The sequence below is a fragment of the Brevundimonas sp. BR2-1 genome (assembly GCF_037626195.1).
Classification (GTDB): domain Bacteria; phylum Pseudomonadota; class Alphaproteobacteria; order Caulobacterales; family Caulobacteraceae; genus Brevundimonas.
Genome location: NZ_JARKMV010000001.1, coordinates 1 through 111926, shown reverse-complemented (window position 1 = coordinate 111926; position 111926 = coordinate 1). Strand labels below are relative to the sequence as shown.

At 67.9% G+C, this 111926-nt stretch carries 115 protein-coding genes, 2 tRNA genes and 1 pseudogene (1 of these 118 running past the window's edge); 90 read left to right on the top strand and 28 right to left on the bottom strand.

Features of this window, described 5'->3' with window-relative positions; all coding sequences use genetic code 11:
* The 5 genes from BrevBR_RS00590 to prfB all read left to right on the top strand — a co-directional run.
* Positions 1-170 carry the 3' end of a glutathione S-transferase family protein gene (locus tag BrevBR_RS00590; protein WP_339999620.1) on the top strand. 484 nt of this gene lie to the left of the window's left edge, so the window shows 170 of its 654 coding nt (coding positions 485-654); the start codon falls outside the window, past its left edge; the stop codon is at positions 168-170.
* A gap of 47 nt (positions 171-217) precedes the next feature.
* Complete coding sequence (locus BrevBR_RS00585) at positions 218-1165, top strand: DUF5996 family protein (protein WP_339999619.1); 948 nt, start codon at positions 218-220, stop codon at positions 1163-1165.
* Positions 1166-1199: 34 nt separating this feature from the next.
* Entirely contained in the window at positions 1200-1901 is a 702-nt protein-coding gene (locus BrevBR_RS00580) for a hypothetical protein (RefSeq protein WP_339999618.1), read from the top strand.
* A gap of 96 nt (positions 1902-1997) precedes the next feature.
* Complete coding sequence (locus BrevBR_RS00575; RefSeq protein WP_332640697.1) at positions 1998-4388, top strand: penicillin-binding protein 1A; 2391 nt, start codon at positions 1998-2000, stop codon at positions 4386-4388.
* Between the two features lie 117 nt (positions 4389-4505).
* A protein-coding gene (gene prfB, locus BrevBR_RS00570) for a peptide chain release factor 2 (RefSeq protein WP_332640684.1) occupies positions 4506-5628 on the top strand; the annotation gives its coding sequence in 2 pieces (ribosomal slippage) (positions 4506-4574 and positions 4576-5628; 1122 coding nt in all).
* A 173-nt stretch (positions 5629-5801) separates the two neighbouring features.
* Here the strand turns inward: prfB and BrevBR_RS00565 are convergent.
* The 4 genes from BrevBR_RS00565 to tyrS form a co-directional block, all read right to left on the bottom strand.
* Positions 5802-6338 carry a bactofilin family protein gene (locus tag BrevBR_RS00565; RefSeq protein WP_339999617.1) on the bottom strand — a complete coding sequence of 179 codons (537 nt, stop codon included), beginning with the start codon at positions 6336-6338 and terminating at the stop codon, positions 5802-5804.
* On the bottom strand, positions 6328-7473 hold the full coding sequence (locus BrevBR_RS00560) for a peptidoglycan DD-metalloendopeptidase family protein (RefSeq protein WP_339999616.1): 1146 nt from the start codon (positions 7471-7473) through the stop codon (positions 6328-6330). The genes BrevBR_RS00565 and BrevBR_RS00560 overlap by 11 nt, the downstream gene beginning before the upstream one ends.
* A 198-nt stretch (positions 7474-7671) precedes the next feature.
* The gene (locus BrevBR_RS00555; RefSeq protein WP_339999615.1) at positions 7672-8136 is read right to left on the bottom strand and encodes a peroxiredoxin; all 465 of its coding nucleotides are present in this window, start codon (positions 8134-8136) and stop codon (positions 7672-7674) included.
* A gap of 157 nt (positions 8137-8293) precedes the next feature.
* Entirely contained in the window at positions 8294-9553 is a 1260-nt protein-coding gene (tyrS, locus tag BrevBR_RS00550; protein ID WP_339999614.1) for a tyrosine--tRNA ligase, read from the bottom strand.
* Positions 9554-9647: 94 nt separating this feature from the next.
* On the opposite strand from tyrS, the gene BrevBR_RS00545 reads away from it, so the two are divergent.
* Both BrevBR_RS00545 and BrevBR_RS00540 read left to right on the top strand, forming a co-directional pair.
* Positions 9648-10184, top strand: a complete 537-nt coding sequence (locus BrevBR_RS00545; RefSeq protein WP_339999613.1) for a DOMON-like domain-containing protein — start codon at positions 9648-9650, stop codon at positions 10182-10184.
* Positions 10181-11383 carry an exo-beta-N-acetylmuramidase NamZ family protein gene (locus BrevBR_RS00540; protein ID WP_339999612.1) on the top strand — a complete coding sequence of 401 codons (1203 nt, stop codon included), beginning with the start codon at positions 10181-10183 and terminating at the stop codon, positions 11381-11383. Before BrevBR_RS00545 ends, BrevBR_RS00540 begins: the two co-directional genes overlap by 4 nt.
* Here BrevBR_RS00540 and BrevBR_RS00535 read toward each other — a convergent pair.
* On the bottom strand, positions 11380-12654 hold the full coding sequence (locus BrevBR_RS00535; protein ID WP_339999611.1) for an NAD(P)/FAD-dependent oxidoreductase: 1275 nt from the start codon (positions 12652-12654) through the stop codon (positions 11380-11382). The two genes, BrevBR_RS00540 and BrevBR_RS00535, sit on opposite strands and share 4 nt — an antisense overlap.
* A gap of 33 nt (positions 12655-12687) precedes the next feature.
* On the bottom strand, positions 12688-13338 hold the full coding sequence (locus tag BrevBR_RS00530) for an alpha/beta hydrolase (RefSeq protein ID WP_332640692.1): 651 nt from the start codon (positions 13336-13338) through the stop codon (positions 12688-12690).
* A gap of 161 nt (positions 13339-13499) precedes the next feature.
* On the opposite strand from BrevBR_RS00530, the gene BrevBR_RS00525 reads away from it, so the two are divergent.
* From BrevBR_RS00525 to BrevBR_RS00465, 13 genes are read left to right on the top strand one after another with little or no spacing between them, the layout of a single operon-like run.
* Positions 13500-13973, top strand: a complete 474-nt coding sequence (locus BrevBR_RS00525) for an Rrf2 family transcriptional regulator (RefSeq protein WP_332640693.1) — start codon at positions 13500-13502, stop codon at positions 13971-13973.
* A complete protein-coding gene (locus tag BrevBR_RS00520; protein ID WP_339999610.1) occupies positions 13970-15109 on the top strand; it encodes a cysteine desulfurase family protein in 1140 nt (379 codons plus the stop codon). The genes BrevBR_RS00525 and BrevBR_RS00520 overlap by 4 nt, the downstream gene beginning before the upstream one ends.
* Positions 15109-16575: a Fe-S cluster assembly protein SufB gene (gene sufB, locus BrevBR_RS00515; protein WP_339999609.1), complete on the top strand. Its 1467-nt coding sequence runs from the start codon at positions 15109-15111 to the stop codon at positions 16573-16575. Before BrevBR_RS00520 ends, sufB begins: the two co-directional genes overlap by 1 nt.
* Positions 16576-16588: 13 nt before the next feature.
* Positions 16589-17338 (top strand): Fe-S cluster assembly ATPase SufC, encoded by a 750-nt coding sequence (gene sufC / locus BrevBR_RS00510; protein WP_339999608.1) that lies wholly within the window; start codon positions 16589-16591, stop codon positions 17336-17338.
* Entirely contained in the window at positions 17335-18363 is a 1029-nt protein-coding gene (gene sufD, locus BrevBR_RS00505) for a Fe-S cluster assembly protein SufD (protein WP_339999607.1), read from the top strand. The genes sufC and sufD overlap by 4 nt, the downstream gene beginning before the upstream one ends.
* A complete protein-coding gene (locus tag BrevBR_RS00500) occupies positions 18342-19580 on the top strand; it encodes an aminotransferase class V-fold PLP-dependent enzyme (protein ID WP_339999606.1) in 1239 nt (412 codons plus the stop codon). The genes sufD and BrevBR_RS00500 overlap by 22 nt, the downstream gene beginning before the upstream one ends.
* Complete coding sequence (locus BrevBR_RS00495) at positions 19577-19984, top strand: SUF system Fe-S cluster assembly protein (protein ID WP_339999605.1); 408 nt, start codon at positions 19577-19579, stop codon at positions 19982-19984. The genes BrevBR_RS00500 and BrevBR_RS00495 overlap by 4 nt, the downstream gene beginning before the upstream one ends.
* Before the next feature lie 11 nt (positions 19985-19995).
* Positions 19996-20385, top strand: a complete 390-nt coding sequence (locus BrevBR_RS00490) for a HesB/IscA family protein (RefSeq protein WP_332639530.1) — start codon at positions 19996-19998, stop codon at positions 20383-20385.
* Positions 20382-20660 (top strand): hypothetical protein, encoded by a 279-nt coding sequence (locus BrevBR_RS00485; protein WP_332639531.1) that lies wholly within the window; start codon positions 20382-20384, stop codon positions 20658-20660. Before BrevBR_RS00490 ends, BrevBR_RS00485 begins: the two co-directional genes overlap by 4 nt.
* Positions 20657-21646, top strand: a complete 990-nt coding sequence (locus BrevBR_RS00480) for a methionine ABC transporter ATP-binding protein (protein ID WP_332639532.1) — start codon at positions 20657-20659, stop codon at positions 21644-21646. The genes BrevBR_RS00485 and BrevBR_RS00480 overlap by 4 nt, the downstream gene beginning before the upstream one ends.
* On the top strand, positions 21646-22311 hold the full coding sequence (locus tag BrevBR_RS00475; RefSeq protein ID WP_332639533.1) for a methionine ABC transporter permease: 666 nt from the start codon (positions 21646-21648) through the stop codon (positions 22309-22311). Before BrevBR_RS00480 ends, BrevBR_RS00475 begins: the two co-directional genes overlap by 1 nt.
* 23 nt (positions 22312-22334) lie before the next feature.
* Positions 22335-23141 carry a MetQ/NlpA family ABC transporter substrate-binding protein gene (locus BrevBR_RS00470; RefSeq protein ID WP_339999604.1) on the top strand — a complete coding sequence of 269 codons (807 nt, stop codon included), beginning with the start codon at positions 22335-22337 and terminating at the stop codon, positions 23139-23141.
* The gene (locus BrevBR_RS00465) at positions 23141-23509 is read left to right on the top strand and encodes a TfoX/Sxy family protein (protein WP_332639535.1); all 369 of its coding nucleotides are present in this window, start codon (positions 23141-23143) and stop codon (positions 23507-23509) included. The genes BrevBR_RS00470 and BrevBR_RS00465 overlap by 1 nt, the downstream gene beginning before the upstream one ends.
* Here the strand turns inward: BrevBR_RS00465 and BrevBR_RS00460 are convergent.
* The 3 genes from BrevBR_RS00460 to BrevBR_RS00450 all read right to left on the bottom strand — a co-directional run bounded on the left by BrevBR_RS00460 (position 23499) and on the right by BrevBR_RS00450 (position 27088).
* Positions 23499-24287, bottom strand: coding sequence for a lysophospholipid acyltransferase family protein (locus BrevBR_RS00460; protein WP_339999603.1), 789 nt, complete (start codon positions 24285-24287; stop codon positions 23499-23501). The genes BrevBR_RS00465 and BrevBR_RS00460 overlap by 11 nt on opposite strands.
* Before the next feature lie 37 nt (positions 24288-24324).
* Positions 24325-25380, bottom strand: coding sequence for a GGDEF domain-containing protein (locus BrevBR_RS00455; RefSeq protein WP_339999602.1), 1056 nt, complete (start codon positions 25378-25380; stop codon positions 24325-24327).
* Between the two features lie 91 nt (positions 25381-25471).
* Complete coding sequence (locus BrevBR_RS00450; protein WP_339999601.1) at positions 25472-27088, bottom strand: DEAD/DEAH box helicase; 1617 nt, start codon at positions 27086-27088, stop codon at positions 25472-25474.
* Between the two features lie 309 nt (positions 27089-27397).
* Here BrevBR_RS00450 and BrevBR_RS00445 point away from each other — a divergent pair, with 309 nt between their 5' ends.
* On the top strand, positions 27398-27691 hold the full coding sequence (locus BrevBR_RS00445; protein ID WP_332639539.1) for a hypothetical protein: 294 nt from the start codon (positions 27398-27400) through the stop codon (positions 27689-27691).
* A gap of 69 nt (positions 27692-27760) precedes the next feature.
* Here BrevBR_RS00445 and BrevBR_RS00440 read toward each other — a convergent pair whose 3' ends face one another.
* The 3 genes from BrevBR_RS00440 to BrevBR_RS00430 form a co-directional block, all read right to left on the bottom strand.
* Positions 27761-29425, bottom strand: a complete 1665-nt coding sequence (locus BrevBR_RS00440; RefSeq protein ID WP_339999600.1) for a M56 family metallopeptidase — start codon at positions 29423-29425, stop codon at positions 27761-27763.
* On the bottom strand, positions 29422-29796 hold the full coding sequence (locus BrevBR_RS00435; protein ID WP_332639541.1) for a BlaI/MecI/CopY family transcriptional regulator: 375 nt from the start codon (positions 29794-29796) through the stop codon (positions 29422-29424). Before BrevBR_RS00435 ends, BrevBR_RS00440 begins: the two co-directional genes overlap by 4 nt.
* A gap of 158 nt (positions 29797-29954) precedes the next feature.
* Positions 29955-30031, bottom strand: a tRNA-Asp gene (locus tag BrevBR_RS00430).
* 279 nt (positions 30032-30310) lie between these two features.
* Between BrevBR_RS00430 and BrevBR_RS00425 the strand changes: the two genes are divergently transcribed.
* The 16 genes from BrevBR_RS00425 to nuoI are packed head-to-tail and all read left to right on the top strand — an operon-like array spanning position 30311 to position 41585.
* The gene (locus tag BrevBR_RS00425; protein ID WP_332639542.1) at positions 30311-30688 is read left to right on the top strand and encodes an NADH-quinone oxidoreductase subunit A; all 378 of its coding nucleotides are present in this window, start codon (positions 30311-30313) and stop codon (positions 30686-30688) included.
* Positions 30658-31311, top strand: a complete 654-nt coding sequence (locus BrevBR_RS00420; RefSeq protein WP_339999599.1) for a NuoB/complex I 20 kDa subunit family protein — start codon at positions 30658-30660, stop codon at positions 31309-31311. The genes BrevBR_RS00425 and BrevBR_RS00420 overlap by 31 nt, the downstream gene beginning before the upstream one ends.
* A gap of 23 nt (positions 31312-31334) precedes the next feature.
* Complete coding sequence (locus BrevBR_RS00415) at positions 31335-31949, top strand: NADH-quinone oxidoreductase subunit C (protein ID WP_340000747.1); 615 nt, start codon at positions 31335-31337, stop codon at positions 31947-31949.
* A complete protein-coding gene (locus tag BrevBR_RS00410; protein ID WP_339999598.1) occupies positions 31949-33208 on the top strand; it encodes an NADH-quinone oxidoreductase subunit D in 1260 nt (419 codons plus the stop codon). The genes BrevBR_RS00415 and BrevBR_RS00410 overlap by 1 nt, the downstream gene beginning before the upstream one ends.
* Positions 33208-33573: a nuclear transport factor 2 family protein gene (locus tag BrevBR_RS00405; protein ID WP_339999597.1), complete on the top strand. Its 366-nt coding sequence runs from the start codon at positions 33208-33210 to the stop codon at positions 33571-33573. Before BrevBR_RS00410 ends, BrevBR_RS00405 begins: the two co-directional genes overlap by 1 nt.
* On the top strand, positions 33570-33971 hold the full coding sequence (locus BrevBR_RS00400) for a hypothetical protein (protein WP_339999596.1): 402 nt from the start codon (positions 33570-33572) through the stop codon (positions 33969-33971). Before BrevBR_RS00405 ends, BrevBR_RS00400 begins: the two co-directional genes overlap by 4 nt.
* Positions 33968-34156 (top strand): hypothetical protein, encoded by a 189-nt coding sequence (locus BrevBR_RS00395; protein WP_332639547.1) that lies wholly within the window; start codon positions 33968-33970, stop codon positions 34154-34156. Before BrevBR_RS00400 ends, BrevBR_RS00395 begins: the two co-directional genes overlap by 4 nt.
* Complete coding sequence (gene nuoE / locus BrevBR_RS00390) at positions 34156-34818, top strand: NADH-quinone oxidoreductase subunit NuoE (protein ID WP_339999595.1); 663 nt, start codon at positions 34156-34158, stop codon at positions 34816-34818. Before BrevBR_RS00395 ends, nuoE begins: the two co-directional genes overlap by 1 nt.
* Complete coding sequence (locus BrevBR_RS00385; protein WP_339999594.1) at positions 34815-35081, top strand: hypothetical protein; 267 nt, start codon at positions 34815-34817, stop codon at positions 35079-35081. Before nuoE ends, BrevBR_RS00385 begins: the two co-directional genes overlap by 4 nt.
* A gap of 3 nt (positions 35082-35084) precedes the next feature.
* Positions 35085-36398 carry an NADH-quinone oxidoreductase subunit NuoF gene (gene nuoF, locus BrevBR_RS00380; protein ID WP_332639550.1) on the top strand — a complete coding sequence of 438 codons (1314 nt, stop codon included), beginning with the start codon at positions 35085-35087 and terminating at the stop codon, positions 36396-36398.
* A 13-nt stretch (positions 36399-36411) separates the two neighbouring features.
* The gene (locus BrevBR_RS00375; protein WP_332639618.1) at positions 36412-37146 is read left to right on the top strand and encodes a GDSL-type esterase/lipase family protein; all 735 of its coding nucleotides are present in this window, start codon (positions 36412-36414) and stop codon (positions 37144-37146) included.
* Positions 37143-37646, top strand: a complete 504-nt coding sequence (locus tag BrevBR_RS00370; RefSeq protein ID WP_339999593.1) for a hypothetical protein — start codon at positions 37143-37145, stop codon at positions 37644-37646. The genes BrevBR_RS00375 and BrevBR_RS00370 overlap by 4 nt, the downstream gene beginning before the upstream one ends.
* Complete coding sequence (gene nuoG, locus BrevBR_RS00365) at positions 37646-39691, top strand: NADH-quinone oxidoreductase subunit NuoG (RefSeq protein ID WP_339999592.1); 2046 nt, start codon at positions 37646-37648, stop codon at positions 39689-39691. Before BrevBR_RS00370 ends, nuoG begins: the two co-directional genes overlap by 1 nt.
* 3 nt (positions 39692-39694) lie before the next feature.
* Positions 39695-40879 (top strand): NADH-quinone oxidoreductase subunit NuoH, encoded by a 1185-nt coding sequence (gene nuoH, locus BrevBR_RS00360; protein WP_339999591.1) that lies wholly within the window; start codon positions 39695-39697, stop codon positions 40877-40879.
* Positions 40876-41094, top strand: coding sequence for a hypothetical protein (locus tag BrevBR_RS00355; protein WP_332639555.1), 219 nt, complete (start codon positions 40876-40878; stop codon positions 41092-41094). Before nuoH ends, BrevBR_RS00355 begins: the two co-directional genes overlap by 4 nt.
* Complete coding sequence (nuoI, locus tag BrevBR_RS00350) at positions 41094-41585, top strand: NADH-quinone oxidoreductase subunit NuoI (protein WP_055829299.1); 492 nt, start codon at positions 41094-41096, stop codon at positions 41583-41585. Before BrevBR_RS00355 ends, nuoI begins: the two co-directional genes overlap by 1 nt.
* 55 nt (positions 41586-41640) lie before the next feature.
* On the opposite strand, the gene BrevBR_RS00345 is transcribed toward nuoI, so the two are convergent.
* Complete coding sequence (locus tag BrevBR_RS00345) at positions 41641-42456, bottom strand: methyltransferase domain-containing protein (protein ID WP_339999590.1); 816 nt, start codon at positions 42454-42456, stop codon at positions 41641-41643.
* A gap of 236 nt (positions 42457-42692) precedes the next feature.
* Here BrevBR_RS00345 and BrevBR_RS00340 point away from each other — a divergent pair, with 236 nt between their 5' ends.
* The 21 genes from BrevBR_RS00340 to lpxB all read left to right on the top strand — a co-directional run bounded on the left by BrevBR_RS00340 (position 42693) and on the right by lpxB (position 64878).
* On the top strand, positions 42693-43322 hold the full coding sequence (locus BrevBR_RS00340; RefSeq protein ID WP_332639557.1) for an NADH-quinone oxidoreductase subunit J: 630 nt from the start codon (positions 42693-42695) through the stop codon (positions 43320-43322).
* Entirely contained in the window at positions 43322-43630 is a 309-nt protein-coding gene (gene nuoK / locus BrevBR_RS00335) for an NADH-quinone oxidoreductase subunit NuoK (RefSeq protein WP_325740676.1), read from the top strand. Before BrevBR_RS00340 ends, nuoK begins: the two co-directional genes overlap by 1 nt.
* Positions 43631-43632: 2 nt before the next feature.
* Positions 43633-45723, top strand: a complete 2091-nt coding sequence (nuoL, locus tag BrevBR_RS00330; RefSeq protein ID WP_339999589.1) for an NADH-quinone oxidoreductase subunit L — start codon at positions 43633-43635, stop codon at positions 45721-45723.
* Positions 45724-45734: 11 nt separating this feature from the next.
* Positions 45735-47213: an NADH-quinone oxidoreductase subunit M gene (locus BrevBR_RS00325; protein WP_340000746.1), complete on the top strand. Its 1479-nt coding sequence runs from the start codon at positions 45735-45737 to the stop codon at positions 47211-47213.
* 7 nt (positions 47214-47220) lie between these two features.
* Positions 47221-48666, top strand: a complete 1446-nt coding sequence (gene nuoN, locus BrevBR_RS00320; RefSeq protein ID WP_339999588.1) for an NADH-quinone oxidoreductase subunit NuoN — start codon at positions 47221-47223, stop codon at positions 48664-48666.
* A gap of 6 nt (positions 48667-48672) precedes the next feature.
* A complete protein-coding gene (locus BrevBR_RS00315) occupies positions 48673-49422 on the top strand; it encodes a biotin--[acetyl-CoA-carboxylase] ligase (RefSeq protein ID WP_339999587.1) in 750 nt (249 codons plus the stop codon).
* A 151-nt stretch (positions 49423-49573) separates the two neighbouring features.
* Positions 49574-50353 (top strand): type III pantothenate kinase, encoded by a 780-nt coding sequence (locus BrevBR_RS00310; RefSeq protein ID WP_332639561.1) that lies wholly within the window; start codon positions 49574-49576, stop codon positions 50351-50353.
* The gene (locus BrevBR_RS00305; protein WP_339999586.1) at positions 50350-52023 is read left to right on the top strand and encodes a ribonuclease J; all 1674 of its coding nucleotides are present in this window, start codon (positions 50350-50352) and stop codon (positions 52021-52023) included. Before BrevBR_RS00310 ends, BrevBR_RS00305 begins: the two co-directional genes overlap by 4 nt.
* 74 nt (positions 52024-52097) lie before the next feature.
* A complete protein-coding gene (gene pyrH / locus BrevBR_RS00300) occupies positions 52098-52838 on the top strand; it encodes a UMP kinase (protein ID WP_332639563.1) in 741 nt (246 codons plus the stop codon).
* 35 nt (positions 52839-52873) lie between these two features.
* Positions 52874-53431, top strand: coding sequence for a ribosome recycling factor (gene frr, locus BrevBR_RS00295; RefSeq protein ID WP_332639564.1), 558 nt, complete (start codon positions 52874-52876; stop codon positions 53429-53431).
* A 29-nt stretch (positions 53432-53460) separates the two neighbouring features.
* On the top strand, positions 53461-54240 hold the full coding sequence (gene uppS / locus BrevBR_RS00290; RefSeq protein ID WP_332639565.1) for a polyprenyl diphosphate synthase: 780 nt from the start codon (positions 53461-53463) through the stop codon (positions 54238-54240).
* Positions 54240-55055: a phosphatidate cytidylyltransferase gene (locus BrevBR_RS00285; protein WP_332639566.1), complete on the top strand. Its 816-nt coding sequence runs from the start codon at positions 54240-54242 to the stop codon at positions 55053-55055. The genes uppS and BrevBR_RS00285 overlap by 1 nt, the downstream gene beginning before the upstream one ends.
* Positions 55052-56248, top strand: a complete 1197-nt coding sequence (dxr, locus tag BrevBR_RS00280; RefSeq protein WP_332639567.1) for a 1-deoxy-D-xylulose-5-phosphate reductoisomerase — start codon at positions 55052-55054, stop codon at positions 56246-56248. Before BrevBR_RS00285 ends, dxr begins: the two co-directional genes overlap by 4 nt.
* A gap of 23 nt (positions 56249-56271) precedes the next feature.
* On the top strand, positions 56272-57486 hold the full coding sequence (locus tag BrevBR_RS00275) for a M50 family metallopeptidase (protein ID WP_332639568.1): 1215 nt from the start codon (positions 56272-56274) through the stop codon (positions 57484-57486).
* Between the two features lie 32 nt (positions 57487-57518).
* Entirely contained in the window at positions 57519-59954 is a 2436-nt protein-coding gene (gene bamA, locus BrevBR_RS00270) for an outer membrane protein assembly factor BamA (protein WP_332639569.1), read from the top strand.
* A 34-nt stretch (positions 59955-59988) separates the two neighbouring features.
* Positions 59989-60570 (top strand): OmpH family outer membrane protein, encoded by a 582-nt coding sequence (locus tag BrevBR_RS00265; protein ID WP_332639570.1) that lies wholly within the window; start codon positions 59989-59991, stop codon positions 60568-60570.
* Positions 60571-60577: 7 nt separating this feature from the next.
* Entirely contained in the window at positions 60578-61582 is a 1005-nt protein-coding gene (gene lpxD / locus BrevBR_RS00260) for a UDP-3-O-(3-hydroxymyristoyl)glucosamine N-acyltransferase (protein WP_332639571.1), read from the top strand.
* A gap of 26 nt (positions 61583-61608) precedes the next feature.
* Positions 61609-62076 (top strand): 3-hydroxyacyl-ACP dehydratase FabZ, encoded by a 468-nt coding sequence (fabZ, locus tag BrevBR_RS00255; protein ID WP_339999585.1) that lies wholly within the window; start codon positions 61609-61611, stop codon positions 62074-62076.
* Entirely contained in the window at positions 62073-62861 is a 789-nt protein-coding gene (lpxA, locus tag BrevBR_RS00250; protein WP_339999584.1) for an acyl-ACP--UDP-N-acetylglucosamine O-acyltransferase, read from the top strand. Before fabZ ends, lpxA begins: the two co-directional genes overlap by 4 nt.
* Positions 62858-63715 carry a UDP-2,3-diacylglucosamine diphosphatase gene (lpxI, locus tag BrevBR_RS00245; protein WP_339999583.1) on the top strand — a complete coding sequence of 286 codons (858 nt, stop codon included), beginning with the start codon at positions 62858-62860 and terminating at the stop codon, positions 63713-63715. The genes lpxA and lpxI overlap by 4 nt, the downstream gene beginning before the upstream one ends.
* Positions 63712-64878 carry a lipid-A-disaccharide synthase gene (gene lpxB, locus BrevBR_RS00240; protein WP_339999582.1) on the top strand — a complete coding sequence of 389 codons (1167 nt, stop codon included), beginning with the start codon at positions 63712-63714 and terminating at the stop codon, positions 64876-64878. The genes lpxI and lpxB overlap by 4 nt, the downstream gene beginning before the upstream one ends.
* Here the strand turns inward: lpxB and BrevBR_RS00235 are convergent.
* On the bottom strand, positions 64875-65957 hold the full coding sequence (locus tag BrevBR_RS00235; RefSeq protein WP_339999581.1) for a winged helix-turn-helix domain-containing protein: 1083 nt from the start codon (positions 65955-65957) through the stop codon (positions 64875-64877). The two genes, lpxB and BrevBR_RS00235, sit on opposite strands and share 4 nt — an antisense overlap.
* A 247-nt stretch (positions 65958-66204) precedes the next feature.
* Between BrevBR_RS00235 and BrevBR_RS00230 the strand changes: the two genes are divergently transcribed.
* Positions 66205-67713 carry a tryptophan halogenase family protein gene (locus BrevBR_RS00230; protein ID WP_339999580.1) on the top strand — a complete coding sequence of 503 codons (1509 nt, stop codon included), beginning with the start codon at positions 66205-66207 and terminating at the stop codon, positions 67711-67713.
* Between the two features lie 19 nt (positions 67714-67732).
* Here BrevBR_RS00230 and gltA read toward each other — a convergent pair whose 3' ends face one another.
* Both gltA and gltX read right to left on the bottom strand, forming a co-directional pair.
* Complete coding sequence (gene gltA / locus BrevBR_RS00225) at positions 67733-69034, bottom strand: citrate synthase (protein WP_332639578.1); 1302 nt, start codon at positions 69032-69034, stop codon at positions 67733-67735.
* 65 nt (positions 69035-69099) lie between these two features.
* A complete protein-coding gene (gene gltX, locus BrevBR_RS00220) occupies positions 69100-70524 on the bottom strand; it encodes a glutamate--tRNA ligase (protein ID WP_332639579.1) in 1425 nt (474 codons plus the stop codon).
* Here gltX and BrevBR_RS00215 point away from each other — a divergent pair.
* Positions 70523-72664, top strand: coding sequence for a ComEC/Rec2 family competence protein (locus BrevBR_RS00215; protein ID WP_339999579.1), 2142 nt, complete (start codon positions 70523-70525; stop codon positions 72662-72664). The genes gltX and BrevBR_RS00215 overlap by 2 nt on opposite strands.
* A 66-nt stretch (positions 72665-72730) precedes the next feature.
* Here the strand turns inward: BrevBR_RS00215 and lexA are convergent, their stop codons facing one another.
* From lexA to BrevBR_RS00195, 4 genes are all read right to left on the bottom strand, one after another.
* Positions 72731-73423 (bottom strand): transcriptional repressor LexA, encoded by a 693-nt coding sequence (lexA, locus tag BrevBR_RS00210; RefSeq protein ID WP_332639581.1) that lies wholly within the window; start codon positions 73421-73423, stop codon positions 72731-72733.
* A gap of 95 nt (positions 73424-73518) precedes the next feature.
* Entirely contained in the window at positions 73519-74310 is a 792-nt protein-coding gene (gene trpC, locus BrevBR_RS00205; RefSeq protein ID WP_339999578.1) for an indole-3-glycerol phosphate synthase TrpC, read from the bottom strand.
* Entirely contained in the window at positions 74307-75344 is a 1038-nt protein-coding gene (gene trpD / locus BrevBR_RS00200) for an anthranilate phosphoribosyltransferase (protein ID WP_339999577.1), read from the bottom strand. Before trpD ends, trpC begins: the two co-directional genes overlap by 4 nt.
* Positions 75345-75935, bottom strand: coding sequence for an anthranilate synthase component II (locus BrevBR_RS00195; RefSeq protein ID WP_332639584.1), 591 nt, complete (start codon positions 75933-75935; stop codon positions 75345-75347).
* A 106-nt stretch (positions 75936-76041) separates the two neighbouring features.
* Between BrevBR_RS00195 and BrevBR_RS00190 the strand changes: the two genes are divergently transcribed.
* Positions 76042-76224: a peptidoglycan-binding protein gene (locus BrevBR_RS00190; RefSeq protein ID WP_332639585.1), complete on the top strand. Its 183-nt coding sequence runs from the start codon at positions 76042-76044 to the stop codon at positions 76222-76224.
* On the opposite strand, the gene trpE is transcribed toward BrevBR_RS00190, so the two are convergent.
* Both trpE and BrevBR_RS00180 read right to left on the bottom strand, forming a co-directional pair.
* Positions 76221-77735: an anthranilate synthase component I gene (gene trpE / locus BrevBR_RS00185; RefSeq protein WP_339999576.1), complete on the bottom strand. Its 1515-nt coding sequence runs from the start codon at positions 77733-77735 to the stop codon at positions 76221-76223. The genes BrevBR_RS00190 and trpE overlap by 4 nt on opposite strands.
* Positions 77732-79663 (bottom strand): peptidylprolyl isomerase, encoded by a 1932-nt coding sequence (locus BrevBR_RS00180; protein WP_339999575.1) that lies wholly within the window; start codon positions 79661-79663, stop codon positions 77732-77734. The genes trpE and BrevBR_RS00180 overlap by 4 nt, the downstream gene beginning before the upstream one ends.
* A 133-nt stretch (positions 79664-79796) precedes the next feature.
* Here BrevBR_RS00180 and tpiA point away from each other — a divergent pair, with 133 nt between their 5' ends.
* The 3 genes from tpiA to BrevBR_RS00165 all read left to right on the top strand — a co-directional run bounded on the left by tpiA (position 79797) and on the right by BrevBR_RS00165 (position 82845).
* The gene (tpiA, locus tag BrevBR_RS00175) at positions 79797-80546 is read left to right on the top strand and encodes a triose-phosphate isomerase (protein WP_332639588.1); all 750 of its coding nucleotides are present in this window, start codon (positions 79797-79799) and stop codon (positions 80544-80546) included.
* 140 nt (positions 80547-80686) lie between these two features.
* Positions 80687-81103, top strand: coding sequence for a preprotein translocase subunit SecG (gene secG / locus BrevBR_RS00170; protein WP_332639589.1), 417 nt, complete (start codon positions 80687-80689; stop codon positions 81101-81103).
* Between the two features lie 89 nt (positions 81104-81192).
* Entirely contained in the window at positions 81193-82845 is a 1653-nt protein-coding gene (locus tag BrevBR_RS00165; protein WP_332639590.1) for a CTP synthase, read from the top strand.
* 186 nt (positions 82846-83031) lie between these two features.
* Here BrevBR_RS00165 and BrevBR_RS00160 read toward each other — a convergent pair whose 3' ends face one another.
* Positions 83032-83949: a LysR family transcriptional regulator gene (locus BrevBR_RS00160; RefSeq protein ID WP_332639591.1), complete on the bottom strand. Its 918-nt coding sequence runs from the start codon at positions 83947-83949 to the stop codon at positions 83032-83034.
* Between the two features lie 113 nt (positions 83950-84062).
* Here BrevBR_RS00160 and BrevBR_RS00155 point away from each other — a divergent pair, with 113 nt between their 5' ends.
* The 12 genes from BrevBR_RS00155 to BrevBR_RS00100 all read left to right on the top strand — a co-directional run bounded on the left by BrevBR_RS00155 (position 84063) and on the right by BrevBR_RS00100 (position 96994).
* Positions 84063-84248 (top strand): hypothetical protein, encoded by a 186-nt coding sequence (locus BrevBR_RS00155; RefSeq protein WP_332639592.1) that lies wholly within the window; start codon positions 84063-84065, stop codon positions 84246-84248.
* A 15-nt stretch (positions 84249-84263) separates the two neighbouring features.
* Positions 84264-86051: a PHA/PHB synthase family protein gene (locus BrevBR_RS00150; RefSeq protein WP_339999574.1), complete on the top strand. Its 1788-nt coding sequence runs from the start codon at positions 84264-84266 to the stop codon at positions 86049-86051.
* A 98-nt stretch (positions 86052-86149) separates the two neighbouring features.
* Positions 86150-86659: a helix-turn-helix domain-containing protein gene (locus BrevBR_RS00145; protein WP_332639594.1), complete on the top strand. Its 510-nt coding sequence runs from the start codon at positions 86150-86152 to the stop codon at positions 86657-86659.
* Entirely contained in the window at positions 86656-86982 is a 327-nt protein-coding gene (locus BrevBR_RS00140) for a hypothetical protein (RefSeq protein WP_332639595.1), read from the top strand. The genes BrevBR_RS00145 and BrevBR_RS00140 overlap by 4 nt, the downstream gene beginning before the upstream one ends.
* A 7-nt stretch (positions 86983-86989) precedes the next feature.
* Positions 86990-87451 carry a hypothetical protein gene (locus tag BrevBR_RS00135; protein WP_332639596.1) on the top strand — a complete coding sequence of 154 codons (462 nt, stop codon included), beginning with the start codon at positions 86990-86992 and terminating at the stop codon, positions 87449-87451.
* Positions 87448-87759, top strand: a complete 312-nt coding sequence (locus tag BrevBR_RS00130) for a hypothetical protein (RefSeq protein WP_339999573.1) — start codon at positions 87448-87450, stop codon at positions 87757-87759. Before BrevBR_RS00135 ends, BrevBR_RS00130 begins: the two co-directional genes overlap by 4 nt.
* 166 nt (positions 87760-87925) lie before the next feature.
* Complete coding sequence (locus BrevBR_RS00125; RefSeq protein ID WP_332639598.1) at positions 87926-88123, top strand: hypothetical protein; 198 nt, start codon at positions 87926-87928, stop codon at positions 88121-88123.
* A 90-nt stretch (positions 88124-88213) separates the two neighbouring features.
* Entirely contained in the window at positions 88214-89581 is a 1368-nt protein-coding gene (locus BrevBR_RS00120) for a DUF6880 family protein (RefSeq protein WP_339999572.1), read from the top strand.
* Between the two features lie 235 nt (positions 89582-89816).
* Positions 89817-90560, top strand: coding sequence for a response regulator transcription factor (locus tag BrevBR_RS00115; RefSeq protein WP_339999571.1), 744 nt, complete (start codon positions 89817-89819; stop codon positions 90558-90560).
* A gap of 341 nt (positions 90561-90901) precedes the next feature.
* Complete coding sequence (locus tag BrevBR_RS00110) at positions 90902-91696, top strand: AraC family transcriptional regulator (RefSeq protein ID WP_332639601.1); 795 nt, start codon at positions 90902-90904, stop codon at positions 91694-91696.
* A gap of 208 nt (positions 91697-91904) precedes the next feature.
* A complete protein-coding gene (locus BrevBR_RS00105; RefSeq protein WP_339999570.1) occupies positions 91905-94034 on the top strand; it encodes a winged helix-turn-helix domain-containing protein in 2130 nt (709 codons plus the stop codon).
* 116 nt (positions 94035-94150) lie between these two features.
* Complete coding sequence (locus tag BrevBR_RS00100; RefSeq protein WP_339999569.1) at positions 94151-96994, top strand: M16 family metallopeptidase; 2844 nt, start codon at positions 94151-94153, stop codon at positions 96992-96994.
* Between the two features lie 238 nt (positions 96995-97232).
* On the opposite strand, the gene BrevBR_RS00095 is transcribed toward BrevBR_RS00100, so the two are convergent.
* The 4 genes from BrevBR_RS00095 to BrevBR_RS00080 all read right to left on the bottom strand — a co-directional run bounded on the left by BrevBR_RS00095 (position 97233) and on the right by BrevBR_RS00080 (position 99039).
* Positions 97233-97841: a DNA-3-methyladenine glycosylase I gene (locus tag BrevBR_RS00095; RefSeq protein ID WP_339999568.1), complete on the bottom strand. Its 609-nt coding sequence runs from the start codon at positions 97839-97841 to the stop codon at positions 97233-97235.
* A 3-nt stretch (positions 97842-97844) separates the two neighbouring features.
* Positions 97845-98129 carry a YciI family protein gene (locus BrevBR_RS00090; protein WP_339999567.1) on the bottom strand — a complete coding sequence of 95 codons (285 nt, stop codon included), beginning with the start codon at positions 98127-98129 and terminating at the stop codon, positions 97845-97847.
* A gap of 10 nt (positions 98130-98139) precedes the next feature.
* Positions 98140-98739, bottom strand: coding sequence for a TetR/AcrR family transcriptional regulator (locus tag BrevBR_RS00085; protein ID WP_339999566.1), 600 nt, complete (start codon positions 98737-98739; stop codon positions 98140-98142).
* 210 nt (positions 98740-98949) lie between these two features.
* Positions 98950-99039 (bottom strand) — tRNA-Ser (locus tag BrevBR_RS00080).
* Positions 99040-99135: 96 nt separating this feature from the next.
* Here BrevBR_RS00080 and BrevBR_RS00075 point away from each other — a divergent pair.
* Genes BrevBR_RS00075 through BrevBR_RS00050 form a run of 6 tightly spaced genes read left to right on the top strand, consistent with a single transcriptional unit; the run spans position 99136 to position 104250 of the window.
* Positions 99136-99933, top strand: a complete 798-nt coding sequence (locus tag BrevBR_RS00075; protein WP_339999565.1) for a septal ring lytic transglycosylase RlpA family protein — start codon at positions 99136-99138, stop codon at positions 99931-99933.
* Positions 99934-99970: 37 nt separating this feature from the next.
* Positions 99971-100597, top strand: a complete 627-nt coding sequence (tmk, locus tag BrevBR_RS00070; protein ID WP_332639605.1) for a dTMP kinase — start codon at positions 99971-99973, stop codon at positions 100595-100597.
* Entirely contained in the window at positions 100594-101571 is a 978-nt protein-coding gene (locus BrevBR_RS00065) for a DNA polymerase III subunit delta' (RefSeq protein WP_339999564.1), read from the top strand. The genes tmk and BrevBR_RS00065 overlap by 4 nt, the downstream gene beginning before the upstream one ends.
* Positions 101571-102359 (top strand): TatD family hydrolase, encoded by a 789-nt coding sequence (locus tag BrevBR_RS00060; protein WP_339999563.1) that lies wholly within the window; start codon positions 101571-101573, stop codon positions 102357-102359. The genes BrevBR_RS00065 and BrevBR_RS00060 overlap by 1 nt, the downstream gene beginning before the upstream one ends.
* Positions 102356-103177, top strand: a complete 822-nt coding sequence (locus BrevBR_RS00055; RefSeq protein WP_339999562.1) for an MBL fold metallo-hydrolase — start codon at positions 102356-102358, stop codon at positions 103175-103177. Before BrevBR_RS00060 ends, BrevBR_RS00055 begins: the two co-directional genes overlap by 4 nt.
* Positions 103174-104250: an alpha/beta fold hydrolase gene (locus BrevBR_RS00050; RefSeq protein WP_339999561.1), complete on the top strand. Its 1077-nt coding sequence runs from the start codon at positions 103174-103176 to the stop codon at positions 104248-104250. Before BrevBR_RS00055 ends, BrevBR_RS00050 begins: the two co-directional genes overlap by 4 nt.
* Here BrevBR_RS00050 and hemB read toward each other — a convergent pair.
* Positions 104247-105251, bottom strand: coding sequence for a porphobilinogen synthase (hemB, locus tag BrevBR_RS00045; protein ID WP_339999560.1), 1005 nt, complete (start codon positions 105249-105251; stop codon positions 104247-104249). The genes BrevBR_RS00050 and hemB overlap by 4 nt on opposite strands.
* A 384-nt stretch (positions 105252-105635) precedes the next feature.
* Here hemB and BrevBR_RS00040 point away from each other — a divergent pair, with 384 nt between their 5' ends.
* From BrevBR_RS00040 to BrevBR_RS00005, 8 genes and pseudogenes are all read left to right on the top strand, one after another.
* The gene (locus tag BrevBR_RS00040; RefSeq protein ID WP_332639611.1) at positions 105636-106775 is read left to right on the top strand and encodes an isobutyryl-CoA dehydrogenase; all 1140 of its coding nucleotides are present in this window, start codon (positions 105636-105638) and stop codon (positions 106773-106775) included.
* Positions 106772-107086: a DUF6968 family protein gene (locus BrevBR_RS00035; protein ID WP_332639612.1), complete on the top strand. Its 315-nt coding sequence runs from the start codon at positions 106772-106774 to the stop codon at positions 107084-107086. The genes BrevBR_RS00040 and BrevBR_RS00035 overlap by 4 nt, the downstream gene beginning before the upstream one ends.
* A 45-nt stretch (positions 107087-107131) precedes the next feature.
* Positions 107132-107845, top strand: coding sequence for a hypothetical protein (locus tag BrevBR_RS00030; RefSeq protein ID WP_339999559.1), 714 nt, complete (start codon positions 107132-107134; stop codon positions 107843-107845).
* A 38-nt stretch (positions 107846-107883) separates the two neighbouring features.
* On the top strand, positions 107884-108933 hold the full coding sequence (locus BrevBR_RS00025) for an enoyl-CoA hydratase/isomerase family protein (protein WP_339999558.1): 1050 nt from the start codon (positions 107884-107886) through the stop codon (positions 108931-108933).
* Between the two features lie 59 nt (positions 108934-108992).
* Positions 108993-109766 (top strand): class I SAM-dependent methyltransferase, encoded by a 774-nt coding sequence (locus BrevBR_RS00020; protein ID WP_339999557.1) that lies wholly within the window; start codon positions 108993-108995, stop codon positions 109764-109766.
* A gap of 64 nt (positions 109767-109830) precedes the next feature.
* Positions 109831-110592, top strand: coding sequence for a class I SAM-dependent methyltransferase (locus BrevBR_RS00015; protein WP_339999556.1), 762 nt, complete (start codon positions 109831-109833; stop codon positions 110590-110592).
* A complete protein-coding gene (mmsB, locus tag BrevBR_RS00010; RefSeq protein ID WP_340000745.1) occupies positions 110489-111577 on the top strand; it encodes a 3-hydroxyisobutyrate dehydrogenase in 1089 nt (362 codons plus the stop codon). The genes BrevBR_RS00015 and mmsB overlap by 104 nt, the downstream gene beginning before the upstream one ends.
* A gap of 147 nt (positions 111578-111724) precedes the next feature.
* Positions 111725-111926, top strand: a pseudogene (locus BrevBR_RS00005) (5-aminolevulinate synthase); the annotation flags it as partial.

The window sequence follows — 111926 nt, the reverse complement described above, 5'->3', positions numbered from 1 at the left end:
CCGCCGATGTGATGATGGTGACGGTGCTGCGCCGGCTGGAGGGGTCGGGGTTGCTGGAGACATATCCGAACCTGATGGCCTATATCGCGCGCGGCGAGGCGCGGCCGGCGTACCAGCGGGCGTTCGCCGATCAATATGCGGTGTTCGCGGACGCGCAGCCGACCGGCTGACGCAGACCTGATCTATGGTCGGGGCTCCGCGAACAGGGAGACCCGGGATGAAGCCGGACGCGAGCCCCGATATCTGGCCTGACCTGTCGTCCCCGGCGCTGGGGGCGACGGCGGAAACGCTGCAGATCTGGACGCAGATCGTCGGCAAGGTGCGGCTGGCCCGGACGCCGTGGCTCAACCACTCATGGCACACGACGTTTCATGTGTCGGCGCGGGGGCTGGCGACTTCGCTGATCCCGCATGAGGGGGTCGGTTTCGATCTGGAGTTCGACCTCGTCGCCGGTGAACTGGTCATCCGGGTCAGCGACGGCGGTAAGCGCCGGATCCGGCTGGAGCCCGGCAGTCCGGCGGACTTCCATGCCGGGGTGATGGACGCCCTGGCCGATCTGGGCGTCGCGACGGAGATCGTGCCGACGCCCAATGAGATGGCCGAGGCGACGCCGTTTCCGCAGGACAGGCGCCGGCGCGACTATGACGCCGAAGTCGCGCGGGCCTACTGGCGGGCGCTGGTGCAGGTCGACCGGGTGCTGAATCGCTTCCGGTCGCGATTCCTGGGCAAGTCCAGTCCGGTGCATCTGTTCTGGGGCGGGTTCGACATCGCGGTGACGCGGTTCTCCGGCCGCCGGGCGCCGCTGCATCCGGGCGGCATCCCGAATCTGCCCGACGAGGTCACCCGCGAGGCCTATTCGCACGAGGTGTCCAGCGCGGGGTTCTGGCCGGGCGGCCCGGGCGGCCCGTGCTTCTATGCCTATGCGTACCCGACGCCCGACGGGTTCGCCTCCGCGACGGTGTCTCCGTCGCGGGCGCGGTTCGATGCGGAGCTGGGCGAGTTCCTGCTGCCCTATGAAGCGGTGCAGGGCGCTTCCGAGCCGGACCTTGTCCTGTTGTCGTTCCTGCAGAGCACATACGAGGCGGCAGCCGACCTCGCGGGCTGGGACCGCGCGGCGCTGGAGTGCGAGGAAGGCCGGGCGGGGCGTCCGCGACCGGTGGGGTGATGCGTTTCGGCCGGAGACCGCCTATCTCCGGCCCATGCGTCTGAGAGTCGTCGATCTGGAAACCAGCGGGGGAGACCGCGCCGCCGAGATCATCGAGGTCGGGATCGTCGACGTGGTGCGCGACGGGGAGGGCTGGAAGGCCCTGCCGCCGGTGACCCGGCTGTTCCGGCCGCGCGGCGAGATCTCGTTCCACGCCATGGCGGTGCATCATCTGACGCCCGCGCATTTCTGCGACGACGACCCGCACTGCGACGAATACGCGCTGCGCGAGATGTTCGGCGCCGCGCCCGCCGATGTGATGGTGGCGCATGCGGCGCGGTTCGAGCGGGGCTTCATCGCCGACACGGCGCATGGCGGCCTGCCGTGGATCTGCACGGTGCGGTCGGCCAAGGCGGTGTGGCCGCAGGCGCCGGGGCATTCCAACCAGGTGCTGCGCTACTGGCGCGGCCTGGACCTTGATCCGGCGCTGGCCAATCCGGCGCACCGGGCGGGCCCCGACGCCTGGGTGACGGCGCATCTGCTGATCGACCTGCTGAAGGAGGCGACGGTCGAGCAGATGATCGCCTGGACGGCCGAACGCCGGCCCGTGGACCGTATTCCGTTCGGCAAGCATCGCGGCAGGCCGTGGTCCGAACCGCCCGACGACTATCTGCGCTGGATGGCCGGCCAGGGGGACATGGACGCCGATGTCGTGGCCGCCGCGCGACAGGAACTGGAGCGTCGCGCCTCTGAGTGACGGTCGCTATGGCGAACGCGGACGACGCGGGCTAAACCGAATCCCCGGGGCCGCCTTTCGGAGTATCAGGTGAAGATTGCCGAACGCTGGTTCGTGATGGCGGGCGTCGCCCTGCTGGGCGCGATCGCCCTGGCGGGGCTGATCGTCGCCGTCTATGCGGCCTGGCTGTTCCATGACCTGCCGGACGCGTCCGAACTGGCCGACTACCGGCCGGCGACGGCGACGCGGGTCTATGCGGGCGACGGCACCCTGATCGGCGAGTTCTCGGACGAGCGGCGCATCTATGTGCCCTATGAGCAGATCCCGCTGCCGGTGGTGCAGGCCTTCCTGGCGGCCGAGGACCGGAATTTCTTCAACCACGGCGGCATCGACGTGGGCGGCCTGGGCCGGGCCATGTTCAAGAACGTGTTCAACGCGGCCACCGGGCGGCGGCTGGAGGGCGGATCGACCATCACCCAGCAGGTGGCCAAGAACGTCCTGCTGACCAATGAGAGCAGCATCAACCGCAAGGTCAAGGAAGCCATCCTGGCCAACCGGCTGGAAGCGACGCTGACCAAGCAGCAGATCCTCGAACTGTATCTGAACGAGATCTTCCTCGGCTATCGCTCGTATGGCGTGGCGGCGGCGGCCTACAACTATTTCGGCAAGTCGCTGAGCCAGCTGACGCCGGACGAGGCGGCCTTCCTGGCGGCCCTGCCCAAGGGGCCGAACAACTATCATCCGAAGCGCCATCCCGGGGCGGCCAAGGGCCGGCGCGACTGGGTGCTGGGCGAGATGAACCAGAGCGGCTGGATCACCGACGAGCAACTGGTGCAGGCCCGCGCCCGTCCCCTGACGACCCAGGATGCGCCGCGCCGGGCCCAGTACGCCGACGCCGACTTCTTCGTCGAGGAGGCGCGCCGTCAGGCCATCGCCCGCTTCGGCAAGGAAGAGGTGAACCGCGGCGGCTACTATATGCGCACGACGCTGGATCCGGAGCTGCAGTCGGCGGCGCGCGACGCCCTGATGAGGGGACTGGAGAACTATGACCGCCGCCACGGCTGGCGCGGGGCCTGGGGCACGACCGATTTCGGACCGGGCTGGCGCGAGACCGCCGTGCGCGGCCAGCGTCCGCCCGAACGCCGGGCCTGGGAGGCCGCCGCGGTCGAGAACGCCTCGGGCAACAGCGTGCGCATCCGCACCGCCCGCGACGACCGGACCGGCTATCTGAGGACCGAGGACGCGGCCTGGGCCAACGCCAACCGCCCCCTGAAGCGCGGCGATCTGGTGTTCGTGGAGGCGACCGGCGGTCAGTACGCCCTCAAGCAGGTGCCGCGCGTCAACGGGGCGCTGGTGGCGATCGAGCCGCAGTCGGGCCGGGTGCTGGCGATGGTCGGCGGCTATTCCTACGCCCTGTCCAGTTTCAACCGGGCGACACAGGCGAATCGCCAGCCGGGTTCGGCCTTCAAACCGTTCGTTTATGCGACGGCGCTGGAGGGCGACTACACCCCCGCCTCGATCGTGCTGGACGCCCCGATCAGCTTCGCCGGCGGGCCGAACGGCACGCGCTGGAGCCCCGAAAACTACAGCCGCGAATATTACGGGCCGCAGACGCTGCGGCGCGGGCTGGAGCTGTCGCGCAACGTCATGACCGTGCGGCTGGCGCAGGCCATCGGCATGCGCAACGTGGTCGACCTGTCGAAGAAGATGGGGGTGTCGGACAATCTGCAGCCCAATCTGTCGGTGTCGCTGGGCGCCGGCGAGACTACGCCGTACCGGCTGACGGCCGCCTACGCCGCCTTCGTCAACGGTGGGCGGCGGGTCGATCCCTATCTGATCGAAATGGTCCAGGACCGGGACGGCGAGACCATCTTCAGCGCTGATCGGCGCCGCTGCCGCGACTGCGGGCGGCCGTTCACGGGCCAGGAGTCGCCGCGTCTCGAACAGCGGGGGACGCAGGTCATCGATCCGATAACCGCCTATCAGATGAGCTCGATGCTGGAAGGCGTCGTCCGTCGCGGCACCGCCGCCAGCGCCGCCAGCCTGGGGCCTTACGTCGCCGGCAAGACGGGGACGACCAACGAATACCGGTCGGCCTGGTTCGTCGGCTTCTCGTCCGACATCGTCGTGGGCGTATTCATCGGTTTCGACGACAACCGGCCCCTGGGCTCGGGCGAGACGGGGGCGACCGGACCCGTGCCGGTGTTCGCCGACTTCATGCGCGTGGCCCTTCGCGAGCGTCCGGCGCGGCCGTGGGTCAGGCCCCGCAACGCCGTCTACCGCACCGTGAACGGCATCGAGGAAGCCTTCCGCCCCGGCACAGAGCGCCGCCGCGAGGAGGAGCGCCGCGCGCCGGTGGAGCAGATTCCGACGGGTCCGCAGAACTACAATGAGGTCATTCGCCGGGAACTCGAGGGCCCTGACGCGACATCGCCTTCCGCCCCGCCGCCCGTGACGCCGCCGCCGCCTCCGAAGAAGGAAGCGGAGGATCTGACGGGGCTCTACTAGGCGCGGGGGTCCGGGGAGGATGCTCCCGCCTCTCGATCCTCGCCTCTCGTCCCCACTTCCCCTTTGCCCCGGCGCGCTCTATGTCCGCGCCTCACTTTTGTATCGCTGGAGAACGCGATGAGACCGGATGTCGAGGCCATGAAGGCCGACATCGAGCAGAGCATCGCTCTGCTCAGGAGGCGTCTTTGACTGGGATGTCGCACTCAGGAAGCTCGATGAGCTGAACGCGCGGGTCGAGGATCCGACGCTGTGGAACGACCCCGAGGCCGCCCAGGCCGTGTCGCGCGACCGGTCCCGTCTCGAGACCCAGATCAACACCGTCCGCCAGATGGAAACCGGGCTGGAGGAGGGCGTCATGCTCTCCGAAATGGCCGACGAGGAAGGCGACGAGGCGACGCTGGAGGAGGCGCGCGTCCAGCTGAAGGCCATCAAGGACCGCGCCGCGCGGGCCGAGCTGGAGGCCCTGCTGTCCGGGGAGGCCGACGGCAACGACGCCTATCTGGAAGTGAACTCCGGCGCCGGCGGCACCGAGTCCAACGACTGGGCCGGCATGCTGCTGCGCATGTATTCGCGGTGGGCCAAGGCCCATGGCTATGAGGTCGAGATCGAGGCCGAGGAATCGGGCGAACAGGCCGGGATCAAGTCGGCGACCATCCTGATCAGCGGGCCCAACGCCTATGGCTGGCTGAAGTCGGAATCGGGCGTGCACCGGCTGGTGCGCATCAGCCCCTACGATGCAGCTGCGAAGAGGCACACCTCGTTCGCCTCGATCGGCGTCTCGCCGGTGGTGGACGACACCATCGAGATCGACATCAATCCGGCCGATGTGCGCACCGACACCTACCGCGCCTCGGGCTCGGGCGGTCAGCACATCAACAAGACGGATTCGGCGGTGCGTCTGACGCACATCCCGACCAACACCGTGGTGGCGTGTCAGGCCGGCCGGTCGCAGCACCAGAACCGCGAACAGGCGTGGAAGATGCTGCGGGCGCGGTTGTACGAGCTGGAACTGCAGAAGCGCGAGGCGGCGGCGCAGGCTCTGGCCGACGCCAAGACCGACATCGGCTGGGGCCACCAGATCCGGTCCTACGTCCTGCAGCCCTATCAGATGGTCAAGGACCTGCGCACCAACGTCGAGACCTCGGATACGCAGGGGGTTCTGGACGGCGACCTGGACGCCTTCATGGGGGCGGCGCTGGCGGCCCGGGTGGGCGAGACGCGCGGGTCGACGGTGGAGTAGCGGCTGCCCAGTGGCTAGTGGCTAGTGGCTAGTCTGTGAGTGGGCGCGGCGTCGCCGGCGCTCACCTTCGAAAATGACAAAGGCCCCGGATCGACTCCGGGGCCTTTTCTCTCGGTCAGTCCATCTGGCCAACATCCACTAGCCACTAGCCACTAGCCACTAGCCACCGTGCGTTACGCCGATGGCTTCATGTCGATAATCTGCGGCGCGGGTTCCGGCGCGGCCGGGCGCGGCGCGGCGGTCGGGGCCGGAGCCTCGCGGCGGCCCTGCAGGACGCGGCCCTGGAAGTAGGCGCCGATGTCGATCGACATCTGTTCGGCGGTGATGTCGCCGTCGACATAGGCCGTGGCGATCAGCTTGACCTGCTTGCCCGAGATGGCGCCGACGACGCGGCCGCGGATCTCGACATAGTCGCCCGAGACATTGCCTTCGACCGCGCCGGTCTCGCCGACGATCAGGCGGCCGACGCGCACGTCGCCCTTGATGGCGCCGTCGATCTGCAGATCGCCGGAGCCCGAGATGTTGCCGTCGAACTGCAGGTCCGCCGACAGGGTCGACAGGCCGCGCTGGCTGACCGGAGCCGGGGCCGCGGCGCGCGAGGCGGCGGAGGAACCGCCCGGCGCGGGCAGGTCGGGCAGGGGCGGAATGGCCGAGCCGCTGTTGGCGCGGGGCTCGGGCGACGGGACGGGGGATTTGGTTTTATTGAACAAGTTGGTCTCCGGCTCTCATGAAGCGGGCTGGGTTTTGCGGGCGGCCGTTCATCCACACTTCGTAATGCAGGTGAACGCCGGTTGAGCGTCCTGTGGTTCCCATGGCGCCGACGCGCTGACCCAGTGCAATTTTCTGGCCAGCGGCGACCGAGGTGGCGTTCAGGTGGGCGTAGCGCGTCTTGAAACCTCGACCGTGGTCTATCTCGACCGTGTTGCCATAGCCTGAACGTACGCCGACGAAAGACACGATTCCGGGAGCCGGGGCGTAGATCGGGGTGTTCAGCGGCGCGGCGAAATCCTGGCCCTGATGCAGGGCGGGACGACCGTTGAACGGGTCAAAACGAACACCGAATCCCGAAGTGGTACGGGCCTGGGTGGGACGGCGGAAGGGCATGCCCTCGGCCGCATTGGCCAGGCTGCGCATCTCGGACAGGTTGTCGGCGGCGTGACGGATGCGGACGGCGAAGGCCTCGTCGACGTCGAGCACGGCGGCCAGGGCGCGGGGATCGCTGGCCTCGACCAGCGGACCGCCCAGAGCCGCGTCGTGCGGCGAATAGGCGGCGGGGTTCAGGCCGGCGAGGCGGAAGGCGAGACGCAGGCGTTCGGCCCGGGTGTGGGCCTCGCTCTCGGCGCGGGCGATCAGCCGCTCCTGATCCATGCGCACGGCGATCATGCGCTGGACGGGCGAGGATCTGGCGGGATCGAGGGCGATGGCGGGCCGCAGGGCCGTCTGGGCGCCCTCGACGCCGCGGAACATGCCCATGACCTGGGTCAGGGCGGCATGGCGGCGCTCGACCATCTGGGCCATTTCGTCGAGCGAGCCGGTGGTGGCGCTCATGCGGACCACGGCGCTGTCCAGCCGGGCCTGCAGGTCGGCGTTCATCCGCTCGGAGGCGGCGCGGGCGCGGGCGACCGTGCTGTCGGACTGGCTCCGCGCCACCATGTCGAAGATCAGGCTGCCCGAGGCGGCCAGGGTCCAGCCGCCGATCAGGACGGCCGCGACGGCGCCCAGAACCTGTTTCCCGGGCGTCAGGGCCCATGCGCGGACGGCGTCGCCGTCGCGCAGATACAGATATCGGGTCGGAAACCACCTTCCGATCAGAGACCGCCTGACGGTCGGCTCGTGTTCGGTCATCACGCAACGCCCCCACGTACGGCGGGGTTTATGCGCCCAGCTTTGCGGGGACGACAAGTCTCTTCACGCTTTGTTAACCACGATAACGCGGTTTCGCGGGAATGAAGACCGTATTCGGATCCAAAACTCGCTTGTGAGGCGAGCGCGGGAATCTATGTAACCTGTGTTACATCTCTGGTTGCAGAGAACAGTCCGTGGTCAGAGCGATTGGGCGGCGGCCAGGACTTCGGCGGCGTGACCCTTGACCGACACCTTGCGCCAGACCCGGCGGACCACGCCCGCGCCGTCGATCAGGAAGGTGGCGCGTTCGATGCCCATGTACTCGCGGCCGTAGAGTTTCTTCTGCACCCAGACGCCCCAGCGGTCGGTCACATCCTCGGGCTCGTCGGAGGCGAGGACGACCTTCAGATCATATTTGGCCTTGAACCGGTCGAGCTTGCGGACGGGATCGCGAGAGACGCCGATGACCACGGCGCCGGCGGCGGCGAAGTCGTCGGCCAGGGCCGAGAAGGCCTGCGCCTCGTTGGTGCAGGTCGGGGTGTCGGCCTTGGGGTAGAAGAACAGGACGACTTTTTTGCCCTTGAGCCCGGGCAGCGATACGCGGCCGCCGCCGTCCGTGGCCATGTCGAATGCGGGGGCTTTCCGGCCTTCGGTGATGTCCAACTCTGTTCCTCCCGTCATCCTCGGGCTTGACCCGAGGATCAGATGTTGATGCGGGCTGTGCGCCCGGGATGGCCCGCCTTTCGTGGGACGCTGGCCATCGACGGAGCACCGGACCGTCTGGCTCTCGGGTCAAGCCCGAGGGTGACGGCCGGTGGGGTCAGATGGGCCGCACCAGCACGATCTTCTTCTTCCCCGCCGCCAGTTTCAGCACGCCGTCGGGGTTGACGTCGCCGGCTTCGATCAGACGGGCGCCGTCGGCGATGGTTTCGTCGTTCAGACGCAGGCCGCCGCCCTGGGCGAGGCGGCGAGCCTCGCCGTTGGAGGCGGTCAGGCCGGCCCGGGTGGCGACCGCGGCGATCATGGCGCCGACGACATCGGCCGTCGGGAGTTCGACGGTGGGCAGGTCGACCGACAACCGGCCCTGTTCAAAGGCGGCTTCGGCCGCGCCGCGGGCGTGGGATGCGGCGTCGGCGCCGTGGAGCATGGTGGTGGCGGCGTCCGCGAGCGTTTTCTTGGCGTCGTTGATGCCGGCGCCTTCCAGCGCCTCCAGCCGGGCGATCTCGTCCAGCGGCAGGTCAGTGAACAGGCGCAGGAATTTGCCCACGTCGGCGTCGTCAACGTTGCGCCAGAACTGCCAGTAGTCATAGGGCGAAAGCTGTTCGGCGTTCAGCCAGACGGCGCCCTGGGCCGTCTTGCCCATCTTGCCGCCCGAGGCGGTGGTCAGCAGGGGGGTGGTCAGGCCGAAGGCGGCCTTGTGGTCGACGCGGCGCACCAGATCGACGCCCGAGACGATATTGCCCCACTGATCCGAGCCGCCCATCTGCAGGGTGCAGTTCCAGGCCCGGTTCAGCTCCAGGAAGTCCACGGACTGCATCAGCATGTAGTTGAACTCGAGGAAGGTCATCGGCTGTTCGCGTTCCAGCCGCAGCTTGACCGAGTCGAAGGCCAGCATCCGGTTGACGGTGAAATGCGTGCCGTATTCCCGCAGGAACTGGATGTAGCCGTAGCCCGACAGCCACTGGTCGTTGTCGAGCATGACGGCGTCGGTGGGGCCGTCGCCGAAGGTGAGGAATTTCTCGAACACGGTGCGGATCGAGGCGATGTTGGACTGGATGGTCTCGTCGGTCAGCTGGGGCCGCGAGGCGTCCTTGCCGGTCGGGTCGCCGACCTTGGTGGTGCCGCCGCCCATCAGGACGATGGGCTTGCCGCCGGCCTGCTGGAGGCGGCGCAGCATCATGATCTGAATGAGCGAGCCGACGTGCAGCGAGGGGGCGGTGGCGTCGAAGCCGATGTAGCCGGTGACCACGCCGGAGGCGGCCGCGGCGTCGAGCTCGGCCGGGTGGGTGATCTGATGGATGTAGCCGCGCGCCTGAAGGGTTTTCAGGAAGTCGGACTGGAAGGCGGGCTCGGCGGTCATGAGTTGGGGATCAGGCTTGGCTTGGGAGGGAAGGGGCGTGTAGCACGGGCGTATGGAAGCGCGAACCGCCGGAGCGTCCGGACAGCGACGGTCTTTGCTGCGCCACGCGGACTCCGCGGGCGAGGCGGCGTCGCGGGTCGAGGTCACGGCCTGGCGTCCGCAGCACGGGCGGCTGGCCCTGCTGTATGTGATTCACGCGCCGGCGGACGAGCTGAAGCTGCCGCCGATGGCTGAGTCGGCGCGGGTCGATCACCTGTGGCGGCATACCTGTCTGGAAGCCTTCATCCGCACGCCCACGGGCGAGGCCTATTGCGAGATCAACCTGTCACCCTCGACCCGCTGGGCCGCCTACCGGTTCGACGGCTATCGCGAGGGGATGGCGAACCTCGACATGCCGCCGCCCCGGATCGAGAGCCGCTCTTATCCGGAGCGCCACGAACTTGAGGCGCTGATCGACCTGGGCGGGGTTCCTGAGCTGGCCCGGTCCGACTGGCGACTCGGGCTTTCGGCTGTCATCGAGGACGCGGACGGCGGCAAGGCCTGGTGGGCGCTGAACCATCCGGCCGGGCAACCCGACTTTCACCAATCCGACGCCTTCGCCTTCGACCTGCCCGCCGTGGAGCCCGCATGAAATTCGGCATCGACCGCCTGTTGTCCGAGCCCGAGCTGAGAGCCGCGCTGAAAGGGCGGCGCGTCGCCCTGCTGGGGCATCCGGCCTCGGTGACGGCGGACCTGACGCATTCGCTGGACGCCCTGATGGCGTGCGACGACCTGAAGGTCACGGCGGCGTTCGGGCCGCAGCACGGCATGCGGGGCGACCTGCAGGACAATATGATGGAGAGCCCGGATTTCACCGATCCGCGGCACGGAATTCCGGTGTTCAGCCTGTACGGCGAGGTGCGCCGGCCGGGCGGTCAGGCCATGGGAACGTTCGACGTCCTGCTGGTCGACATGCAGGACCTCGGCTGCCGCATCTACACCTTCGTGACGACCCTGCTTTACGTGCTGGAAGAGTCGGCGAAACACGGCAAGGCGGTGTGGGTGCTGGACCGGCCGAACCCGGCGGGACGGCCGGTCGAGGGGACGACCCTGCTGCCGGGCTGGGAGAGTTTCGTCGGGGCCGGGCCGATGCCGATGCGGCACGGCATGACCCTGGGCGAGATGGGCCGCTGGTTCATCGACCACTTCAAGCTGGATGTGGAATACCGCGTCGTCGAGATGCAGGGCTGGGCGCCGGATCAGGGGCCGGGCTTCGGCTGGCCGATCGGGGAGCGCAGCTGGATCAATCCGAGCCCCAATGCGGCCAATCTGTCGATGGCGCGCGCCTATGCCGGGACCGTGATGCTGGAGGGCACGACCCTGTCCGAGGGCCGGGGCACGACGCGGCCGCTGGAGCTGTTCGGGGCGCCGGACATCGACGCCCGGGCGGTGATCGCGGAGATGGAGGCGTTCGCACCGGAATGGCTGGAAGGCTGCCGGCTGCGCGACTGCTGGTTCGAGCCGACCTTCCACAAACATGTGCATCAGCTGTGCAACGGGGTGCAGATCCACGTCGACGACCCAGGCTATGACCATGCCGTCTTCAGGCCGTGGCGGCTGCAGGCGCTGGGGTTCAAGGCGATCCGGCGGCTGTATCCGGACTACGCCCTGTGGCGGGACTTCCCGTACGAATACGTGTTCGACAAGCTGGCCATCGATGTGATCAACGGCGGGCCGGGGCTGCGGGAATGGGTCGACGATCCGGCCTCGACACCGGCGGATCTGGAAGCGCTGGCCGGGCCGGACGAGACGGCGTGGGTGGAGCTTCGGAAGCCGTATCTGCTCTACTAATGCAGCTTCAGCCGCCCCGAGACGCGGCGGTGGAGCAGGCGCGATACAGCCAGAAGCACGGTCCGGCGCACGCCGATGATGGCGCGGTGGTGGTCGAGATGCAGGGCCATATAGGCCCATTTGGCCAGCAGGCCCTCGATCAGGAAGTCGGGCCCGCCCAGGGCGCCCATCAGCGACCCGACGCCGCGGTCGCCGCCCAGCGACACCAGCGAGCCCCGGTCCCGATAGACATAGGGGCCCGGATCACTGTCGGGACGGCCGAGGGCGCGGGCCAGGTACGCGGCCTGCTGGGCCGCGGCCTGGGCCCGGGCGGGAACGGGGCGGCCGTCGGGACCCGGCGCCTCGGCGCAGTCGCCCATGGCGTAGACGCCGGCGGCGGAGGTGCGAAGCCGGTCGTCGACGATGAATTGGTTGAGCCGCCCGATCTGGAGACCATAATCCCGATTGCTTCGCGGCGCCTTCACTCCCGCGGCCCAGACGATCAGATCGGAGGGCACAAAACCCTGGCTGGTCTCGAGGCCGTCGCTGCGGACCCGCTCGACCCGGGCGCTCGTCAGAATGCGGACTCCCTTGGCGCCCAGCGCCCGCGCGGCCTTGTCCGACACCCGTTCGGGAAGTCCGCCGAGGATGCGCGGGGCGGCTTCCACCAGGGTGACCGTCAGGCCGAATTTCTGGCTTTCGGTCAGGCCTGCGGAGAGTTCGTCATGGCCCTCGATCAGCTCGGTGGACAGTTCCACCCCCGTGGCTCCGGCGCCGACGATGGCGATGCTCAGGGCGTGGTGCTCCGACCAGGCGGCGGCGAGGAAGGCGGCGGTCAGGCGGGCGTTGAAGGCCTCGGCGTCGGCGACATTCTCCAGCAGATGGGCGTGTTCGGCCGCGCCCGGCGTATCGAACAGGTTGGAGCCGCTGCCGATGGCCAGCACCAGCGTGCCGAAGGCGACGGTGCGTTCCGGGATCAGCTCGCGGCCGTCCTCGCCGAGGACCGGCGACAGGGACAGGGTCCGGGCCGCGGCGTCGAGGCCGGCCAGTTCGCCGAATGCGAAGCTGAAGTGATTGCGGCGGGCCAGCACCGGATAGGACAGCCCTTCCTGATGTGAATCCAGGGAGCCGGCCGCGACCTCGTGCAGGGTCGGCTTCCACAGATGGAAGATGGAGCGGTCGATCAGCAGCACGCGCCGTCGGCCCTCGACGGGGCCGAACCGGCGGCCGAGGCGGGCGGCCAGTTCGAGGCCCCCGGCGCCGCCGCCGACGATGACGATGTCCTGTTGCATCCGGATCTCCATACGCCGGATCCGGATGTGGGATCAGGCCGGCTTTTCGGCCAGCCGTTTGTCGAGATAGGCGCCGACGCGGCGTTCGACGGCGTCGATATGGTCCTGCCAGAAGTGGGTCGCGCCCTCTTCCAGTTCGTAGTCGATGACGATGCCCTTCTGGGTGCGCAGCTTGTTGACCACGCGCTCGACCTCGACCGGCGGAACGACGGTGTCGGCGGTGCCGTGCAGGAACAGGCCCGAGGCCGGGCAGGGGGCCAGGAAGCTGAAATCGTACATGTTCGAGGGCGGCGAGACCGAGATGAAGCCATCGGTCTCGGGCCGGCGCATCAGCAGCTGCATGCCGATATAGGCGCCGAACTGATAGCCGGCGACCCAGGTCTGGGAGGCGCCGGGGTTGTTGGCCTGCAGCCAGTCCAGGGCGGTGGCCGCGTCGGCCAGTTCGCCGATGCCGCTGTCGAATTCGCCCTGCGACTTGCCCACGCCGCGGCTGTTGTAGCGCAGCGTCGCGAAGCCGCGCTTCTGGAACAGCTGGTACAGGGTCACGGTGACCGGGTTGTTCATATGGCCCGCCGCCTTGGGGTGCGGATGCAGTATCAGGGCGATCGGCGCGTTCGGGCGTTTGCCTGGCGAATAGCGGCCTTCGATACGGCCGGAGGCGCCGGGCAGGATGACTTCAGGCATGGGCTATCGAAAATCCCGTGTTCAACTGACGTTTCGCACCTGCGTAATACTTGACCGCAGCGGTAGGACTTTCTAAGTCCAGCTTGCGCGCCGACGCCTTTGCGAAGGCGCGGGTTCTAGCACAGGACCCTCGAAAAGCGCGCGATTTTTGAAGGTGCTCGATGCGTCTGTCGACCAAGGGACGATACGCCGTGATGGCGATGGCCGATCTGGCCAGGAACGGACAGGCCGACGGCGTGGTCCGGGCCGTGTCGCTGGCTGAGATTGCGACCCGTCAGGAGATTTCGCTCAGCTATCTGGAGCAGCTGTTCGCCCGGTTGCGCAAGAGCGGTCTGGTGCAGAGCGTGCGCGGTCCCGGCGGCGGCTATCGGCTGGCCAAGGGGGCGCAGGAGACGGTGATCGCCGAGATCGTGCTGGCGGTCGACGAGCCTATCCGCGCCACCCGCTGCATCGGCCATTCGTCGCCCAAGGGCTGCATGATGGCGGGCGAACGCTGCATCACCCACAATCTGTGGGAGGACCTTGGCGACGAGATCCACCGCTATCTGGCCGGGGTGTCGCTGGAAGACGTGGTGATGAACCGCACCGGCGCCCGCCGCCGTACGAGTGAAGCCGAGGTTGGAGTAGCCGCGTGAACCCCGTGTACCTTGATTACAACGCCTCGGGCCTGGTGCGGCCCGAGGTGCAGGACGTGATGGCGAAAGCCCTCGCGGACAACGGCAATCCGTCGGCCGTCCACGCGGCCGGACGCCGGGCGCGGGCGCGGATCGAGACGGCGCGAGCGCAGGTGGCCGAACTGGTCGGCGCCGATGCGCAGTCGGTGGTTTTCTCGTCGGGCGGGACCGAGTCCAACGCCCAGGCCATCATCAGCGCCATCGCGGCGGGCTGCGAGCGGCTGATCGTCGGCGCGACCGAGCATCCGTGCGTGGCCGAGGCGGCGACGGCGTCGGGCAAGCCGGTCAAGATGCTGCCCGTCGACTCGCGCGGCGTGGCGGACCTGAACAAGCTGCGGCAACTGCTGGGTCAGCCCGGCAAGGCCGTCGTGGCCATCCATCATGCGAACAACGAGAGCGGCGTCATCCAGCCGATCGCGGAGGCGGCGCGGCTGGTGCGCGCGGCGGGCGGCTGGCTGCACGTCGACGCCATCCAGTCGGCGGGAAAAATTCCGGTCGATATCCGTGAACTCAGGGCCGACAGCCTGACCCTGTCCGCTCACAAGCTGGGCGGCCCACAGGGCGTGGGCGCGCTGGTGCTGGGCGAGGGCCGCGAGGCCGTGCGCATCCTGCACGGGGCGGGACAGGAACGCGGGCTGCGGGCGGGCACGGAGAATGTCCCGGGGATCACCGGCTTCGGCATGAGCGCGGTCTGCGCCGCGCGCGACCTGCCGACGGCGCAGTCGCACGCCACCTGGCGGGACGCGGCCGAGGCCGTGGTGAGGAAGGCCGGCGCGACCATCATCGGCGAGGGCGCCGAGCGACTGCCCAACACCCTGTTCATGGCCGTGTCCGACTGGGAAAGCCCGCAGCAGCTGATCACTCTGGACCTTATGGGACTGATGGTTTCGGCCGGGTCGGCCTGTTCGTCGGGCAAGACCAAGCCCTCGCGGGCAATCCTGGCCACCGGGCTGATCGACAAGGCCACGGGCGGCATCCGCATCTCGGGCGGCTGGGGCACGGTCGAGGACGACTGGAAGCGGTTCGCCGCCGCCTGGGTCGAGGCCTACGCCAAACATCGCCAGCGCGCAGCCGCACGGTCGAAAGAAGACGCCTGATGGCCGCCGTCCAACAGACCATCGACGCGGTCGCGGCCCTCGAGAAATACGAGCACGGCTTCACGTCCGAGATCGATACCGAGTTCGCGCCCAAGGGGCTGAACGCCGACATCGTGCGCTTCATCTCGCAGAAGAAGGGCGAGCCGGAATGGATGCTGGAATGGCGTCTGGCCGCCTATGAGCGCTGGCTGGCGATGGAGGAGCCGATATGGGCGTCGGTGAAATACACGCCGGTCGACTATCAGGACCTGTTCTACTACGCCGCGCCGAAGAAGAAGGAGGGGCCGAAGAGCCTCGACGAAGTCGATCCGGAGCTGCTGGCCGTCTACGCCAAACTGGGCATTCCGCTGAGTGAGCAGGCGGTGCTGGCGGGGGTCGAGGGCGCGCCGAAATACGCCGTGGACGCGGTGTTCGACAGCGTCTCGGTAGTCACCACCTTCAAGGCCGAGCTGGCCAAGGTCGGGGTGATTTTCATGCCGATTTCCGAGGCCTTGCGCGAACATCCTGAGTTGGTTCGCAAATATCTGGGTTCGGTGGTGCCGGTCTCGGACAACTATTTCGCGGCGCTGAACAGCGCGGTCTTTTCGGACGGGTCGTTCGTCTACATCCCGCCGGGCGTGCGCTGCCCGATGGAGCTGTCGACCTATTTCCGCATCAATGCCTCGAACACCGGCCAGTTCGAACGGACCCTGATCATCGCCGACAAGGGCAGCTACTGCTCGTATCTGGAGGGCTGCACGGCCCCGATGCGCGACGAGAACCAGCTGCATGCGGCGGTGGTCGAACTGGTCGCGCTGGACGACGCCGAGATCAAATATTCGACGGTGCAGAACTGGTACCCCGGCGACGCCGAGGGCAAGGGCGGCATCTACAACTTCGTCACCAAGCGCGCCGACTGCCGGGGCGACCGGTCGAAGGTGTCGTGGACCCAGGTCGAGACCGGCTCGGCGGTGACGTGGAAATATCCGTCCTGCATCCTCAAGGGCGAGGAAAGCTCGGGCGAATTCTATTCGATCGCCATCACCAACGGACATCAGCAGGCCGACACCGGCACCAAGATGATCCATCTGGGCAAGAATTCGCGGTCGCGGATCATCGCCAAGGCCGTGTCGGCGGGGAAGTCGGACTCGACCTATCGCGGTCTGGTGTCGGTGCATCCGAAGGCGACCGGGGTGCGCAACTTCACCCAGTGCGACAGCCTGCTGATCGGCAAGGACTGCGGCTCACACACCGTGCCCTATATCGAGGCCCGCAACGGCTCGGCCCAGCTGGAGCACGAGGCGACGACGACGCGCCTGTCGGACGACCAGCTGTTCTACGCCCAGCAGCGCGGCCTGTCGCAGGAGGAGGCGGTGGCCCTGCTGGTCAACGGCTTCGTCCGCGACGTGATGCAGAAGCTGCCGATGGAGTTCGCCGTCGAGGCCCAGAAGCTGGTGGCGATCAGCCTCGAAGGCTCGGTCGGATAATCAAGAAGAAACAATGCTCAGTATTCAAAACCTCCATGTCTCCGTCGGCGACAAGCCGATCCTCAAGGGGCTGACGCTCGACGTTCCGGCGGGCGAGGTGCACGCCATCATGGGGCCGAACGGGGCCGGCAAGTCGACGCTGGGCTACGCCGTGGCCGGGCGGCCCGGCTATGAGGCGACCGAGGGCGGCGTGTCGTGGAAGGGCGAGGACCTGCTGGGTCTGGAGCCGGCCGAGCGGGCGGCCAGGGGCGTCTTCCTGTCGTTCCAGTATCCGATCGAGATCCCGGGCGTCCCGGCCCTGACCTTCGTGCGCACGGCGCTGAACGCCCAGAGGCGGGCGCGCGGCGAGGACGAGGTCTCCGCGCCGAACTTCCTGAAGCTGGTCAAGGCGGCGTCGGCGGCGCTGAAGATGGATTTCGACATGCTGAAGCGGCCGCTCAACGTCGGCTTCTCGGGCGGCGAGAAGAAGCGGATGGAGATCCTGCAGATGGCCCTGCTGGAACCGTCGCTGCTGATCCTCGACGAGACCGATTCGGGCCTCGACATCGACGCCCTGCGCATCGTGGCCGAGGGGGTCAACGCCCTGCGCAGCCCCGAGCGGGCCATGCTGGTGATCACCCACTATCAGCGGCTGCTGGACTACATCAAACCCGACCGGGTGCATGTGCTGGCGGCGGGGCGGATCGTTGACTCGGGCGGGCCCGAGCTGGCGCACGAGCTCGAGGCCGAGGGCTACGACAAATACATGGTGCAGGTCGCGTGAACGCCCGTCCGCGCATCGATCTGAAGGACGCCTCCAGCTTCCCCTCGCGCCGGGTCGAGGCGTGGAAATATTCGGACCTGCGTCGCCATCTGCGCGAGGCGCCCGCGCCCTCGCCCTCGGCGACGGTGCCGCTGGTCGGCGGCGGGCCGTTCGAAGGGCTGGGCGGCGAGGCCATGGTCTTCGTCAACGGCCGGGCCGTGAACGAGACCCAGCTGATGATCTCGGGCGACAGGACCGTGCGGCTGCGCCTGATCTCGCGCGCCGAGGGCACGGGGCACGCCCTGACCGCGCGCATCTCGGTGCGAGCCGGGGCGAGGCTGCTGCTGCTGGAGACCCATGAGGGCGGCGGCTCGGCCTATGTCGCCCACAACCGTCTGGAGCTGGACGTGGCGCGGGGCGCCGAGGTGACCCGGTTGGTTCTGGCCGACGAGCCGGAGGACGCCATCTCGATCACCGAGGCGCAGGTGCGGGTCGAGGCGGGCGGCTTCTATCGCCAGACCATCCTGACGACCGGCGCCAAGCTGCAGCGTCAGGAGACGCAGGTCGTCCATCGCGCGCAGGGCGCCGACGTGCGGCTGGACGGCGTCTATCTGCTGTCGGGCGCACGGCAGGCCGACCTGACCACGGTGGTCGATCATGTGGCCGCCAATGGCGTCACCAGCCAGCTGACCAAGGGCGTGGTGCGCGACACGGCGCGCGGCGTCTTCCAGGGCAAGATCGTGGTCGAGCGCGGGGCCGACGGCACGGATGCGCGCATGGGCCACCACGCCCTGATCCTGGGCGAACGGGCCGAGGTGGACGCCAAGCCCGAGCTGGAAATCTACGCGGACGACGTGCAGTGCGCGCACGGAAACACGGTCGGCAATCTGGACGAGCGCGCGCTGTTCTACATGCAGCAGCGGGGTATTCCGGCCGACGAGGCGCGGGCCCTGCTGACCGAGGCCTTCCTGATCGAGGTGGTCGACCGGATCGAGCATGAGGGCGCGAGAGAGGTGGTGCGGGAATGGCTGACGGCTCGCCTGTGACCTTGTTCGATCCCTACGCGGTTCGCGCACAGTTCCCGATCCTGTCGCGGTCGGTGAACGGCCGCCCGCTGGTCTATCTGGACTCGGCCGCCTCGGCGCAGAAGCCGCGGTCGGTGATCGACGCCATGACGGCGGCCATGGAGGGGTCCTACGCCAACGTCCATCGCGGCCTGCATACGCTGGCGAACGAGACCACCGAGGCCTTCGAGGCGGCGCGCGAGAGCGTGGCGCGGTTCGTCAATGCAGAGGCGGCGTCCAATATCGTCTGGACCAAGGGCGGGACCGAGGCGATCAACCTCGTGGCGGCGGGAATCGGCCAGTCGATCCAGCCGGGAGACGAGATCATCGTCAGCCAGATGGAGCACCACTCCAACATCGTGCCCTGGCATCTGCTGCGCGAGCGGCGCGGGGCGGTGCTGAAGTGGATCCCGGTGCTGGACGACGGCTCGCTGGACATGGCGGCTTACGCCGGGCTGCTGGGGCCGAGGACGAAGGTCGTCGCGGTGACACACATGTCGAACGTGCTGGGCACCATCAATCCGGTGCATGCGATCACGGAGATGGCGCACGCGGTCGGGGCGAAGGTGCTGATCGACGGCTGCCAGGGCGCGGTGCATGCGGCGCCCGACGTGCAGGCGATCGGCTGCGACTTCTACGCCTTCACCGGCCACAAGCTGTTCGGTCCGACGGGCATCGGCTGCCTGTACGGCACGGCCGGGGCGCTCGAGGCCCTGCCGCCGTATCAGGGCGGCGGCGAGATGATCGAGACGGTGACGATGGACCGCGTGACATACGCGAAGCCGCCGCACCGGTTCGAGGCGGGAACGCCGCCGATCCTCGAGGCCATCGGTCTGGGGGCGGCGATCGACTGGCTGTCGCGGTTCGACCATGGCGCGGTCGCGGCGCATGAACGCGCGCTTTACGCCCATGCCCGCAAGCGGCTGGAGGGCGTCAACTGGCTGCGGCTGATCGGCGAGGCGGAGGGGAAGGGGGCCATCCTGACCTTCACCGTCGAGGGCGCCCACGCCCATGACATCGCCCAGGTGATGGACCGGTATGGCGTCGCCGTGCGCGCCGGCCTGCACTGCGCCGAGCCGCTGGCGGAACGTTTCGGCCTGACGTCGAGCGTTCGGGCCAGCTTCGCCCTATATAATACGATCGAGGACGCCGACGCCTTCGCCGACGCCCTGATCAAGGCCCGTGAGTTCTTCGTATGAGCGACCCGACGACCCAAAATGCCGATGTGGCCACCGACAGCGCGGCCTTCGCCGAAGCCTGGGACGCCCCGCAGAAGAGCGCCCTGGCCCAGGCCGAGATCGACCGGATGACGGACGACATCATCGAGGCGCTGAAGTCGGTGTTCGACCCGGAAATTCCGGTCGACATCTATGAGCTGGGCCTGATCTACAAGGTGGACCTGTCCGACGACCGCGACGTCGTGGTCGAGATGACCCTGACCGCCCCGGGCTGTCCCGTGGCCGGCGAAATGCCGATCTGGGTCGAACAGGCCGTCGGCAAGGTCAAGGGCGTGAAGTCGGTGAAGGCCGAGCTGACCTTCGATCCCCCGTGGGATCCTTCCAAGATGAGCGACGAGGCCAAGCTGGCCCTGAACATGTTCTGATGGACCGATCGATGACCGAGCTTCAGACCACGACCCGTCCCCGCCGTCCGCGTCCCGCCGTCGTCACCCTGACCGAGGCGGCGGCCGAACGGGTGCGCGCCCTGACCGAGGCGGGCGGGCACAAGGCGCTGCGCGTCGGGCTGAAGAATGCGGGCTGCGCGGGGCAGGAGTACACCTTCGCCTTCGCCGACGAGATCGGACCGCTGGACGAGGTGGTGACCGACAAGGGCGCGACCGTCGTGGTCGACCCCAAGTCGATCCTGTTCCTGATCGGGTCCGAGATCGATTACGAGACGACGAAACTGGCCTCGAAATTCGTGTTCAGGAATCCGAACCAGACCGACGCCTGCGGCTGCGGCGAGAGCGTCACCATCATTCCGGCCAAGGCGCTGGAAGGGTGAGCCCTGACGACGACCTGAACGGCCTGAGCCGTGAAGCGCTGATCGCTGAAGTGGTCAAGCTGCGCGCGGGCGTGCGGGCGCATCGCGATTCCACGCTGCACGAGCTGTGCTGGCATCATCCGAAGCTGTGGGACCTGCTGCCCGAGAAGACCGACCCAGCCATCGCCGTACCCGAGTGGCCCCAGTTCATGCGCGGCTGCATCCACTATCGCCAGTCGCTGGACGAGCAGCGTCCTGACGCGCCGCGCTCGGACACGGAGTTCAGCGGGCGATGATCCGGCTTGAGGGGGTGACGAAGCGCTTTCGCAGCGCGGCGGGCGAGCGCGTGGCGCTGGATACGGTCGATCTGACGGTCGCGGCGGGTCAGGTATTCGGAGTGGTCGGGCGGTCGGGCGCCGGAAAATCAACATTGATTCGAACCATCAATCTGCTGGAGCGGCCCGACGCGGGGCGGGTGACGGTGGACGGGCGGGATATGACCGCGCTGAACCCCGCCGAGCTCCGGGCGGCGCGGCGGCGGATCGGCATGATCTTCCAGCATTTCAACCTGCTGAACGCGAAGACGATCGCCGAGAACGTGGCGTTTCCGCTGCGACTGGAAGGCCGCCCGGCGGCCGAAGTGGACCGGCGCGTGGCGGATCTGCTGGAACAGCTGGGGCTGTCGGAGCATGCGCGGAAACATCCGGCGCAGCTCTCGGGTGGACAGAAGCAGAGGGTGGGCATCGCCCGGGCCCTGGCGTGCGAGCCGGGCGTGCTGCTGTGCGACGAGGCGACCAGCGCCCTGGATCCCGAGACGACGGACGAAATCCTGACCCTGCTGGACCAGCTGAACCGCGACCTGAAGCTGACCATCGTGCTGATCACCCACCAGATGGAGGTGGTGCGCCGCGTCTGCGACCGGGTGGCCGTGCTGAAGGACGGGCGGGTTGTCGAGGAGGGGGCGACCGCCGACGTCTTCCTGCATCCGAAGCACGCCGCCACCCGCGCCATGCTGGCCGAGGGCGAGGAAGGGTTCGAGGCCGCCGACGCGCCGCCGGGCGGGCGGCTGGCGAAACTGACCTTCCGCGGCGGCTCGACCTATGAGCCGGAGCTGAGCCGCGTCGCGCGGTCGGTGGGGGTGGACTATTCGATCCTGTCGGGACGGATCAGCCGTATTCGCGGCGAGCCCTATGGCCAGCTGGTCGTGGCCTTCACGGGCGGCGACGCCGAGGCGGCCGTTGCGCAACTGACCGCACGCGGCGTCATGGTTGAGGCGGCGTGATGGAGGCCTTCTTCGCCAATATCGACTGGCCCGAGATCGCCCGGGCGACCCGGGACACCCTGCTGATGCTCGGCGGATCGATGGTCCTGACCGTGGCGTTCGGCGTTCCGCTGGGCGTATTGCTGTACCTGTCCGGGAAGGGGCGGCTGGCGGCCAATCCGGTGCTCAACGCGGTGCTGTCGCTGATCGTCAACATCCTGCGGTCTGTGCCCTTCATCATCCTGCTGATCGTCATGCTGCCGGTGACGGTTCTGCTGGTCGGGACCTCGCTGGGCGTGGCCGGGGCCATTCCGCCGCTGGTCGTGGGGGCCGCACCCTTCTATGCGCGCCTTGTCGAGACGGCGCTGCGCGAGGTCGACAAGGGGGTGGTCGAGGCCACCCAGGCCATGGGGGGCTCGACCTGGCAGATCGTCACCCGCGCCCTGCTGCCGGAGGCCATGCCCGGCATCATCGCCGGCGCCACCGTGACCGCCATCGCCCTGGTGTCCTATACCGCCATGGCCGGCGTGGTCGGGGCTGGCGGTCTGGGCGACCTGGCCATCCGCTTCGGCTACCAGCGGTTCCAGACCGATGTCATGGTGGTCACTGTCGTCCTGCTGCTCCTTTTGGTGCAGGCTCTGCAAATGCTCGGCGATCGTCTCGTCGGTTCCGTTTCCCACCGCTGATCGCTCCCCCGAAAGGCCCGTCCATGATCCGCCGCTCGCTCCTGACCCTCGCCGCCGCCTCGCTGGTGCTCGCCGCCTGCGGGCAAGGGGCCGCCAGGAGGGCCGACGACAATGCGCCGCTGATCGTCGGCGCCACGGCGGTGCCGCACGCGGAGATCCTGGAGCACATCAAGCCGTTGCTGGCGGCGGAAGGACTGCAGATCGAGATCAAGGTGTTCAACGACTACGTCCAGCCCAACACCCAGTTGATGGAGCGCCGGCTGGACGTGAACTATTTCCAGACCAAGCCCTATCTGGACGAGTTCAACGCCTCGCGCGGGGCTGACCTGATCACGGTGGCGGGCGTCCACGTCGAGCCGCTGGGCGCCTATTCGCGCCGCTTCCGTTCGCTGGACCAGCTGCCGGACGGAGCGGAAGTCGCGGTGCCGAACGACGCCTCGTCGATCGGGCGCTCGCTGATCCTGCTGCAGAAAGCGGGTCTGGTCCGGCTGAAGGACCCGACCAATCCGCTGCAAACCCTGCGGGACATCGCCGACAATCCGAAGAACCTGCGCTTCCGCGAGCTGGAATCGGCGACCCTGCCGCGGGTGCTGGACCAGGTCGACATGGCGGTGATCAACACCAACTATGCGCTGGACGCCGGGCTGAAGCCGAAGACGGACGCCCTGACGCTGGAAGGCGCCGACAGCCCCTATGTGAACTATCTGGTGGCGCGGCCCGACAACCGGACCGATCCGCGGATCGTGGCACTGGCGGCCATGCTGCGCAGCCAGGCGGTCAAGGACTTCATCGCCGCCAAATACGACGGCGCGGTCATACCGGCCGCCTGATGGCCTACGACCCGGACTTCGGCGAATGGGTGCGCGAGCATTTCGCCGCCCTGGGCCCGATCGAGATCAAGCGGATGTTCGGGGGGGCCGCCGTCTATTCGCATGGCCTGATCTTCGCCCTGCTGGACGACGGCGTCGTGTGGCTGAAGGCGGATGAGATCAATGCGTCGGTGCTGGAGGCTGCGGGCGCCCGGCAGTTCACCTATCCGACGAAAGACGGAAAGCAGATGGCCATGGCCTACTGGTCATTGCCGGAAAGCGCGCTGGACGATGCGGACGAGGCCGTGGACTGGGCACGGCAGTCGATCGACGCGGCGCTGCGCAAGGCGGCGGCGAAGAAGGTGCGGAAGCCGAAACCTAAGCCGTAGCGGCCGCCAGCTTCGCCGCCTTCGCTGCTTCATCAGGGGTAGGAACCAGCACCGCCGGCGTGACGGTCTGGCCCGTGGCTTCAGCGATCAGTTCAGCGGTCCTGCCCTCGACGGCGGCTTCCAGCCGGGCGAGGAACTCGTCCTTGCCGAGGCCGGTGGGGATGGGGTCGAGAAATTCGAGGGTCGCCGTGCCCGGGTTCTTGCGGAACTCCTCCTGCGGCCAGAACAGGCCAAGGTTGGTGGCCAGCGGGACGACGGGCATGTCGAAGTCGCGGTACATGTGCCAGACGCCCGAGCGGTAGCGGAATTTCTCGCCGACCTTCGCCAGATTGCCCTCGGGGTAGATCAGGATCTTGCGGCCCGCGGCGTGGGCGTCTGCGGATCGGTGCTTCAGCGCCTCGCGGGCTTCGCGGCCGCCGCAGTTGTTGACCACTATGGCCCCCAGCTTGCGCAGGACCGTGCCCAGCAGCGGAAATTTCTCCAGATGATCGCCGGTGACGAAGGCCAGGTCGTCGAACTGGTCATAGGTGGCGAAGCCGTCGCCCCAGCTCTGGTGTTTGGAAGCGATGATGAAGGCGCCGGCCGGCAGCCGTTCCTTGCCGCGCACCTGGATGCGGATGCCGGCCAGCAACCGCATGGCCTGGACCATGCGCTTCACATAGCGGCGGATGATCCAGCTGGTCGCGCCGCGTCCCGGGGCAAGCGCCGCGAACGCCGCGGCCGTCGCGTAGACGATCGACAGGAGCCAGTAGGCGAGGTTGAAGGCGAGGCTGCGCATCCGGCGACTATGGCGTGAATCGGCGGGCGGGGAAGGCCTAGGCCGCCTTGGGCAGCCGTTCGGCGCAGGACACGCGATTGCGGCCACCCCGCTTGGACGCATAGAGGGCGGCGTCGGCGCGTTCGAGGAAGGCCGAAGCGCTTTCCCCCCGCCGGCGGACGGCGAAGCCCGCCGACACGGTCACGGCGCCCAGGTCGTCGTCGGTCGAACGGCGGCGAAGCGACCGCGAGGCGATTTCCCTGCGCACGCTCTCCAGAGCCGCCTCTACCATGGCGGCGCTTTCATAGGGGAAGACGATGGCGAACTCCTCGCCGCCGAAGCGGGCGGCGAAGCGCGGATTGGCGGCGGTGCGGCCCAGCACGCTGGCGACATAGCGCAGGACCTGATCGCCGGTCTGGTGGCCCCAGGTGTCGTTGAACCGTTTGAAATGGTCGATGTCGAGCACAGCCAGGGTCAGGGCGCCGCCCTCGGTCTCGGCGTGATCGCAGGCGGCGGCCAGATGTTCGTCGAAGGCCTTGCGATTGGCGAGTTCGGTCAGGGCGTCCGTCATGGCGTCGCGGCGCACCAGTTCCAGATGTTCGCGCAGGCGCACGATTTCCTGGGTCGAGGTTTCCAGCTTTTTCTCGAGTGATTCTGTCTCGTGCTGGGCCTGGCGGGTGGCGGTGGTCAGGTCGGAGACGATGGTCTGCAGACCTTCGCCGTCCTCCGCCGCCCCGATGCTGGTGGCGGCCTGTTCGAGGGTCTGACCGTAGGCGGCCTGTGATTTCTGCGCCTCGGCGATGACGCTGGAGACGCTGGACAGTTCCCGGTCCAGCACCTGGCCGGCGTCGCGAATCTGGTCGGTCAGGCGGCCGCGGGGCAGGTGCTGCGCCGCCAGGGCGTCGGTGACGGCCTCGGTAAAGGGCTCGCCCGCCTCGGTCATGCGCTGGATCTCGCCGGCGAGGGCGCCGTCGGGCTGGCCGAGGGCATAGGTCCAGAGCTCGAAATTCAGCGGCGTCGGCCAGACGCCGGCGGCCTCCATCCGGTCGACGACCTTGCGCGCGAGCCCATAGGCTTGCGGACCTCGCAGGGTGGTTTCAACCTTGACCGTCATTCACACTTCCCCAGGCTCAAGCCGGAGCGGCGATCCTGTTCGGTCAAGCTAGACCGCCGGTTCGTAACGCCGGGTTAAATCGGAACCCCGATCACCCCTTGATCGAAACCGGCCGGCGCAGGAAGGCGGGCACATCGCCCTCGCCGAACGGACGGCCGTTCGAACGTTCCGGCTGGGCGTCGGCGCGATCGCCGCGGCGGTCCGACTGGCGCAGGTGGGTTTCCTGCACGGGACGGTCCGAGTGAGCCTGGGCGGCGGGGGTCGGCGCGGGGGCGGAAGGGGCGGGCTTGCGTTCGGGAGCGGCAGGCCTCGCCTCGACAGCCGGGGTCTCGCCGGTCGCGGCGGGTTTGGCGCTGCGGCGGCTGCGCGAGCGGCGGGCGCTCGGCGCGGCCTGGGCGGCCGATTCGGCGTCAGCCTGGACCGGAGCGGCCGTTTCAACGGGCGCGGCGGGCTCGGCCTGGACGGCCGGTGCGGCGTCCGCCTTCGACTCGCTGCGGGGGCTGCGGCTGCGGCCGCGGGCCGGCTTGTCGGAGGCCCCGCCGTCGCGCGACGGCGGGGCCTTGCCGGGGGCGAAGTCGACGCCGTCCAGCACCAGTTCTTCCGGCGCCATCTTGATCAGCTTCAGGACCTTGTCGAGCGAGCGGTCATCCGCCGGGGTGACGATCATGAAGGTCTGGCCCAGCTTGCCCGCGCGACCCGTGCGGCCGATGCGGTGGACGTAGTCGTCGGCGTGGTGCGAGACGTCGTAGTTGAAGACGTGGCTGACGTCGGGGATGTCGAGACCGCGCGCGGCCACGTCGGAGGCGACCAGCAGCTTCAGCTCGCCCGAGCGGAAGGCGGCCAGGGTCTTCATGCGCAGCGACTGGTCCAGGTCGCCGTGGATCGGCGCGGCGTCGAAACCATGCCGTTTCAGCGACTTGGCAACCACATCGACTTCGGATTTGCGGTTGCAGAAGACGATGCCGTTGCGCACGTCGGCGCGGCCGATCAGGGCGCGCAGGGCGGCCCGCTTGGCCTTGGGATCGCTGGACGGAATGCGGACCAGATACTGGGTGATGGTGTCGGCCGTGGCGGCGGGGCGCGAGGCCTCGAGCCGGGTCGGGTCCTTGAGGAACTGGGTCGTCAGACGGGTGATCTCGGGCGGCATGGTGGCCGAGAAGAACAGGGTCTGGCGGCGCGGCGGCGTCAGTTTGAAGATGCGCTCGATGTCGGGGATGAAACCCATGTCCAGCATGCGGTCGGCTTCATCGATGACGAGGATCTCGACGCCGTTCAGCATGACCTTGCCGCGCTCGAACAGGTCCAGCAGGCGGCCCGGGGTTGCGATCAGGACGTCGACGCCCTTGTTCAGCAGGGTCACCTGGTCGCCCATGGAGACGCCGCCGATCAGCAGGGCCCAGCTCAGTTTGGTGCCCTTGGCGTATTTCTCGAACGAGGAGGCGACCTGGTCGGCCAGTTCGCGGGTCGGGGCCAGGACGAGGGCGCGCGGCATGCGGGCCTTGGCCCGGCCCGAGCTCAGCCGGTCGATCATCGGCAGGGTGAAGGCGGCGGTCTTGCCGGTGCCGGTCTGGGCGATGCCGAGCACGTCACGGCCGGCGAGGGCGACCGGAATGGCGGAGGCCTGGATGGGGGTGGCGGTGGTGTAGCCGGTATCGGCGACCGCCTTGAGGGTCGTGGGCGAAAGGCCCAGCTGGGAGAATTCGGTCATAGGTCCTTGAGACTGGAAGAAGGACGCCCCGCGCATCGGGCCGTCGTGCGATGTCGCGGAACCGCCCTGAATCTCCGGGCGAGCGGGCGGCGCGAATTCGCCAATCCTGTCCCGAACGTGGGCGGGATATAGAAGCCCCCACGCAATAGTCAACTATTCGTGCGCGGCGGGAGCGGGGGTTGGAAATGTCTGAACGTTTGTTAATAGTCCGCGTCGGGAAGGGCTGATTGAGGGATCAGTATGCTGCGTACGCTCGGCGTCGCGACTGTTGCAGTCGCATGTCTGATGGCTGGCTCCGTTCGAGCCGACATGAATTCCGCCTTCGGCAATACGGTGGTCTCGCGCTATCCCGATGGGGGCTGGGTCAAGCACTGGTTCAATCCGGACGGCACCTATTCGGCCCAGTTCTCGGACGGCCGGCGTCTGGCGGCCCGCTGGTCGGTGAACGGCGAGCGCGTCTGCCTGACGAACATGCGGCCCTTTATGCTGGTGCCGCGCTTCTGCACCACCATGGTCGACGCTTCGGTCGGCGAAACCTGGCAGTCGCGCGATCCGATGGGCCGGCGCGTGCAGAACGTGCTGGTGGCGGGCCGGACGCCTTAGGACAAGGGTTCAACGTGTCGCCTCCCCGTCGGCTTCGCCGACAGGGAGGAGACGAGAGCCGTGATCTGATCAGGCCGGGTCGGAGCCTTGTCCGCGCATGCGGGCGGCGCCCTCGATCATGCGGTCCGCGCCCGCTTCCATGCGCGGAATGGCGTCGAGCAGCTCCTGGTCGGTGACCGTCCGGCCGCGTTCGCGGGCGCGGGCGATCTGTTCGGCGCGATAGGCGGGATCGCGCAGCTTGCGGGCTTCCTCGCGCATGGTGCGGGCGCCTTCTTCCATCTCGTCCGCCCCGGCGCGCATCTGGACGCGGGCTTCGGCCATGTGGCGCCGGGCCTGGACCCGGGCCTGTTCGGCATGGGCGCGGGCCTGCTCGGCATGGACCCGGGCCTGGGCCCCGTGCTCAGCCATGGCGCGGGCGTGCACGGCCGTGCGCTCGGCCTGACCGGCCGTCCGGGCGTGGGCCCGCGCCATTGTGCGGGCCTCCGCCGCCTGGGCTCGGGCCTCCCGGGCCATAGCGCGGGCCTGGGCCGCGGATTCCCGCGCGGCGGCCACGGCGGCGCGCTGCTCGTCGGTCAGTTCCTCGTCCGAATAGTAGACCCAGGTTCCCTCACGGCCGGCGGCCTGCGGCGGCTCCGGCGCGGCGGGCGGCTCTGGCGGGGCCGGCGGAGAGGGGATTTGGGGCGCGGCGAGATCCAGCGCCGGGAGCGGCGGGAGCGGGGCCGGCGGGGCGGCGGGAGCCAGCGGGGGCAACGGGGGCAGCGGCGGGAGCGGCGGCGGCGGGGCGATCCGCTCGTCGCGCACGGACAGTTCGACGGCGGCCAGAGGCGTGGCCACGGCCAGAAGGGCGCCGACCGCGACCATCATGGCGAGCGGGCGGGGCGAGGCGGGACGGCGTTGGGTCATGACCTTGGTGATCCTTTTCGCGAGGGAACGGGCCGGTCCGGTCATGCCGGTGGCGGCCACGGGGGTGAAGTCGGAGGCCATGCCCAGCAGGGTTCGGGCATAGGCCTGGGGCTCGACATGGCGCAGGGCCTCGGCGTCGGCGGCCTCCTCGGACAGGCGGCCGAGTTCGGCCTGCAGCAGCCAGACCAGCGGGTTGAACCAGAACAGGGCCGTGGCGACGCGCGACAGGGCCAGGAACAGCCAGTCGCGGCGGCGGATGTGGGCCAGTTCGTGGGCCAGCACGGCCTCGGCGTCGCGCGGCTGGTTCAGCTGGGCGGCGGCGATCAGGACCACGCCGGGCGGAACGCCCCAGCTCAGGGGCGAGGCGACCCGGCCGGTGGCCAGCAGGCGGGGGGCGTGGGCGCCGCCCAGCCGGGCCAGCGGGGCCGTCCATGCGGGATCGGCCACCACCTCGCCCGAGCGGGTCCAGCGCGCCAGCGTCAGCACGCCGAAGCCGAAGCGGGCGAGAAGAACGGCCGCGCCCAGACCCCAGCCGAGGGCGAGCCAGGTCGTCGGGGCGGGCAGGGCGAAGGACGGCGCGGCGCTCGAGGCGGTCCCGCTCACGGGAAGGATGATGGTCTCGACGGGGGCTGACGGGGCCGCAGCCAGCCAGATGGTCAGGTCGGGACCAGCCAGGGCGATCAGGGGCAGGGCGACCAGCAGGACGACGGCGGCGCGCAGCAGGGTTGCGCGCTCGGCGGGCGACCGTCCGCCCAGTAACCAGACCGCCGACAGCGCCAGACCGGCCACGAGGCTGGACTTGACCAGCAGCGACAGGAGGACGGCGATCACGATCCGCGCTCCCGGGCGTTCTCGATGGCGCGCTCGAGGGCGGCCAGTTCGTCGGGTTTCAGCTTCCTGGTCAGGCCCAGAAGCGCGGTGGCGGCGCTGGCGGCCGAGCCGGCGAAGAAGGTGTCGACCAGACGGTTCAGGGCCCCGGCGGCGACGGCCTCGGGATTGGGCACGGGGGCGTAGACGTAGGTCGCGCCTTCATTGTGGTGATCGACCAGGCCCTTGGCCTCCAGACGCGTCAGCAGGGTCCGCACCGCCGAGTCGCTGACCGGGCCGGCCATGGCCTGACGCACCGCGGCCGCCGTGGCCGTTTCCAGCCGGCACAGAATCTCGAACACCTCGCGTTCGCGCCGGGGAAGGGTCTCGATCATGCCGGCGAGTCTCCTGCTACATCTGTAGTGTTACGTTTGTAGCGGAAAAAGGCAAGACTGAGGCGCGGGAATGAAACCGCGGTAAGGTCGCTGCGTGTGCAGGCTTGTGAGGATTTTTGGGGGGCGGGGATCCGCGCCACCTCTCCGTTCAGGAGAAGTGGCGCGAGTGACGGGACTCGAACCCGCGACCTCCGGCGTGACAGGCCGGCACTCTAACCAACTGAGCTACACCCGCGTATCCCGGCCGCGGCGCTGAAAGGTGCGTCGCGGCGAGGGGCGTCGTTTAGGCGGGGGCGGCTCGCACTGTCAAGCGACGAAAGCGGGCTTTTCGAGAGTTTTTCCCCGGCGGCGACGCCGTTCAGGCCGACGCTGGAAGTGTGGAATAATCTGCGAACCGTTCTCAAGAAAAACCTTTCGTCACATGGGTTTGAACGGGGGTTTGAACGGGCGTGGTTCCGGGGCTAGAAAGCGCCGAATCCGCCCCTCCCTTTGAAGGCGGACGAGGTCCCCCCGGATGAATGCATTCCTGCTCCAATACCTGCCGATCGTGATCTTTCTCGGAATCGCGGCGGTTCTCGGCCTCGGCTTCATGCTGGCGGCCTGGGTCCTGGCCCCGAAGAATCCCGACAGCGAGAAGCTGTCGGCCTATGAGTGCGGCTTCAACGCGTTCGACGACGCGCGGATGAAGTTCGACGTCCGGTTCTATCTGGTGTCGATCCTCTTCATCATCTTTGACCTGGAAGTGGCCTTCCTGTTCCCCTGGGCGGTGTCGATGTTCGACCTGTCGCGCGCGGGCATGGTGTTCGCCTTCTGGTCGATGATGGTCTTCCTGGGCGTGCTGACCGTCGGCTTCATCTACGAATGGAAGAAGGGCGCGCTCGAATGGGAGTGACGACCACGAACACCGTCCCGCTGATCGGCGTGGGCAACCAGGGCAGTTCGCCGGTGGCGCCGGGGGCGTCGCCGCTGGCCTTCGGTCAGGGCGGCCGCACGATGGTCGAGGGCTATGACCCGGCCATCCACGACAAATTCTTCGAGGCCGTGAACGCCGAATTGGGCGAGCGCGGCTTCATCACCACCTCGCTGGACGATGTCATCAACTGGGCCCGCACCGGCTCGCTGATGTGGATGACCTTCGGTCTGGCCTGCTGCGCCGTGGAGATGATGCAGGCCTCGATGCCACGCTTCGACATGGAGCGGTTCGGCATGGCCCCGCGCGCCAGCCCGCGCCAGTCCGACCTGATGATCGTGGCCGGCACCCTGACGAACAAGATGGCTCCCGCGCTTCGTAAAGTATACGACCAGATGCCGGATCCACGTTACGTGTTGTCGATGGGTTCGTGCGCCAACGGCGGCGGGTATTATCACTATAGTTACAGTGTTGTTCGCGGTTGCGACCGCGTTGTACCTGTGGACGTCTATGTACCGGGCTGCCCGCCGACGGCGGAGGCGCTGCTGTACGGGCTGCTGCAGCTGCAGAAGAAGATCCGGCGGACGGGGACGATCGACCGATGAACGCGCTCGCCCGTATGGAAGAGATGGAGACCGCCCTGACGCCGCTGGGCGCGGAGATGGTCGGGGCGCTGGGCGTCGAGGCCCAGGTCGCGTTCGGCGAACTGACGCTGATCACGGACCGCGGCGGCATCATCGAGGTGCTGACGGCGCTGAAGGAGCGGTTCGGCTTCCAGCAGCTGCTGGACCTGTGCGGGGTCGACTTCCCGGATCGCGCCGAGCGGTTCGAGGTGGTCTATCACCTGCTGTCGATGACGCGGAACGCGCGGGTGCGGGTCAAGCTGACGACCGACGAGGTCCAGCCCGTGCCCAGCGCCGTGGGCGTCTTCCCCTGCGCCGACTGGTTCGAACGCGAGGCGTTCGACATGTACGGCATCCTGTTCGAGGGCCATCCCGACCTGCGCCGGCTGCTGACCGACTACGGCTTCCAGGGGCATCCGCTGCGCAAGGACTTCCCCATGACCGGCTATGTCGAGGTCCGGTACGACGAGGAGCAGAAACGGGTGGTCTATGAGCCCGTCAAACTGACCCAGGAGTTCCGGCAGTTCGACTTCCTGTCGCCGTGGGAGGGCGCGGAATATCCGCTCGACATCCTGCCGGGCGACGAGAAGGCGCAAGGGTTGGCGGGGAGCAAGGCCTGATGGCTGACGGACACAACACGCCCCTGCCGATCGGCGCCACCGACGTCTTCAACGACGGCCTGACCGACCACGCCCGGGCGCTGGACGACCGCAAATTCACGATCAATTTCGGGCCCCAGCACCCGGCCGCCCACGGCGTGCTGCGTCTGGTGCTGGAACTGGACGGCGAACTGGTGACCCGCGTCGATCCGCACATCGGCCTGCTGCACCGCGGTACCGAGAAGCTGATGGAGGCGCGGACCTATCTGCAGAACGTGCCGTATCTGGACCGCCTCGACTATGTCGCGCCGATGAACCAGGAGCACGCCTTCTGCCTGGCGATCGAGAAGCTGCTGGGCGTCGAGGTGCCTTACCGGGCCCAGCTGATCCGGGTGCTGTATTCGGAAATCGGCCGCATCCTGTCGCACCTGCTGAACGTGACGACCCAGGCCATGGACGTCGGCGCCCTGACGCCGCCGCTGTGGGGCTTCGAGGAACGCGAGAAGCTGATGGTGTTCTACGAGCGCGCCTCGGGCGCCCGTCTGCACGCCAACTATTTCCGGCCCGGCGGCGTCCATCAGGACCTCCCCCCGGCGCTGATCGACGACATCGGCCGCTGGTGCCTGGAGTTCCCGGCGGCGCTGAAGGACATTGAGTCCCTGGTCACCGAGAACCGCATCTTCAAACAGCGCAACGTCGACATCGGCGTTGTGTCGAAACAGCAGGCGCTGGACTGGGGCTTCACCGGCGTGATGCTGCGCGGTTCGGACATTCCGTGGGACCTGCGCAAGTCGCAGCCGTACGAATGCTACGCCGACCTCGAGTTCGACATCGCCGTGGGCAAGAACGGCGACTGCTGGGACCGCTACCTGTGCCGCATCGAGGAGATGAAGCAGTCGGTGCGCATCATGGAGCAGTGCATCCATAAACTGCGCAACTGCCCGGGCGAGCCGGTGATGACCGAGGACAACAAGGTCGTCCCGCCCAAGCGCGGCGAGATGAAGCGCTCGATGGAAGCGCTGATCCACCACTTCAAACTCTACACCGAAGGCTTCCGCACGCCGGAGGGCGAGGTCTACGCCTCGGTCGAGGCGCCCAAGGGCGAGTTCGGCATCTATCTGGTCTCGGACGGCACCAACAAGCCGTACCGGGTCAAGATCTCGGCCCCGGGCTTCCGCTCGCTGCAGGCCATGGACTGGATGAACCGCGGCCACATGCTGGCGGACGTTTCGGCCATCCTGGGCTCGCTGGACATCGTGTTCGGGGAAGTGGACCGGTGATGTTCGACTGCGATCCGGCCATGGTCGTCGACCAGCAGCTCGGCGCATGGCGCGCGCGGGATGCGGAAGCGTTCGCGGTCCACTATGCGGCCGACGCGGTGATGACCGATCATCCGGGCGTGGTGACGGTCAACGGCCGCGAGGCCATTCAGGCGCGCTATGCCGAGGCTTTCGCAGCCGGTCCCGGGGAAGTCGCCATCCAGACCCGGATCGTCTCGGGCGAATATGTCGTCGACGATGAACTGGTTTCGACCCCGCGCGGATCGGCCCAAGGCGTCGTCATCTATCGCGTACAGAACTGCCTGATCACCCGGGCCGACTATCTGCCGTTCACGCGCACGCCGGCGCCGGAGGCCGCCCAGTGAGCGCCTTCGCCGTCGATCCGGTTTTCACCACCACGCAGGCGATCTGGTTCGCCGCGCTGCTGACGTTCGCCGTCGCGGTGCAGGCGGCGTTTTCGCCGAAGCGGCGCGCGATCATGGGCGGGCTGAAATTCGCCCTGGCCAGCGCGGTCGCGGCGGCGCCGGGTCTGGCGGGGATTACGCTTGTGCGCGGGGCGTACCGGCTGGGCTATCTGGAAGAGGGCAGGGGCTTCTGGGAAGCCAATCTGCGCTCGGTGGTGTGGATGAGCGGCGCGATCTTCGCCGGCCAGATGGCCGTGCGGTTCCTGCCGCCGATGGCCTGGCTGTCGCGCGACCTGCGCGACGCGGGACGCGCCGTGTGGAGCGAGCGTCTGGGCCGCTGGATGGGGAGCGCCCGATGAGCGACAAACCGTTGAGCGATCTGGTCCGGCAGGGCTGGACGGTGGTCGGCTACACCGTGACCGACAGCGGCGGGGATGTGTGGAAGCACAACTTCCTGCTCAGCCGCCAGGGCGCGCACAAGGTGCTGACCGTGCGCAAGAAGATGATGGGCGACGGCGTCGTCGCCTCTGAAATGGAAGTCTGATGAGCGTTCGTCGTCTCGCCAAGGAACAGCCCGCCTCGTTCGCCTTCTCGAAGGCGACGAAGGCCAAGGCCGACTGGTGGATCGCCAAATATCCCGAGAACCGCCGTCAGTCGGCGGTGATCCCGATCCTGTGGCTGGTCCAGAAGCAGGAAGGCTGGGTCTCCGAGCCCGCCATCCGCGCCATCGGCCAGCTGCTGGGAATGCCCTTCATCCGGGTGCTGGAGGTGGCGACCTTCTACACGATGTTCATGCTTGAACCGGTCGGTTCGGCCGCCCTGATCCAGGTCTGCGGCACCACGCCCTGCATGCTGCGCGGCGCGGGCGAGCTGATGGACGTCTGCAAGAAGAAGATCGGCCCCAAGGACACGCTGAGCGCCGACGGCCGCTTCACCTGGCAGGAGGTCGAATGCCTTGGCGCCTGCGCCAATGCGCCGATGGCCCAGATCAACGACTACTATTTCGAAGACCTGACCGCCGAGACCATGGCAAAGGTCATCGACGACTTCGCCGCGGGCAAGAAGCCAAAGCCCGGCTCGCGCGTCGGCCGCGCCAGCTCGGAGCCGGAAGGCGGGGCGCTGACCCTGACCGATCCGAAACTGTATGACGGCTCGGCCGCCCAGCCGATCAGCAAGCTCCCCAACAGCGATCCGGTGGTCGCATGACGCGCCCCGATCTGACCGACGACGCCAAGGTGGCCGAATACCGCGCCGAACTGCGCGCGGTCGGCCGCAACCAGCGGCTGGCCGGGTTCGCCCTCGTCATCATCGGCGCCATCGCGGTCTGGGGCTCCGGCGTCGCGGGCGGCGCCGGTCCCGTCCTGCAGTGGATCGGTTACGGCGCCCTGGCCACCGGCTGGGCCCTGATGCTGGGCGCGATCTTCATGCGCACTCGTTATCACCGCCGCCGCATGGCGGAGATGGACTGAATCATGGTCGGAATCCTCGAAGACAAGGATCGCATCTTCACCAACCTGTACGGGCTCCAGGACTGGGGCCTCGAAGGGGCGAGGAAGCGCGGCGCGTGGAACGCGACCAGGGACATGCTCGACCTCGGTCGGGACTGGATCATCACCAACGTCAAGAACTCGGGCCTGCGCGGACGCGGCGGGGCCGGATTCTCGACCGGTCTGAAGTGGTCCTTCATGCCCAAGGAGGTGAAGGACCGGCCGCACTATCTGGTCGTCAACGCCGACGAATCCGAACCCGGGACCGCCAAGGACCGGGAGATCATGCGCCACGATCCGCAGCTGCTGATCGAAGGCTGCCTGATCGCCAGCTTCGCCATGCAGGCCCACGCCTGCTACATCTATCTGCGCGGCGAATATGTGCTGGAACGCGAGCGCATGGAGGCGGCGGTCAGGCAGGCCTATGAGGCGAAGCTGATCGGCAAGAACAACGTTCACGGCTGGGACTTCGACGTCTACATCCACCATGGCGCCGGGGCCTATATCTGCGGCGAAGAGACGGCCCTGCTGGAGAGCCTGGAGGGCAAGAAGGGCCAGCCGCGGCTGAAGCCGCCATTCCCGGCCGGGGCCGGCCTGTACGGCTGCCCGACCACGGTGAACAACGTCGAGTCGATCGCGGTGGTGGGCACCATCCTGCGCCGCGGGGCCGAATGGTTCGCGGGCTTCGGCCGTCCGAACAACACCGGCACCAAGCTGATGACCATCAGCGGCCATGTGAACCGGCCGTGCAATGTCGAGGAGGCGATGTCGATCCCGCTGAAGCAGCTGCTGGAAGAGCACTGCGGCGGCGTGCGCGGCGGCTGGGACAATCTGAAGGCCGTGATCCCCGGCGGCTCGTCCGTGCCGCTGATCACGCGCGAGATGTCCGAGACGGCGCTGATGGATTTCGACAGCCTGCGCGACATGCGCTCGGGCCTCGGCACGGCGGCCGTGATCGTCATGGACCAGTCGACCGATCTGGTCCGCGCCATCGCCCGCATCAGCTATTTCTACAAGCATGAGAGCTGCGGCCAGTGCACGCCCTGCCGCGAGGGCACGGGCTGGATGTGGCGCGTGCTGGAGCGGATGGCCGTCGGCGAGGCCGATCCGTCCGAGATCGACATGCTGCTGGAAGTCTCGACCCAGATCGAGGGCCACACCATCTGCGCGCTCGGCGACGCCGCTGCCTGGCCGGTGCAGGGCCTGATCCGGCATTTCCGTCACGAGATCGAGGAGCGGATCTCGCAGTACCGCAGCCGCCGCGCGAACTTCGCCGGCCACGCGATCGCGGCGGAGTAGGGCCTTGGGTTCGATGCGCGCCATCCTCGCGGGACTGCTGATCGGAGCTGGACTTCTGTCCGGCGCCCCGGCGTCCGCATGGGCAGGCGTCAGGCCGGACACGGTCGTGGTCGGGTCGCGGCAGACGGCCGCCGTCACGCCGCCCGCGGTCTATACGGACCCTTGGCTGATCGGCCACTATCGCGAGCGGACCGCTCTGTTCGCCGGCTATGCGCCGCTGGGCGGGACGGGCGTCGCCTTCGTCGGCGACAGCATCACCGAGGGCGGCGACTGGGCGGCCCTGTTCCCGGGCGTGGCGGTGCGCAACTACGGCATAGGCGGAGACCGTTCCGACGGCGTGCTGGCCCGGGCCGGGCAGGTCACGGCCGCGCGGCCGGCCCGCATCATCCTGATGATCGGCACCAATGATCTGGCCAACGGTTACACGCCCGAGACCATCGCGGCCAACGTCGGCCAGGTGTTGGCCCTGTGGAAGACCGCCCTGCCGCAGACGCAGATCGTGGTCGAGAGCGTCCTGCCGCGCCAGCCCGAGTTCGACGGCCGCATCCGCGACCTGAACGCCCGGCTCGAGCAGGCCGCGCGCGCGAACGGCGCCGGCTGGATCGACATCCACACAGCCTTCCTGTCGGGCGGCGACCGGCTCGACCCGGCGGTGACCCAAGACGATCTTCACCTGACGCCGCCGGGCTATACGCGCTGGAAGACGATCCTCGAAGGCTGCGTGCGCGAGGGAGCGTGCGGCCAATGATGCGCGCCCCGCCGCTCCTGATGGGTTTGACCCTCGCACTGGCCGCCTGCGGCGAGCGCGCCAACGCGCCCGCCCCGACGCCGGCGGAGAAGGTCTCGGCGGTGAACCCGGCGTCGGACGCCGAGGCCAGCGTGCCGGTGGTGCTGACCGCCGCCAATCTGCGCCGGGTCTGCAAGGCCGGTCTGGCCGCCATTCACGGACAGGACCTGTCGGCCATCGAGATCGACGGGCTGGAAGGCCAGGTCGTCAACGCCTCATGGCGCGCGCCGGTCGACGGCGGACGCCGCCGGGCTCAGTGTCGGGTCGAGGACGATCTGATCACCTGGAAGCCGGTCGAGGCGAATAATCCCGAACAGGACCGCTGGATGAACCAGTCCACTGATCCCGTGACCCGCTACATGCTGCATGGCGGCGACAAGATCATGATTAGTACAAAGCTCCCGGATGGGACGACCGCCACGGAAACCTATTCCGTGGCTGCTGAGCAAGAGGCCCGCTGATGCCCGTCGCCAAGGTCAACGGCGTAGAAACCGAGTTCGAGCCCGGCATGACCGTGCTGCAGGTCGCCGAGCGCGCCGGGCACGAGATTCCGCGCTTCTGCTATCACGAGCGGCTGTCGATCGCCGGCAACTGCCGCATGTGCCTCGTCGAGGTGAAGCCCGGACCGCCGAAGCCGCAGGCTTCGTGCGCCCTGCCGGCCGCCGAGGGCCAGGAAATCTTCACCGACACGCCGATGGTCAAGAAGGCGCGCGAAGGGGTGATGGAGTTCCTGCTCATCAACCACCCGCTGGACTGCCCGATCTGCGACCAGGGCGGCGAGTGCGACCTGCAGGACCAGGCCATGGGCTATGGCCGCGACGGCTCGCGCTACGCCGAGAACAAGCGCGCGGTCGAAGAAAAGAACATGGGTCCGACCGTGAAGACGTTCATGACGCGGTGCATCCAGTGCACGCGCTGCGTCCGCTTCATCACCGAGGTGGCCGGCGTGCCGGACATCGGCATGATCTCGCGCGGTGAGGACGCCGAGATCACCACCTATCTCGAGAAGAACATCGACAGCGAACTGTCGGGCAACGTCAACGACCTGTGCCCGGTCGGCGCCCTGACCCACCGGCCGTGGCAGTACCACTACCGCCCGTGGGAGCTGAAGAAGACCGAGACCATCGACGTCATGGACGCCCTGGGTTCGAACATCCGCGCCGATTCCAAGGGCGCCGAGGTGATGCGCATCCTGCCGCGTGTCAACGAGGGCATCAACGAGGAGTGGCTGTCCGACGTCAGCCGCTACGCCGTCGACGGCCTGCAGCGCCAGCGTCTGGATCAGCCTTACGTTCGCGAGAACGGCCGGCTGCGCGCCGCGACCTGGGATGAGGCGCTGAACGCCGTGGCGGAGAAGCTGAAGGCCGCCGCCGCGGACCGGATCGGCGTCATCGCCGGTGACCTGCAGGACGCGGAATCGATGAAGGCGGCGCTGGACCTGTTCCGCGCCCTGGGGTCGGCCAATACCGACTGCCGTCAGGACGGATCGGCGCTGGGATACGGGCCGCGCGAGAGCTGGCTGTTCAACTCGGGTCTGGCCGGGGTCGAGAACGCCGACGCCGTGCTGATCGTCGGCGCCAATCCGCGCACCGAGGCGCCGCTGCTGAACGCCCGCCTGCGCAAGAGCTGGCTGGCCGGCAAGGCCGAGATCGGACTGATCGGCGAGCAGGCCGATCTGACCTATGAATACAGCTACCTCGGCGCGGGTTCGAAGACGCTGTCGAAGCTGCCCAAGGGCGCGATGGACGCCCTGACCCGGGCCGAGCGGCCGGCGATCATCGTCGGCGGCAGCGCGCTGACGGGGGCCAACGGCCCGGCCGTGCTGAACGCCGTGGGCGCGCTGGCGAAGAAGGTCGGCGCGGTTGCTGATGGCTGGAACGGCTTCAACGTGCTGCACACGGCGGCCTCGCGCGTCGCCGGTCTGGACATGGGCTTCGTGCCTGCGGAGGGCGGCAAGACGGCGGGCGAGATGCTCAAGCCGGGCGCGCTGGACGTGCTGTTCCTGCTGGGCGCCGACGAGGTCGATCCGACGGGTTCGGACGCCTTCCGCGTCTATCTGGGCAGCCACGGCGACCGCGGCGCGCATGGCGCGGACGTGATCCTGCCGGGGGCCGCCTATACCGAGAAGTCGGGCCTGTATGTGAACACCGAGGGCCGGGTGCAGCTGGCCGAACGCGTCGTCTTCCCCAAGGGGCAGGCGAAGGAAGACTGGGCCATCCTGCGGGCGCTGTCGGCGCGCGTGGGCCAGACCCTGCCGTACGACACCCTGGACGCCCTGCGCGCGAAGCTGATGGCGGATCATCCGACCTTCGGCCGCATCGACTATCTGCCGGCCGCCGCCTCGTTCGACACGGGCTCGCTGGGCAGGAAGGGCGATATGGGCGACGTCGCCTTCACCTCGTCGGTTCGCGACCCCTATCTGAACAACCCGATCACGCGCGCCAGCGTGACCATGGCCGAGCTGTCCGCCCTGCGGATCGCCCCGGTCGCCATGGCGGCGGAGTAAACGATGACCGACGTCGTACCCCATCGTTCGAACCCGCTGGCCGCGATCTTCCTGACGGTCGTCGGCCTGGCCGTGGCCGTCGGGCTGGCCTTCGCGGCCGTCTGGCTGTGGAGCCTGATCCCGCCGTCGTTCTGGACCAGCCCGGTCGGCTGGCTGCTGATCACCGCAGGCGGCATCCTGCTAGTGACCGTCGGCATCCTGATCTCGCTGGCCTTCCTACTGCTGGCCGACCGGAAGATCTGGGCGGGCGTGCAGATGCGCAAAGGCCCGAACGTCGTGGGCCCCTTCGGCCTGCTGCAGTCGTTCGCCGACTTCTTCAAATTCGTGCTCAAGGAAATCATCGTGCCGGCGGGCGCCGACAAGGTGGTGTTCCTGCTGGCGCCGCTGCTGACCTTCATCCTGGCCTTCATCGCCTGGGCGGCCATTCCGTTCGCGCCGGGCTGGGTGATCTCGGACCTGAACGTCGGCATCCTGTACATCTTCGCCATATCGAGCCTCGGCGTGTACGGCATCATCATGGGCGGCTGGGCTTCGAACTCGAAGTATCCGTTCCTGGGCTCCCTGCGCAGCGCGGCGCAGATGGTGTCGTACGAGGTCTCCATCGGCCTGGTGATCATCAACGTCATCCTGCTGGCCGGCTCGATGAACCTGACCTCGATCGTGACGCAGCAGCAGGGCATGTTCTGGAACTGGTTCGCCTTCGGCGGCGGAGCCGACACCTGGCCGACCATCGTGGTGATGATCCCCATGGCGGTGATCTTCTTCGTCTCGGCCCTGGCCGAGACCAATCGCCCGCCGTTCGACCTGCCCGAGGCGGAGTCGGAACTGGTGGCCGGCTATCAGGTCGAATACTCGTCGACGCCGTACCTGCTGTTCATGATCGGCGAATACGCCAACATCGTCTTCATGTGCGCCATGATCAGCCTGCTGTTCTTCGGCGGCTGGAACCCGGGCGTGCCCCAGGACTGGCTGGACGCCCTGCCGGGCTGGCTGGAGCAGGCGATCTATCTGGTCACCTTCCTGGGCAAGATCGTCGTGGCCTTCTTCATGATCGCGCTGGTGAAGGCCTTCGTGCCCCGTTACCGCTACGACCAGTTGATGCGACTGGGCTGGAAGATCTTCCTGCCGACCTCGCTGGTCTGCGTCGTCGTGGTCGCCGCCTGGCGCGTGTTCGCGGTGGGCGCATGATCCGGATCCTGACCCTCGTGCTGCTGGCCGCGACGGCCGGCGCCTGCACCATCCCGACCTATGAGCCCGACCCCGTGTCGGTCTATCAGTGGGAACGGCGGCAGGAGCAGATCCAGCGCCAGCAGGCCGAACGCGAACGCCTGTGCCGTATCACCAAGGACGACGACCCGCGCAAGGAAGAGCTTTGCCGCGGCGTTTCCGGAGCCAGCCAGTAATGTTGAACCGTCTCGTCCAGGCCGCGAAGGGCGCGCTTCTGATCGACGCCATCGGGGCGATCGGCCTGTCGTTCAAATACATGGCCCGCCCCAAGGCCACGGTGAACTATCCGTTCGAGCGCAACCCGCAGTCGCCGCGGTTCCGGGGCGAGCACGCCCTGCGCCGCTATGCGAACGGCGAGGAACGCTGCATCGCCTGCAAGCTGTGCGAGGCCATCTGCCCCGCCCAGGCCATCACCATCGAGTCCGAGCCGCGCGCCGACGGCAGCCGCCGCACGACCCGCTACGACATCGACATGGTCAAATGCATCTACTGCGGCCTGTGTCAGGAAGCCTGCCCGGTCGACGCCATCGTGGAAGGTCCGAACTCGGAGTTCACGACCGAGACCCGCGAGGAGCTGCTCTATGACAAGGACCGGCTGCTGGCCAACGGCGACCGCTGGGAACGGCTGATCGCGAAGAACCTCGAGCTCGACGCGCCCTACCGGTGACCATCCAGCGCCGTCATCCTCGGGAGGATGACGGGGAGGGGGATCGGGCGACGCCTCACACCTTCTCGGCGATGATCTCCACGACCATCGGCGTGATCATCACCGCGTCGGGATCGGCGTCGGCGGCGTCGAAGGCGGCGATCACGCGGTCGCACCAGGCCCGATCGACCTTGCCGGATTCGAGCAGGAACAGCGGATAGTTGCGGGCCCAGGTGGCCGGCCATTGCCAGACCAGGTCGTTCTTTCGCACGGTCTCGACGATGGGCTGTATCGACCGGATGCGGAAACCCGTGGCGGGCAGCAGGGCGGGCAGGGCGCGACCGATGTCGGGCTCGCCGCCCGAGGCGCGCCAGTCCTCGACGACCAGCTGTTTGAAGTCCTCGACCGCCGGATTGTCGGGCAGGATCGAGAACGTCCCGTAGTCCAGATATTCGTGGATCACAGCGACGCCGCCGGGGCGAAGCGTGGCGCGCAGCTTTTTCAGCACGGCGGCGGGATCGCTGACGAAGGCCAGCACCCAGCGGACCCAGAAGGCGTCGGCGCCGGCGACGGGCAGGGGGTCGGTGACCAGATCCACCGTTTCGGCGGCGATGTTCAGCAGCCCCCGCGCCCCGGCCGCACGGTCCAGCACATCGACGAACCGGGCCGATCGCTCAAGGGCGTGGACGCGGCCCGTGGGGCCGACGATCCCGGCCAGATCCAGACTGGCCCAACCGGGTCCCGCGCCCGCGTCGACAACCGTCGAACCGACGGTGATTCCGGCCCGGCGCCAGGCGTCGAGCACGCGCGGCCGCCAGACGCGGTGCTGCAGGCCGAGGCGTTCGACCTCGGCGTCGTGGGTGCCCAGAAGGTAGTCCTGCTCTTCGCTCATGACGGTCGTCCCGGTTCCCCGCCAAACTGGGCCCGTCGCCCCGCTCCGGCAAGACGGGAACAAGCGGCCGCCGGCCGTCGCATTCGGTCTTTGCAAAGCCCCGCGCGGCGGTTAGAAGTCGCGCGCTTTCCGAGGCTTTCCGGGCGGGATTCGCGCGCCGGGTTTCGGGTTTTTGTCTGAACCATCCGCTGGCCGCCGCCTCGCTCGCCGGCAAAGCGTGAGGAGCCGATCGCGCGATGCTCTTGCAAGGCCTGGCCTTCTATCTTCTGTCGGCTGTGGCCGTGCTGGGCGGCCTGATGGTCGTGACGGCGAAGAACCCCGTGCACAGCGTGCTGTGGCTGATCCTGGCCTTCTTCTCGTCGGCGGGGCTGTTCGTCCTGCTGGGGGCCGAGTTCCTGGCCATGCTGCTGGTCGTCGTCTACGTCGGCGCGGTGGCGGTGCTGTTCCTGTTCGTCGTCATGATGCTGGACGTCGACTTCGTGAAGTTGCGCGAGGGCTATGCCCGCTATCTGCCGCTGGCGATGATCGTGGCGGGCATACTTCTGGCCGAGATGATCATCATCTCCCTGACCGTGGTCAGCGGCGGCGCGGCGGCCGACGCCATCGGGCCCGTCGCGGCGACGGCCGAGATGTCCAACGTCGAGAGCATCGGCCGGGTTCTGTACACGGACTATGTCTACATCTTCCAGGCTGCGGGGATCGTGCTTCTGATCGCCATGATCGGGGCCATCGTCCTGACCCTGCGCCACAAGCCCAACATCAAGCGTCAGAACGTCGCCCGTCAGGTCGGCCGCGACGCGAAGACGGCGATGGAAGTGAAGTCGGTCACTACCGGCGCCGGCGTCACCCCCGAGGATCTGGTCTGATGGTCGTCACCCTGCAGCACTATCTGGCGGTCGCCGCCATCCTGTTCACCATCGGTGTCTTCGGCATCTTCGTGAACCGCAAGAACGTCATCATCATCCTGATGTCGATCGAGCTGATCCTGCTGGCCGTGAACATCAATTTCGTCGCCTTCTCGGCCTACCTCAACGACGTGCAGGGGCAGATCATGGCCATGTTCGTCCTGACCGTCGCGGCCGCCGAGGCCGCCGTGGGTCTGGCCATTCTGGTGACCTTCTTCCGCAACCGCGGCGACATCGCGGTTGACGACGCCAGCGTGATGAAGGGCTGACCGTGAATCTCGAGACCCTCGTCACCCTCGGCGTCTTCGCCCCTCTGCTCGGCGCGGCCATCGTCGGCCTGTCGGGCCGCCGGCTCGGCGACCTGATTTCCAAGTCGGTCACCACGGGCCTGCTGTTCTTCTCGTGCGCGGTCGCCTGGATCGTGTTCAGCCAGTGGACCTGGGGTGGCCTCGAGGCCTTCACGGTCGAGCTGTTCCCGTTCATCAATGTGGGCGACTTCCAGTCGGTCTGGTCGATCCGCGTCGACGCCCTTTCGGCTGTCATGCTGGTGGTGGTGACGACGGTGTCGTCGCTCGTCCACCTCTACAGCTGGGGCTATATGTCGGAGGACCCCGACAAGCCGCGGTTCTTCGCCTATCTGTCGCTGTTCACCTTCGCCATGCTGGCGCTGGTGACCGCCGCCGACTTCATGCAGCTGTTCTTCGGCTGGGAAGGGGTGGGGCTGGCGTCCTATCTGCTGATCGGCTTCTGGTACAAGAAGTCCACGGCCAGCGCCGCCGCCATCAAGGCCTTCGTGGTCAACCGGGTCGGCGACTTCGGCTTCGCCCTGGGCATCTTCACCGTCTTCTGGATGTTCGGCACGATCCAGTTCGCCGAGCTGTTCCCGATGATCGCCTCGAAGGCGGGCACGGGCTGGGAATTCCTCGGCCACACCTGGTCGGCGATCGATCTGGCGGCCTTCCTGCTGTTCGTCGGCGCCATGGGCAAGTCGGCCCAGTTCTTCCTGCACACCTGGCTGCCGGACGCCATGGAAGGCCCGACCCCGGTGTCGGCCCTGATCCACGCGGCGACCATGGTCACCGCCGGCGTCTACATGGTCTGCCTGCTGAGCCCGATCTTCGAATATGCGCCGGTCGCCTCGGCCATCGTGGCCCTGGTCGGCGCGATCACGGCCCTGTTCGCCGCGACCGTCGGTCTGGCCCAGAACGACATCAAGCGGGTCATCGCCTATTCGACCTGTTCGCAGCTGGGCTACATGTTCTTCGCGGCGGGCGTCGGCGCCTACCAGGCCGCCATGTTCCACCTGTTCACCCACGCCTTCTTCAAGGCCCTGCTGTTCCTCGGCGCCGGCTCGGTGATCCACGGGATGCACCACGAGCAGGACATGCGGAAGATGGGCGGGCTGTGGCGCCTTCTGCCAGTGACCTATGCGGTGATGACCATCGGCACCATCGCCATCACCGGCCTGGGCATTCCCGGCGTCGGCGGTTTCGCGGGCTTCTATTCCAAGGACTCGATCATCGAGAGCGCCTTCGCCTCGTTCGCCAACGGCCACAGCGCCATGGGGCTGTTCGCCTTCATGGTCGGCATTCTGGCCGCGGGCCTGACCGCCTACTATTCGTGGCGGCTGGTGTTCATGACCTTCCACAACAAGCCGGTGTGGAAGGACGCGCATCACGACGATCATGCGCACGGCCATGACGATCACGCCTCGCACGCCCAGCTGGAAACCCATTCCGAGCCGATCGCGGACGATGATCATGCGCACGACGACCACGGCCACCACGGTCCGCTGCATCCGCACGAAAGCCCGTGGGTGATGCTGGTCCCGCTGCTGCTGCTGTCCATCGGAGCGGTCGCCGCAGGCTTCGCCTTCGCGCCTTACTTCATCGGCGACCATGAACATGACTTCTGGCGGGGCGCGATCTTCGTCGCCGAAACCAACCACGTTCTGCACGAGAGCCATTCCGTGCCGACCTGGGTGAAGTGGTCGCCGCTGATCCTGACGCTGATCGGCACCTTCACCGCCTTCTGGTTCTATGTCCTGAAGGAAGGCATGGCCCGGCGCATGGCCGAGCGGGGCGGTGTCGTCCACGCCTTCCTCTACAACAAATGGTATTTCGACGAGCTGTATGACGCCGTGTTCGTGAAGGGCGCCAAGGCCGTCGGCGATCTGTTCTGGAAGATCGGCGACGTGAAGATCATCGACGGGCTGGGCCCGAACGGCGCGGCCTGGGCCTCGCTGAAATCCGCGGCCCGACTGGCGAAAATCCAGTCCGGCTATGTCTATCACTATGCGTTCGTGATGCTGCTCGGCGTGGCCGGTTTCCTCGCCTTCGCCATCTATGCGTGGGGAGCCTGATCTTGCCCCAGATCCCCTACATCCTCAGCGTCGTCACCTTCCTGCCGCTGGTCGGCGCGGGACTGATCCTGCTGGCCCGCCTGTTCAACAAGGGCTCGGCCGACGGCGCCGCGCGCTGGATCGCGCTGGCGACCACGGTCGTGACGCTGGCGGTTTCGGCCGTGCTGGTGGCGGGCTTCGATCCGTCGAGCGCCGCCTATCAGTTCACCGAACGCTATGAGTGGTTCGCCGGGGCCCAGTATTTCATGGGCGTGGACGGGATCTCGATCCTGTTCGTCCTGCTGACGGCCTTCCTGATGCCGCTGTGCATCATCGCCAGCTGGAAGACGATCACCGACCGCGTGGTCGACTATATGATCGCCTTCCTGGTGCTGGAGACGCTGGTCATCGGGGTGTTCACCGCGCTGGACCTGTTCCTGTTCTACATCTTCTTCGAAGGCACCCTGGTGCCGATGTTCATCATCATCGGCGTGTGGGGCGGGGCGAACCGGATCTACGCCGCCTACAAATTCTTCCTCTACACCCTGCTGGGCTCGGTTCTGATGCTGCTGGCCATGCTGTGGATGGCCCACGAGGCCGGCACCACCAGCATCCCGGCGCTCAAGGAATACGCCTTCAGTCCGACCGTGCAGCCCTTGCTGTGGCTGGCCTTCTTCGCCTCGTTCGCGGTCAAGATGCCGATGTGGCCGGTCCACACCTGGCTTCCGGACGCCCACGTGCAGGCGCCGACGGCGGGCTCGGTCATCCTGGCCGGCATCCTGCTGAAGCTGGGCGGCTACGGCTTCATCCTGTTCAACCTGCCGATGTTCCCGGACGCGTCGAGGATGTTCGCGCCGCTGGTGTTCGTGCTGTCGGCCGTCGCCATCGTCTACACCTCGCTGGTCGCCTTCCGGCAGACGGACATGAAGAAGCTGATCGCCTATTCGTCGGTGGCGCACATGGGCTTCGTGACCATGGGCATCTTCGCCGGCAACGCCCTGGGCGTGCAGGGGGCGGTGTTCCAGATGCTGAGCCACGGCCTGATCTCGGGCGCGCTCTTCCTCTGCGTCGGCGTGGTCTATGACCGGATGCACACCCGCGAGATCGCCCTGTACGGCGGCCTGACCGCGCGGATGCCGTGGTTCGCGGCCATCTTCCTGCTGTTCACCATGGCCAATGTCGGCCTGCCGGGCACCAGTGGCTTCATCGGCGAGATCCTGACCATGACGGGCGTCTACGGCGTCTCGACCTGGACGGCGCTGTTCGCGGCCTCGGGCGTGATCTTCTCGGCGGTCTACGCCCTGACGCTGTACCGCAACGTCATGTTCGGCGAGATCACCAATCCGGCGATGAAGGCCATCACAGACGTCGACAGGCGCGAGCTGCTGATCTTCGCGCCGCTGATCATCGGCACCCTGTGGCTGGGCGTGCAGCCCGGTCTGGTGCTGGATTACACCGCCGCCTCGGTCGAGGCCCTGACCTCCGCCTATCAACTTGCGATCGGCGGGTGAGACCATGATGCCTGATCTTGATCTAGCGCTTCGCCTTTCCGCCCCCGAGAGCACGCTGGCCGTCGGCGGTCTGGTGCTGCTGATGCTCGGCGCCTTCATGGGCGACAGGAGCGCGAAACTGGTGTCGGCCCTGTCTGTGGCCCTGCTGGTCGCCGCTACCGCGGTGACCGTGACCGGCCCGCTGGGGCAGGCCTTCAACGACGCCTATGTGGCGGACCCGCTGGCCGTCTACGGCAAGGCCGTGATCTTCCTGTCCAGCGCGGTCGCCATCATTCTGGGCGGCGGCTGGATGCATCGGACGAAGATCGCCCGGTTCGAATATCCGATCCTGATCGTACTGGCCTCGGCCGGCATGGGGATGATGGCGTCGTCGGGCGACCTGATCTCGCTCTACATCGGCATCGAGCTGCATTCGCTGGCCCTCTATGTGCTGGCCGCCTTCCATCGCGACGACCTGAAGGCGTCCGAGGCGGGACTGAAGTATTTCGTGCTGGGCGCCCTGTCGTCGGGCCTGCTGCTGTACGGCGCGAGTCTGATCTACGGCTTCGCCGGCTCGATGCGGTTCGACGAGATCGCCGCCTATGCCGCGACCAATCAATCGACGGGCCTGATCTTCGGCCTGGTGTTCCTGATCTGCGGCCTGGCCTTCAAGGTTTCCGCCGCGCCGTTCCACATGTGGACGCCCGACGTCTACGAGGGCGCGCCTACGCCGGTCGTGGCCCTGTTCGCCACGGCGCCCAAGGTCGCGGCGATGGTTCTGATCGCCCGTACGCTGGAAGGCGCCTTTGCCGGGTCGCACGATCAGTGGGCGCAGGTGCTGATCCTGATCTCGCTGATTTCGTTCGCCGTCGGTTCGTTCGGCGGCCTGGCGCAGAAGGACATCCAGAGACTGCTGGCCTATTCGTCGATCGCCAACATCGGCTACGCCCTGCTGGGCATCGCCGCGGGCACGACCCTGGGCATCCAGGCGATGCTGGTGTTCATGACCCTGTATGTGATCGACCAGTTCGGCTTCTTCGCCATCCTGCTGTCGCTGTCGCGCGGCGGGCGCCCGATCCGGAAGATCGCGGACCTCGCCGGTCTGCGGAAAGACAAGCCGGTGACGGCCATTGCGCTTACGGTGCTGTCGCTGTCGGTGCTGGGCATGCCTCCGTTCTCGGGCTTCTGGGGCAAGTTCTACGTGTTCGGCGCGGCCGCCGACGCCGGTTACTGGATGGCGGGCGCCGCCGGTCTGGTGGCCTCGGTCGTGGCGGGCTTCTACTATCTGCGGATCATCAAGCTGATGTGGTTCGACAAGGCGCCGGAGGGCGTGGAGCCGACTGACGCCTCACCGATCGAGGCGAAAGCTATCGCCTGGGCCGCCGCGGCCTTCAGCTTCCCGCTGGTGATCGTCGGTCTGACGTGGATCGAGCCGCTGGCCCGCGCCGCCTCCGCCGGATTCGGAGCCGGATAGGGCGCGATGCCCGCCGCTCCGATCCTGCTGCTGGAAGAGACCGACTCCACCAATGCGGACGCCCGCCGCCGCGCCGAGGCCGGCGAGACGGGCCCGCTGTGGATCGTCGCGCGGCGGCAGACCGCCGGGCGCGGACGGCGCGGGCGCGAGTGGGCCAGCGAGGGCGGCAATCTGTTCGCGACCCTTCTGACCACCACGCGCAAGGCCCCGGCCGAGGCGGCCCAGGTGACCTTCGTCGCGGCCCTGGCTATCGCCGACCTGCTGGACGCCTGGGCGCCGCCGTCGCTGGTGACGATCAAATGGCCCAATGACGTGATGCTGGCGGGCGAGAAGGCCTCGGGCGTGCTGGTCGAGTCGGGGGCGCATGAGACCGGCGGCCTGTGGCTGGCGGTGGGCATCGGGGTCAATCTGGCCCATTCGCCCGAGGGGACCGAGCGGCCGGCGATGGCGCTGGTTCATCATCTGCGTGGCGACGTGCTGGCGCCGCCGACGGTGGAGACCGCGGCTGCGGCCCTGGCTGAAACCTTCGCGGTCTGGATGGATCGCTGGGAGACGCTGGGTTTCCAGCCGGTCCTCGACGCCTGGCAGGCGCGGACGCCGGGGCTGGACGGGCCCGCCGTGGCGCGGCTGGGGCGCGAGACCGTCGAGGGGCGGGCGGAAGGCGTGGCGCCCGACGGGGCGCTGAAACTGAGACTGGCGGACGGTTCGCTGCGGCTGATTTCGGCGGGTGATGTGTTTTTCGGGGAGGCGGCGTGAACCCGATCTCCCCCCCATCCGTCATCCTCGGGCTTGACCCGAGGATCAGAGGCGGCGTCAAGCGCGGTGCGAGCCGGGTCACACCGGGCGGCGGAACGTCTGGCCCTCGGGTCAAGCCCGAGGGTGACGGTTGTGAGAGGGAGGCCGCGTAATGCTTCTGGCGATTGAGCAAGGCAATACGAACACGCTGTTCGCGGTTCATGACGGGAGCGAATGGGTCGCCCAGTGGCGGACGGCGACCCACGCCAACCGGACGGCCGATGAGTATGCGGTCTGGCTGAGCCAGCTGCTGGCCATGCGGGGGCTGACGATCGGCCAGCTGGACGGCTGCATCATCTCCAGCGTCGTGCCGCAGTCGATCTTCAACCTGCGCAACCTGTCGCGCCGCTATCTGTCGGTCGAGCCGCTGGTGATCGGCGAGAACGTCGAACTGGGGATGACGGCGCGGATCACCAAGCCGAGCGAGGCGGGGGCTGATCGGCTGGTCAACGCCATCGGCGCGCACATGGTCTATCCCGGCGATCTGATCATTATCGACAGCGGTACGGCCACGACCTTCGACGTGGTGGCCGCCGACGGGGCCTTCGAAGGGGGGGTGATCGCGCCCGGCATCAACCTGTCGCTGCAGGCCCTGCACGAGGCCGCCGCAATGTTGCCCCGCATCGCCATCCAGAAGCCGGACAAGGTGATCGGCAAGGACACCGTATCCAACATGCAATCGGGCGTCTTCTGGGGCTATGTCGCCCTGATCGAGGGCCTGGTCGCGCGCATCAAGGCGGAGTGGGGCAAGCCCATGACCGTCATCGGCACCGGCGGCGTCGCTTCGCTGTTTGAAGGGGCCACCACATCCATCGACCGGTTCGATCCGGACCTGACTATCCGCGGCCTGCTCGAAATCTGGCGGCGGAATACCCACTCTAAGGACGTATGAAAAAGCAAACCAACGACGAGTTCGTCTTCCTGCCGCTGGGCGGGTCAGGCGAAATCGGTATGAACCTGAATCTGTACGGCTACGGCCCCGAGGCGAACCGCGAGTGGATCGTCGTCGACGTGGGCGTGACCTTCGGCGACCTGTCGACGCCCGGCGTCGACGTGATCGTGCCCGATCCGGCCTTCCTGGAAGGCGAGACGATCCGCGGCATCGTCCTGACCCACGCGCATGAGGACCATATCGGCGCCCTGGGCTGGCTGTGGAGCCGCATGAAGGCGCCGCTGTACGCCACGCCGTTCACCGCCTTCCTGATCCGCGAGAAACTGCGTGAGGCCGGGATTCTGGATCAGGTCCAGCTGATCGAGGTGCCGCTGGGCGGTTCGGTCGATCTGGGCCCGTTCACGGTCGACTTCATCACCATGACCCACTCGATCGCCGAGCCGAACGGGCTGGGCATCAGGACGCCTCTCGGCACGGTGCTGCACACCGGCGATTGGAAGATAGACGACGATCCCATCGTCGGCGGGGTGACCGACTCGGCCGCCATCACCCGCCTCGGCGACGAGGGCGTGCTGGCCATGGTGTGCGATTCCACCAACGTCTTCGTTGAGGGATCGGCGGGGTCGGAAGGCGGAGTGCGCGACGCCCTGACCGAGCTGATCGGCGGATTGAAGGGCCGGATCGCGGTCGGCTGTTTCGCGTCCAATGTGGCGCGGATGGACAGCGTGATCCGCGCGGCGGAAGCGGCGGGTCGCCGGGTGTCGCTCGCGGGGCGGTCGATGCACCGCATCACCTCGGCGGCCAAGCACGTCGGCATGCTGAACGACATCAAGCCGTTCCTGTCGGACGAGGAGGCGCGCGTCTGGCCCGCCGACCAGATCCTGTATCTTTGCACCGGCAGCCAGGGCGAGGCGAGGGCGGCCCTGTCGCGCGTCGCCGAGGGCACCCACCCCTACATCAAGCTGAGCAAGGGCGATCACTGCATCTTCTCGTCGCGGGTCATTCCCGGCAACGAGCTGTCGATCGGCCGGCTGCAGGACAAGCTGACCGACCGCGGCGTGCGCCTGTACACCGAGAAGGATCACCCCGGCATCCACGTCTCCGGCCACCCGTGCCGCGAGGAACTGCGCCAGATGTACCGCTGGGCGCGGCCGAAGATCGCCGTCCCGACCCACGGCATGCGCCGCCATCTGGCCGAGCACGCCAATCTGGCCAGGGACATGGGCGTCCCGGAGACGGTCACCCCGCGCAACGGCGACATGGTGCGTCTGGCCCCCGGGCCCGCAGCCATCATCGACGAGGTCCCGAACGGCCGGCTCTACGTCGACGGCGGCCGTCTGGTCACCGAACAGGGCGAGGCCCTGCACGAGCGGCGTCACGCCTCGACCAACGGGGTGCTGATCGTCAGCTTCGCCATGGACAGGCGCGGCAAGATCGTCAGCGACATCGACGTGCGGGCCATCGGCCTGCCGGGCGACGCGGAATCGCCGCTGGGCGACGCGCTGGATGATCTGGCCGAGCGCGCCGAACAGGCGGTGCTGAAGCTCAAGGGCGCGGCGCTGGAGGACGAGATGGTCATCGAACAGGCCGTGTCCCGCGCGCTGAAGAAGGCCAGCCAGCAGATCTGGGACCGGCGGCCGATCGTCGAGACCATCATCCTGCGCATGTAATCGGGCCAGTCAGGCCTTTGAACCGGCGGGTTCGCTTCCTATAAGGAGCCGAATCCGCCGCCCAGGACTGCCCCATGCCCGACGCCCCCTCCGAGTTCCGTTACAAGCGCGTCCTGCTGAAGGTGTCGGGCGAGGTCCTGATGGGCGATCAGGGCTATGGCATCGATCAAAAGACCGTCGCCGACGTGGCCAGGGCCGTGGCCGACGTGGCGCGCGAGGGCGTCGAGATCTGCCTGGTCATCGGCGGCGGCAACATCTTCCGTGGACTGAGCAAGGCCGCCGGCGACATGGAGCGCGCCACGGCCGACTATATGGGCATGCTGGCGACGGTGATGAACGCCCTGGCCATGCAGGCGGCGCTCGAGAAGATCGGCGTCCAGACCCGGGTGCAGAGCGCCCTGACCATGAACGCCGTGGCCGAGCCCTATGTGCGCCGCCGGGCGCTGCGCCATCTCGAAAAGGGCCGGGTGGTGATCTTCGCCGCCGGCGTGGGCGCGCCCTTCTTCACGACCGACTCGGGCGCCGCGTTGCGGGCCGCCGAGATGGGCTGCGACGCCCTGCTGAAGGGCACCAGCGTGGACGGCGTCTATACCGCCGACCCCAAGAAGGATCCGACGGCGACGCGGTACGAGACCCTGACCTATCACGACGTGCTGGCCAAGGACCTGAAGGTCATGGACGCCTCGGCCATCGCCCTGATGCGTGACTCGGGCATTCCGATCGTGGTCTTCTCGATCCGGGAAGACAATTCGCTGCGTCGGACGTTGACGGGGGAGGGGACCTTCACGGTCATCTCTTCCAAAAAGGCCGCCTGAGCCTTCAAAGCCAAGAAAACACGAGAGAAACGACCATGGCCAAGCCTGACCTGAAAACCTACCGCGAGCGGATGGACAAGTCCGTCGCCGCCCTGAAGGAAGAGTTCAACGGCCTGCGCACAGGCCGGGCCAACGCTGGTCTGCTGGATCCGGTGCGGGTCGAGGCCTATGGCTCGGCGTCGCCGCTGAACTCGGTCGCCGCCATCAGCGTGCCCGAGCCGCGGATGATCTCGGTCAACGTCTGGGACAAGTCGATGGTGGGGCCGGTCGAAAAGGCCATCCGCGCGGCCGGCCTGGGTCTGAACCCGATCGTCGACGGCCAGACCCTGCGAATTCCGGTGCCGCCGCTGACCGAGGAACGCCGCAAGGATCTGGCCAAGCTGGCCGGGAAATACTCCGAACAGCAGAAGATCGCCGTCCGCAACGTGCGCCGCGACGCCAACGAGGACCTGAAGAAGGCCGAGAAGGCGGGCGAGATCAGCCAGGACGAGCAGAAGAAGATGGAGACCGAGGTCCAGAAGGACACGGACGCGGCGATCAAGCGCATCGACGAGGCCTTGAGGGCCAAGGAAGTTGAGATCATGCAGGTTTGACGGCGCGTTTTGCCGTAGGATAAGCGCCGATGTCCGCCAAACCTTCCCATCCCGCCGCGCCCACCGACGGGCCGCGCCCCGGCGGTCCGAAGCACGTCGCCCTGATTATGGATGGCAACGGGCGCTGGGCCGAGGCGCGCGGGCTGCCGCGCACCCTGGGCCACCGCGAGGGCGTGCAGGCGCTGAAGCGGACGGTGCAGGCCGCGCCGGCCCTGGGCATCACCTGCCTGACGGTGTTCGGATTTTCGACCGAGAACTGGAGCCGGCCGGCGGAGGAGGTCTCCGACCTGATGGGGCTGGTGCGCGCCTATGTCGCCAGCGATCTGAAGCGATTGGAACGCGAAGGCGTGAGAGTTCGGATTCTGGGCCGCCGCACGGGCCTGCCCGCCGACATCGCCGCCATCATCGACCGGACCGAAGCCACGACAGCCCACAACGACCGGTTCACCCTGCAGGTGGCCTTCAACTACGGCGGCCGGGCCGACATCGTCGATGCGGCGCAGCGCCATGTGGATCGGGTGCTGGCCGGAGAAGCGACGGGTCCGCTGGACGAGACGACGCTGGGCGCCGGCCTCTCGACCGCCGGGGCTCCACCCGTCGATGTGATCGTGCGCACCTCGGGCGAGCAGCGGTTGTCGAACTTCCTGCTGTGGGAAGCCGCCTACGCCGAACTGGTCTATCAGAACGTGCTCTGGCCCGATTACGGCGCCGAGGCCCTGGCGGACGTGGTCGAGCAATATCGCAACCGCGACCGGCGTTTCGGCGGACGGGCCGCGCCGGGCGCGGCGCCCGCCCTCGCGGCCGGCTGATGGCGGTCAAGGCGGGCGATATTGGCCTGAGAGCCGCTTCGGCCGTCGTGCTGGCGCCCGCCGCCGTTCTGGCCATCTGGGCCGGCGGACTATGGTTCCTTGCGTTGATGCTGGCGGCCTGCGCCCTGCTGGCGGTCGAATGGGCGACGATGAGCGCCTCGAAGGCGTGGCGGGTCATGGCCGGGGCCGTGGCCTTCGGCCTGGTCGCCGGGGTCGTCGCGGCCCATGCCCAACAGCTGTCGCTGGCGCTGGTGATGCTGGTCTTCGGAGCGGTGGCCGCCGGGCTGTTCGCGCGCAACCGGGGACAGGAGGCGCTGGATGCGGCCTATGGGGTGCTCTACCTCGGCTGGCCGGCGGTGCTGCTGATCTGGCTGCGCGACGTCGACAGCCAGTCGGGACTGGCCTGGACTGTGTCGGCCTTCGCCATCGCCTGGGCGTCGGACATCATGGCCTATCTGGTCGGCAGCGTGGCGGGCGGACCCAAGCTTTGGCCCCGCTTCTCGCCCAACAAGACATGGTCTGGCTTCATCGGCGGTCTGGCGGCCGGTACGGGCGCGGGCGCCCTGCTGGCCGCCTTCCTCGACATGGGGATCAATCCGGCGTGGGGCGCCCTTCTGGGCCTCTCGGCGGCCTTGGCCACCATGGCCGGCGATCTGTGGGAGTCGGCGCTCAAACGCCGGTATGGCGTCAAGGATGCGGGCAAGCTGATCCCGGGACACGGCGGCCTGCTGGATCGGGTCGACGGCCTGATGTTCGCCGTGGTGGTGGTGGCCTGCGGCCGCCTGCTGGTCGGCGTGTTCGGAGCCGGATCATGATCCGGCGGCGCGTCACGGTTCTGGGCTCGACCGGTTCGGTCGGGTGTTCGACGCTGGATCTGATGGATCAGATCGAGACCGCTGGAACCGGCGTGTTCGAGGTGGCGGCCCTGACCGGCGGGGCCAATATCGCCCGGCTGGCGGAACAGGCCCGCCGCTGGAAGCCCGCCATTGCGGTGACCGCCGATCCGGCCCGGCTGCAGGAACTTCGCGACGCGCTGGCCGGGACGGGCATCGAGACCGCGGCCGGCGACGAGGCCGTGATCGAGGCGGCGACCCGGCCCGTCGACTGGATCATGGCGGCCATCGTCGGGGCGGCGGGACTGCGCTCGGCCTGGGCGGCGGCCTCGACCGGGGCGACCCTGGCCCTGGCGAACAAGGAAAGCCTGGTCTGCTGCGGGCCGGCGCTGATCCAGCGGGTCGCGCGGTCCGGCGGACGGCTGATCCCTGTGGATTCGGAACATTCCGCCATCCATCAGGTCTTTCCCCACGACGCGCCAGAACGGGTGGCGAAACTGGTGTTGACCGCGTCCGGCGGCCCGTTCCGGACCCTGCCGCGCGAAAGCCTGGGCGCGATCACCCCCGAACAGGCCGTGGCCCATCCCAATTGGAGCATGGGAGCCAAGATTTCGGTCGACAGCGCCACCATGGCCAACAAGGGGCTTGAGGCGATCGAGGCGGCGTATCTGTTCGACATGCCGGCTGACCGGATCGAGGTCGTGGTGCATCCGGAATCGATCATTCACAGCATGGTCGAATACATCGACGGCTCGACCCTGGCCCAGATGGGGCCGCCGGACATGAAGACGCCGATCGCCTACGCCCTCGCCTGGCCCGGCCGCATCGCCTGGAAGGCGCCGCGGCTCGATCTGGCCGCGCTGGGCGGGCTGACCTTCCAGGCGCCCGACGACGAGCGTTTCCCGGCCCTGAAACTGGCCCGGCAGGCGCTGCAGGCGGGGGGCGCGGCGCCGACCGTGTTCAACGCCGCCAACGAGGTTGCCGCGCTGGCCTTCCTTGACCGTCGGCTGGGCTTTCTCAATATTGCCGCAGTCGTCGCCGACACCTTGTCGCGCGTGACGACCCCGGGGATGGTTTCCTGTTCCGACGATGCATGCGACGCGGCCCTTGAGGTCGATGCGCAGGCGAGACGGACGGCGGAATCGATCATCCGGGGCATCGCGGCGGCAGCCTGACGGCAGAGGGGACCCTTATCGGCATGACGGGCTTTTTGGGCCAGGCGCTGCTCTACATCGTGCCCTTCCTTCTGGTGCTGACGTTCATCGTCACCATCCATGAGTTGGGCCATTTTCTCGTCGCCCGCGCCTTCGGCGTGAAAATCGACCGCTTCTCGATCGGTTTCGGCAAGACCATCGTCGCCCGGACCGACAAACACGGGACGGAGTGGCGGCTGGCCTGGCTGCCGCTGGGCGGATACGTGAAATTCTCCGGCGATCTGGATGCGTCCAGCGTGCCCGATCAGGCCGGACTGGCTGAACTGAAGCAGCGGGTCATCGCGGCGAACGGCGCCGGGGCCGAGCGCGACTATTTCCATTTCAAGCCGATCTGGCAGCGGGCGCTGATCGTCGCCGCCGGTCCGGCGGCCAATTTCCTGCTGGCGATGGTGCTGTTCACCGTCCTGTTCAGCGTCGTGGGCGAGCAGATCGTCGCTCCGCGGGTGGCGCGTGTCTCGCCCGGCACGCCGGCCGCCGAAGCGGGCTTCCAGCCACGCGATCTGATCGTCGCCGTGAACGGCCAGCCGGTGCTTGAAGGGGCCGAAGTCACCCGCATCGTCATCATGAGCGCGGGCGACCCCTTGCGCTTCACCGTCGACCGCGGCGGGCGGCAGGTGTTCCTGACGGCGACGCCGGAACGGCGGGTCGAGGAAGACGAATTGGCCGGACGCGTGCGCATCGCCCGGATCGGGCTGGAGATGTCCCCGCTGGCGCAGGACTTCAAATTCCGCCGCCTGAACCCGCTGGAGGCCGCCGCCAAGGGCGCGGACACCATCGGCGACACGGTCGCGACGACCGGCACCTACATCGGCCGCATCTTCACGGGCAAGGAATCGGGCGATCTGCTGAACGGTCCGCTCGGAATCGCCAAGGCGGCGGGCGGGGTCACCCGTCAGGCGGTGGCGGCGAATCCGGACCCCGGCTATATGGCCGCGAACCTGGCCCTGACGTTTCTTCAGTTCGCCGCCATAGTTTCGATCGGAATTGGCATTGTTAATCTGCTGCCGATTCCGGTTCTGGATGGGGGCCACCTGCTGTTCTACGGCTATGAAGCTGTGGCCCGCAGGCCAGTCCCCGCCCGCGTTCAGGAGGTCGGCTATCGCGTCGGCCTTGCTTTGCTGGCGGGATTGATGTTGTTCGCCACCTGGAACGACTTGCAAAAGCTGAGCCTGTTCAAATTCCTCGGCGGGCTCGCATGACGAGCCGACGCCAGCCCCCGATGGTCCCCCGCATGATCCGACAAGACGCGTCCGTCCTTCACTTCGCCCGGCGCCTGAGCCCGAGCCTGTTGGCCCTTGCGGTCGCCGCCGGTCTGGCAGGACCCACGCTGGCCCAGACGGCTCCGCCGGCGCAACCGGCCATCCAGCCCGGCGCGCCCGTTGAAGCCGCTCCGGCCCCCCAGGCCGCACCGGTCCAGTCCGACCGGGTGGTGATCAACCGGATCCTCGTGCGCGGCAACCAACGCATCGACCAGACTACGGTCCTGTCCTATCTGCCGATCCAGCCGGGCGACACGGTCGATCCCGCGGTTCTGGACGTCGCGGTCCGCACCCTGACCCGCACCCAGCTGTTCGCCGACGTCCAGCTGGGCGTGCAGCCCAATGGCGACCTGATCGTCGAGATCGTCGAAAACCCGATCATCAACCAGGTGGTGTTCGAGGGGAACGGCGCGATCAGCGAAGACAAGCTGACCGAGGAAGTCACCCTGAAACCGCGCGGCATCTACACCCGCGCCCGGATTCAGGAAGACGTCGGCAAGATCGTCGAACTGTACCGTCTGTCGGGCCGGATCTCGGCGACCGTCACGCCCAAGATCGTCCAGCTGGAACAGAACCGCGTCGACGTGGTGTTCGAGATCGACGAAGGCCCGGAAACCGGCGTCCGCGCCATCACCTTCCTGGGCAATACGGCGTTCTCGGACAGTGATTTGCGCGGCGTGATGGTGACCCAGGAATCGGCCTGGTACCGGCTGTTCACGACCAACGACAACTACGACCCGAACCGTCTGGACTACGATCGCGAACAGCTGCGGAAATTCTACACCAACCGCGGCTACTACGACTTCCGCGTCCTGTCGGCGATCTCCGAGCTGGCCCCGGACGACGGCTCCTTCGGCATCACCCTGACCATCGACGAGGGCGACAGGTACAATTTCGGCACGGTCGACGTGGTCACCGAGAACGACCGGTTGAACCCCGACTTCCTCAAGTTGCTGCTGCCGATCCAGCCGGGTGATCTGTATGAGAGCGACAAGATCGAGTCGGCGGTCGACGCCCTGACGTTCGCCGCTGGTTCGGCCGGCTACGCCTTCGTCGAGATCGAGCCCAGCTATCGCGCCAATCCCGAGACCGACACCGTCGACGTCACCTTCAACGTCAAGGAAGGCCAGCGCGTCTACGTCGACCGGATCAACATCATCGGCAACACCCGCACGCTGGACAACGTCATCCGCCGCGAGATGATGCTGACCGAGGGCGACGCCTTCAACCGCACCCTCCAGGAACGTTCGCGCAATAACCTGCGGGCCCTGGGCTTCTTCAAGGACGTCACGGTCGAGGAGGCGCGCGGTTCGGCCCCCGATCGCTCGGTGATCAACGTCAACGTCACGGAACAGCCTACCGGCGAGCTTTCGGTCGGCGCGGGCTTCAGCTCGGTCGACTCCTTCGTCGTCAACCTGGGCATCACCGAGCGCAACTTCCGCGGCCGCGGTCAGAACGTCGTGGCCCGCCTGGAATGGGGCTCGCTGCGCCAGCAGGTCGATTTCCGCTTCACCGAGCCCAAATTCCTCGGCCGCGACCTGCGGGCCGGCTTCGACGCCTTCCACTCGCGCTACGACCTCAGCGAATATTCGTCCTACGACTACCGCTCGACCGGCGGCGGCGTGCGCCTGTCGTATCCGTTGAACGGTTATACGCTGCTGAGCACCCGCTACTTCCTCAAGAGCGATGAGATCATCGTGCCGACCGGCTATTGCTCGGCGACCGGTTCGGGCTCGACGGCGCTGTGCGATCAGGTCGGTTCGTTCCTGAACTCCTCGGCCGGCTACACCCTGCTGGTCGACCGGCGCAACGATCCCGTTCGTCCGACGCGCGGCTGGACGGGCTCGTTCCGGCAGGACTTCGCGGGCATCGGCGGCGACGTGAACTACATCAAGACCGAAGCCGACGTGTCGGCCTATTGGGGCATCTCGCCCGAATGGATCGTCACGACGACGGCCTCGACCGGCTACATCTCGGGCTGGGGCGGCGACCCCATCCGCATCAACGACCGCTTCTTCAAGGGCGGCAACAGCTTCCGCGGCTTCGAAACGGCCGGTCTGGGTCCGCGCGACCTGAACACCACCGATGCGCTGGGCGGTAATTTCTACGCCATCGGCACGGTGGAGCTGACCGTGCCGAACTATCTGCCCGAGCAATATGGCATCAGGACCTCCCTGTTCGCCGACGTGGGTACGTTGGGCGTCCTGGATGACAGGTATACGGTGAATTCGCTGGGCAACCCGGACCCCGGCATCGTTGATGAGCTGGAGTTGCGCGCTTCGGCCGGCATCAGCATTCACTGGCGCTCGCCCATGGGCCCGATCCGCTTCGACCTGAGCCAGATCATTGGCAAGGAAGACTACGACAAGACAGAAACGTTCCGCTTCTCGACTTCAACCCAGTTCTAGAAATGCGGGACCGGGTCCCGTTCAAAGGTTCAAGATGAAACTGTTCGCTATCGGCGCTTTCGCGCTCGCTTCGCTGGCCGCCGGTTCGGCCGCCGCCCAGGCCCAGGCTCCCGCCAACCCGGGCCCTGTGATCCCCGGCGTCTGCGTCTTCCACAATGACCGCATGCTGGCCCAGTCCACGGCGGGTCAGTCGGTTCAGACCGGCATGCAACGCCTGATCACCGAGGTCCAGGGCGAACTCCAGCCCTACGCCGCCGCCATCCAGACCGAGGCCCAGCAGCTGCAGCAGGGCGGCGCCGCCGCCGATCCGCAGGGCACGCGCCGCCAGGCGCTGCAGCAGCGCGCCCAGGAGGCCCAGCAGCTGGAGCAGACCCGTCAGCAGGAGCTGCAGTACACCCAGCAGCTGCAGATTCGCGCCATCGCCCAGGCCGCCGACCCGATCCTGGTTGCGGTCTATCAGGAGCGCGGCTGCGGCCTGCTGCTGGACCGTTCGGCCGTCTACATCTCCAACCCGGCGATGGATGTCACCGACGTGGTCATCCAGCGCCTGAACACCGCCCTGCCGTCGCTGAGCTTCAACCGCTCTCCGGTGCCGGTCCAGGCTCCCGCCCAGTAAGGACGCCATGCCCGATCCGCGCTTTTTCGACAGCCTGCCGGCGCTCAGCGTCGCCGAGCTGGCCGGGCGGATCGGGGGCGAAATGCATAAAGGCGGAGACCGTCAGGTCTCCGCCGTCGCGCCCTTGGCTTCGGCGGCGCCGACGGACGTCGCCTTCCTCGGCGACCGAAAATTCCAGTCAGCCCTGACCGAAACCCGCGCCGGCTGCGTCATCGTGCCCGCGAGCGCGGTCGAATTCGCGCCGGAGGGGGCCGCGGTGATCGTTTCCGGCGAAGCCCAGGCCGCCTGGGCCCGGGCCTCGGCGCTCTTTCACCGGGCCGTGCCGCTGGATGTCGCCGCCAACCCGGACGTCGCGGCTGAGGATGGCTCCGTGGTCTTCGAGCCCGGGGTGGTCGTCGGCAAGGGGGCCTGCATCGGGCGCGGCTCGCGCATCGGCGCCAATACCGTCATCGGGCCCGGCGTGCAGATCGGGCGCGACTGCCAGATCGGCTCGAACGTGACCGTCGGCTTCGCCCTGGTCGGAGACCGGGTGAAGATCTATTCGGGCGCCCGCATCGGCGAGCAGGGCTTCGGGGCCGCGGGGTCGAAGTCCGGTCCGGTCGACATTCCCCAGCTGGGCCGGGTGATTCTTCAGGACGGCGTCACCGTGGGCGCCAACTCCTGCATCGACCGCGGCGCCTATGACGACACGGTCATTGGCGAGAACACCAAGATCGATAATCTGGTCATGATCGGCCACAACTGCGTGATCGGCCGTAACTGCCTGATGGCCGCCAACACCGGCATTTCCGGCTCGGTCATCGTCGGCGACAACGTCATTTTCGGCGGCAAGGCGGGGATCGGCGACCATATACGTATCGGCGAAGGGGCCCGCGTGGCGGCCGGCGCCGGGGTGCTGGCCGACATACCCGCGGGTGAAACCTGGTCCGGCTATCCGGCCAAACCCCTGCGTCAGTTCTTGCGTGAAACGATCTGGCTCGCCAAACAGGCGTCCGGAAAGGCGCGTTCCTAGGCGCCGCCCGCGAGGAAGGCCGCAGGATGAGTGACGACGGGAAGATCGACTATGCCGAGGTGATGCGGCGCCTGCCCCACCGCTATCCCTTCCTGCTGATCGACAAGGCCGAGGATTTCGTGCCGAACACCTCGATCACCGGCATCAAGAACGTCACCCACAACGAGCCCTACTTCCCGGGCCATTTCCCGATCGACCCGGTCATGCCCGGCGTCATGATCATCGAGGCCATGGCCCAGACCGGCGCGCTGCTGATGTCCAAATCCATGGACGTCACGGTCGAGGGCAAGGTGATCATGTTCATGTCCATCGACGGCGTGCGCTTCCGCAAGCCGGCGCGTCCGGGCGACCAGCTGCGCATGCAGGTGGTGGTGACGAAGATGCGCGGCGACATCTTCAAATTCCGCGGCGAGACCTTCATCGACGGCAAGCTGGCCTCGGAGGCGGATTTCGCCGCCATGATGGTCACGGTCGACAAGCCGGTGGACGCATGAGCCGGATCCACCCCACGGCCGTCGTCGACGCCGGCGCGCAGGTCGCCGAGGGAGTCGAGATCGGCCCCTGGTGCATCGTCGGCCCGGGCGTCGTGCTGGAGGACGACGTGCGTCTGGTCAGCCATGCCGTGGTCCAGCAGGACACGACGGTGGGCGCCCGCACCGTCATCCACCCCTTCTGCGTCATCGGCGGCGACCCGCAGCACACCGGCTACAAGGGCGAGACGGTGCGGCTGGAGATCGGGACCGACAACAGCATCCGCGAACATTCGACCTTCAACCGCGGCACGCCGCAGGGGGCGGGCGTGACCCGGGTGGGCTCGAACGGCCTGTTCATGACCGGCGCCCACGTCGGCCATGACTGCGTGGTCGGGGACAATGTGGTGATGGCCAACAACGCCACCCTGGGCGGGCACGCCCGCGTCGGATCCAGGGTCTTCCTCGGCGGACTGGCGGCGGTGCACCAGAACGGCAGGGTGGGGCAGGGCGCCATTGTCGGCGGGCTGGCGGCGGTGACGCGCGATGTCATTCCGTACGGCTCGGCCTGGGGCAATCACGCCCGGCTGCACGGGCTGAACCTGATCGGGCTGAAGCGGAAGGGCTACGACAAGACGGCCGTCCGCCGCCTGCTGGCTGCCTACCGCGACCTGTTCGAGGGCGGCGGGACCTTCGCCGAACGGCTGGACGCGGTCGAAGCCGCCTATGCCGACCTGCCTGAGATCATGGAGATCACGGCCTTCATCCGCGAGGACGGCAAACGTCCCCTGTGCCTGCCGGGCGAATGAGCGGGCCGGGGAAACTGGGCCTGATCGCGGGGGGCGGCGCCCTTCCGATATCGGTGGCGGCGCGATGCGAGGCCGAGGGCCGGCCGGTGTTCGTGGTGCGGCTGACCGGGTTCGCCGATCCCCATCTGGCGCGCTATCCGGGCATCGAGGCGGGCATGGCCGAGATCGGCAAGGTCCTTTCGGCGCTGAAAAAAGCCGGCTGCGCAGCGGTGACCTTCGCCGGCACGGTGAATCGGCCCGACTTCAGGAATCTGAAGCCCGACCTCAAGGGCGCGACCCTGCTGCCGGGCATTGTGGCGGCGGCGAGCAAGGGTGACGACGCCCTGCTGCGCAAGATCCTGTCGGTGTTCGAGAACGAGGGTTACGCCATCGAGGGCGCCGACGACATCCTGGGCGGCGAGACCCTGCCGGGCGGGGCGCTGGGGGCGGTGGAACCGTCCGAGGCGCAGCTTTCCGATCTCAGGAAGGCGCTCCATGTCGCGGAAAAGGCGGGGGAACTCGATATCGGTCAGGGCGCGGTCGTTTGCGATGGCCTGGTACTCGCAGTCGAGGCGCAGGAGGGGACGGACGCCATGCTGGCCCGGGTCGCGGCCTTGCCGGCGGACCTGCGCGGTTCGACCGCCGATCGAAAGGGGGCGCTGGGCAAGGCGCCGAAACCGATCCAGGACCTGAGGGTCGACATGCCGGTGATGGGCGCCCGCACAGTCGAGATGGCGGCCGCGGCCGGGCTGGCCGGCGTCGGCGGGGTGGCCGGGAAACTGATCCTGATCGACCAGGCCGCCATCGTCGACGCGGCCGACCGCCTGGGTCTGTTCGTCTGGGGCGACAGGGACGGGGGCGACAGAAGCGAATGAGCCGGCCGCTGAAGATCATGCTGGTGGCGGCCGAGGCGTCGGGCGACGCCTTGGGGGCCGGCCTGGCCGAGGCGCTGAAGGCGAGGCTGGGTCCCGAGGTGGTCTTCGTCGGCGTGGGCGGTCCCCGCATGGCCGAACAGGGCGTGCAGAGCCCGTTCGACATCGCGGAACTGTCGATTCTCGGCTGGCTCGAGGGCCTGAAGGCCTATGGCGTGGTCAAGCGCCGGGTCGCGGAGACCGCCGCCCTGGCCGTCGCCGAAAAGCCGGACGCCGTGGTCCTGATCGACAGTTGGGGTTTCACCATCCGGGTGGCGAAGGCGCTGAGGACAGCGCTGCCGGGCGTGCCCCTGATCAAATACGTCGGGCCCCAGGTCTGGGCCTCGCGCCCGGGCCGGGCGAAGACGCTGGCGGCTTCGGTGGACCACCTGCTGGCCCTCTACGCCTTCGACGCGCCCTGGTTCGAGCGCGAGGGCCTGCCGACCACGGTGGTGGGTTCGCAGGCGCTGCACGTCGATTTCGGCAACGCGGATCCTGTGGCCTTCCGGGCCTCGCGAGGGATAGCTCCCGATGCCAGGCTGCTGCTTGTCCTCCCGGGCAGCCGGCCGTCGGAAATCAGGTTGATGACGCCCGTCTATGAGGCGGCCGTGGTTCGGTTGAAGAAGGCAGACCCGGCGCTGGAGGTAGCGGTCGTGGCCGCGGGGACCGTGGCCGAAGATGTCGCGGGCCGGATCGCCGGCTGGCCGTTCCGGGCCTATCTCGTTCCCGAGAGCGAGAAATATGCGGCCATGCGCGCTGCTACGGTCGCCCTGGCCACCAGCGGCACGGTCTCAACTGAACTGGCCCTGGCGGGCGCGCCGATGGTGATCTCCTACCGGTTCCAGCCGCTCAGCTATGCGATCATGAAGCCGTTCTTCACCGGCAAATACGCGACCCTGTTCAATCACGCCGCTGACGCCGAGATCGCGCGCGAATTGATCCAGAAGGACGCCACGCCCGAGAAGCTGGCGGCAGAGGTCGGCCGGTTGCTGGCGGACCCGGAGGCGCGTCGCACGCAGGCGGACCGGCAGACGGCGGCGCTGGACCTGATGGGCCGGGAAGGGCGCGATCCGTCCGAGATCGCCGCCGATGCGGTGCTGCGGGTCATCGCCGGCAAGGCGGCCTAGACGCCGGGGCTGCGCCTCGCCAGCCGCAGGGCGACGGCTACCCAGGCGGCGAACATGGCGCCTTCCAGACCGGCGGTGATGATCTGGCTGGTCAGGCCGAAACTGCTCTCGCCGAACAGAGCCCCCATACGGTCGACGCCCAGCCGGGAGTTGGGAAAGCCGTCGGCCAGCTGCTGCAGGCTGCCGCCCATCAGCCGGCCTCCCAGCAGGGGGATCAGGGCGCCGGCCGTTCCCCCCGCCAGACCAGCGGCGGCGACGCTGTGCGCCGGAGAGGACGGGCCTCCGATCCGGGGGCCCAGCCAGGCTCCGAACCCGATGGCGCCGCCCAGTACGGCGCCCTCGGCCGCGCCGGTGATCTCGCCGGGGCTCTGGCCGAACAACAGGCTGAAGGCGTCGATGCCGATCAGCTTGACCACCGCGCCGATGATCATGCCCCCGACGGCCCCGCCGACGGTGTTCCAAAGCCATGCCCGGCCCGACGCGAGGCCGGCGGCGGCGATGCCGAAGCCGACACCCGCGCCGCCCAGCACCCCGACGCCGGCCGTGATACAGATCAGGACGAGGATGACCGATACCGCGCCCATGCCGGACTGCTGGGGCTGGGAGGCGGCGATCAGACCGTAGAACAGCCCGCCGAAGACGCCCGCGATCCCCCCGCCGATCATGCCCGCCGCGCCGAGCCGGAAGAACAGCCGGCGGCTGACCGCCGCCGCTGTAGGCGCCTGACCCGCCACCACCGCCGTCGGACCGGTTTCGGAATCCGCGTTCGTCACGGGCGCGATGAAGCGGTAGCCGTGCTTGGGAACAGTATCGATGAACCGCGGCCGGGATGCGTCGTCGCCCAGCTGTCTACGGATCGTGCGGATGCACTGGGTCAGGGCCTCGTCAGTGACGGGCACGCCGCGCCAGACCTCGTCGAGGAAGCGATCCTTGGAAACCAGCTTGCCGTTCTCGCGAACCAACAGGGTCAGGGCGTCGAAATAGCGGGCGTTCAACTCGACCGGCGCATCGTCCCGCGTCAGCAGCCGGTCGCCGGTGTCGAGCTTGAAGCGTTCGAAGCGAAAGCGGCCGTACGCCATGTTTGCAGAAGAACCTCAGGCGTTGCTCATGCCGCAAGCCGGCCGCGCAAGGCAGGGCGGAAGCCTCACCCATGAATGCCGATGAGGCAATGGCGTCCAGCGAAAAGAACCGGCGAAGACGGCTCACATTCCGGATCGGGCCGCTGACGGTTTCCGCCGCGCGACGACCCGGCCGAGGTTGCTCCGGGAAGTCCCGTCGGGAGAGCCCTTCCCTTGAGTTCCGACCATCAGTCGCTACGCTCTGAGGATGACGCAGCAACCGATCCAAACGATCGCTGTCATCGGCGGCGGCACGGCCGGCTGGATGGCCGCCGCAGCTCTCGCCCGCAAATTGGGAAAGACGGTTCGGATCACCCTGGTGGAATCCGACGAGATCAGCACGGTAGGGGTCGGTGAGGCGACGATCCCGCCCATCCTCAACTACAACAAATTCCTCGGCGTCGACGAAAACGACTTTGTTCGCGCGACCCAGGCGACCTTCAAGCTGGGCATCGAATTGCGCGACTGGGGGGCGATCGGGGACGTGTATCATCATCCCTTTGGACGTTTCGGCGTTGATTTCGATGATACGCCGTTCCACCAGCATTGGCTGCGGCAGCGGGAGCTGAGTGATCCGGGCTCGATAGAGCTCTACTCATTGCCCGCCGCCGCGGCGCGCGCCGGAAAATTCTTCCGACCGGTCGAAGATCCGCGCAACATACTGTCGATGCTGGCGTACGCGTTTCACTTCGACGCCTCGCTCTACGCCGGCTTTCTCAGGACCTACGCCGAGGCCCGTGGAGTGGTCCGTCAGGAAGGCCGGGTCGTCGAGGTTCTTCAGCGGCCGCTCGACGGCTTTATACAGGGGGTCCGACTCCAGTCCGGCGACATTGTCGAAGCCGACCTGTTCATCGACTGCTCGGGCTTCCGCGGCCTGCTGATCGAACAGACGCTGGACGCAGGCTTTGATGACTGGTCGCACTGGTTGCCGTGCGACCGCGCCGTGGCGGCGCCAAGCGCGCGATCCACTCCGCCCGAACCCTTCACCCGATCGACCGCCCGCGAGGCCGGGTGGCAATGGCGGATCGGACTGCAGCACCGGGTGGGCAACGGTTACGTCCATTGCAGCCGGTTCATCAGCGAGGACGAGGCGACCGCCGTCCTGCTGGCCAATCTCGACGGAGAACTTCTCGCAGAGCCGCGTACGCTGCGCTTCACTGCCGGTCGTCGTCGCCGTTCCTGGATAAGGAACTGCGTCGCCCTGGGTCTGGCCGGGGGGTTCCTCGAACCTCTGGAATCCACCAGCATTCACATGATCCAGACGGGCGTGATGCGGCTACTGGCGCTTTTCCCGGACCAGTCCTTCGATTCCTGTCAGATCGACGAGTACAACCGTCAGACGGCGACCGAGTACGAACGGGTTCGGGATTTCGTCATCCTGCACTACCACGCGACGACACGCGACGACGCCCCGCTTTGGGACCATGTCCGGACCATGGACATCCCGGAAACCCTGAGCCGAAAACTGGCCCTGTTCCGGAGTCAGGGCCGCTTCTTCCGCGAGGACGAGGAGCTTTTTTCGGAGACCAACTGGGTCGCCGTCATGCTGGGCCAGGGCATTCGGCCTCGCGGCCACGATCCGCTCGCGAACACGCACGACGCCGCCAAGATCCAGACGCGTATGGAGCGGTATCGCGACATGGTCGCCCATGCCGCGTCCGAGATGCCGACGCATCAGGCCTTCATAGACCGTTTCTGCAAGGCGCCGCCGGTTTGACCAAAGCGTCCGGCGTCATTCAGCCGCGCTTGCTGACCGGTACGTAGTCCCGCTCGGTGGGACCTGTGTAGAGCTGGCGCGGGCGACCGATTTTCTGACCGGGGTCGGCCATCATTTCCTGCCACTGGGCGATCCAGCCGACGGTGCGCGCCAGCGAGAACAGCACGGTGAACATCGACGTCGGGAAGCCCATGGCCGACAGGGTGATGCCCGAGTAGAAGTCGACGTTGGGGAACAGTTTGCGCTCGATGAAGTACTCGTCCGACAGGGCGATTCGCTCCAGTTCCTTGGCGACCTGGAACAGCGGGTCGTTCGGGTCGCCGACGGCGGCCAGCACTTCGTCGGCGCTCTCCTTCATCACCCTGGCGCGCGGGTCGTAGTTTTTGTACACGCGATGGCCGAAGCCCATCAGCTTGTATTTCTTGGCCTTCACGCCTTCGATGAACTCCGGGATCCTTTCCGGGGAGCCGATCTCCTTGAGCATGTTCAGCGCCTCTTCATTGGCGCCCCCATGGCTGGGTCCCCACAGGCAGGCGATGCCGGCGGCGATACAGGCGAAGGGGTTGGCGCCCGACGAACCGGCCAGACGGACGGTCGAGGTCGAGGCGTTCTGCTCATGATCGGCGTGCAGGATGAAGATGCGGTCCATGGCCTTGGCCAGCACCGGATTGACCACATAGTCCTCGGCCGGAACGGCGAAGCACATGCGCAGGAAATTCTCGGCGTAGCTCAGATCGTTGCGCGGCGAGATGAAGGGTTGGCCGATGTGGTATTTATAGGCGCGGGCCGCGATCGTCGGCATCTTGGCGATCAGGCGGATGGCCGAGATATTGCGCTGGACCGGATCATGGATGTCCAGGCTGTCGTGATAGAAGGCCGACAGGGCGCCGACGGTGCCGACCATGATCGCCATCGGGTGGGCGTCGCGGCGGAAGCCTTCGAAGAAGCGGTCGAACTGCGCATGCAGCATGGTGTGCATGGTGATGTTGCGCTCGAAGGCTTCATATTCCGAGGCGGTCGGAAGCTCACCGTGCAGCAGCAGGTGGCAGACTTCGATGAAGTTGGACTGCGACGCCAGCTGGTCGATCGGATAGCCGCGGTGGAGCAGGGTGCCGACATCGCCGTCGATGAAGGTCAGAGCGCTTTCGCAGGCGGCGGTCGAGGTGAAGCCGGGATCGTAGGTGAAGGCCTCGGTGGCGCCGTACAGCTTGCGGATGTCGATTACGTCGGGGCCCGTGGAGCCCGACAGGACCGGAAGATCGACGCTTTTGTCGCGGAAGGTGAGGGTCGCCGAGCCGGCGGGTTTGGCTTGTTCAGTCATTGAAGCCCCTGGGGATTTGGCGGAGACCGGCGCGGAGAAGGCGCAATCCACGGTCTGATGAATTCTCAGATAGTCTGTTGCAGCGCATCATCCAAGCGCCCGAGGCTTTCTTCACGCCCCAAAGCGGCCAGAGTTTTCGCGATGTCAGGCGAGACGCCGTCACCCGTCAAGGCGGCGCGCACGGCCGGACCGATCTTGCCGAAGCCGACGGCCTCTTCCTCGGCGAAAGCCTTCAACTCGGCCTCGAGCGCGAAGACGTCCCAGCTCGCGAACAGTTTCAGCCGGTCGCGCAGGCGGGCGATGCGTTCGCCAGATTCGCCGGCCAGCATCGGCAGGCCCTTTTCGTAGATTTTCAGCGGTCGGGGACGCAGGACGAAGGCTGTCTGGTCGGCCAGCTCCAGCACGGTCTTCGCCCGGTCCTTTACGAACGGCATGGCCTTCAGCAGCCGGGCCTCGTCGTCCGGGCCCAGGACGTGGCCGCGGGCCAGATGGACGTCGAGCGTCATCTTGGCCAGCCGGTCGTCGTCGGCCAGCCGGATCCAGTGGGCGTTGACGTGGGCCAGTTTGTCGAAGTCCAGCCGGGCCGGCGCCTTGCCGACGCCGGTCAGGTCAAACCATTCCAGCGCCTGGGCGTCGTTGAACAGTTCATCGTCGCCGTGGGCCCAGCCCAGACGCGCCAGATAGTTGCGCATGGCCTCGGGCAGGTAGCCCATCTCGGCGTATTCGTGCACCGCCTGGGCCCCGTGCCGCTTGGAAAGCTTGGCGCCGTCCGGGCCGTGGATCAGGGGGATGTGGGCGAAGCTCGGACGCGGCCAGTCCAGGGCGTCATAGATCAGGCTCTGGCGGGCGGCGTTGTTCAGGTGATCGTCGCCGCGGATGACGTGGGTCACCCCCATGTCGTGGTCGTCGACCACTACCGCCAGATTATAGGTCGGCGCGCCGTCCGAGCGCAGCAGGACCAGGTCGTCCAGGTCGTCATTGGACCAGCTGACCGCGCCCTGCACCTGATCCTCGACTGTCACCTGGCCGGGCAGGGGGCGGCGGAAGCGCACGACGTGCGGCTGGCTGAGGTCGTCGACCGAGGGCTCGCGGCCGCGCCAGGGCGATTCGAAGGTGCGGCGTTCGGCCTTGGCCTGATCCCGCAGGCGGCCGGTCTCCTCGGCCGAGGTGAAGTCGCGGTAGGCGGCGCCCCGCTCCAGCAGTTCGTTGACGACCTCGCGGTGGCGATCGGCGCGGCTGAACTGGAAGACCGGCTCCTCGTCCGCGAACAGCTCCAGCCAGCTGAGGCCATCGAAAATCGCCTTCACGGCCTCGTCGGTAGAGCGTTCGCGGTCGGTGTCCTCGACGCGGACCAGGAACTTCCCGTTGCGTCCCTTGGCATACAAATAGTTGAAAAGCGCCGTTCGAGCGCCTCCTATGTGGAGGGAACCGGTCGGCGAGGGGGCGAAGCGCGTGACGACGGCTGGCGTGGGGACGGGGGCGGAGGTCATGGCGGGCGTTATAGCGCCGACGCCGGCAAAGCCCAGCCTCGCCGAAAGAGCCGGCGCCTTCCTGCTGGAGCAGGTGGCGGCCCAGACCCTGCGCTGGCGGATGTGGGCGCCGGTCGCGTTCGGCGGCGGTTGCGCCGTCTATTTCGCGCTGAAGACCGAGCCGGCCGCCTGGCCGCTGCTGCTGGGTGCCATGATCGCGGTGGGGCTGTGGCTGTGCGCGCGACGTCTGGCGCTGGGTCGAGTGTGGACCCTGCCGCTGCTTATGCTGGCCTGTTTCGCCCTGGGCGTCGCGGTCGCGAAGCTGCGCACCGACGCCGTCACCGCGCCCATAGCTCCGGCCATGGCCGAGCCGACCGTGGTCGAGGGCTGGGTGATCGATGTCGACAGCCCGGGTTCGGCGGGTCCGCGGGTGGTGATCGCGCCGGTGCGCATCCGGGGCCTGACGCCGGAGCAGACGCCGGTCAGGCTGCGCGCCACGGTCCGGGGCGAGGCCCCGGCGCCGGGCGAGGCGGTGCGATTGTTCGCCATCCTCAATCCCCCGCCGGCCCCGGCCAGCCCGGGCGCCTATGACTTCGGCCGCAACGCCTTCTTCCAGAGCCTGGGCGGCGTGGCCTTCTCGCTGGGCGAGACGCGGGCTGCGTATCTCGCCCCGCCGCCGTGGCGGGTGCGGGCGGCGATGGCGGTAAACGGCATGCGCTTCGATCTGGCCCGGCGGATCGTCGCGCGGCTGGGGGCGCGGACGGGCGGGATCGCCGCGGCCATGACGACCGGACAGGAGGCCTGGCTGGACCCCGAGGACGTCGACGTTATGCGCGATTCCGGACTGGCGCACATCCTGTCGATCTCGGGCCTGCATATGGCGGTGGTCGGCGGTTTCGCCTTCTTCCTGATCCGGCTGCTGGTCGCGGCCTGGCCGTGGCTGGCGCTGCGGGTGTCCGGCAAGAAGGTGGCGGCGGTCGCGGGGCTTCTCGCGGTGGGTACCTATCTGGTCGTGTCGGGCGCCCCGCCGCCGGCCGAGCGGGCGGCGATCACGGCGTCGATCGCCTTTCTCGCCATCCTTCTGGACCGGCAGGCGATCACCATGCACGCCCTCGCGGTCGCGGCCTTCGTGGTCCTGCTGCTGCAGCCCGAGGCCATCGTCACGCCGGGCTTCCAGATGTCGTTCGCGGCCACGGCGGCCCTGGTGGCGCTGGTCGAGGCCTGGCCCCGGCGGCCGAAGGAGATTTCCGCACCGCTGCCCATACTGATCGTCCAGCGGGCTGGAACGTGGCTCGGCGCGGCCATCCTGGCCAGCCTCGTTGCCGGGGCGGCGACCGGGCCGTTCGCCATGCAGCATTTCAACCGCACGGCCATGTACGGGCTGGCCGCCAATCTGGCCTCGGCGCCGGTGTCGGACTTTCTGATCATGCCGATGCTGGCGCTGGGCGCCCTGCTGGAGCCGCTGGGGCTGGGGGCGCCCTTCCTTTGGCTTGCGGGGCAGGGGATCGCCCTGATGCTGGCCATCGGCGAATGGACCGCCGGCCTGCCGGGCGCGGTGCGGACGGTGGCCAGCGCGCCGGACATCGCCCTGCCGATCTCATTCCTGGGCGTGCTGTTCTGCTGCCTGTGGCGGGGGCCTTTACGTTGGCTGGGCCTGCCGTTGGCGGCGGCGGTCATGCTGTGGCCGCGCGCGCCGACGCCGGATGTCTGGATTGGCGACGGCGGGACCAATGCGTCCTGGGTGCAGGCCGGTCAGACGGTGGTGATGCGGGACGAGGTGCGGCAGTTCGCGGTCGATGTCTGGTCCCGGCGGCGCGGCGTAGCGCCGGTCCAGCGTCCGGCGGAGGGCTGGACCTGCACGCGGTTTTCCTGCGCGCCGGAGGCCCCGGCGGCGGGACCGCTGGCGATGTGGTGGGGCCAGAAGCCGCCCACGCCCGAACAGGTCGACGCCCTGTGCCGCGCGGCCCCGGTGGTCAGCGTGCGCGCGGCCCTGACGGCCCTGCCGGCCTCATGCAAGGGGCGGCTGGTGCTGGACGGCGTCGACTATAAGCGCGGCGGGGCGGTCGAGCTGTGGCGTGACGAGCCGGCGTCAGCCAGCCGCTGGCGCGCGGTCTGGTCGGCGGATGTGCGCGGCGACCGGCCGTGGAGCCGTCCCGGATAACGGCTATGGCGTTTCCGGAATGACAAGGCGACGCATTTGTCATCCCGGACCTGATCCGGGACGAGATCAGTGATAGCGGCGGATGAGGCCGACCAGCTTGCCCTGAACCTCGACCTGATCGGGGCCGAAGATGCGGGTCTCGTAGTTGCGGTTGGCGGGCTCCAGCGCGATCGAGCCCCCCTTCTTGCGCAGACGCTTCAGGGTGGCTTCCTCGCCCTCGACCAGGGCCACGACGATGTCGCCCGAGGTGGCGGTGTCGGTCGATTTGATGACCACCAGATCGCCGTTCAGAATGCCGGCCTCGATCATGGAGTCGCCCTCGATCTCGAGCATGTAGTGCTCGCCCGCGCCCAGCATGGCCTCGGGGACGGGGTAGCGGGCGGTTTCGTGCTCTATGGCGGCGATGGGCGTGCCGGCGGCGATCTTGCCCATCAGGGACAGTTCGCGGGTGTCATTGGCCGGATCGGCGGCCATCGGCCGTCCGCCGCCCTGGATGACGTCGGGGCGGAAGGGCTGGCGACCGCGCGGCTGCGAGGTCGTGGCCTGTTCCGGCAATTTGGTGACTTCCAGCGCCCGCGCCCGATGGGCCAGACGGCGGATGAAGCCGCGCTCCTCCAGCGCCGTGATCAGGCGGTGAATGCCCGATTTGGACGCCAGATCCAGCGCCTCCTTCATCTCGTCGAACGAGGGAGAGACGCCCGTTTCCTTGATGCGCTCATGGATGAACATCAGGAGTTCGTGCTGTTTGCGCGTGAGCATGGAGGTCCTCGAGGCGAATCCCGTTGTGAGAAACGTAGCGGAACAAACCGCAAACGTCCATAAGGTGTTCCTGAGGTGTTCCGGTTAAGGTCCGGTTACCGGAGCAACGCCCGGGTGGCCGCCTCGACGTCCGCCTGACGCATCAGGCTTTCGCCGACGAGGATCGCCTGGGCGTGGGCGTGGGAGACGCGCTGCACGTCGTCCGGGGTGAAGATGCCGCTTTCGGCGACCAGCAGGGCGCGGACGGGGCTCAGCATGGCGAGGCGTTCGGTGACCGCCAGATCGACCTCGAACGTCCGCAGGGACCGGTTGTTGATCCCCACCAGATCGCCGCCCAGCTTGCAGGCGCGGGCCATTTCGGCCTCGTCATGAGTCTCGATCAGGGCGTCCATCCCGAAGCGCCCGGCCTCGGCCAGCAGTTCGGCGGCGAGGGCGTCGTCGATCATGGCGAGGATGATCAGGATGCAATCGGCGCCCAGCGCCCGGCTCTCGGCGACCTGCCAGGGATCGACGAGGAAATCCTTGCGCAAACAGGGCAGGGCGGTCGCGTCGCGGGCGGCGGCCAGGAAGGAGTCGTCGCCCTGGAAGCTGGGACCGTCGGTGAGGACGGACAGGCACTGCGCGCCGCCGCGCTCATAGGCGCGGGCGAGGGCCGGCGGGTCGAAATCGGCGCGGATCAGTCCCTTGGACGGGCTGGCCTTCTTGATCTCGGCGATCAGGGCGGGGCGGCCGGTCTCCTCGACATGGCGTTCCAAGGCGGCGCGGAAACCGCGCGGGGTCGAGGCCTGACGCGCCAGCGCCTCGACGGAGTCCTGCGAGGCGGCGGCCCTGCGGGCGGCCACCTCTTCACGCTTGTAGGCGGCGATGCCGGCGAGGACGTCGCTCACGCCGGCTCTTCTTCCGGCTCGGGCGAATTGGTGGCGACGACCAGGTTGGTCAGGGCCTGCGCCGCGCGCCCTTCGTCGATGACGGCGGCGGCGATCGCGGCGCCGTCCTTCAGATCTGCGGCGCGGTCGGCGACGACGAGAGCGGCGGCGGCGTTCAGCAGGACGATGTCCCGGTACGCGCTCTTCTCGCCCGCCAGCAGGTTCTCCAGGGCCAGGGCGTTCTCCTCGGCGTCGCCGCCGCGCAGGGCCGCGATGTCGGCGCGGGGCAGACCGGCGTCCTCAGGCGTGACGGTGAAGCGGCGGACGGTCCCGTCCTTCCACTCCGCCACCTCCGTCTCGCCCGTGGTGGTCAGTTCGTCGAGCCCCTGTCCGTGGACGGTCCAGGCGCGCGTGGCGCCGAGCCGGCCCAACACTTCGGCGAGCGGCTCCAACAGGCGGGGATCATAGACGCCCATGATCTGTCGCTTTGCAGACGCCGGGTTCGAAAGCGGACCCAGAAGATTGAAAACCGTACGGAAACCGATCTCGGCACGCACTGGCCCGACATGGCGCATGGCGCCGTGGTAGGCGGGGGCGAACAGGAAGGCGATGCCGGCGTCGTCCAGCGAGCGGCGCTGCTGGGCCGGACTGGCGGCCAGGTTGACGCCGAGGGCGGCGAGCACGTCGGACGAGCCGGACTTCGAACTCAGCGCCCGGTTGCCGTGCTTGGCGACCTTCAGCCCCGCGCCGGCCAGAACCAGGGCAGCGGCCGTCGAGATGTTGAAGGTGTGCTGGCCGTCGCCGCCCGTGCCGCAGGTGTCGATGACGTCATAGGGATGATCCAGCTTCAGGGCCGCGTCGCGCATGGCGGTCGCGAAGGCGGCGATCTCCTCGACCGTCTCGCCGCGGATGCGCAGGGCGGTGACGGCGGCGGCGACCTGGGCCGGCGTCGGCTCGCCGCGCAGACAGGCCGCGAAGAAGGCGTGCGCCTCGTCGGTCGACAGCACGCGCCCGTCGACCAGTTTGGCCAGCAGGGGTTTGAAACCTTCAGCCATTCAGACCATCGCCCGGCGTCTGACGTTGGCCAGATCGAGGAAGTTGGCCAGCAGGTCATGGCCGTGTTCGGTGGCGATGGATTCCGGGTGGAACTGGACGCCGTGGATCGGCCGCGTGCGGTGCGCCAACCCCATGATCTCGCCGTCGGCGGTCCAGGCGGTGACGTCCAGCACGTCGGGCAGGGTTTCGCGGCGGACCGCGAGGCTGTGATAACGGGTGGCGGTGAAGGGCGAGGGCAGACCCTTGAACACGCTCTGGCCGGCGTGCTCGATGGGCGAGGTCTTGCCGTGCATCAGGGCCTTGGCGCGGATCACCTCGCCGCCGAACGCCTGACCCATGGCCTGATGGCCCAGGCAGACGCCGAAGATCGGCATGTCCAGCGGGGCGCTGTCCAGTATGGACAGGCAGATCCCCGCCTCGTTGGGCGTGCAGGGGCCGGGCGACAGAAGCACCGCCTCGGGTTTCAGGGCCCAGGCCTCGGCCGCAGTCAGGTCGTCGTTGCGCACCACGCGCGTCTCCGCGCCCAACTCCGCCAGGTAGTGGACGAGGTTGTAGGTAAAGCTGTCGTAGTTATCGACGACCAGGATCATGGTCTGGCTTCTAGGGGGTGCGGAGCGACCCGCCAAGCGCATCGGCGCGTAAGTCTTCGTTAACCAAACTGTCCCGAACTGGGCCGGTCCAACGGGGAGCCGGGCCATGACCGACAAGACTATCGCCAGAGCCCGCGTTCTGCTGACGCCCGTCGCCGTCAAGGCCAATCCCTATGCGACCCTCGGCGCGGCCGCTCTCGCGGCGATGGCGGCGGTGTTGATGGCGGGCGTGGTAGTGCTGGGGCCGGGCGTGCGGTTCGACGAGACGATGGTCTCGACCCGGCCCTAGCGGTTGCCGAACGGATAGCGCCAGGCGTCTTCGGCGGCGCGCATCGGCGCCCGGGCCTTGGCCTGGGTCTCGGCGTATTCCGCGGCCGGATCACTGTCGGCGACGACACCTGCGCCGGCCTGGACGTGGATCTTGCCGTCGGCGAACAGGGCGGTGCGCAGGACGATGCAGATATCGGCCTCCCCGCCTGCGGAAATATAGCCGACGCCGCCGCCGTAGCCGACGCCGCGCCTGGTCGTCTCCAGTTCGTCGATGATCTCCATCGCCCGTACCTTGGGCGCGCCGGACAGGGTGCCGGCCGGCAGTGCGGCCAGCAGGGTGTCGACGGCGTCCAGTTTCGGATCGGCGTCGCCCTGTACCTCCGAGACGATGTGCATCACCGAGCTGTAGCGCTCGATGCGGAAGCTCTCGATGACCTCGACGGTGCCCGGCGCGGCGACACGGCCGACGTCATTGCGACCCAGGTCCAGCAGCATCAGATGCTCGGCCCGCTCCTTGGGATCGGCCAGCAGTTCGGCCTCGAGGGCCCGGTCGGCCTCGGGCGTCTCGCCGCGCGGACGGGTGCCGGCCAGCGGGCGGATGGTGACGCGGCCGTCCTTGAGCCGGACGAGGATTTCCGGGCTCGATCCGGCCAGCTGGAAATCGCCGAAGTCGAGGAAGAACAGATAGGGCGACGGGTTCGAGCGACGCAGCGAGCGGTAGAAGGCGAACGGATCGGCGCTCCACGGCGCGGCGAAGCGATGGCTGAGCACGACCTGAAAGATGTCGCCGGCGGCGATGTAGTCCTTGGCCCGCGCGACGAGCTCGCCGAAGCCCGCGCCGTCGACCGGCGAGGCGAAGTCCGCGACGGTGGTCTCGACCGCTGCGGGAATGGCCGGCAGGGGCGTGCGCAGGTCGGTTTCGAATGCGTCCAGTCGTCGAACCGCCGTCGCGAAGGCCGTTTCGGCGTCAGCGCCGCCGTCGGGATAGGCGGCCGAGACCAGCACGATCTCGTGGCGGACGGAATCGAAGATGGCCACCAGGGTGGGGCGGGTCAGGACTGCGTCGGGCAGGTCCAGCGGATCGGGGTTCGGCGGGCCCAGCGGCTCGAGCAGGCGCACCATGTCATAGCCGAAGACCCCGAACAGGCCCGCGGCCATCGGCGGCAGTTCGTCCGGCAGATCGAAGCGTGAGGCGGCCATCAGCGCACGCAGAGAGGCCAGGGCGTCGCCGTCCTCAGGGGTGTACCGGTCCCCGGCGATGGCGTCGCCGCGCGCCAGTTCAGCCCGGCCGTCGCGGCAGCGCCAGACGGCGTCGGGCTCACGGGTGATGATCGAATAGCGGCCGTTGACGGCGCCGCCCTCGACGGACTCCAGCAGGAAGGCGTGGGTCCGGCCATATCCGACCTTCAGGAAGGCCGAGACGGGCGTTTCCAGATCGTCGACCAGCCGGCGGACGACGACACGGGGAAGGCCGGCGGCCCAGCCTCGCTGGAAGTCGGCGAAGTCGGCCGCGTCGGCTCCCGGGCTCATTGACCCTGGGCGGGCGCCGGGGCGCCGGCGGCGGGAGCGGCCGGAGCCTCGGCGGGCAGACCCAGGGCGGTGCGGGCCAGGGCCTCGTCATAACGGGCCCTGGAGCGCTCGGCCGCCGTCTTGAGGGCCAGTTCGCCGACGGCGTTCACATTGTCGCCGGCCATGCGCTGACGGAACTGCTCGGCCATCGGCGCGGCCAGAACGGCCGGGGCGGGCGTGATCCGGTCGGTGCGGCCGATGACGAAGCTGTCGGCGGTGTTCTGCTGCGAGAACGTCTCGCCGCGACGGGTGCTGAACACGCCCTGGACGACGCCCTGGCCGTATTGCTGCACGGACTGGCGGTTCAGGCCCGCGCCGGTCTGGATCGTAGCGCCGGCGGAAGCGGCCACGGCAGCCAGGTCCTCGCCGCCGCGGACGCGGGCGGCCAGTGCGTTTGCGCGGGTGGTCAGCAGACGGACGTTCTCGCGCAGCACCCATTGCTGGGCCAGCGGGGCGCGGATCGACTCCAGCGGCGGCAGGGCGGCGGGCGTGACCTCGTCCACGCGGACGACGAAATACTGGCCCTGGCCCATGTCGATGACTTCGCTCTCACCGCCCTTGCCAAGCGTCCACATGGTCTGGACCAGTTGGGGCGGGAGCGGCGGGTTGATGTCCTGGCCGTTGCGCAGCTTGCCGTCCTGACGGATCGCCGGGACCTGGATGACGCGGGCGCCGATCTCGGCCACGGCGGCGTCCAGCGTCTTGCCGGCCTGACGCGCCTTCTCATAGGCCTCGACGCGGGCGTAGACGGCGGCGCGGGCGTCCTCGGCGCGCAGTTCCTGAATGACCTGCTCGCGCACGTCGGCCAGGGTCGCGGCGCGGCCCGGGGTGATGGCGGTCACCTTGGCGACCACGAAGCCGACGCTGGCCTGGACCGGGGCCGAGACCTCATTGGCGGCGAGGCCGAAGACAGCGGCGGCGATGGCGGGATCGCCCAGGGCGCTGCGCGGCGTGTCGACGTAGTCCGCGGGCTGGATGTTGTTGGCGGCGGCGACGGCGGCCGGGGCCTCGCCGGCGCGCAGGCGGCCGGCGATGCGGTCCGCGGCGGCGCGGTTCGGCGCCGTCAGGGTCACGAAGGTCCGCTTCTCGGGCAGGGACAGGGCGTCGCGGCGGAAGTTGAACCGTTCCTCGATCCGGGCCTCGGTAATGGCGGCGGGCGCGTCGCGATTGTCGAACAGGACCACGGAGGCGGTTCGGGACTCCGGCAGACGCAGCTCGGCGGCGTTCTGGTTCATGAAGGCGGTCAACTGGGCGTCGGTCGGCGCGCCGGCCGTTCCGGCCATGGCCTGGGTCACGGTGAACCAGCGCCCGTCACGGGTTTCCAGCGCCTGACTGGCCAGGATCGCGCCGTAAATCCGCGGCAGGCGCATGCCGCCGCCGAGCGCCGAGCCGTAGTGCTGGGTGATGTACTGGTCGCGCATCTGCGCTTCGAACATCTCTGCCGTGAGATTGTTTTCGGCCAGTTTGGACCGGTACAGGTTCTCGTCGAACTTGCCGGTGACCGAGTCGAAGAAGGCCGGCGCCTGGCGCAGCTGGCGCAGGACCAGCTCCTTGCCCGGGCGAATGCCGGCCTGCCATGCCCAGTTCAGGAAGCCGAGCTGCTGGGACCGCTGCTGAAGGAATTGGGTAAGCCCGCCGTCGCCGATCAATTCCTCGAAGGTCAGGGCGCGTCCGGCCTGCTGCTGGGACTGCTGCAGGATGCGGTCCATCTCGCCGCGGAACTCGGCCTGACCGACGCTGCGGTCCCCGGCGGTGACCACATGTTTCGGCCCGAGATTGCCCAGGACGTCCAGCTGGGTGCCCCCGGTGACGAGCAGCGCAAGCGCCAGAACGACAAGCAGCCCGACGGCCCATTTGGATTTGGCGAAGGTGCGGAACGCGGTGAGCATGGTCGATCCTGGCGGAATAGCGACGAGGGTATCGCTTGGCCTATAGGGCGTGAGCGACCCGCACGGCAAGACGATGGCGCGCAGAGCGCTCCGATGGCTTGGCTTGAGCGGATGCGCCGCATAGAAGGCGGGCATGAAACAATCCGTGAAGCTGGTCGCCGGCAATTGGAAGATGAACGGCCTGGGTGCGAGCCTGGGCGAGGTGGAGGCCCTGCGCGCCGCGCTGGACAAGGAGCCCGCGGGCTGCCGTGTCGCCCTGTGTCCGCCCGCCACCCTGATTGAACGAGTCGCGGCGGCGGCGGTCGGAAGCCCGATCGAGGTCGGCGGGCAGGATTGCCGGGCCGAGACACACGGCGCCTTCACCGGCGACGTCTCGGCGCCGATGTTGAAGGATGCGGGCGCGACCCTGGTGATCCTGGGTCATTCCGAGCGCCGTCAGGGCCATGGTGAAAGCGACCTACTGGTGTCGGCCAAGACCGAGACCGCCCTGGCCGCGGGTCTGGCCCCCATTGTCTGCGTCGGGGAGACCCTGGAGCAGCGCGAGGCCGGACGGGCGGCCGAGGTCGTGCGCGCGCAGATCATGGCCTCCCTGCCGCTGGCGCTGTCGGGCCGTGACTTCGCGGTCGCCTATGAGCCGGTCTGGGCGATCGGGACCGGCCTGACGCCGACGCTGGAGCAGATCGAGGAGGTCCATCGCGCCGCGCGGGCGGCGATGATCGAACGGCTGGGGCTGGGCGTCGCGGCGACGCCGATCCTGTACGGCGGCTCGGTGAAGCCGGACAATGCGGCCGAGATCCTGGCCGTTCCCGAGGTCGGCGGCGCGCTGGTCGGCGGCGCGTCGCTGAAGGCCGCCGATTTCCTGGGCATCATCCGGGGCGCCTGAGCCCCGGCCGTGTCGGGTCGGGAGGTCCCGCAGGGCCGACGACCACGGCTCAAAGGGAAAGCCTGTTTGCTCCTGCCCCGCATCAATGTTAGACGCCGCCGCTTGATCGGCGCGGTGTCGCGCCACACATATCGGCTGCCATGCTCCAGACCATTCTCCTCGTCGCCATGATCCTCATTTCGGTCGCGCTCGCCGGCGTGATCCTGATTCAGCGCTCCGAAGGCGGCGCGCTGGGCATGGGCGGGGGGCCATCGGGCTTCATGACGGCGCGCGGCGCGGGCAATCTGCTGACCGTGACGACCTGGTGGCTGGCCGGCGCCTTCTTCGCCTGCGCCATCGGCCTGACCATCCTGGGCAACGTTGAGCGCGCGAACCGTTCGATCGTGGACGCCGACGCCATCGGCGAGCTGATTGCGCCGACCACGCCGCAGACCGCTCCGGCCGCCGATCCTTCGGCCCCGGCCCAAACCGCCGCGCCCTCGCTGCAGGATCTGGAGTCGAGCCTGTCCGGAACGGCCCCGGCTCCGGCGCCCGCCCAACCCGCACCGGCGCAGTAAGGATGAGCGGGGACCTTATCCCCGCCTTCCGCTCCCGCCCTCAAAGTCTCCGCAAGTCGCCGCTCGAATCAGCGGTAGAGTGATCTCCCATGGCCCGTTACGTGTTCATCACCGGCGGCGTGGTTTCCTCATTGGGAAAAGGCCTCGCATCCGCCGCTCTCGGCGCGCTTCTGCAAGCGCGCGGCTACAAGGTTCGCCTTCGTAAGCTCGACCCCTATCTGAACGTCGATCCGGGCACGATGAGCCCCTATCAGCACGGAGAGGTCTTCGTGACCGACGACGGGGCCGAGACCGATCTCGATCTCGGTCACTACGAGCGCTTCACCGGCGTATCGGCGGCCAAGTCGGATAACATCACCACGGGCCGCATCTATTCGACCATCCTCGAGAAGGAACGGCGCGGCGACTATCTGGGCGCCACTGTGCAGGTGATCCCGCACGTCACCGACCAGATCAAATCCTTCTGCCTGACGCCTGCCCTGACCGACGAGGGTGAGGACGTGGACTTCGTGCTGGTCGAGATCGGCGGCACGGTCGGAGACATCGAGGGCCTGCCGTTCTTCGAGGCCATCCGCCAGCTCGGCCAGGACCTGCCGCGCGGCCAATCGTGCTTCGTGCACCTGACCCTGCTGCCCTATATCAAGACCGCCGGCGAGATGAAGACCAAGCCGACGCAGCATTCGGTCAAGGAACTGCGCTCGATCGGCATCCAGCCCGACATCCTGCTGTGCCGCTGCGAATTCCCGATCCCGCCCGAGGAGAAGCGCAAGATCGGCCTGTTCTGCAACGTGCGCGAAAGCGGCGTCATCCAGGCCATGGATTCAGCCGACATCTACGCCGTGCCGCTGGACTATCATCGCGAGGGGCTGGACGCCGAGGTGCTGGCCCATTTCGGCATGACGGATGCGCCGGCCCCGGACCTGTCGATGTGGGAGGAGATCGCCCGTCGCCGGCTCCATCCCGACGGCGAGGTCACCGTGGCCATCGTCGGCAAATACACGGTCCTCAAGGACGCCTACAAATCCCTGATCGAGGCGCTGCAGCACGGCGGCGTCGCCAACAACGTCAAGGTCAACATCGACTGGGTCGAGGCCGAGACGTTTGAGGGCGATCGCGAGGCCTGCGACGCGCGGCTTCAGTCCGCCCACGCCATCCTGGTGCCGGGCGGCTTCGGCGAGCGCGGCTCGGAAGGGAAGATCGAGGCCGCGCGCTTCGCCCGGGAGCGCAAGATTCCCTATTTCGGCATCTGTTTCGGCATGCAGATGGCGGTCATTGAGGCGGCGCGGAATCTGGCCGGGTATCCGAAGGCCTCATCGACCGAATTCGGCCCCACGACCGAACCGGTCGTCGGGCTGATGACCGAATGGACCCAGGGCAATCAGCGCGTCCTGCGCCAGCAGGGCGGCGATATGGGCGGCACCATGCGGCTGGGCGCCTATGACTCGACGCTGAAGCCCGGCTCGAAGATCGCGCAGATGTACGGCGCGACCACGATCAGCGAGCGGCACCGCCACCGCTATGAGGTCAACATCAACTATCGCGAGGCGATCGAGCAGAAGGGCGGCCTGACCTTTGCGGGCCTGTCGCCGGACGGGGTTCTGCCGGAAACGGTCGAGCGCGAGGACCATCCGTGGTTCATCGGCGTCCAGTATCACCCGGAACTGAAGAGCCGGCCCTTCGCGCCTCATCCGCTGTTCGCCGGCTTTATTGAAGCGGCGGTTGTGCAGAGTCGGTTGGTTTGACCGGAGGCGTAATGCCCTCAAAGAGTCGGCGATGCCGGCAGCGGACGCATACCTCGGTCCCCGGTTGGCTCCTGCTGTCGACGTAAATGTGACCCTTGCGGGCGCATCTCAGTGACTCGAACACAGCCGGTTCCCTCGCCTGCTTCTTAAAGAACAATGTTCTATTTCTTGCTGCGGTGCAAGATTTCAACGACGTGGGAGCTCTGAAGTTCCCTTGAACATGATCCTGTCAGCCTTGACGGCGTCAAGAATCATGGCCGTCACCGCCCTGATGCGAGCGAGCGGCCTCAGATCCGCATGCGTGACCAGCCACAGGCTTCGATCCAGATGGACGGCCTCGGGCAGGACGCGGCGCAGTCCGGACTCTCTCGCCGCGATGAAGTCTGGCAATACGCACAGGCCTGCGCCGGCCAAGGCGGCCTGCAATTGGGCGATCAGGTTTGAGCTTTGCAGGGCGACGTGGATGTCCACGTCGGGCGCCTGCATATAATCCAGCTCCGGCGCATAGAGCAGGTCGCCGATGTAGCCGATGAAGCGATGCCCGGCCATGTCGGCCCGGGTCAGGATCGGCGGGCGGGCGTCCAGATAGGAGGGCGCGGCATAGAGGCTCAGGCCGTAGTCGGTCAGTTTGCGAGACACCAGCCGACCTTCCCGGGGCGCGCTGAGAGTCACCGCGATATCGGCCTCCCGCTTTGACAGGCTGAGCACGCCCGGGATGGCCACCAGCTGGATATCCAGTCCCGGGTGCCGGTCGGCCAGGCGCGCCATCAACGGCGCCAGCACATAGCTGCCGAATCCCTCGGGTGCGCCGATCCGGACCGTTCCGCTCAGCGCCTGATCGGCCTCGCCCAGCTCATCGGCGGCGCGAATGGTCAGGCTCTCGATCTTCTCGGCGGTCGGCATCAGACGTTCGCCATGGGGGGTGAGCGCATAGCCATGCGGGCTGCGATCGAAAAGCTGGGCGCCCAGACCCGTCTCCAGCGCGGCGATGCGCCGGGCCACGGTGGTGTGATCCATGGCCACGCGCGCCGCCGCAGCGGTCAGCCGCCCGGTGCGGGCCACGGCCAGGAAGGCCCGCAGGTCATTCCAATTGAAGTCCGCCATTCGCGCTCTTCTGCAAAAATGCACAACGATTGCTCAAACCTTGGCATCGTCAGGACAGAAAAGCCATGAGATACCGCCGCTATCGGACGTGACCGGTTCAGAGGACTCCCGCCATGGCATTCGACGCCGCCGCCTACGCTCCCCACGCGCTGAAGCCGGTCATGCCGGTTTCGACGCTGATAGAGGCCGCTGACGAGCCATGCCCGATCTGGGCGGCCCAGAACCCGGACCGCGCCCTTGCGTTGCTGTTCGTGGCGCCGCGGGCCTGCGCCGCCGTTGACGTTCTCGTCTCCCTGTAAGCAAGGCATGCATCCATGACCGCCTCGCCGCCGCCCGTTCCGTCCCTGCCTGATCCGACGGTCGTGGCTGAAACCCTTACGACCCTGATGCAGAACGCCGCCGCCGCGGTGCGCACGACCATGGTCCAGGCGGCGACGCCGCAGACCCTGCCTTACGACCCGACGACGCTGGCGAAGGCGATGATCGATTTCAACGCCTCGGTTATGATGCGGCCGGCCACGCTGTTCGAGGCCCAGGCGAAGAACTGGAACGACTGGACCGCCCTGTGGCGGACCATGGGCGAACGGGCGATGGGGCAGGAGACCGCGCCGGTCGCCGCTCCGGCCAGGGGCGACCGCAGGTTCTCGGACCCCGCCTGGAGCGAAGAGCCGGTCTATGACTATCTGAAACAGGCCTATCTGCTGGCCGCCCGCCAGTTGCAGGCGTTCGTGGCGGCCGCGCCGGTCGATGAGGAGACCCGCGCCCAGGTCGACTTCGCCAGCCGCCAGATGATGAACGCCCTGGCCCCGACCAATTTCGCCCAGACCAATCCGCAGGTCGCGCGGCGCATGGTCGAGAGCGGCGGTCTCAGTCTGATGACCGGCGTGTCCAACCTGCTGGAAGACATCGGCAAGGGACAGGGGCTGGTCAGCCGCCGCGCGCCCAATGATTTCGAACTGGGCGTCAACGTCGCCGCGACCCCGGGCGCAGTCGTCTTCAGAAACGATCTTATGGAGCTGATCCAGTACGCACCGGCGACGGACAAGGTCTACCGCCGGCCGCTGTTGTTCGTCCCGCCGCTGGTCAACAAATACTACCTCTTTGATCTGACGCCGAAGGCCAGCTATCTGAAATGGCTGGTCGACCAGGGCCACACCGTCTTTGTCATCTCCTGGGCGAATCCTGACGAGAGCCACGCCGACAACGGACTGGACGCCTATGTGAAGGACGGGGTGATCGCCGCCCTCGACGCCGTCCAGAAGGCGACGGGAGAACCGGATGTCGATCTGGTTTCCTACTGCCTCGGAGGCACGCTGTCGGCGATGACGCTGGCGTATCTCGCGGCGACGGACAGCGCCGACCGGGTCGCTTCGGCGACCCTGATCGCAACCCTGGTCGACTTCGGCGACATGGGCGAATGGTCGGTGTTCACCGGCGAAGCCGACATGAGGGCGTTCGACCGTTATCTGGACGAGCGCGGCTATGTCGAGGCGCACGACCTGACCAGGCTGTTTTCGACGGTGCGGGCCAACGACCTGATCTGGTCGTCGGTGGTGAACCACTATCTGCTGGGCGACGAAGCGCGGGCCTCGGACCTGCTGTGGTGGTTCGACGACGGTTCGCGCATCCCGGCGCGGATGCTCAAGGAGTACGGCGCCCAGGTGCTGCGCGGAAACCGGCTCAGGGAAAAGGGCGGCGTGTCGATCGATGGCGTCCGGCTGGATCTCGGCGCGATCCGGACGCCGGTGATGATCGTGGCCCTGAAGGACGATCACGTCGCGGCCTGGAAGAATACCTATGCGGGCCGCCGTTTCTTCGGAGGACCGACGCGTTTCCTGCTCGGCGGTTCGGGGCACAACGCGGGCATGATCAATCCGCCCGCAGCCAACAAGCACGGCTACTGGGTCAACGACGCCGCGCCGGACGAGGCCGACGCCTGGCTGGCGGACGCAGAGCAGAAGGCGGGGTCGTGGTGGCCGGAATGGCAGGGCTGGCTCGACGCCGCCGCCGCCGATGAAAAGGTCAAGGCGCGCAAGGTCGGCTCGGGCAAGCTGAAGGCCGGAGAAGCCGCTCCGGGATCCTACGTCCGGGTCCGTCACTGAGAACTGATACGCCTCGCGCGTGCAATCCCGTAAATTTGGTTTAACCCTTCTCTTTCGAGTCAGCGGCTTAGGCCCTGACCGTGTGTAGAGGGTGGGGCATGGGCGACCGGCTATCGCGGCGGCAGCTGCAGTGTGTTCGATTGGCGGGGGAGGGGCTCTCCAACAAGGAGATCGCCCGGCGGCTGGGTGCGACCATTTCCCCGAACACCGTCAACAACCACCTTTCGAACGCCTACAAGCGGCTCGGGACGTCCGATCGCTACGAAGCCGTGCGTATTGTCTCCCGGGACTACCCGCTTTCCTCCTCGTTTGTTCCCGACCCTCTTTCCACCAGTCCGCCCCCGGCATTCCCTTCGTCTGCGCCGGAAGAACAGGCCGGCGCCCCAGGCGATCGCCCGGGCCCGTCCAGCTGGTTCCTCCCGCGTCCTGACAGGCGCATCCTGGTCCGGCTTGCTCTGGTCCTCGCGTTCGCAATGGGCGCCGCGATCGTGTCGATCGGAATCGTGTCTGTGATGGCGGCGACTACACGCACCGCCGCCGAACAGGCGCCGCCCGACGCGATCCGGACCTTGTCAGAACAAACGACCAGCGACGGAGCGGGGACGTGAAAAGAGCACAGGTTGGGGTGAGGATCGCCCGACAAATTCATACGACCGAACACGCCGTCGATCGAGCCATGGTGGCGGCGAGCGAGCTGTTGCAGGCGCTGCTCGACGGGCGGCGCGATGCGGCGCTGGGCGCGGATGTCGGCCATGCCGAGATCAGCGACGTGGTCGCCAGTCTGACGCAACTGAACGGGGCGCGAGGTCTGGTCGTCCGCAGTCATGGCGGCCTGGCCGAGGTCGCCGAGGCGCTCGGCATTGCGTGGCGGATGGAGGGCGGCCTGGAAGAGAAACGGCCAACATCTGTCCCGCTCGCCGCGAACGGCTGAGCTAACTGTGGCCGGTTACAGCCTGGCTCAACTCCTGGTGACGTTTGTGAGCTTCCTGACCCTCGGCCTTTTGCTGTGGTTTGGGCGGCTGGCCGAGCGGATCGCGGGAGTTGCGCTTCTCGTCGCCATGGTGGGGACGCCGTTCGTGGACCATCTCCATATCGGCGAGTTTCGCTACGGGGTCGCGATTCTGGCGGTCGGGCTTTTCGCGACGCTGATCGTGCTGGCGTTGCGGACCGATCGCTGGTGGCTGATCGCGGCGACCGGCGTTCAGCTGCTGTCCATCGGCCTCTGGGCGGCGACCCTGCTGGGCGATCTGCAGATCTGGGGCGCGGTTACGGTCCGCATCGTGATCTGGTGGCAACTGATGCTTCTCGCCCTTTTCGGCATTTGGGAGGCCCGCGCGGCCCCCTATGCCCGACCTTCAACATCAGCCGGACCCAAGGTCCGACCAGGAGCAACATCATGAAAGCCAAGCGCGCCTTCGGGCAGGCGATCGCGCTGTGGGAAGCCACGCGCCAGATTGATACCGACGCTGAATTCGTCACGCTGGAAGACGCCGAACGCGTAATCCTCGCCCATACTCCGACATCGCTCGCCGACGCGGCCACCATGCTCGAGGTGGTGATGGAGCAGAGGGGCGACGGCCGTAGCGACGGTCTGGATTTGCGGGCGATCGAGCGTGTGGTCTCATTGCTGCGCAGTGGCGGAGCCGTCAATGTGAGCGCGGCCCAGACCTCCGGTTCGGTCGTCGGCTTTCGCACCAGCCAGGCGTGAAGCGACGCTTCCGTCCGCGTCCGCGCCATAGCCTTCCGTCTCGGCGGAGCGATCGAAAAGGGTGATCGCTCCGGTCGCCATGGCGCCCTTGCATACTCATTTTTCGACCGGGGAACCTGAGCGGTATGAGGTCGTTTTCGCCTTCGGCTTTTGGAGGAGATACGTCATGCCGACCTATGTCTTTCACCTGCATGACGGTCCGTCCGTGCCGCCGCAGGAAGAGTCAGTGGAAGCGACGGACCTTGATCAGGCCCGGGATCTGGCGGAGATGCGGCTGCTGCTGGGCAACCAGTTCACGCACGTCGAAGTGTTCCTGAACGGCGAGGAACAGCTGAGACTGAAACGCGACGGCCGCAGTCGTTGAGGGTGGGACCGGCGCTGGAATCGTCGGCCGAATTCCGGCCCTGCAATGACTCACTTGCAACGGGCGGGCTTAGGGCGTCTTGACCTGGGCATGGCCAAACGCCCCGCCACCGGCAGAAAGACCCTGTCCGAAGCCAATCTGGCCGCGCTCGGCGCGGATCGCCTCGCCGCCTTGCTGATCGAGGTAGCGGACGGGGACCTGAAACGTCGCCTGCGCATGGAACTGGCCGCCGAGGTGGGGGCGCCGGACCTGGCGCTGGAACTGGACAAGCGCCTGAACACGCTCGCCGCCAGTCGGGCCCGGGTGTCATGGCGCAAGCGGCCCGAACTGCTCGCGGACCTTCAGATGCTGCGGCGAATGATCGTGGGGCGGCTCGGTCCCATGGACGGGAAGCTGGCGCTCGATCGTCTGGCGGCCTGGTTCGACCTCTATCCGTCTCTGGCCGCGCGGGTGAAGGATCCCAAGGGCGAGCTCACCCTGGTTTTCGATGCCGCTTCGGCGGACCTGATGTCATTGGCCTCGACGGTCGGCGCCGACGTCGCCGGGCCGCTGCTGACCGACGCCCTCTCCACCCGGCTGTCCGAATGGGCGTCCTGGGTGGGGCGCGGGGCGTCCGCCATGAGTCCGGCGCTGGCGAGACGGCTATTGAGTGATCTGACGACGGCCCGGCCTCGACCGACCGGCCGTCTGGCTCTCGTCGTGCGCAAGTTGGCTGACAGGGCTGGCGACATCGACGCGTGGATTCTGGCCATTCCCGACGACGATCGCCGCAAACCCGAGGTCGCCGCCGAGATCGCCAGACGACTGGCGCAGTGCGGTCGTGCGGCGGAGGCGCGCGGGGCGCTGGAAGCTTCGCGGATCGAACCTCCGCCGGCGAGTCGATGGGGCAGGGGCAAGGTCGCCGAACGTCCGGCGCTTCCGGACAGCTGGCGCGCCGCGGAGATCGCGGTCCTTGAAGCCGAGGGCCGCGCCGATGAGGCGACAGAGGCTCGCTGGAGCCTGTTCGAGCGTACCCTGTCCGAAGACACGCTGAGAACGCTTCTGGCGGGGCTGGCGGACTTCGAGGACGTCATCGCCCTGGACCGGGCATTCGCAATCGCCGCCGCCTTCGTGGATCCCATGAAGGGGCTGGCGTTCCTGATGAACTGGCCCGCACATCGGGAGGCGGCCGGGATGGTGCTGACCCGGCGTGATGAACTCCGGGGATCCGTCGATGACACGCCGTTGTGGGCGGCGAGGCTCGCTGGCCGCTATCCGGATGCGGCTGTCCTGCTTCTCAGAGCGCGAGCCCTGGCCCTGGTCCGGCTTGGCGACGGCATGACGGAGGAGGTCGACGGTCTGGTCGCAGAGGCCGAAGCCCTGGCCGGCGGAGCGGGCTCTGGAACGCTCGAAACTCACGCGGCCTTTGTCGAGGGTCTCAGGGTGCTTGCCGCCCCCCGGCGCCCTGTGTGGCGCTGAAAGGCGTCGCGTCGGCGCCGGCGGTCGTCGTCGCCATCACCATGTCCTCGGCTACCATCGGTAAACCTCGGCAAACATCGTCACCGGTCCGCTTGGCAGGCCGGGTCGTTGCGCGACTGTATGCGCAACAGGCATGCGAGGTTCGACGATGCACAGTTTGGACAGGCGTCCGTCATTCCGCGGCCGGGAACTGCCGACGACCATTCAGGTCGCCCCCCCGGTTCAGAACGAATCCATGGCCCACGCGCGCAAATGCGTGGTCCTGCTGGAGATGGAGGCGGGGGTTCGCCGCGATTTCGCGGTGACTGCGCTCCAGAGCGGCGGCGCGACCGTCATAGCGACCGTCACGGGGCAGCCGCTCGACAATCTGGACGCCGTCTTCGCGAGCAACGCCGTCATTCTGGACGGCTCGGCCTCAAATTACGACAGTCTCGATATCTGCCGGCGACTTGCCGAACTCAAGGGACCGCCCGTCATCCTGATGACCGCGTCGGACAATGAGGCCGAGCGCATAACGGGGCTGGAAAACGGCGCGGACGATTGCGTGCCGTCGTCAGCGAGCGCGCGCGAACTCCTGGCCCGCGTCTTCGCTCTCGTGCGCCGCAGCGGCCTGCGAGCGCCGGTCGAGGCGACGGCAGGCGCCGGTGCGGGCCCTCGCATTTCCTTCGCCGGCTGGTCGTTCTGTCCCACGTCCGGCGAACTGAGGGGACCCACCGGCCGGACGGGGTTCCTGTCGCGAACCGACCATGCGGTTCTTGCGGCCCTTGTCGAGCGTCCCCGTGCGATTCTGTCGTTGGACCAACTGGCTGAACTCATCGACGGGGAACCGTTGACCGAGGTCGCAAAGGTGGACTGGCGCGTGAGGATCTCCCGCCTGCGCCGCAGACTTGATCGCCTGGACAGGGGAGGGGGACTGATCCAGACGGTGCACGGGAAGGGTTACGTCTTCACGGCCGACTGCACGCGCGATCTCGCATAGTCACTCTGCGCAGGCGCCTGGGGCCGGATATCCGAAGCGGCCGGGTCAGAGGCTCCGTCCGGCAGGCCCCATCAGCGCGTCATCGGTTTTTGCTCGGCAATCATCGCCTTGCGCGCCTTGTGGGCGGCGAGGCCCCCCGAGCACGCTGTGGTCCGGGTCGGCGGTCGTTTCGCAGCCGACGATGGATGCGGAAAGTCATTATGGACAACCATGCGCGACAGCGCCTTCCTGAAGCGCGGACGGGCCCGGGCGAGGCGGTCTCTTCCCTTGGGCGGGGTTCGCTCGGCGGCCCGCTGGAGGGTTGGCGCGACACCGGGCGCAGCGGACGGGGCGCCCGGGCCATGACAGTCTCGGGCGTCACCGATCTGGCCGCCGTCCCGGAACACGTCCTGTGCATCCATCTGGGTCGCCCGACGGTGGTGAACTGCCGTCTCGACGATCTGATTCAGAAGGGGCGGCGGCAGGTGAGGGGCGACATGGACATCGTCCCCCAGGGGTCGAGCATTTCCTGGGAGACGCAAGAGGACACATCGCTTCTGCTGCTGCAGGTGAGCCCGCTGGCGCTGGCCAGCGCCGCGGCGCAGCTGGGTCTCGATCCCTGTCACGCCGTTCTGGCCGCGCACCTGCAGGTGCGCGACACGCCGCTTGAACGCATTCTGATGGCGATCGAGTCCACCCTTCTGGCCGGCGGCCCGATCGATCCGCTGTTGTTCGACACCCTGAGCCTGGCCGCGACGGTGCGGTTGCTTCAAAGGTTCGCGGACGCGCCCCCGCCGCGCCCGCTGCAGGCGCTCGCGCCCCGCAAGCTGCGCCGCGTGCTCGAACATATCGAGGCGCATCTGGGCGAGCGGTTGAGCGTCGCCCGCTTGGCCGAGGTCGCCGGGGCCAGCCCGTCCCATTTCGCCGCCCTGTTCCGTCGTTCAACCGGTGAAAGCGTGCATCAGTACGTGCTCGGCCGTCGCGTCGAGCGGGCCAGAACCCTGCTGATGGTCGATGGCGTCAGCATAAGCCAGACCGCCCTGGAAGCCGGCTTCGCGCATCAGAGCCATATGGCCTCGTGCCTGAAGCGGGCCTTTGGCCTGACGCCGAGGGAGCTGGCGAAGCTGGGCGATGACGCGATCAAGGTCAGACCGTGATCACCCGGATTCCAGCGTCAGTCGGAGGCGGGCGCGGCGGCCGGGCCAGACCGGGTCAGGCCCGGCACTTTCGTGCGGATTTCGCGGACGTTGAACACGATCCGACTGCGATCCCGGACGGGGGCTTCAAGCGAGGGCCGGGGGCGGTTCTTTTCCGTTGCCGTAACCGGACGCGCGGGTGTTAATTCAGTACAAGTCGGGCAAATCGATGAGCGTTTCCTACCTCCCCACGGCCGCACCGGTCGACCTGTTCAACGAAGCCGATTTCCGGTTGGGCGCGTTTCACGCGCGGCCGGGCGTCCGGGAAATCCAGCTTGACCTTCACGTCGAGCGGCTGGAGCCGCGGGTATTTCAGGTGCTCATTGTTCTGGCCCGCTCGCGTAACCGCACCATCAGCCGGGATGCGCTGATCGCCCTCTGCTGGGACGGTCGCTTCGTCAGCGACGACGCGCTCAACCGGACGATCGGAAAACTCCGGCAGGTGTTCGCCCGCGACCCTTCGGGGTCCGTGACGATCGAGACCGTGCCGCGGCTGGGCTATCAGTTGCGCGTCCACGAACCCGACGGAGAAACCGGGGCCCTTGCCGCCCCGCGCGTGGCCGGACGAACCATGGCTCCCCCGCTTCGGCATCGTCCCTACTGGGCGATCGGCCTGTTCGGCCTTCTGCTGGCCGCGCTGGTCGGCGGGACGGCGGCCTACCTCCAGGTCGATCCGCGGCCGGCGAATCCGGATACCGGGATTCGGGTCATCACCACGGACATCGGCGTCGAGGCTCATCCCGCCCTGGCCCCCTCGGGCTCCATGATCGTCTACACGGCAGCAGCGAGCGTGCGCGACGCCATGCACCTGTATCTGCGAACCATCGAGGGGCCGGTCGAGCAACTTACATCGGGGGACGCCTCGGATACGGCGCCGACCTGGTCGCCCGACGGACAGCGGATCGCATTTGTTCGCGCCTTGCCCGCGGGAGGCTGTGAGATCATGACCATGGCGCTGCCTCGAGGGGCGGCGCGAACCGTTGCGACGTGCAGCCTGCCCAGGGGCGCATCCCTCGCCTGGCTCGATAACCAGACCCTCCTGCTCTCGGACCGCTCCGGAGCGTCGGGTCCGCTGGCCCTCTTCCGCGTGGATGTGGAGACGGGAGCAAGACGTCAGATCACGAACCCCCCGTCCGGCAATGTCGGAGACCAGATACCCGCAGTCAGCCCCGATGGCCGAAGGGTCGCGTTCCGACGGACATCGATACCGGGCGTTTCAGAGATCTTTGTCGCGAACCTGGAAGGGGGAGAGGCCCGTCAGTTCACTCGTGACCATTCAACGATCCTGGGTGTCGCCTGGGCCGTGGACGGCAGGCATTTGTACATATCGACGACGCGCGGCGGAGACTTCGGTCTGTGGCGGTACGACGCCTCCGGGGCGGGCCATCCAGAACGGATGGTGACAGGGCTCAGGCGAATCGGGCGGCTGTCAGCCGATCGCGAGGGGCGGGTGGCGTTCGAGGCGTTCGACGTCCGTTCGGAGATCGTGCGCGTTACGGGCGACGCCCGGGCGCCGACGACCGCCTCCAGCGGTGAATCGGCCTATCCGCACCTGTCGCCGGATGGAAAATCTCTTCTGTTCTCGTCGGATCGTAGCGGTGAGCCGGCCATTTGGGTCATGGGCGTTGAAGCCGGGTCCTCGCCGCCCAACCGCCTGATCTCGCGCGATTACGACTATGTCGCCTGGCCCCGCTGGTCTCCCTCCGGCAGGCAGATCGCCTTCGTCGCCACCAAAGGGAGCCGGTCGGAGCTCAATGTCGCCGCCGCTGACGGCGGACGAATCCGGACAGCGTTCGAAACGGCGGACACGCTGTGGAGCCCCCAATGGATTTCCGAAGATACGGTGGTCCTGGCGATCAATCGTTCGGGGATCTGGAGGCTCTGGAAAATCCGGGTAACCGACGGTCAGGCGGCCCCGGCGTCTCCGCCGGGGTGGGACTCGGTCCGGGTCGGGTCGGATGGGCAACTGTACGGCACGCGGTTCGCCGCCGACGGCGTCTGGCGCGTGCCTGCCAACGGAGCGGAGGCGCCGACGCTCATCGCGCCGCTGGCCCCGATCGAGTGGCGAAACTGGGAAATCAATGGCGATGAGGTCATCACCGTCCGGCGGAGCGAGACGGGGATCGATCTGGTGGCGACGCCGCTCTCCGGGGGAGCGGCCAGAGTGGTCGGAAAGCCAGCCGGCGTTGCGGGCCTTTCCGGCCTGACCGGCGATGCGGTGCATGGTTTCTATCTGACCCGCGGCGAGACGAACGAGTCGGACATCGTCGTGCTCGACACCGCCCGGCGGCGCAACTGAACACGACGGGCGTGCGCCGGCCGATCTGAGCGACGCTACAGTCACGTTTGACGAAGGCCGCGGGGGGATGCCCTATGCCGCTCCCGTCCTTGGCCTGAATCATTCGAAAGTCGTCCATGCGCGCTCGTCTCGTCTCTCTCGCGGCCCTCCTTGCGGTTGTCGCGCCGTCCATGACCGTCGTCGGTCCCGCCGCCGCCCAGACCGCGGCAGTCGCCGGCGTGAACCAGGCGCCGGACCTTCCCGCCGCGCCGGTCGCCGACCTTGTGTCCCGCGTCAACATTCCATGGTCGCGCTTTGTGCTGGACAACGGCCTGACGGTGATCGTGCACGAGGACCGCAAGGCGCCCGTCGTGGCGGTATCGGTCTGGTACAATGTCGGCTCCAAGGACGAGCCGGCGGGGTCGACCGGCTTCGCCCACCTGTTTGAGCACCTGATGTTCGGCGGCTCGGAGAACGCGCCGGGAAGCTACCTGGGGCGTATGCGCAATCTCGGGCCATCGAACCTGAACGGCACCACCTGGTTCGACCGCACCAACTATTTCCAGACCGTCCCGACCCCCGCGCTGGAACAGGCCCTGTTCCTCGAAAGCGACCGCATGGGCTATCTGCTGGGCGAAGTCGGCCAAGAGGTGCTCGACCTTCAGCGCGGTGTTGTCCAGAACGAGAAGCGCCAGGGCGACAACCAGCCGTACGGGCTGTTCGAATACGCCCAGCTGGAAGCGCTCTTCCCCGAAGGCCACCCCTACCGTCACGCGACCATCGGCTCGATGGCCGACCTGGACGCCGCCAGCCTGGAGACGGTGCGCAACTGGTTCCGCGAGAACTACGGCCCGAACAACGCCATTGTCGTCCTGTCGGGCGATATCGACGAGACGACGGCCCGGCCGCTGATGGAACGTTACTTCGGCGGCATCCCGCGCGGCCCCGTGAATACGCCGGCCGAGGCTGAAGTGCCGACCCTCGCCGCACCGGTCGTGGCGACCATGCATGACCGGGTGGCCAACACCCGCCTGACCCGCAGCTGGGCCGTGCCCGGCCTGCTGAGCGACGACGCCGTGCCGCTGTCGGTCGCGGCTTCGGTGCTGGGCGGCCTTGCTTCGTCCCGCCTGGACAATCAGCTGGTTCGCGGCGAGCAGACGGCCGTGGCGGTGACGTCGGCGCTGTCTGACTTCCACCGCATCGGCATCTTCGACATCTCGGTCGACGTGAAGCCGGGGCAGGACGCCGCCGAGGTTGGACGTCGTCTGGACGCCATCGTCGCCGACTTCATCGCCCGCGGCCCGACCGAGGAAGAGGTCGCCCGCGTCGCCACTCGTTACGTCTCCGGCCGTATCCAGAGCCTTGAGCAGGTCAACGGCAAGGCCAATGTCCTCGCCGAGGGCCAGCTCTATGCGGGCGATCCGGACCACTACAGGAAGGAACTGGCCGAGTACGCCTCGGTCACGCCCGCCCAGGTCACCGCCGCCATGCAGCGCTGGCTTACCCGTCCGGTGTTCGACATGACCATCGCTCCCGGGGAACGGGAAGCCTATGCGGAGGCCGCCGCCTCTCCGTCGGGCGCCGCTCCGGTTCCGGCCGCCGAAATCCAGCGCGTCGCCCGCGATCCAATGCCCGCTATCGGCCAGGTGCCGGATCTGCAGTTCCCGGCCGTCGAGCGTGCGACCCTGTCGAACGGGATCAAGGTGGTCTACGCCCAGGTCGACACCGTTCCGGTCACCCGCGTGGCGGTCGAGTTCGATGCGGGTTACGCCGCCGACCGCGCCGACCGCCTCGGCGCCCAGGCCATGATGCTCGACCTGCTTGACGAGGGGACCACGACCCGCGACGCCAACCAGCTGGCCGAGGAAGAAGAGCGCCTGGGCGCCTCGGTGAGCGTCAGCGCCTCGATGGATCGGACCGCGGCCGAGCTGGCGACCGTGACCGCCAATCTGACGCCGGGCCTGACCCTTCTGTCGGACGTGGTGCGGAACCCGGCTTTCGCGCCGGCCGAGATCGAGCGCATCCGCGCTGCGCGTCTGTCCGGGCTGGCCAGTGAGCGCACCAACCCCGGGGCTATCGCCGCCCGCGCCCTGCCGCCGCTGATCTACGGAGAGGCCAGCCCCTACGGTCGGTCCTTCACCGGTTCGGGTGACGAGGCGACCATCAGCGCCCTGACCCGCGCCGATCTGGTCGCAACCCATGAGGCCTGGGTTCGTCCGGACAATGCGACCATCTTCATCGTCTCCGACCTGCCGCTGGCGCAGGTCACGCCGCAGCTGGAGGCCGCGTTCGGCGACTGGCGCGCTCCGTCCGCGGCCAAGGGGACCAAGGACTTCGCGGCCGCCGTTCCGGCCACGACCAGCCGTATCGTCCTGATCGACCGGCCGCAGTCGCCGCAGTCGTTGATCTACGGCGGAGCAGTCCTTCCCGTTTCCGGGACCGACGACCTGCTGGCGCTGAATGCGGCCAACGCGACCCTCGGATCGGATTTCCTGTCGCGGATCAACTCGGACCTGCGTGAAACCAAGGGCTGGTCCTATGGCGTGCGGGGGAACGCCAACATGCTCGAACACCGGGTGCCCTATATCGTCAACGCGCCGGTCCAGGCGAACCGCACCGGCGAGTCCATCGCCGCCCTGATCGCCCAATACGATCGCTTCCTGCAGACCGACGGCGTTACGCCACAGGAGCTGGAGCGGACGATCAACGGCAACACCCGATCGCTGGCTGGCGGTTTCGAGACCTCAGGCCAGATCCTCGGCGCCCTGCGATCCAACGCCCTGTACGGTCGCCCGGACGATTACCAGACCACGCTTGCCAGTCGCACCAGGGCCCTGACCGCGGCTCAGCTGGACGCCGCCGCCCGCGAAGTCATCCACCCGGAGGGCTTCGTCTGGGTGGTCGTAGGCGACGCCTCGGTGGTGAAGCCCCAACTCGAAACCCTGGGTCTCCCGATCGAGGTGCGGCCGACGACTCAGTGAGGCGCACCGAGCATGGTGCGGGTAGAGGCGCGCCGTCCGCGGCGCGCCTCTTTCGTTCGGCGCGCATGCAGAGGTGGCGGGCACGCTCGATGAAGGTGAGCACTAAACAATCGTGATAAAGTTCTGATCCTGAAGAATATTATTTAATCTGTACGGCAATCGACGGTCTTCGGCGGCGTTTGCCTGGCCAGCGGCGGTGATATCGGATGCTTGGCGAGCATCTATCCACTTTCTGGAGCTATCTCGGCAACGGGAAGGTCTTTCTGGCGTTGGCCGCCTGCTCCCGAACGACGCATCCCTCGGCATGATCGTTGATGAGTCCCATGGCCTGCATGAAAGCGTAAACCGTCGTCGGGCCGACGAAGGACCAGCCCCGCTTCTTCAGATCTTTCGACAGCGCAATGGAGGACGATGAGGTTGATACGGTCTGTGGTGCGGCCAGTTCCTCCGGCCCCGGTTCGAAGCGCCAGACATAAGCGGCGAGCGATCCCTCCTGCCTGACCAACTCCTGCGCTCGCGCAGCATTGTTGATGACAGCGACGATCTTGCCGCGATGACGAACGATGCCTTCGTCCTTCAATAACCGTTCCACATCGGCATCAGTGAAGTCGGCGATCCGGTTGAAATCGAAACTGCGGAACGCGGTACGGAAGTTTTCTCGCTTCGCAAGGATGGTGCGCCAACTCAAGCCCGACTGAAATCCTTCGAGGCACAGCTTCTCGAACAGGCGACGGTCATCATCGACGGGAAAACCCCATTCTGTGTCGTGATAAGCTAGGAATTCGGGCGCGGCCGCGCACCAGCGGCAACGCGGGCGTCCGTCCGGCCCGAGGAACGTCGCGCTCATCACTCAGCCTTTCAGAAAGGCGAGCCGTTCGTCGGTACGGCCCGGTGTGATGGGGAGGATTTCAGCGCTGACGATCCCCTCGGCGACGAAGGGGTCATCCTGCACACGAGCCGCGATCTCTTCAGGGGACGTATTGTGCGCGAGGATCGCACCTCCTGCACTCGGCTGAAGGCTGCCGGTCAGCAGGAAAACGCCGTCGTCGAATCCGCGTTTGATCCAGGCGTTGTGCCCATCCATGAACAGGGGCGCCCTGGACTTGTCAGCAAAGCGAAGGGTGATGACGAACATGGTCACTCCATCAGGCAGGTTGGCGGACATTGGAGGGTGAACCGACCGGGCATTGGGCAAGCAGCCAAGCCTCCATGTCCGCGACTTCGCGGCGGATGAACGCCTCGTCCCGGAAGGCCGTGGCGAGCGTCGCGATGCCTTGGCTGCCGATCAGAACGTGGAGGGCCAGCGCATCGGCATCCGCTTCGCGCCCGAGGCTGGTGAACTGCCGGCGGAGCCAGTCGCGGAACAAGGTGAACAGACCGGTCGCGTCGTCCTTCGCCAGGTGATCCAGCTTCGCCAGCTCGTTGCAGAGCGTGCCGACCGGGCAGCCATAGGCCATGATCTTGGCCCGGTTCGTGATGAGGATGTGGACGAAGTTGCGGATGCAGTCTGTGGGGGAAGCCGCATCGTGCTCCCAAGCCTCCAGCATGGCGCGGGTATTTGCCATGCGCTGCGCGATCACCGCATCGAGAATCTCGTCCTTGGTCTTGAAGTGGTAGTAGAAATTGCCGCGCGAGAGGCCCACATCCTTGGCGATATCGGCAAACGACGTCGCTTCGAAGCCATGCATGTAGAAGAGCCGGTCGGCGACATCCACGATCTGCTGGCGGGTTTCGCTGGCGCTCATATTTGGCCTCTACGATCATGGCGTAGAAGGCAAAAGCCGCGAAATACGCCGTAGGACACTTGACCTATAAACCGTAGGACAAACGTCCTACGGGGTCAATAGTGAACCATTCGCGCAGGTTGTGACCGGCGTGGTGGAAAGCGTACCGCAGAGGGAAAGCGGCGGTGATCGGCGGTAAATTGTTCGCTGGATTGCAGCGTTTAGCAAAGGTGGCGGACAGGGTGGGATTCGAACCCACGGTAGGCTCTCACCTACGGCGGTTTTCAAGACCGCTGCCTTAAACCACTCGGCCACCTGTCCGTGCCTGTTGAGCGGAATGGCCGCATAGCGCCAAACGTCCCGTTAACCAAAGCGGAAATGTCCAGGGTCATGCTTACAGCCGTCAGGAGCGGGGCGATGGCGGGAAGAATCATCACCAAATGGGTCCGGGGCGCGCTGGCCGTCGGGCTGTTATCTCTTCTGGCCGCATGCGCCGGCGGCGTCCGGCCGGATGTTGGAGGGATTCCGGCGGTCACCGATCCGGCGCCGATCGTCTCGGGAACGATGCGGCCATATCAGATCCGCGGACGCTGGTACCAGCCCGCGGAACAGCCCGGATATGACGAGACAGGCGCGGCCTCCTGGTACGGCGACCAGTTCAACGGCCGTCCGACGGCGACCGGCGAACGGTTCGACATGCATGCTCTGACGGCGGCTCACAAGACGCTGCCGTTGCCCGGCCTTGTGGAAGTCACCAACCTCTCGAATGGCCGGCGGATCGTGGCGAGGGTGAACGATCGCGGACCCTTCGTGGACGGCCGGATCATCGATCTGTCGCGCGGCTCGGCCGAGGCGCTGGGCATGCTGCAGGCCGGCGTAGGCGAGGTTCGGGTCCGGTATCTCGGCCGCGCGCCGCGTCTGGGCGGCGGGACGGCCCTGCAGCACGCCCGGGCCGCGCCGCCTCGGACGACGCCCCCGTCCTACGAGAACGGCGCCTACTGGATTCAGGCCGGCGCTTTTTCGGATCGAAGAGCGGCCCGGCGGGTCGCCGACCGGCTGGGAGAACGCGCCACCGTCGATACGACCCCCGGGGGCGATGCGGCGATGTTCCGCGTGCTGGTGGGGCCCTGGCCTGACGCGAACGCCGCCGAACACGCCCGACAGGCGGTAATCGCGCGCGGATACGCCGACGCCCTGTTGATATCGGCGCGCTGAGGCTTGCGAACCGGGCGGGCGCCGCCATTGTGCGCCGGTGACCAAAGGCAGATTCATTACGTTCGAAGGCGGCGAGGGGACCGGCAAGTCGACCCAGGTCGCGCGGCTGGTCGAGCGCCTTCGCGCGCGTGATCTCGAGGTCGTCCAGACCCGCGAACCCGGAGGGTCTTCGGGGGCGGAAGACATTCGCAACATCGCCCTGAACGGCGACGCCGGACGCTGGTCGCCCATGACCGAGACGATGCTGATGTTCGCCGCGCGCAGCGACCATCTGGAACGGACCATCCGGCCCGCGCTCGAAGCGGGGCGCTGGGTGGTCTGCGACCGGTTCGCCGATTCGAGCCGCGCCTATCAGGGCGTCGGCGGGGGGACGCCGGCGGCGTTCATCGAGGCGCTGGACGCGGCCATCGTAGGCGAGACCCAGCCGGACCTGACCCTGATCTTCGATCTGCCGGTCAGTATCGGCCTGGAGCGCGCCTTTGGACGGGGACTGTTCGAAACGCGCTTCGAATCCAAGGGGCTGGAGTTCCATGAGCGGCTTCGGCGCGGTTTTCTCGACATCGCGGCGCGCCATCCGGAACGCTGCATCGTCATCGACGCCGACGGAGACCAGGACACGGTGGCGGCCCGCGTCTGGGCCGCGGTAGAGGCGCGGCTGCTGTGAGCGACCACCCGCGCGACCGGTTCGACCTGATCCCGGACGCCGCGGCCGAGGCGTCCTTCCTGGACGCCTTCGACAAGGGACGGCTGCATCACGCCTGGCTGCTGTGCGGCGTAGAGGGTTCGGGCAAGGCGACCTTCGCCTACAGGGCCGCGCGACGGCTGCTGGGGGCCGCGCCTGATCCGTCGCGAGGCCTGTTGGGAACGCGGCCGGACGACCCCGTCGCGCGCCTGGTGACAGCCCAGTCCCATCCCGATCTGTTGGTGCTGGAACGCGCCGTGGAGGGGGGCAAGACGAAGAAATCGATCTCGGTCGATCAGGCTCGCGACTTGCCGGAATTCTTCTCCAAGAGCCCGTCTCGGGCCCGCTATCGGGTGGCGATCATCGATGCGGCGGATGACCTGAATTTGAATGCAGCCAACGCCTTGCTGAAGGTTCTTGAAGAGCCGCCGGAGTGCGGCGTGCTGTTTCTGGTGACTCATGCGCCGGGTCGGCTGTTGTCGACGATCCGTTCGCGGTGCCGCCGGCTGGCCTTCCCGGTCTGGCCGCTGCACGCGCTGGAGAATCTGGTCCGCAACCAGACCGGCGTCTCGTCCGGCGAGGCGGTGCGGATCGCGGGGATGGCGGCAGGCTCTCCGGGGCAGGCCCTGGCCCTGGCGTCCGGAGCAACGCTGGAGGCAGACCAACTGGCCCAGGCATGGGTCGCAGCTCCCGCCGTGGACCGCGCGGAAGCCATGGCCGTCGCCGACAGGTTCCGCGGCGCGGAGGGGCAGGAGCGGTTCGAAATCCTGATGGACCGGCTGATCGCCGCCGTGAAGGTGCGGGCGCTGGAGGAGGGGGCGTCCGGCGCCCGCTGGGCCGAGCTGTGGAGCCGCCTTTCGGAGCTGCCTGACCGGACTGCCGCCATCAATCTGGACAGAGGCGACGTTCTGGCCGGAGCGCTGTCCGACCTGCAGCGCACCAAGGCCGGCGCCTGATGCTGATCGACAGCCACGTCAATCTGCACGCGCCCCAGTTCGACGAAGACCGCGACGCCGTCATCGCCCGGGCCCGCGCAGCCGGGGTCGGCCTGATGGTCGAGATTTCCGACAAGCTGTCGACCTTCGAGGCCACGCACGGCCTCGCAATGGCCCACGACGACATCTGGTGCACGGTCGGGGTCCATCCGCATGAGGCGAAGGATTACGCCGATCTGACCGCCGGGCGGTTGACGGAGCTGGCCCGGCGCGATCGGGTGGTGGGGATCGGAGAGTGCGGGCTGGATTTCCACTACGACCTCAGCCCCCGCGACACCCAGGCGGCGGTGTTCCGGCAGCACATCGAGGCCGCGCGGCTGACCGGCCTGCCGCTGGTGGTCCATACGCGGGAGGCCGACGAGGCGATGGCGGCGATCCTGGCCGAGGAACAGGCGGCCGTCCCGTTCAAATTCCTGATGCACTGCTACACCAGTGGTCCGGAACTGGCCGAAAAGGCGGCGGAATTGGGTGCGTGGTTCTCCGTGTCCGGCATCGCGACCTTCAAGGCGGCGGGCGACGTCAGGAATGTCATCCGCGCCATGCCGGCCGACCGCATCATCATCGAGACGGACTGCCCCTATCTGGCGCCCGTGCCTCATCGAGGGCGACGCAATGAGCCGGCTTACGTCGGTCATGTGCTGGACGTCCTGGCCGACATCCGCGGCTGGACGCGGGTGGAGGCCGAAGCCCGGACGACGGACGCCTTCTTCGCCCTGTTTGATCGGATTCCGAGGCCGGAGGGCGCATGACCGGAGAGCTGGAGGTCGTCATCCTGGGCTGCGGTTCGTCGGGCGGCGTGCCGCGCGGTGACGGCGACTGGGGCGCTTGCGATCCGGCCGAGCCGAAAAACTACCGAACCCGCTGTTCGGCCCTGGTGCGGCGTCATGGCCCGGACGGCGTGACCAGTGTGCTGATCGACACCTCGCCGGACCTGCGGGCGCAGATGCTGGCCGCGGAGGTCCGGCATGTCGATGCGGTGCTGTACACCCACGACCATGCCGATCAGGTGCACGGGATCGATGATCTGCGGGTGTTCGCCATGCGGACGCGGCGGCGCATTCCGGCCTGGATGGACGACGCGACGCATAAGGCGCTGACCGGGCGTTTTCCGTATATCTTCAAGAGCCAGGAAGGCTATCCAGCCATACTGGACGAGAGGATCATCCCGCCGCATGGGCAGTCCTGGGCGATCGAAGGCGCGGGCGGTGCGGTTCCGGTCGTCACCTTCGATCAGGCCCATGGTCCGATCCGGTCCGTCGGATATCGCATCGGGCCCGTGGCCTATTCCAGCGACGTGTCCGATCTGGACGAGGGGGCGCTGGACGCCGTGCGGGGTTGTGATCTCTGGATCGTCGACGCCCTGCGCTGGACGCCGCATCCGACCCATGCCCATGTCGAGAAGACGCTGGACTGGATCGCGCGGGCCGGGGTCAGGCGCGCCGTGCTGACCAATCTGCATCTGGATCTGGACTACAACGCCCTCAGGGCCGCCGTGCCCGCCCATGTCGATGTCGCCTTCGACAGCTGGTCGGCGCGGCTGCCGCTGGATGGAGTTTCGACGAAATGAGACGCCTGCTTGCCACTGTCTGCGGCCTCGCCGCCCTGCTTCTGTCATCGGCAGCCCTCGCCCAGCCGGTTCCGGCGGAGGGGGATTTCAGGGCCGCCGATTTCGCCCTCGCCGGCGGGCAGCGGCTCGCTGAACTGCGTATCCACTACCGGACGCTCGGAGAGCCCCGCCGGGGCGCGGACGGCCGGGTCGAGAATGCGGTCCTGCTGCTGCACGGCACCGGCGGGACGGGCGCCCAGTTCCTGTCGCCGCAGTTCGCGGGCGAGCTGTTCGGGCCGGGCCAGCCGCTGGATACGGCGCGCTATTTCATCATCATGCCCGACAACCTCGGTCATGGAGGCTCCACCAAGCCGTCGGACGGGATGAGGGCGCGGTTCCCGGAATACGGCTATGCCGACATGGTCGAGGCGCAGCGGCGGCTGTTGGTCGATGGCCTGGGCGTGGACCGGCTGCGGCTGATCATGGGCACCTCGATGGGCTGTATGCACATCTTCGTCTGGGCCGAGACCCACCCCGATTTCGCCCGGGCCCTGATGCCGATGGCCTGCCAGCCCACGGCCATAGTCGGGCGCAACCGGCTGTGGCGGAGCATGCTCAAGGACGCCATCCGCAGCGATCCGGCCTGGGCCGGCGGCGACTATGCCGCCCAGCCCGTCGAGGGGCTCCGCACGGCCGTCGACCTGCTGCTGCTGGCGGGGTCGGCGCCCATGGCCATGCAGCAGGACCTGCCGACCCCGGCCGCGGTCGATGAGTGGCTGGCGGCCCAGCAGGCGCGGCGCCTTCCGGCGCTGGACGCCAACGACCTGTGGTATCAGGTCAACGCCTCGCACGACTATGATCCCTCGGCCCGGCTGGAGGCGATCTCCGCGCCGGTGACCTGGATCAACTCGGCGGACGACTTCATCAATCCGCCGGAGCTGGGACTGGCCGAGCAGTTCGTCCCCCGGATCGCCGATGTCCGCTATCGGCTGATCCCCAACAGCGCCGGCGGCAAGGGGCACGGCACGCATACCTGGGCGACCTTCTGGAAGGACGACCTGATCGAGCTTCTGGCGCGGTCGGAGCGGCCCTAGGCCCCCAGCAGTTGCGCCGCCTTCGGGGCGAAATAGCTGAGCACGCCGGCGCAGCCTGCGCGCTTGAAGCCGTGGAGGGTTTCGAGGATGGCGCGGTCCTCGTCGAGCCAGCCGTTGGCGATCGAGGCCTGCATCATCGCGTATTCCCCGGACACCTGATAGGCGAATGTCGGAACTTTGAAAGTTTCGACAACCCGTTGAACAATATCGAGATAAGGCATCCCGGGCTTGACCATGACGGCGTCGGCGCCCTCGGCGATGTCCATGGCGACCTCGCGCAGGGCCTCGTCGGAGTTGGCGTAGTCCATCTGGTAGGTCTTCTTGTCGCCGGTCAGCTGTTTCGCCGAACCGACGGCGTCGCGGTAGGGGCCGTAGAAGGCCGAGGCGAATTTGGCCGCGTAGGACAGGATCAGGGTGTCGTGGAAGCCGTTGGCCTCCAGAGCCTCGCGGATGGCCTGGACGCGGCCGTCCATCATGTCGGAGGGGGCGACGATGTCGGCTCCGGCGTGGGCCTGGATGAAGGCCTGTTCGGCGAGGCGTTCCAGGCTGGCGTCGTTGAGGATGCGGCCGTCCTCGACCACGCCGTCGTGGCCGTGGTCGGTGTAGCAGTCCAGGGCGACGTCGGTCATGACGCCGATTCCGGGGGCGGCGTCCTTGATGGCCCTGATGCAGGTCGGGATCAGGCCGTCGGGGTCGGTGGCGCCGGTGCCGACCGCGTCCTTGATGGCGCCGTCGACATTGGGGAACAGGGCGACGGCCGGAATCCCCAGATCGCGGGCCTCGATAGCGGCTTGCGCCGCGGCTTTCGGCGACAGGCGGAAGACGCCGGGCATGGAGGCGACGGGCAGTCGGTCCTCGGCGCCGTCGTGGACGATCAGGGGCCAGATCAGGTCGGCGGGCGTCAGCGTCGTCTCGGCCACGAGCCGGCGAACCCACGGGCTCGAGCGCAGTCGGCGGGGGCGGGCGTAGGGAAAGGCGGCGGGGGCGAACGGCTGGGTCATGCAGGCGTCATAGGCGGCTTGGCGCCCGGGGAAAACAGGGGCGAGCGAATCCTGAAGGCGCCGGTTTGGCGGTATCGGCGGAAAACACGGTCCGGATCGTCCGGATGGTCCGGACAGGGGCTGGTGGAAAGGTGCGGGAATCCCCGTACGGCCCCGCCTTCCAGCTGTGAAACGGCAGCCTTGGCGGTATCGGCGGAAAACATGGTCCGGATGGTCCGGATGGTCCGGACAGGCGCTGGATGAAGAGAGGCTTCGGTCATCCCGACAGGCTTGCACGGCCCTGCGTCAGAATCGGACGCGGGCGCGAGGGTGACGTCGCGCGAGGGGTTGGATAGAAGCACGGCGAGCGGCCCGGCAGAGGCCGCCCACGACCCAGGAGCTTTCATGGACTTCGCCCTCAACGACGACCAGCGCGCCATTCAGGACGCCGCCCGGCAGTTCGCGGAGGCGGAACTGGCCCCGCACAGCGCCGAATGGGACGAGACCAAACATTTCCCCGTCGACGTCATGCGCCACGCGGCCGAGATGGGCTTCTGCGGCATCTACACCGGCGAAGAGCACGGCGGGATGGCGCTGGGCCGCGTCGAGGCGGCGGTGATTTTCGAGGAGCTGTCGCGCGGCGACGTGTCGACGGCGGCCTTCATCAGCATCCACAACATGGCGACGTGGATGATCGACAAGTTCGGGTCCGACGACCTGCGCGGCCGCTATGTGCCGTCGCTGGTGACCATGGAGAAGATCGCCAGCTACTGCCTGACCGAGCCGGGCTCGGGATCGGACGCGGCGGCGATGCGGACGACGGCGACGCGCGACGGCGACGAATGGGTGCTGAACGGCTCCAAGGCCTTCATCTCGGGCGCGGGGACCAGCGACGTCTATGTGGTCATGGCGCGGACGGGGGAGGCGGGACCGAAAGGGATCTCGGCCTTCGTCGTCGATCTGGGCACGCCGGGGCTGAGCTTCGGCGCCCAGGAGAAGAAGATGGGCTGGAACAGCCAGCCCACGGCCATCGTCTCGTTCGACGACTGCCGTATCCCGGTCGCCAATCTGCTGGGCAAGGAGGGCGACGGCTTCCGCTATGCGATGATGGGGCTGGACGGCGGGCGGCTGAACATCGCCGCCTGTTCCCTGGGCGGGGCGCGGCTGGCGCTGGAAACGACGCTGGAATACGTCAACACCCGCAAACAGTTCGGCAAGCCGATCGCCGACTTCCAGAACACCCAGTTCAAACTGGCCGACATGGCGACCCAGCTGGACGCCTGCCGGCTGATGGTGCTGCGCGGGGCCTGGGCGATGGACACCAACCATCCCGAGAAGACCAAATGGTGCGCCATGGCCAAGCGGATGGCGACCGACGTCTGCTTCCAGATCGGCGACGAGGCCCTGCAGCTGCACGGCGGCTACGGCTATCTGAAGGACTATCCGCTGGAGCGGATCGTGCGCGACCTGCGGGTGCACCGGATTCTGGAAGGCACGAACGAGATCATGCGGGTGATCACGGCGCGGGAGATGATGCGGCAGTGACGGACGACGTCGTCTGCGAGCGGAAATTCCACACGACCGTCGATGGCGAGGTCCTGCCGATCCTCGTCCAGTGGATGAAGCCGACCACTGATGGGCTGCACTGGTGTTGCGACTATTCGATCGCCTGGCCGGACCGACCGGTGCGGCGCTTCCATGCGATGGGTGTCGATTCCGCGCAGGCGCTGATCCTCGCTCTCCACATGGTCAGCGCTGAACTGGAGACGGCGTCGTCGCCGGTCCGGTGGTTCGACAACGAGGCAGACCTCGGCTTGCCGGCATTCGAGGCAGAGGGCGACGGCGAACCCGGCTGACACAGCTCCGCTTCCGTGCTGATCTTCGCGGAACGGGAGGATGTCATGTCAAAACTGCTGTGGGTTTCGCTCTTCGCTGTTCTGCTCGCCGCACCCGCGACGGCCCAGGACACCCAGATCGACGAGATCGTCGTCACGGGCTCGCGGGCCATCGAATGGGATCCGGACGACGTGCCGGTGATCCAGCTGGAGCGACGGGCCGACAATCTGGTCGTGGCCGTGCGGGTGGTGAACGACACGCGCGACGCCCCGGGGCGCCGCAACGAGATCACCCAGACGCTGCGGGCCATGGCGCGGGCCGCCGCGGCGCGCCCGGATATCGACCTGTCGATCGAGGACGACGGGACGCTGGTCCCCCTGACAGAGGACATGATCTCGACCCTGACGCTGGGAATGGATCCCGGACGCAGCGACACCAGCGTGGCCAGCCTGGTGGTGAAGACGCCGATCCGGGCCGATGACACGCTGGACGCCGCTTCGGAACGGGTCGAGGCCTTCGTGGAGGGGATCGACGCGGTCGGCCGGTCGCTGGCCGACGTCAGCGGCGACTGGCAGCTGACGGTGATCAGTCCGGGCCAGTACCGCGCGCCGATCCTGGCCGCGATCGCCGCGGACGCCCGCACGACGTCGGCGTCGTTCGGCGAGGGCTATGCGGTCGAGGTCGAGGGGATGTCGAACCGGGTGACCTGGCGTCAGTCGGGTCCGCTCGAACTGTCCCTGTTCATTCCCTACAAGATGACGGTGACGCCCCGCCCTTGAGGCTGGACCGTTCGCGCGGGTCGCCGTACAGCCGCCGCATGAGCGAATCCGAAGTCCTGACCAGCGTCGAATCCGGCGTGGGCCGCATCACCCTGAACCGGCCAAAGGCGCTGCATGCGCTGAACCGCGGCATGTGCGAGGCGATGACCGCCGCCCTGCTGGCGTGGCGTGAGGATGACGCCGTCAAATCGATCCTGATCGACCATTCGGGCGAGCGCGGCTTTTGCGCGGGCGGCGACATCCGGATGATCGCCGAGAGCGGGGCGGGGGATGCGTCGGAGGCCAAGGCCTTCTTCCTCAGCGAATACCGGCTGAACCATCTGATGTTCGAATACCCCAGGCCGATCACCGCCATCGTCGACGGGATCGTCATGGGCGGCGGGGTCGGCATTTCGGAGCCCGCCGAGGTGCGGATCGCCACCGAGCGGACCACCTACGCCATGCCCGAGACGGGCATCGGCCTGTTTCCCGACGTCGGCGGCGGCTGGTTCCTGCCGCGGCTGCCCGGACAGACGGGCGTCTGGCTGGCGCTGACCGGGGCGCGGCTGAAGGCGGCGGATACGGTCTTCCTGGGCATTCACAGCCACTATCTGCCGAGCGACGCGCTGGAGGCGTTCAAGGCCATTCTGGCGGCGGACCCGGCCCATCCGGCGGATGTGGCCGACGGGCTGGAGGCCGATCCGGGCGAGGCGCCGGTGGAGGCGCATCTGGAAGCCATCGACCGGCTGTTCGCCTTCGACACGGTCGAGGCGATCTTCGCGGCGCTGGAGGCCGAGGGTTCGGAATGGGCGCTGGCCCAGCTGGCGATCCTGAAGACCAAGTCGCCGCAGTCGATGAAGGTGACCCTGCGCCAGCTGCGGACCGGGGCGACGCTGGCCACCTTCGCCGACAACATGGCCATGGAGTACCGGCTGGGCGGCCGGGTGGTGCGCAGCCACGACTTCCAGGAGGGGGTGCGCGCGGTCATCGTCGACAAGGACAATACGCCGAACTGGTCGCCCGCCGGGCTGGCGGGCGTGACGGATGCGGTGGTGGAGGCGCTGTTCGCGCCTCTGCCGGCGGACCAGGAATGGTCTCCGCTGCCGTGAGGTCTTGCATCCCTCACGGTTCCGGGGCGTAGCTTGGTGCGGGAACAGGAGGGTTGGTCGTGATCAGGACGTTGGGATTGGTGCTGGCGGCGGCGGCGGCCCTGGGCGGCTGCGCGATGAGCGGAGACGAGGTCGTTGTTTCCAGCAACGACGTGCGGCCGAACCTTGAGGCCGGCTATGCGGCGGCGGTGGCCGACCCGCGGCGCCTGCCCGAGGAGGTCGCGCGCGATCCGCTGCGCAAACCCGCCGAGATGCTGGCCTTCGCTCGGCTGGAGCCGGGCGACGCGGTCGCCGACATCCGCCCTGAAGAGGGCTATTTCACCCGCCTGTTCGCGCCGGCGGTGGGGCCGGCCGGCCATGTCTATGCGGTGGTGCCCAACCAGACGGCGGCGCGGGAGAACGCCTTTGCGGATGCGATGGCCGCCACCTATCCGAATGTCAGCCGGGTGACCGGAGCGCTGGAGGAGATGACCTTCGACCGGCCGCTGGACGTGGTCTTCATGGGGCAGGAGTACCACGACTTCGTCATCCCGCGGTTCAATGTCGATGTCGCGCGGATGAACGCCGCCGTCTATGCGGCCCTGAAGCCGGGCGGGCTGTATGTCATCCTGGATCACCAGTCGGCGCCGGGCGCGGGCACGTCGGTGGTCGGCACCCTGCACCGGATCGAGGCCTCGGCCCTGCGGGCCCAGGTGGAGGCCGCGGGCTTCATCTTCGACGGCGAGAGCACGGCTGTCGCAAATCCGGCGGATGATCACAGCCTGTCGGTGTTCGATCCCGCCATCCGGGGCCGCAGCGACCAGTTCGTCTATCGCTTCCGCAAACCGGGCTGACGGCGGTCACGCCAGGGTCTAGCCTGTCCGTCAGCGCCGCGAGAGCGCGTCAGGAGGATTAGTCATGCGTCGTTCCCTGTTCATGACCGCGGTGGCGGTCATCGCCCTGTCTTCCGCCGGGTGGAGCGCCGCCCCGGCGCCCGACTTCCTTCCCCAAAGCTATGCGGCCGTCCTGGCCAATCCGGTCCGTACGGAAGCCGATCGCGGTCGCGACGAAGCGCGGCATGCGGCCGAGACCCTGGATTTCGCCGGGGTGAAGCCGGGCGAAAAGGTCGCCGACATGATCATCGGCGGCGGCTATTTCACCCGGATCTTCTCGGCGGCCGTGGGGCCCGAGGGCCATGTCACCGCCTGGCAGCCGGAAGAGTTCATCGCCTTCCAGGCCAGCTATGGCGAGGCCCTGACGGCGGCGGACGCCCTGCCGAACGTCGACGGCGTCCGCTCGCCGATCGGCGCGCCGGAGTTTCCGGCCGGGCTGGACCTGGTCTTCACGGCCCAGAACTATCACGACCTGCATCTGCAGCCGTTCCCGGCCGACACGGCGGCGAAGGTCAACGCCGCCGTCTTTGCGGCCCTGAGGCCGGGCGGGCGTTATGTCGTCATCGACCACCATGCCGCCGCCGGATCGGACCTGTCGGCGGCGCACACCCTGCACCGGATCGACATCGAGGCGGTCAAGCGGGAGGCAGCGGCGGCCGGCTTCGTGCTGGACGGCGAGAGCGATCTGCTGGCCAGCGCGGCTGACCCGCGCACGGCCAACGTCTTCGACGGGTCGATCCGGGGCCGCACCAGCCAGTTCATGCTGCGCTTCAAAAAGCCGGGCTGAGCGAAAAACCGGCCGGCTCCGCTGGCGACGGGGCGGGGGACGGGCTAACGCTCCCGAAAATCATTCGGGAGACGACGCCATGACCCTCAAGATCGCCTTCATCGGCCTGGGCAATATGGGCGGAGGCATGGCGGCCAACCAGGCGAAGGCCGGGAACGCCGTCGCCGCCTTCGACCTGTCTCAGGCCGCGCTTGACCGCGCGAAGTCGGCGGGCTGCACGCCGGTCGGATCGGCGGCCGAGGCGGTGAAGGATGCGGACGTGGTCATCACCATGCTGCCCGCAGGCCCGCATGTGCTGAAGGTCTATTCGGAGCAGATCATCGGGGCGGCGCCGACCTCGGCCCTGCTGCTGGACTGCTCGACCATCGACGTGGACACGGCGCGCAAGGTGGCGGGGCTGGCGAAGGCGGCGGGCTACGCCTTCGCTGACGCTCCTGTGTCGGGCGGGACGATGGCGGCGGACGCCGGGACCCTGGCCTTCATGGTCGGCTGCGACGAGCCGGACTTCGCCCGCATCGAGGCGGCGCTGGAGCCGATGAGCCGGGCGACCTTCCGGGCCGGCGACCACGGGGCCGGGCAGGCCGCCAAGATCTGCAACAACATGATCCTGGGCATCACCATGCTGGGCACCTGCGAGGCCATCGGCCTGGCCGAGAAACTGGGGCTGGACCCGGTCAGGATGTTCGACATCGTGGCCAAGTCCTCGGGCCAGAGCTGGTCGGTGACGACCTATTATCCGTGGCCCGGCCCGGTGCCGACGGCGCCGTCGAACCGCAGCTACGAGGGCGGCTTCGCCGCGGCCATGATGCTGAAGGACCTGAAGCTGGCGCAGGACGCGGCGGCCAAGGCGGGGGCCTCGACCCCGCTGGGGGCGCAGACCGAGGCGCTGTTCCAGATGTTCAACGGCCTGGGCTACGGCGGCCGCGACTTCTCGGCCATCCTGCAGATGCTGCGCGGCAGGCTGGACGAACTGCCGAAGGGGTAGGGGCCTTCGCGCCGCTCCGCGGGGTCAGTTTTTGAGAACCGTTATCAATTAAGGGTTTGCGGCGTTTTGTCCGCGTCGATTCATGGACAAATCGTCCCCATCGGCGCATCACGCCGCAAGGTTTTCGCCGCCAGCAGAGCTGTTCGCTTGTACGACTACAAGGCTGCCTTCCAGACTGCCGTGGAGCAGGTCAAGAGCGAGGGGCGCTATCGCGTCTTCGCGGATCTGAAGCGCGTGCGCGGCCAGTTCCCGAAGGCGGTTCGCCGCCGCGAGGACGGCGTCGAGCAGGACGTCGTGGTCTGGTGTTCGAACGACTATCTGGGCATGGGCCAGCACCCGGCGGTGCTTG

Coding starts and splice junctions, on each gene's coding strand:
- BrevBR_RS00585 (WP_339999619.1), top strand. CDS start 218: ATGAAGCCGGACGCGAGCCCCGATATCTGGCCTGACCTGTCGTCCCCG.
- BrevBR_RS00580 (WP_339999618.1), top strand. CDS start 1,200: ATGCGTCTGAGAGTCGTCGATCTGGAAACCAGCGGGGGAGACCGCGCC.
- BrevBR_RS00575 (WP_332640697.1), top strand. CDS start 1,998: ATGGCGGGCGTCGCCCTGCTGGGCGCGATCGCCCTGGCGGGGCTGATC.
- BrevBR_RS00560 (WP_339999616.1), bottom strand. CDS start 7,473: ATGACCGAACACGAGCCGACCGTCAGGCGGTCTCTGATCGGAAGGTGG.
- tyrS (WP_339999614.1), bottom strand. CDS start 9,553: ATGACCGCCGAGCCCGCCTTCCAGTCCGACTTCCTGAAAACCCTTCAG.
- BrevBR_RS00540 (WP_339999612.1), top strand. CDS start 10,181: ATGAAATTCGGCATCGACCGCCTGTTGTCCGAGCCCGAGCTGAGAGCC.
- BrevBR_RS00535 (WP_339999611.1), bottom strand. CDS start 12,654: ATGCAACAGGACATCGTCATCGTCGGCGGCGGCGCCGGGGGCCTCGAA.
- BrevBR_RS00530 (WP_332640692.1), bottom strand. CDS start 13,338: ATGCCTGAAGTCATCCTGCCCGGCGCCTCCGGCCGTATCGAAGGCCGC.
- BrevBR_RS00525 (WP_332640693.1), top strand. CDS start 13,500: ATGCGTCTGTCGACCAAGGGACGATACGCCGTGATGGCGATGGCCGAT.
- sufB (WP_339999609.1), top strand. CDS start 15,109: ATGGCCGCCGTCCAACAGACCATCGACGCGGTCGCGGCCCTCGAGAAA.
- sufC (WP_339999608.1), top strand. CDS start 16,589: ATGCTCAGTATTCAAAACCTCCATGTCTCCGTCGGCGACAAGCCGATC.
- BrevBR_RS00500 (WP_339999606.1), top strand. CDS start 18,342: ATGGCTGACGGCTCGCCTGTGACCTTGTTCGATCCCTACGCGGTTCGC.
- BrevBR_RS00495 (WP_339999605.1), top strand. CDS start 19,577: ATGAGCGACCCGACGACCCAAAATGCCGATGTGGCCACCGACAGCGCG.
- BrevBR_RS00490 (WP_332639530.1), top strand. CDS start 19,996: ATGACCGAGCTTCAGACCACGACCCGTCCCCGCCGTCCGCGTCCCGCC.
- BrevBR_RS00480 (WP_332639532.1), top strand. CDS start 20,657: ATGATCCGGCTTGAGGGGGTGACGAAGCGCTTTCGCAGCGCGGCGGGC.
- BrevBR_RS00475 (WP_332639533.1), top strand. CDS start 21,646: ATGGAGGCCTTCTTCGCCAATATCGACTGGCCCGAGATCGCCCGGGCG.
- BrevBR_RS00470 (WP_339999604.1), top strand. CDS start 22,335: ATGATCCGCCGCTCGCTCCTGACCCTCGCCGCCGCCTCGCTGGTGCTC.
- BrevBR_RS00465 (WP_332639535.1), top strand. CDS start 23,141: ATGGCCTACGACCCGGACTTCGGCGAATGGGTGCGCGAGCATTTCGCC.
- BrevBR_RS00460 (WP_339999603.1), bottom strand. CDS start 24,287: ATGCGCAGCCTCGCCTTCAACCTCGCCTACTGGCTCCTGTCGATCGTC.
- BrevBR_RS00455 (WP_339999602.1), bottom strand. CDS start 25,380: ATGACGGTCAAGGTTGAAACCACCCTGCGAGGTCCGCAAGCCTATGGG.
- BrevBR_RS00450 (WP_339999601.1), bottom strand. CDS start 27,088: ATGACCGAATTCTCCCAGCTGGGCCTTTCGCCCACGACCCTCAAGGCG.
- BrevBR_RS00445 (WP_332639539.1), top strand. CDS start 27,398: ATGAATTCCGCCTTCGGCAATACGGTGGTCTCGCGCTATCCCGATGGG.
- BrevBR_RS00435 (WP_332639541.1), bottom strand. CDS start 29,796: ATGATCGAGACCCTTCCCCGGCGCGAACGCGAGGTGTTCGAGATTCTG.
- BrevBR_RS00425 (WP_332639542.1), top strand. CDS start 30,311: ATGAATGCATTCCTGCTCCAATACCTGCCGATCGTGATCTTTCTCGGA.
- BrevBR_RS00420 (WP_339999599.1), top strand. CDS start 30,658: ATGGAAGAAGGGCGCGCTCGAATGGGAGTGACGACCACGAACACCGTC.
- BrevBR_RS00415 (WP_340000747.1), top strand. CDS start 31,335: ATGGAGACCGCCCTGACGCCGCTGGGCGCGGAGATGGTCGGGGCGCTG.
- BrevBR_RS00410 (WP_339999598.1), top strand. CDS start 31,949: ATGGCTGACGGACACAACACGCCCCTGCCGATCGGCGCCACCGACGTC.
- BrevBR_RS00405 (WP_339999597.1), top strand. CDS start 33,208: ATGTTCGACTGCGATCCGGCCATGGTCGTCGACCAGCAGCTCGGCGCA.
- BrevBR_RS00395 (WP_332639547.1), top strand. CDS start 33,968: ATGAGCGACAAACCGTTGAGCGATCTGGTCCGGCAGGGCTGGACGGTG.
- nuoE (WP_339999595.1), top strand. CDS start 34,156: ATGAGCGTTCGTCGTCTCGCCAAGGAACAGCCCGCCTCGTTCGCCTTC.
- BrevBR_RS00385 (WP_339999594.1), top strand. CDS start 34,815: ATGACGCGCCCCGATCTGACCGACGACGCCAAGGTGGCCGAATACCGC.
- nuoF (WP_332639550.1), top strand. CDS start 35,085: ATGGTCGGAATCCTCGAAGACAAGGATCGCATCTTCACCAACCTGTAC.
- BrevBR_RS00375 (WP_332639618.1), top strand. CDS start 36,412: ATGCGCGCCATCCTCGCGGGACTGCTGATCGGAGCTGGACTTCTGTCC.
- BrevBR_RS00370 (WP_339999593.1), top strand. CDS start 37,143: ATGATGCGCGCCCCGCCGCTCCTGATGGGTTTGACCCTCGCACTGGCC.
- nuoG (WP_339999592.1), top strand. CDS start 37,646: ATGCCCGTCGCCAAGGTCAACGGCGTAGAAACCGAGTTCGAGCCCGGC.
- nuoH (WP_339999591.1), top strand. CDS start 39,695: ATGACCGACGTCGTACCCCATCGTTCGAACCCGCTGGCCGCGATCTTC.
- BrevBR_RS00355 (WP_332639555.1), top strand. CDS start 40,876: ATGATCCGGATCCTGACCCTCGTGCTGCTGGCCGCGACGGCCGGCGCC.
- nuoI (WP_055829299.1), top strand. CDS start 41,094: ATGTTGAACCGTCTCGTCCAGGCCGCGAAGGGCGCGCTTCTGATCGAC.
- BrevBR_RS00345 (WP_339999590.1), bottom strand. CDS start 42,456: ATGAGCGAAGAGCAGGACTACCTTCTGGGCACCCACGACGCCGAGGTC.
- BrevBR_RS00340 (WP_332639557.1), top strand. CDS start 42,693: ATGCTCTTGCAAGGCCTGGCCTTCTATCTTCTGTCGGCTGTGGCCGTG.
- nuoK (WP_325740676.1), top strand. CDS start 43,322: ATGGTCGTCACCCTGCAGCACTATCTGGCGGTCGCCGCCATCCTGTTC.
- nuoN (WP_339999588.1), top strand. CDS start 47,221: ATGCCTGATCTTGATCTAGCGCTTCGCCTTTCCGCCCCCGAGAGCACG.
- BrevBR_RS00315 (WP_339999587.1), top strand. CDS start 48,673: ATGCCCGCCGCTCCGATCCTGCTGCTGGAAGAGACCGACTCCACCAAT.
- BrevBR_RS00310 (WP_332639561.1), top strand. CDS start 49,574: ATGCTTCTGGCGATTGAGCAAGGCAATACGAACACGCTGTTCGCGGTT.
- BrevBR_RS00305 (WP_339999586.1), top strand. CDS start 50,350: ATGAAAAAGCAAACCAACGACGAGTTCGTCTTCCTGCCGCTGGGCGGG.
- pyrH (WP_332639563.1), top strand. CDS start 52,098: ATGCCCGACGCCCCCTCCGAGTTCCGTTACAAGCGCGTCCTGCTGAAG.
- frr (WP_332639564.1), top strand. CDS start 52,874: ATGGCCAAGCCTGACCTGAAAACCTACCGCGAGCGGATGGACAAGTCC.
- uppS (WP_332639565.1), top strand. CDS start 53,461: ATGTCCGCCAAACCTTCCCATCCCGCCGCGCCCACCGACGGGCCGCGC.
- BrevBR_RS00285 (WP_332639566.1), top strand. CDS start 54,240: ATGGCGGTCAAGGCGGGCGATATTGGCCTGAGAGCCGCTTCGGCCGTC.
- dxr (WP_332639567.1), top strand. CDS start 55,052: ATGATCCGGCGGCGCGTCACGGTTCTGGGCTCGACCGGTTCGGTCGGG.
- BrevBR_RS00275 (WP_332639568.1), top strand. CDS start 56,272: ATGACGGGCTTTTTGGGCCAGGCGCTGCTCTACATCGTGCCCTTCCTT.
- bamA (WP_332639569.1), top strand. CDS start 57,519: ATGATCCGACAAGACGCGTCCGTCCTTCACTTCGCCCGGCGCCTGAGC.
- BrevBR_RS00265 (WP_332639570.1), top strand. CDS start 59,989: ATGAAACTGTTCGCTATCGGCGCTTTCGCGCTCGCTTCGCTGGCCGCC.
- lpxD (WP_332639571.1), top strand. CDS start 60,578: ATGCCCGATCCGCGCTTTTTCGACAGCCTGCCGGCGCTCAGCGTCGCC.
- fabZ (WP_339999585.1), top strand. CDS start 61,609: ATGAGTGACGACGGGAAGATCGACTATGCCGAGGTGATGCGGCGCCTG.
- lpxA (WP_339999584.1), top strand. CDS start 62,073: ATGAGCCGGATCCACCCCACGGCCGTCGTCGACGCCGGCGCGCAGGTC.
- lpxI (WP_339999583.1), top strand. CDS start 62,858: ATGAGCGGGCCGGGGAAACTGGGCCTGATCGCGGGGGGCGGCGCCCTT.
- lpxB (WP_339999582.1), top strand. CDS start 63,712: ATGAGCCGGCCGCTGAAGATCATGCTGGTGGCGGCCGAGGCGTCGGGC.
- BrevBR_RS00235 (WP_339999581.1), bottom strand. CDS start 65,957: ATGGCGTACGGCCGCTTTCGCTTCGAACGCTTCAAGCTCGACACCGGC.
- BrevBR_RS00230 (WP_339999580.1), top strand. CDS start 66,205: ATGACGCAGCAACCGATCCAAACGATCGCTGTCATCGGCGGCGGCACG.
- gltA (WP_332639578.1), bottom strand. CDS start 69,034: ATGACTGAACAAGCCAAACCCGCCGGCTCGGCGACCCTCACCTTCCGC.
- BrevBR_RS00215 (WP_339999579.1), top strand. CDS start 70,523: ATGGCGGGCGTTATAGCGCCGACGCCGGCAAAGCCCAGCCTCGCCGAA.
- gltX (WP_332639579.1), bottom strand. CDS start 70,524: ATGACCTCCGCCCCCGTCCCCACGCCAGCCGTCGTCACGCGCTTCGCC.
- lexA (WP_332639581.1), bottom strand. CDS start 73,423: ATGCTCACGCGCAAACAGCACGAACTCCTGATGTTCATCCATGAGCGC.
- trpD (WP_339999577.1), bottom strand. CDS start 75,344: ATGGCTGAAGGTTTCAAACCCCTGCTGGCCAAACTGGTCGACGGGCGC.
- BrevBR_RS00195 (WP_332639584.1), bottom strand. CDS start 75,935: ATGATCCTGGTCGTCGATAACTACGACAGCTTTACCTACAACCTCGTC.
- BrevBR_RS00190 (WP_332639585.1), top strand. CDS start 76,042: ATGACCGACAAGACTATCGCCAGAGCCCGCGTTCTGCTGACGCCCGTC.
- trpE (WP_339999576.1), bottom strand. CDS start 77,735: ATGAGCCCGGGAGCCGACGCGGCCGACTTCGCCGACTTCCAGCGAGGC.
- BrevBR_RS00180 (WP_339999575.1), bottom strand. CDS start 79,663: ATGCTCACCGCGTTCCGCACCTTCGCCAAATCCAAATGGGCCGTCGGG.
- tpiA (WP_332639588.1), top strand. CDS start 79,797: ATGAAACAATCCGTGAAGCTGGTCGCCGGCAATTGGAAGATGAACGGC.
- secG (WP_332639589.1), top strand. CDS start 80,687: ATGCTCCAGACCATTCTCCTCGTCGCCATGATCCTCATTTCGGTCGCG.
- BrevBR_RS00165 (WP_332639590.1), top strand. CDS start 81,193: ATGGCCCGTTACGTGTTCATCACCGGCGGCGTGGTTTCCTCATTGGGA.
- BrevBR_RS00160 (WP_332639591.1), bottom strand. CDS start 83,949: ATGGCGGACTTCAATTGGAATGACCTGCGGGCCTTCCTGGCCGTGGCC.
- BrevBR_RS00155 (WP_332639592.1), top strand. CDS start 84,063: ATGGCATTCGACGCCGCCGCCTACGCTCCCCACGCGCTGAAGCCGGTC.
- BrevBR_RS00150 (WP_339999574.1), top strand. CDS start 84,264: ATGACCGCCTCGCCGCCGCCCGTTCCGTCCCTGCCTGATCCGACGGTC.
- BrevBR_RS00145 (WP_332639594.1), top strand. CDS start 86,150: ATGGGCGACCGGCTATCGCGGCGGCAGCTGCAGTGTGTTCGATTGGCG.
- BrevBR_RS00130 (WP_339999573.1), top strand. CDS start 87,448: ATGAAAGCCAAGCGCGCCTTCGGGCAGGCGATCGCGCTGTGGGAAGCC.
- BrevBR_RS00125 (WP_332639598.1), top strand. CDS start 87,926: ATGCCGACCTATGTCTTTCACCTGCATGACGGTCCGTCCGTGCCGCCG.
- BrevBR_RS00120 (WP_339999572.1), top strand. CDS start 88,214: ATGGCCAAACGCCCCGCCACCGGCAGAAAGACCCTGTCCGAAGCCAAT.
- BrevBR_RS00115 (WP_339999571.1), top strand. CDS start 89,817: ATGGCCCACGCGCGCAAATGCGTGGTCCTGCTGGAGATGGAGGCGGGG.
- BrevBR_RS00110 (WP_332639601.1), top strand. CDS start 90,902: ATGACAGTCTCGGGCGTCACCGATCTGGCCGCCGTCCCGGAACACGTC.
- BrevBR_RS00105 (WP_339999570.1), top strand. CDS start 91,905: ATGAGCGTTTCCTACCTCCCCACGGCCGCACCGGTCGACCTGTTCAAC.
- BrevBR_RS00100 (WP_339999569.1), top strand. CDS start 94,151: ATGCGCGCTCGTCTCGTCTCTCTCGCGGCCCTCCTTGCGGTTGTCGCG.
- BrevBR_RS00095 (WP_339999568.1), bottom strand. CDS start 97,841: ATGAGCGCGACGTTCCTCGGGCCGGACGGACGCCCGCGTTGCCGCTGG.
- BrevBR_RS00090 (WP_339999567.1), bottom strand. CDS start 98,129: ATGTTCGTCATCACCCTTCGCTTTGCTGACAAGTCCAGGGCGCCCCTG.
- BrevBR_RS00085 (WP_339999566.1), bottom strand. CDS start 98,739: ATGAGCGCCAGCGAAACCCGCCAGCAGATCGTGGATGTCGCCGACCGG.
- BrevBR_RS00075 (WP_339999565.1), top strand. CDS start 99,136: ATGGCGGGAAGAATCATCACCAAATGGGTCCGGGGCGCGCTGGCCGTC.
- BrevBR_RS00060 (WP_339999563.1), top strand. CDS start 101,571: ATGCTGATCGACAGCCACGTCAATCTGCACGCGCCCCAGTTCGACGAA.
- BrevBR_RS00055 (WP_339999562.1), top strand. CDS start 102,356: ATGACCGGAGAGCTGGAGGTCGTCATCCTGGGCTGCGGTTCGTCGGGC.
- BrevBR_RS00050 (WP_339999561.1), top strand. CDS start 103,174: ATGAGACGCCTGCTTGCCACTGTCTGCGGCCTCGCCGCCCTGCTTCTG.
- hemB (WP_339999560.1), bottom strand. CDS start 105,251: ATGACCCAGCCGTTCGCCCCCGCCGCCTTTCCCTACGCCCGCCCCCGC.
- BrevBR_RS00040 (WP_332639611.1), top strand. CDS start 105,636: ATGGACTTCGCCCTCAACGACGACCAGCGCGCCATTCAGGACGCCGCC.
- BrevBR_RS00030 (WP_339999559.1), top strand. CDS start 107,132: ATGTCAAAACTGCTGTGGGTTTCGCTCTTCGCTGTTCTGCTCGCCGCA.
- BrevBR_RS00025 (WP_339999558.1), top strand. CDS start 107,884: ATGAGCGAATCCGAAGTCCTGACCAGCGTCGAATCCGGCGTGGGCCGC.
- BrevBR_RS00015 (WP_339999556.1), top strand. CDS start 109,831: ATGCGTCGTTCCCTGTTCATGACCGCGGTGGCGGTCATCGCCCTGTCT.